This window comes from Mitsuaria sp. CC2 (assembly GCF_048957715.1).
Taxonomy (GTDB): Bacteria; Pseudomonadota; Gammaproteobacteria; order Burkholderiales; family Burkholderiaceae_C; genus Roseateles.
Genome location: NZ_JARVXN010000031.1, coordinates 56,274 through 171,125, shown reverse-complemented (window position 1 = coordinate 171,125; position 114,852 = coordinate 56,274). Strand labels below are relative to the sequence as shown.

The following is a 114,852-nucleotide window of genomic DNA, read 5'->3' as shown; positions in this document are numbered from 1 at the left end:
CTGGCCATGGGACTGCTGTGGCAGCTCGCGCCGCAGACGGTCGGCGGCGTCGGTGGCGACGGTTACGGCAAGCTCCATTCGCGCGACTACCTCCTGGGCATCGCGCTCCACATGACGCAGGGCGCCCCTTGGTTCGGCGTCGGTCCGATGCATTACGCGCATGTGATCAACACGAAGGCCGCTCACCCCCACAACGTCTACGCGCAGTGGTTCGCCGAGATCGGTATCCCTGCGACGCTGCTGGCCGCGTTCCTGTGCGTGCGTGTGATCGGGCGCTGGCTCCGGACGCTGCGCAGCTTGCCGGTCGAGCGGGCGCCACTTGCGGCCGCGCTGTGGACGGCATTGATCGCGATGCTGGTCGACGGCCTCTTTTCAGGCAACTTCGTCATGCCGGTGTCGCAGCTGTGGATTGCGCTGTTGATCGGCCTTCTGATGGCGGTCCACCGCCAGCACGACAGCCGTGCCGACGGTGCCCGGTCCGGTGCCGCAGCCCCGGAGGACGCTCCGTCCGTCACCGCAGGGCGCATCGGCCGCGCCGTCAATCTCGTCGTCGTCGCGGCGATCCTCGTTCTGGTGGCGGTGTCGTTCGATGAGGCGTTGCACAGCGTGTCCCCGCAACTGCCCGGCAGTCCGTCGACGGATGCAGGGAGAATGGCGCCTCGATATTGGTCCTACGGATGGTTCTGAACCGATGAACTGGTCGCTCCGCCTGCGCGCCGCGGGCATTCACCTCATGTCCAGCCTGATCGTCGCGGCCATCGCCGCTTCGGTCGTCTTCCTCGTCTGGTACCCCTGGCCTTATCGGATCATCTCCGGTGGCGAGGACCTGTTCCTGCTGCTGATCAGCGTCGACATCGTCATGGGTCCGTTGATCACGCTGGCGATCTTCAACATCAAGAAGCCGCGCAAGGAGCTCAAACGCGACTTGTCGATCATCGTGGTGCTTCAGCTGGCGGCGCTGGGCTTCGGCCTGCACACGGTCTACATGGCACGCCCGGTGGTGCTGGCGCTCGAGGTGGACCGTTTCCGCGTGACGACGGCAGTGGGGGTGGTGGAGGCCGAGCTGGCGAAGGCGCAGGAGGGCTTCCGCGAGTTGTCGCTGACCGGCCCGCGTCTGGTCAACACCGCCACGCCGACCGAGGAAGAGCGCTACGACGCGATCATGCTCGGCATGGCGGGTGCGGATCTCGGCACGCGTCCCACCTTCTGGCGGACCTGGGACGACAGCGCCCGGGCGCGCGTGCGCAAGGCGGGCAAGCCCGTGAGCCAGTGGCTGTCCGAGACCAAGGTGCCCGCGGCCACAAGGGCGGCGGTCGTCGATGCGGTAGCCAGAACCGGCAAGTCGGCCGAGCAGCTGCTCTACCTGCCGATGCTGGCGCGCCGCAACGACTGGTCAGTGTTGGCCGACAGCACCAGCGGCGACCCGGTCGGCTTCGCCCCCATCAACGCGAACTGACACCGGCCTGGGCCCGACGGGGGCGTTAGAGTTCCGCCCTGTCCCCACGACCGCCCGCACCTCCATGACGCTCGCTGCGACGGCCCGCGCCGCCGATCTCTCTTCGACTGAACCGGCCCCCCATCGCCAGGTCCTCGTCCTCCTGGGGCTGCTCGTCGGCGTCACGCTGGCACCGCTGATCGCCTACAACCAGACCCCGTCGGCCACGCTGTACAACCAGCTGGCGGCTTTCGCCGGCGTCGGATTGTTGGTGGCGGGTCTGGCGTGGGGTCGCTCGCTGACGGTTGGCTGGCGCTTCGACGGCGTGTCGCTGGCGTTGCTGTTGATGACGATGGTCGCCGCCGCCGCGCCGTTCACGCACGGGCTTCCCTGGTCGATGGCGCTGACGAGCATGGCGATGCTGCTGGGGGCTTGGGTAGCTGTCCAGGTCGGCCGCGCCGTGGCGAGCGAGTTGCGCGACGCGGTGTTGACGCTCTTCTGCATCGCACTCGTCGGCGCGGGCTTGCTGAGCGTGGTGGTCTGCATCGTGCAGATGTTTTTCCCGGAACTGGCCAACGGGGTCATCATTGCCCGATCCGGCGTCGTGGGAAGCGCCGTCGGGAACATGCGACAACCCAACCACCTCGCCAGCCTGCTGATGTGGGCTTGCGTTGCGGCCGTCTGGCTGGAGCAGTGCGGCTGGCTGGCCCGGCGACTCCGCAGCGCGCTGGCGGGTACGGCGGCGCTGTACGTGATGCTGTTCCTGTTCGTGTTCTGTGTGGTGCTCAGCGGCTCTCGGACCGGATGGATCGGTATTGCCCTGCTGGTGATCTGGGGCGCCGTTGATTGGCGGCTGTCGCCACGCGTCCGGGTCGCCTTGGGATCCACGGCGCTCATGTTCGGGATCTGCTGGGGCCTGATGGACCTGTACGCCGCAGGGGGACATCACGCCTTCCGTGCCCAGTCGCGGCTTTCCGACGAAGGGGCCGGCTCACCGTCGCGTCTCGCGATTCTGAAGAACGCCGTCGGTCTGCTCGCTCAATACCCGCTGACGGGCTCGGGGTGGGGAGATTTCAACCTCGCCTGGACGTTGACGCCTTTCCCGGATCGCCCGGTCGCGTTCTTCGACCACACGCACAACCTCGAGATGCAACTGCTCGTCGAGATGGGTCTGCCGTTGGGCCTGCTGACCTTGGCCCTGCTGGCCTGGGGCTTGGCCGCCGGACTCTGGCGCGCGATCAAGGGCGGTCCGGCGGGGCACTGTGCCGGCATGCTCGTGGCGATGATCGGCGTTCACAGTCAGGTCGAATATCCGCTCTGGTATGCCTACTTCCTGCTGCCCGCCGCCCTGGCGTTTGGGCTGTGCTGGGCGAGCCCGCGCGCGGCCGGTGTCTCGAAGCGTAGCGCGCCGACGCAATCCGAAACCGCATCGCCCCGCCGACGGCCGGCGCTCGCCGTGCTCGGATTGGCGATCACGGCGGCGGTGCCGCTGGTGGTCGTCGACTACCTGCGCATCGTCCACATCTATGCGCCGCCGGTGGGCGCGGCGTCGCTTGACGACCGGATCATGGCGGGACAACGCTCCCCGCTGTTCGCATTGCAGGCCGACTATGCGGAGGCAACCGTGCAACCTCCCGGCGCGGTGGCGCTCGAAGCGTCACGGCAGACCGGTCATCACTTGATCGACACGCGCTTGCTGATGGCGTGGGCAAAGTCGCTCGACGCGGTGGGAGAAACCGACAAGGCCCGGTATCTGGTGTCGCGCCTGCGCGAGTTCCGAAACCCTGCCAGCGAAGAATGGCTGGCTGAATGCGACGACGTGGCGGCGCTCGGTGCCGCGGCGAAGCCGTTCCAGTGCGAGCCGCCAGAGAGGGACTACAGCTTCCGCGAACTACGCTGATCGCCGCGAATCGTATCGACGAGAGGCGGCCGGTCGACGGCAGGACGCTGCACTCAGACCTCGGCGTGCCACTCGCCCGACTTGCCGCCCTGCTTTTCCAGCACGCGAATCTGCTCCATCACCATGCCGCGATCCGCCGCCTTGCACATGTCATAGACGGTGAGCAGGCCGACCTGCACGGCCGTCAGCGCTTCCATCTCGACGCCAGTTCGTCCCAACGTCTCCACCTGTGCGGTGCAGATCACCGCGCTGCCGGCTTCATCGAGTTCGAACTCGACGGCCACGCGGGTGATGGGAAGCGGGTGGCAGAGCGGGACCAGATCGGAAGTTCGCTTCGCGGCCTGAATGGCGGCGATGCGCGCCACGCCGATGACATCGCCCTTCCTGGCGTTCCCATCGCGGATCAGGATCAGGGTCTCGGGCTTCATCCGGATGCGGCCTGCGGCCCGAGCCACGCGGTGCGTGACATCCTTGCCGGACACGTCCACCATGTGGGCCTGTCCGTTGGCGTCAAAATGGGTCAGAGGCGAGCTCATGAGCGCGGCAACAATCGCGAAACTGAAGAGGCGTCATCATAGTTCCGGCCTTGGAGATCCCTTGAAGCGAACGACCCCCATTCCCTTCACCCGGCGCTGCCTGGCGGCGCTGCTCAGCGTTGCGTTGCTCGGCCAGGGCGCCGTCGCGCAGGTGAACCTGCCGGCCCTTGGCGATTCGGTGTCCGCCGACGTCAGCATCAGCGCCGAAAAGAAGCTCGGCGATCAGGTCATGCGGCAGATCCGGCCAGACCCGGACTATCTCGACGATCCGCTGCTGCTCGAGTATGCGCAGAACACCTGGCAGCCTCTGGTGGATGCAGCGCGTCGCCTCGGCAACATCAGCGATGACACCAGCGACCGCTTCGCCTGGGAACTTTTCCTGGTCCGCGACCGGTCAGTGAACGCCTTTGCGCTGCCTGGCGGCTATGTGGGCATCCATCTGGGCCTGATCGCGATGACCGGCGCGCGCGATGAGATGGCGTCGGTGATGGGCCATGAGCTGTCGCATGTCACGCAGCGCCACATCGCGCGCAGCATCGTCGGAGACGCCCGCACCAGCGCGCTCGCCACCGTCGGCTTGCTGCTGGGGATCCTTGCCGCGGCGAAGAGCCGCAGCATCGACGGCGCCCAGGCGGTGATCGTCGGCAGCCAGGCGGCTGCGGCACAGGCGCAATTGAACTTCTCGCGCGACATGGAACGCGAGGCCGATCGCGTCGGTTTCCAGGTCATGACGCAGGCTGGCTACCAGCCGGCGGGCATGGCCAGCATGTTCGAGCGCATGGAACAGGCTTATCACCTGATGGATTCCGGGCAGTACCCCTACCTGCGCAGCCACCCGCTGACCAGCGAACGCATCGGCGAAGCGAAGGCTCGACTGGGCACCAGCAGCCAGGCGAAGCTGGTCGGCACGCCGGAGCACGCCTTGATGGCCGCGCGGGCGAAGGTGCTGATGGATCAGAGAACCGATCCTTGGCGGGTGCTGCAGGGATTGGACGCCGGATCGCGCGCCGGGGAAAAGAACATCGACCAGTTGGCGGCCCGCTATACCAGTGCGCTGGCGTCGATCAAGCTGCGCGATTTCTCCCGCGCGGAGGCCACCTTGAAGACGGCCGATGCGCTGGCCGGGCTCCTGGGCGCCGACCCAGGCGCGAAGCGTTTGCTGGTCTACGCGCATGCCGAGCTGGAGGTCGCTCGCGGTCGACCCGAGGCCGGCTTCGCCGCCCTCGAGCCGCTGAAGAACGAACGCTCGCGTCCGATGCTCATGATCCGTGCCGATCTGGCGCAGGCGGACTCGCGGCCAGAAGTGAAGCGCGAAGCGGCAGAAGCCTTGCAGACGCATCTCGCCTTGCATGCACAGGACGCGCTCGCGTGGCAGGAAAGCGGCACCTTGTGGCAGCAGCTCGGTCAGCCGTTGCGTTCGCTGCGGGCTCAAGGCGAAACCCGAGCCGCGCTCGGCGACATCACCGGTGCGATCGACCGGCTCGCATCTGCGGAACGCCAGGGCCGGGCCAGATCGGCCGACCAGTTCGAGGCGTCGGTGATCGACTCGCGCCTGCGTGACCTGCGCTACGAACGTCGCCAGATGCTCATGGAGATGTACCCGCGCGGCGTGCCGCCCGGCGCGGAACCCTGACCACCCGGCTCGTCGCCTACTCGCTTTCCGGGAACAGGCGTTCGATCAGGACGTCGATCGCCATGCCGCACAGCGAGTAGATCAGCGACCCGATCAGGGCCGCGCCGAAGCCGGCGACGGTGAAGCCGTCCAGCACGCTGGCCGTCGCCCAGAACAGCAGCGCGTTGATGACGAAGAGGAACAGCCCCAGCGTCAGCAGCGTGACCGGCAGGGTGAGCAGCACCAGCACCGGCCGCAGGATGGTGTTGAACAGGCCCAGTACGAAGGCCGCGATCAGCGCGGTGACGAAGCCCTTCACCTGGACGCCGGGATAGAGATGCGCCACCAGCAACAGCGCGGCGGCCAGCAGCATCCAACGGGTCAACGTTTTCATGCGCTCAGCATACCGGCATCGATCATCAGGAAAATACGAACTTGAAATCTAGGACAACGCAGGATAATTAGAACCTTCCGAAGGGGGAGTAGCCGCGCGGCGCAGGCCGCGGCAGACGCCCGTCAAGACGTTGCCGTGAAGGCAGCCGGGCTCTGCACCTGATGCCGGACTCGCCAGGTCCTCCGACCGCGAGCCTGCATCAGCCTTGCAAGACCCTTCGATCGCAGCGCGCCGGCTTCAGGGCGGCGCATTGCCTTTGAAACCGGGATGGCGAATGCTCGCCCTCCCTTCTTGCAAGGAGCTCTCATGAGCACGATCGTTCCCATGTGGCTGTGGGTGGCATTCGTCGGCATCGTCGTGGTGTCGCTGATCCTGGACTTCGTCGTCCTGCGCAAGCAGGGCGCTCACGACGTGGGCGTGAAGGAGGCGATCAACTGGTCGCTGGTGTGGGTGGCGCTGAGCGTCGCCTTCATGGGCCTGCTCTGGTGGGCCGTGCGCGACGGCACCGGCAGCACTGAACTGGCCAACACCAAGGCGCTGGAGTTCATCACCGGCTATCTCATCGAGAAATCGCTGGCGGTCGACAACATCTTTGTCTTCCTGATGATCTTCACCTACTTCTCGGTGCCATCGGCCTACCAGAAGCGGGTGCTCATGATGGGCATCATCGGCGCCATCGTGCTGCGCACGGTGATGATCCTGGTGGGCGGCTGGCTGATCGCGCAGTTCCACTGGATCCTCTACCTGTTCGGCGCCTTCCTGCTGATCACCGGCATCAAGATGTGGTGGGCGGCCGGCAAGGAACCCGATCTCGAGGACAACCCTGCGCTGAAGCTGCTTCGACGCGTGCTGCCGGTCAGCAAGAACTTCGACGGCGAACGCTTCTTCACGCTGGAGAACGGCAAGCGCATCGCCACGCCGATGCTGCTGGTGATCGCACTGGTGGGCATGACCGACGTGATCTTCGCGGTGGACTCGATCCCGGCGATCTTCGCGATCACCAATGACCCGTTCATCGTGCTGAGCTCCAACATCTTTGCGATCCTGGGCCTGCGCGCGATGTACTTCCTGCTGGCCGCCATGGCGTCCAAGTTCCATCTGCTCAGCTACGGCCTGGCGGTGGTGCTGGTATTCATCGGCGCCAAGATGATGCTGATCGACGTGATCAAGATCCCGGTGCTGCTGTCGCTGGGCGTGGTGGTGGCGATCCTGGCCATCACGATGATCTGGAGCTTGCGCACCGCGCCCAAGCTGCCGGAGCATCATTCGGAAGCGCCTTCGAAGGCTGCCGACTGAACTCCGCCCGCACCGGATCCGGGCGAACTGCCCGGTCCGGTGTTCACAGATCCTTGAAACCCGCGCGACGCGCCTGCGTCCCGCGGGTTTTGTGCTTTACAGAACAGAAACAGGGACGTCGCGAGTTCGCCACGCGGAAAGCCTGCGGAACAGCAATTCTTTGACACACTCAAATGAGAATGCTTAGCATTTGCGGCCTTTGAGTCCTCGCCGGCCTCAATCACCCGCCACCGCCAGCCAGACGCGACAGGGAGGGGCCGCCACCGTACGCCGTGATGCGTCGGGACGACGCCGCCATCACGCGCAGCCAGCCGAGCCAGATTTCCTACAAGAACTTCCCCTCGGAGCTCGAATCCATGTCCCGTTACATCAAGAGCCGCAAACATGCGGTGGCCCCGCTGGCCGCACTGGCCGCCTCCCTGACCCTCCCGCTGGCTCACGCCGCCGAAGCGCCCGCCCCGGCCCCGGCCGATGCGGCGACCGCCTCCGCTGCCGCTTCGCCCTACCTGCCGCAGGTGAAGGTCGACGGCACTGCCCAGTCCGCCTACAAGTCCGACAAGAGCGCGTCCTCGAAGATCACCCAGCCGCTGCTGGAAACGCCCAAGACGATCTCGGTGATCAAGAAGGAAGTGCTGCGCGAACAGGGGGCCGTGTCGTTGATCGACGCGCTGCAGAACACCCCGGGCATCACGATGCAGCTGGGTGAGAACGGCAACACCTCCGCCGGCGACACCTTCCAGATGCGCGGCTTCTCGGCCAGCACCTCGACCTTCGTCGACGGCATCCGCGACCTGGGCGCGGTCACGCGAGACGTGTTCAACCTCGAGCAGATCGAAGTCGTGAAGGGCCCGTCGGGCGCCGACACCGGCCGTGGCGCGTCCGCCGGCTACATCAACCTGATCAGCAAGCTGCCCCAGATCGAGAACTCGATCGACGGCGTGATCACGATCGGCGACGCGAGCCGCAAGCGCGCCTCGATCGACGTCAACCAGAAGGTGATGGACAACACCGCCGTCCGTCTGAATGCCGTGTGGCAGGACAACGGTGTCCCGGGCCGCGACATCGTCGAGCGCAAGACGCACGCGATCGCGCCGGGGATCGCCTTCGGTCTGAACACGCCGACGCGCTTCTTCCTGTACTCGCAGCACGTGCGCCAGAACAACGTGCCGGACGGCGGCATTCCCGCGATCGGCTGGGAAGGCTTCACGGTGGCGAACCCCGCGGCCGGCGCGACGCCCGCCGCCATCGCGGGCCTGAACGCGCTGAAGACGGCCTCGAAGGTCGACACCGACAACTACTACGGCAGCCGCAACGACCGCGAGAAGGTCAAGGCCGACATGGTCACGGCCAAGCTGGAGATGGACATCGGCAACGGCCTGACGGTGCGCAACACCTCGCGCTACGGTCGCACCCACATGGACCGCGTGATCACCGGCATCATCGGCATCACGAACGTGCCGGGCACCGGCGCCGCCGCCACCGTGGTGACCGGCGATCCGTCGACCTGGCAGATCGCCCGATCGCGTCAGCGCGTGGACCAGACCAACGAGATCCTGGCCAACCAGACCAGCATCAACGCCGCGTTCGCGACCGGCGGCATCAAGCACGACCTGTCCACCGGCGTCGAGCTGATGTACGAAAGCCAGGACAGCCGCGGCTTCGGCACGACCGCGCAGACGATCAACGGCGTGAGCTATGCCGCTATCGCCAACCCGCCGGCCAACCTCTACAACCCGAACGCGAACGACGTGCTGGGCACGCCTTACGCCACCGGCGCCGACAGCGAAGGCAGCACGATCACGCAGGCGATCTACGCGCTGGACACGATCGCCGTGACCGACGCGCTCAAGCTCACCTTCGGCGTGCGCACCGAGCACTACAAGATCAAGACGACGACCGGCAGCGTCACCACCGGCACCGGCCCGCTGGGCAACACGATCACCACGACCAAGCTCGGGGCGGGCAAGTGGATCACGAGCTGGAACCTCGGCGCCGTGTACAAGCTGGCCGAGAACGGCACGGTCTACGCCGCCGCCGCCAACTCGCTGACGCCTCCCGGCAGCGCCAACTTCACGCTGAGCAGCTCCGGCCAGGCCGGCACGGCCGCCGACGCGCAGGAGACGACGAACTACGAGCTGGGCACCAAGTGGGACCTGCTCAACAAGCGCCTGAACCTGACCGCCGCGCTGTACCGCAGCGAGAACGACGGTCAGGTGAGCGTGGACGCGCTGACCAACGTCGCGACGCAAGGCGGCAAGACCCGCGTGCAGGGGATCGAGCTGGCCGCCGTCGGCCAGATCACCAACTTCTGGCAGATCACCGCCGGCGTCCAGACCATGGACACCAAGCAGATCAACCAGCGCAGCGCCTCCACCGCGACCAACCCGAACCAGACGGTGACGGACGGCGTGCGTTGGACGCCGAAGTGGTCCGCCACGCTGTGGACCTCGTACCAGTGGAACGACTGGACGGGCGCCGTCGGTGCGCGCCATGTGTCGGAGCAGAAGCGCGTGATCACCGTCGCCGCCGCCCCTTCGACCGGCCTGCCGGAACTGCCGGCCTACACCGTGATGGACCTGATGGGCGCCTACCGCGTCAACAAGAACGTCTCGCTGCAGCTGAACGTGACCAACGTGTTCGACAAGAAGTACATGAGCTCGTTGAACAACGGCGGCGGCCGGCTGGTGCTGGGCGCTCCGCGCGCGGCGACGCTGTCGGCCAACATCGGCTTCTGATCGACGCCTGAGCGTTTGAGGTAGCGTACGGCCGGCCCGTCCCTGTCCTCGCAGGGGCGGGCCGTCGTCCGTCCTCACCTCCTGAATTAATTCGATCCGGACATGCTTCTTCACATCCCCGAAGTGCTCAGCAAGCAGGACGTGCGCGAGATGCGCCAGCTCCTGGACGCCGCCGACTGGACCGACGGTCGCGCGACCGTGGGCGAGCAGGGCGCGAAGGTCAAGCAGAACCGGCAGCTGCCGGTCGAGCATCCTGCCGCGCGCGAGATCGGCGCGCACATCCGCGCGGTGTTGGCGCGGCATCCGCTGTTCATCTCCGCGGCGCTGCCGCTGCGAACGCTGGCGCCGCTGTTCAACCGCTACGAGGGCGGCGAGCATTACGGCTTCCACGTCGACGGCGCGATCATGCGCCAGCAGGGCAGCGACCAGCCGCTGCGCAGCGACGTGTCCTCCACGCTGTTCCTGAGCGAGCCCGACGAGTACGACGGCGGCGAGCTCGAGGTCGTCGACACCTACGGCACGCACGAGGTGAAGCTGCCGGCGGGCGACCTCATCGTCTATGCGAGCACCAGCCTGCATCGCGTGACCCCGGTGACGCGCGGCGCGCGGATCTGCTCGTTCTTCTGGACGCAGAGCCTGATCCGGCAGGACTGGCAGCGGGCGATGCTGTTCGAGCTCGACCAGACTATCCAGAAACTGCGTGGCCGACTCGGCGACGACGCCGAGACGACCGCGCTCACCGGCCACTATCACAACCTGCTGCGCCTCTGGGCCGAGACATGAGCGGACCCAAGAGCGCCAATCCAGCCGGCCGGGCCGGCAGCGCCGCGAAGCGTTCCGGCTGGCTGAAGCAGCTGCACCAGTGGCACTGGATCAGCTCGGCGATCTGCCTGATCGGCATGATCCTGTTCGCCGTCACCGGCATCACGCTGAACCACGCCGCCGACATCGAGTCCAAGCCGGCCATCGTCAGCAAGACCGCGCAACTGCCGGGCGAGCTGGCTGCGCCGCTGAAGCCGGCATCCGCCGACGAGGCCGACAGCAAGGCGCCAGTGCCCGCCCCGGTGCGCGCGTGGCTGACCAGGGAACTGGGCCGTGCGATCGACGGCCGCGAAGCCGAGTGGAACCGCGACGAGATCTACCTCGCGCTGCCACGCCCCGGCGGCGACGCCTGGATCCGCATCGCACGCGACAGCGGCGAGGTCGAGTTCGAGGACACCGACCGCGGCTGGATCTCCTACCTCAACGACCTGCACAAGGGTCGCTATGCCGGCGTGGCCTGGAGCTGGTTCATCGACATCTTCGCCGTCGCCTGCCTGCTGTTTTCCATCACGGGCCTGCTCATCCTCAAGTTCCATGCGGCCAGCCGTCCCAGCACCTGGCCGCTCGTCGGCCTGGGCCTGGTGATCCCGGCGCTGCTGGCGCTGCTGCTGATCCATTGATTTCCTTTCCGCTCCGAGCCGCCGCCAGGATCCTCCCGACCTTCAACCGAGACTCGACCATGAATCGCTCCGCAAGTCGTACCCTCCTCCAGCTCGGTGCCCTCGGCACGCTGGGCACCCTGGCCGTCGGCTCGTCCGCCTGGGCCGCCACCGTCCAGCTCAAGCTGGAAGTGCCGCGCCTGAACGTCGCCGAGTACCACCGTCCCTACATCGCCGTGTGGGTCGAGAAGGCCGGCGAGTCCGGCCCGGCCGTCGCGCAGCTGGCCGTCTGGTACGACACCAAGAAGCAGAACAACGCCGGCACCAAGTGGCTCAAGGACATGCGCCAGTGGTGGCGCCAGGGCGGCCGCAACCTGACGGTGCCCGCCGACGGCGTGACCGCCGCGACACGCGCCCCGGGCGAGCACGTGATTTCGCTGGACACCAGCGCCGCGCTGGCCGCGCTGCCTCCGGGCAAGTACGAGGTGGTCGTCGAGTCCAGCCGCGAGGCGGGCGGCCGCGAAGTGCAGCGCCTGCCGCTGACCTGGCCGGTGAAGGCCGCCGCGACGGCGAAGGCGCAAGGCGAGCACGAGCTCGGCGCGCTGGAACTGACGGTCAAGCCCTGATCGCGTCGCGACAGGCACCACGACAAGACACGGAGGAACTCACCATGACGAAGACTTCGATCATTTCCCGGATCGCTCCCGTCGCGCTGGCCATCGCCGCGCTGGTCCCGCTGACCGCGCACGCGCACATGACCTGGCTGCTGCCCAACAAGGCGGCCTTCGACGGCAAGGAGCCGGTGGCCTCGTTCGATGCGGCCGTCTCGGAAGACCTGTTCAACTTCGAGCGTGCGCTCAAGCTGGAGACGGTGCGCGTCACCGCGCCCGACGGCAAGACCGTCGAGGCCGAGAACCGCAGCGCCGCCCGCCACCGCGAGAGCTTCGACGTGAAGCTGACGCAGGACGGCACCTGGCGCGTCAGCAACGTCAGCCAGTCGATGATGGGCGCGTACAAGGTGGGCGGCGAAACCAAGCGCTTCCGCGGCACGCGCGAGAGCTTCGCCAAGGACGTGCCGGCCGATGCCGAGGTCACCGCGCTGACGGTGATGAGCAACCGCCAGCAGACCTTCGTCAGCAAGGAAGAGGCCGGCAAGGTCGACTTCAAGCCCGAGGGCGACGGCCTCGAATTGCTGCCGCTGGGTCCGGTCACCGACCTGAGCCACGGCGACAAGACGAAGTTCCGGCTGGTGCTGGACGGCAAGCCGGCCGCCGACGTGCAGCTCAAGCTGATCCGCGAGGGCAACCGCTATCGCTACAAGTTCGGCGAAGTCGAGCTGAAGACCGATGCGAAGGGCGAGTTCACGGTCGAATGGACGGAGGCGGGCCGCTACTTCATCGGCGCGAGCACCGGACCCGCGCGCGGCCCGAACGCGCCCACCGGCACGCGCGAAGCGCCGGTGCAGCGCGCCAGCGTGAGCGCCACCTTCGAGGTGCTGCCGAAGTGAGCGTGACGGGCGGAACGATGACGACGCGGGGCGCGGTCACCGCGCTCGAGCCGCGCGTCCTTGTTCCGCTGCGTATCGAGGGCGAGCCTCCGGCGCTCGGCCAGGCCGTGCATGCGCTCGCCGGCGAGACGATGGGGACGACCTGGTCCGTGCGTTTCATCGGTCCGGCGGGGCTGCGCCTCGCGGCGATCGAAGCCGCCGTCGGCCAGGCCTGCGACGACGTCATCGCACAGATGAGCAGCTGGGACGCGGGCTCGGACCTCAGCCGTTTCAATCGCGCGGCGGCGGGCACGGCATGTGCGCTGCCGGATGGTCTCGCCGTTGTCGTCGACGCGGCCCTGCGCATCGCCGCCGGCAGCGACGGCGCCTACGATCCGACGGCCGGCGCGCTCGTGGCGTTGTGGGGGTTCGGGCCGTCGGGCGAGACCGCCCTCGCGCCGCGCCACGACGCGCCAAGCTTCCGCGCGCCGTCGCCCGAGGACTGCGATCGCGTCCACTGCGGCTGGGAGTCGCTGCCATGGGATGGCGCGCGACGCGTGCTCACCCAACCCGGCGAGGCGACGTTGGATCTGTCAGCGATCGCCAAAGGCTTTGCGGTCGATCGCGTGTCCGCCGTGCTGACCTCGCTCGGTCTGCCGGACCACCTCGTCGAGATCGGTGGAGAGCTGCGCGGCGCCGGGCTCAAGCCGGAAGGTCAGCCCTGGTGGGTCGATCTGGAGCCGCCGTCCACCGACAGCGGCCTCGCGCCGGTGCGCATCGCCCTGCACGGTTTGTCCGTGGCGACGTCCGGCGACTACCGGAAGTTCTTCGACGAGGCTGACGGGTCGCGTCGTTCCCACACCATCGATCCGCGCAGTCGACGGCCGATCGAGCACGGGCTGGCATCGGTCACCGTCGTGCACGACAGCGCGATGTGGGCCGACGGCTGGTCGACGGCACTGATGGTGCTCGGACCGGAAGAAGGCCTCGCGCTGGCGGAGCGCCTCGGGTTGGCCGCGCTGCTGGTGCGGCGTCGTGCGCCGTCGGAAGGCGGTGGCTTCGAAGAGCGTTTCTCCTCGGCGATGCGTGCGCTGATGCTGTGATGTCCTGATGGCTGCGATCCTGTCCCGACCCGCGACGGCCTTGCTGCTGGTCGCGCTCTACCTGCTGATGTGCGCGGCGGTCTGGTGGCGGCATCGCCGCCGGCTGCGGCAGGCGGCCGATGCCGCCGCGGCGCTGTTGCCTGCCGCCGACGCCGGCCCCCCGGTGCTCGTCCTGCATGCGAGCCAGACCGGCCAGGCCGAGGAGATCGCCTGGCAGACCGCCAGAGCCCTGCACCTGGCGGGGATGCCGGTGCGCGTCGCCGCGCTCGGCGAGATCGATCGCGACGCGCTTCGCGGCGCGCGGCATGCGCTGTTCATCGCCAGCACCTACGGCGAAGGCGATGCGCCGGACAGCGCCGCGCCGTTCGCGCGTGACCTGATGTCGGCGGACGGGTCCGCGCTGGACCTGTCGTCGCTCGAAATCGGCGTGCTGGCGCTGGGCGATTCGACCTACACGCACTACTGCGGCTTCGGCCGCGCGCTCGATGCCTGGTTGCGCGAGCGCGGCGCCAGGCCGATGTTCGACCGCATCGAGTCCGATCGTGCCGACGAGCACGCGCTGGCGCAATGGCGCCAACGGCTCAGTCACTTCGCGGGCACCGCCGATCTGGCGGAATGGGAGACGCCGGTCTTCACGCCGTGGCGCCTGCGCGCGCGTCGGCATCTGAATCCGGGGAGCCAGGGCGGCCCGGTGTTCCATCTGGAACTGACACCGGCGGACGGTTCGCCGCTGCCGGCGTGGGAGGCGGGCGATCTCGTACAGGTGTGTGTCGAGGTCGATCGCGACGCCGGCGCCGACAACGATGCCCAACGACCGCGCGAATACACGATCGCCTCGCTGCCTTCCGACGGATGCGTCGAGCTGATGGTCCGCCGCACCACGCGCGAGGACGGCACGCCGGGGCTCTCGTCGGGCTGGCTGACCGGAGGACTGCCGCTCGACGGCACGGTCGCGATGCGTCTGCGCGCGCATGCGAGCTTCCGCATCGGCGCCAACGCCGATCGCAGGCTGATCCTCGTCGGCAATGGCACCGGCCTGGCGGGACTGCGCGCGCATCTGAAGGCACGCGCGGCGATCCGCATGGACACGATGGCCACGACGAACGCACCCGCGTGGCTGCTCTTCGGCGAACGCCAGTCGGCGCACGACGCGCACTACCGCGACGAGATCGACACCTGGCAGCGCGACGGCCTCATCGCTCACGCCGACTGGGCCTTCTCGCGCGACCGGGCCGGGCGTGTGCACGTGCAGCACCTGCTCGAGCGGCACGCGCAACGCCTGCGCGAATGGATCGCGGACGGCGCGGCGCTCTACGTCTGCGGCAGTCTGCAGGGCATGGCCGGCGCCGTGGACGCGGTGTTGCGCGAGACGCTCGGCGACGCCGATGTCGACGGCCTCATCCGCGATGGCCGCTACCGCCGCGACGTCTACTGAGCACGCCGTCGACGAGGCGCGCGCGATGCGATGACCACGGGGAACCCCGTAGGCGGAGACCTGCGGCACGCGTAGGACACGCGGAGATTGATGCGCGCCTGCGACAAACACGGGGCTCGACGTTGACTTCGGGGCCGTTTCCCCCCCGGTAAAGCCTTCTCAATGACAGAGGTGCGCAGTACCATTGCCCGCGCAGGGTGCCATCGAGTACCGAAGGCGTCAGACCTTCACCAGGGCCCGGCACATCAACAACCCTTGATGGAGAGAATCGACATGGCAACTGCGAAGAAGGCTGCGCCCGCCAAGAAGGCGGCACCGGCCAAGAAGGCGGCTCCGGCGGCGAAGAAGGCCGCCGCTCCCGCGAAGAAGGCGGCACCGGCGAAGAAGGCCGCGCCCGCGACGAAGGCGGCAGCTCCTGCGAAGAAGGCTGCCGCGCCCGCGAAGAAGCGCACCCCCAACGCCGCCTTCATGAAGGCCCTGACCCCCAGCGCCGCGCTGGCCGCGATCGTCGGCGACAAGCCGCTGCCGCGGACCGACGTGGTGAAGAAGGTCTGGGAATACATCAAGAAGCACAACCTGCAGGACCCGGCGCAGAAGCGCGTCATCAACGCCGACGCCAAGCTGAAGGAAATCTTCGGCAAGGCCAAGGCCGACATGTTCGAGATGACCCGCCTGATCAACAGCCACCTGAAGGATTGAGCGGCCAGGGCCGAAAGGCTCTTCCGCATTCCGGACAAGGCCCGCCTCGCGCGGGCTTTTTTGCGTCCGTGCCGGCCGTGTTCAGAGCCGCTCGAGCGCCGCGCGCAGTTGGCGCACGTCGATGGGCTTGAGCCAGTAATCCTGGAAGCCGGCGGCGCGTGCGCGCTGGCGCTGGTCGTCCATCACGTCGGCGGAGAGCGCGATGCAGCGCAGCGTCGCGAAGCGCGGCTCGGCGCGCACCAGCGCCATCAGCTGCAGCCCGTTCATGTCGGGCAGGTTCATGTCCATCAGCACCAGCGAGGGCGTGACGCGCGACAGCGCTTCCATCGCCTGCGCGCCGGTCTCGGCAATGTCCAGCGTCCAGCCGGGCATCAGGCGGAACACCTCCTCCATCAGCACGATGTTGATGCGATCGTCCTCGACGTAGAGGACGTGACGGGCGGCGGCGGTGGGGGACGACATGGCGATGGCGGGCAGGTGTGTTGAAACGATACCAGCGAATGCCAGGTGACGGCAGCGTTGTCCATGCGCGCGGCGCTTCTACCCCGGGTGTGCGAACTGCGAGATCGGTGTGACAAAAACCACGCCAGGACACACCCCCGGCTGAGGGGGACGGCCAGGAACCACGGGGCTTCGCTCCCTACACTGCCCCTCAAGACCTGTCACATCCGGTGATTCAAATCGACGGACGGATACAGGAAGACTGCCGGCAAGGCCCGACCCCGACGAGGTGTTCTCGCGGAGGCGGCCGCCGAATAAAGAGACTGGTCATGTCGTTGGTCGCCGCATTCGCGTTGGCCGCGTCCACAGCGACGCTGCCGAACTGCTCCTGGGATCGCCCCGGGGTCAATCCCTTCATGGGGGATCTGGTCGCTGCCGTGGACCGGTACAAGGACATCCCGGCGGCGACGCGTGCGAAGCTGAAGGCCCGCATGACGGCGCGTCAGTACGACGAGATCGTCGACATCCACCGCGACCGCATCGTCGGCCGCTACGACTACGGCAGCGAGATCCGCGACATGCACTTCGGCGCCGGCTCGATCTGCCAGACCGTCACGCGCGGGAAGTGGACCGACCAGACCCTGGAGCGCGGACTCGTGTATTGCGAGGACGGTCAGTGCATCCTGGTGCCGACGGTCTGCCGCAACGTGAGCCGGATCTCGCGCGGCAAGCTGAAGCCCGCGGCGGGCGGCGCCCAGACGGCGAAGAATGAAGAAGAACCGCTGATGTTCGAACCGCCGGCGGCCGGTGCGCCGGACGGCGGCGCCGGGGACCCGGGCAGCTTCGCGCGCACGGCCGCCTTGCCGCCGACGGCGACCTCCGACACCAGCCTGCTCGCGCCCACGCCGGGTGGCGGCAGCGGCGGCGCGGTGGGCGGCGGGGTCCCGTCGTCCGGCGGCGGTCCCGGCGTGATCACCTTGCCCCAGATTCCCCAGAACAGCGGCGGCAATGGCGGCACCCTGCCCGTCGTGCCCAGCGTTCCGGAACCGCAGACCTGGCTGCTGTTCGCGTTGGGAATGGGCGCCCTGGCGTTCGTCGCCAGGCGCCGGACGGCCTGAGTCGTCGCCCTCAGCCGCGCGCGAGCAGCGGCTTCAGATAACGGCCCGTGTGGCTCGCTTCGCAGGCGGCGACGTCTTCCGGCGTGCCGGCGACGAGCAGGCGTCCACCGCCGGAACCCCCCTCCGGTCCCATGTCGAGCAGCCAGTCCGCCGTCTTGATGACGTCCAGGTTGTGCTCGATGATGACGATGGTGTTGCCGGCGTCGCGCAGCTGATGCACGACCTTCAGCAGCAGCGCGATGTCCGCGAAATGAAGACCCGTCGTCGGCTCGTCCAGGATGTAGAGCGTGCGGCCGGTGTCGCGCTTGGACAGCTCCAGCGCCAGCTTCACCCGCTGCGCCTCGCCGCCCGAGAGCGTTGTCGCACTCTGCCCCAGCTTCACGTACCCCAGGCCGACGTCCATCAGCGTCTGCAGCTTGCGCGCCAGCGTCGGCACCGCGCTGAAGAAACTCAGCGCATCCTCCACCGTCAGGCCCAGCACCTCCGAGATGTTCTTGCCCTTGTAGAGGACTTCCAGCGTCTCGCGGTTGTAGCGCTTGCCGAAGCAGGTGTCGCAGGGCACGTAGACGTCGGGCAGGAAGTGCATCTCCACCTTCAGCACGCCGTCGCCCTGACAGGCCTCGCAGCGGCCGCCGGCGACGTTGAAGCTGAATCGTCCCGCGCCGTAGCCGCGCTCGCGTGCGGTGGGCATCTCGGCGAACAGTTCGCGGATCGGCGTGAACAGGCCGGTGTAGGTCGCCGGATTGGAGCGCGGCGTGCGGCCGATCGGCGACTGGTCGACGTTGATGACCTTGTCGAAGGCGTCCATGCCCTCGATCTCGTCGTACTCGGCCGGCTCGGCATGGCTCTGGTAGAGCTTGCGCGAGACAGCCGCATAGAGCGTGTCGTTGACCAGCGTGCTCTTGCCCGAACCGGACACGCCCGTCACGCAGGTCAGCAGCCCGACCGGGAACTCCGCGGTCACGCCCTTCAGGTTGTTGCCGCGCGCATTGACGATCTTCAGCGTGCGCGGATCGGGGCTGTCGGACAGCGTGTGGCGCTTCTTCGGCACCTCGATGCGTTCGACGCCGCTCAGATAACGGCCGGTCGACGATGCCAGATTCGCCGCCACTTCCTCGGGCGTGCCTTGCGCCATGATCCGGCCGCCGTGCACGCCCGCGCCGGGACCGAGGTCCAGCACGTGGTCCGCGGCGCGGATCGCATCCTCGTCGTGCTCGACGACGAGCACCGAGTTGCCCAGATCGCGCAGCCGTCGCAGTGTGGCGATCAGGCGGTCGTTGTCGCGCTGGTGCAGGCCGATGCTGGGCTCGTCCAGCACGTACATCACGCCGGTCAGGCCCGAGCCGATCTGCGACGCGAGCCGGATGCGCTGCGCCTCGCCGCCGGACAGCGTGTCGGCGCTGCGGTCCAGGCTCAGGTAGTTGAGACCGACATCGTTGAGGAAGTGCAGCCGCGAGGCGATCTCGCGGATCACCTTGTCGGCGATCTCCGCTTTCGCGCCCTTGAGCTTCAGGCCCTCGAAGTAATGCAGCGCCTCGCGCAGCGTCGCGTGCTCGACCTCGTAGATCGGCTTGCCGCGTTCGCCTTCGGCGGCCTCGGCCGGCTGCAGCAGCACATTGCGGGCCTCGCGACGCAGTCGTGAGCCCTCGCACTGGGGGCAGGGCTTGGCACTCTGGTAGCGCGCGAGTTCCTCGCGCACCGCGGCCGAGTCGGTCTCGCGATAACGACGCGTGAGGTTGGGCAGGATGCCCTCGAACGGGTGCGCGCGCTTGACGCTGCGCTTCTTCCCGTTCGCGCCTTCGGCCTCGTAGGTGAAGCTGATCTCGTCCTCGCCGGAGCCCTGCAGCAAGACCTGGCGCGCCTGCTCGGGCAGTTCCTCGAAGGGCAGCTCGATGTCGAAGCCGTAGTGCTTGGCGACCGTCTCCAGCATCGAGAAGGTGTAGGCGTTGCGCCGGTCCCAGCCCTTCACCGCGCCGCTGGCGAGGCTCAGCGTCGGGAACGCGACGACGCGCTCCGGATCGAAGACGGTGACCTGGCCCAGACCTTCGCAGGCGGGGCAGGCGCCGACCGGCGAGTTGAACGAGAACAGCCGCGGTTCGAGTTCGGGCAGCGAGTAGCTGCAGATCGGGCAGGCGAACTTGCTGGAGTAGATCGCCTCCGTGCTGGTGTCCATGTTCAGCACCAGCGCGCGGCCGTCGGCCAGGCGCAATGCCGCTTCGAAGCTTTCGGCCAGACGCTGGCGCAGGGTGTCGGCGCTGTCGTGGCGCAGCTTGATGCGGTCGACGACGACGTCGATGTCGTGCTTCTCGGCCTTCTTCAGCGCGGGCAGTTCGGTGACCTCGACGGTCTGGCCGTCGACGCGAAAGCGCACGTAGCCCTGTGCCTGCAGGTCCTGGAACAGTTCGACGAACTCACCCTTGCGATCGCGCACCACCGGGGCCAGCACCATCAGGCGCGACTCGTCCGGCATGGCGAGCACGGCGTCGACCATCTGGCCCACGCTGGACGCCTCCAGCGGCAGGTGGTGGTCGGGGCAGAAGGGCGTGCCGGCGCGCGCATACAGCAGGCGCAGGTAGTCGTGGATCTCGGTGACGGTGCCCACCGTCGAGCGGGGGTTGTGGCTGGTGGCCTTCTGCTCGATCGAGATCGCCGGCGACAGGCCCTCGATGACATCGACGTCGGGCTTGTCCATCAGCTGCAGGAACTGCCGCGCGTAGGCCGACAGACTCTCGACGTAGCGGCGCTGGCCTTCCGCATACAGCGTATCGAACGCCAGCGAGGACTTGCCCGATCCCGACAGGCCGGTGATGACGACCAGCTGGTTGCGCGGCAGGTCGACGTCGATGTTCTTGAGGTTGTGGGTGCGCGCGCCGCGCACGCGGATCATGGGGATCTCGCCGACCGGTCGCATCGCCTGCCCCAGGTAGCGGCCAGAGTCCGCCAGCCCGGCGCCGGGCTCGGACGGGGCTGGAGGAACGGGCGGGACGGGCGGGACTTTCGTGGACATGGGGGGCCGGACACAACTGGAGGCGAACTCGTGATGATAGGGCCAGGGGCGATCACGCGCCGACCCTTGCTGACACCGGCTGGCAGCGGGAAGATTGCCCGAAATCCGTCCTGCCGACCCCGTTGTTGCGGGGGATCGCCGATTTTCCGGACGTGCAGAATCGACCACCCCCTACAGCCCGTTTTTCTTGATGAAGCTCAAAGCGCCATCGCTGTCGCTGCGCAGTGTGATCCTGCTCGCGGTAGTGATCGGCATCGCCGTGCCGGCGCTGGCGCTGGTGGCGTTCAGCGACGCCTTCATCCGGCGCAGCCTGGAGCCGGTGCTGGAAGGCCAGCGCGCGGCCGTGCTGACGCTCGCCGCGAACGGCCTGGCCGAGCCGCTGTGGACGGTGGACAGCCCGGCGGTGCAGCGGGCGCTGGATCAGCTGCTGTCGGACGTGAACGTCTGCGCGGTGGAACTGAGCGAGGAACGCGCCGACACCCGCGACATCGTCCGCGCCAAGTGCAGCCCCGGCTGGCCCACGGTCACGCTGGCGGCGACCATCCAGCGCGACGGCCAGGTGCTGGGCAGCCTGCGGGTGCAGTTCGACGACGCGGCGCAGGAGCGCATGCTGGAAGAAGGCCGCCGCCAGACGGCGCTGATCGTGGCCTTCCAGGTCGCGGCGGGCGTGGTCATCGTGCTGCTGGTGTTCTATCTGCGCCTGGTGCGCCCGATCGACCGCCTGAAGCGGCTCGCGAGCGCGATCGCCGAACGCCAGCCTGTGCCCCGCCTGCGCTGGAACCGCAAGGATGAACTGGGCCAGCTGGGCGTGCACCTGGACCAGATGGGCCAGCAGATCGCGGGCCTGTTGGCGGACATGGAAAGCAAGAACGCGCAGCTGCATCAGCTGGCGATGTACGACCATCTGACCGGGCTGCCGAACCGGACGCTGTTCCGCGAGGTCTTCCTGCACGAGGCGGCGGTGGCGCGACGGGATCAGACGCACCTGGCGCTGCTGTTCGTCGACCTGGACCGCTTCAAGGCGATCAACGATTCGCTCGGCCATGCGGCCGGCGACCGCATGCTGCTGCAGGCCAGCGAACGGCTGCGCCAGGCGGTGCGGGAGTCGGACCTCGCCTGCCGCGTCAGCGGCGACGAATTCCTGCTGCTGATGCGCGATTCCAGTGAACACGTCGGGGTGGCCGCGCAACGCCTGATCGAGGCGCTGAACGCGCCGCTGCAGCTGGAAGGGGGCGTAGCGAGCGTGTCGGCCAGCGTGGGCATCGCGCTCTTCCCGCGCGACGGCGACGACTTCGACACGCTGGTCCGGCACGCCGACCTGGCGATGTACCGGGCCAAGCAGATGGGCCGGTCGCGCTACAGCTTCTTCCAGCAGGACATGGACGCGGCCGCGGTGGAGCGCATGGAGCTGGAGCGCGAACTCAAGCTGGCGCTGGAGCGCGACGAACTGCTGCTGCATTACCAGGCCGTCGTCGACGCCCGCACCGGGGAATGGTCGGGACTGGAGGCGCTGATGCGCTGGCAGCACCCGCAGCGCGGTCTGGTGATGCCGGGCCAGTTCATCGAGCTGGCGGAAGAGACGGGACAGATCCTGGCGCTCGGCTGGAGCACCATCGAGCAGGCCTGCGCGCAGCTGGCGCGCTGGAAGGCGGCGGGGCGGCATCCGGGACCGATCTCGATCAACCTGTCGGCCTTGCAGTTCCGCGAGCCGCGACTCGCCGAGCGGATCGCCGAATCGATGCGTCGCCATGCCGTGACCCCCGGCGAACTGGCGATCGAGCTCACCGAGAGTTCGCTGCTCACCGACACCGAGACCGTCCTGCAGACCTTGTCGCGCCTGACGGACCTCGGGCTCAGCCTGTCGGTGGACGATTTCGGGACGGGGTATTCCTCGCTCGCCTATCTGAAGCTGCTGCGGCCGGCGCGTCTGAAGATCGACCGGGCCTTCGTCCGGGACCTGCCCACCAGCGCCGACGACCGCGCGCTGGTGCGCGCCATGATGGGCATGGCCGAGGCGCTGGGCATCGACGTCGTGGCGGAAGGCGTCGAGACCGAGGCGCAGCGCGACGCGCTGCTGGCGCTGGGCTGCTGGCAGCAGCAGGGCTACTTCTATTGCCGGCCGCAAGCCGCCTCGGCGCTTGAAGCGCGGCTGGCCGCCTGGCCGCCCCAGGCTGGGGCGTCGCGCGTCGCGCAGGTCTGAGACCGCCCCCCTGACTTCCGTTCAGCGGGCTGATCCGCATTTCGACGCGCGATTGCGGCAATTCGTCGCGTCCGGATGGTCTTGTCATTTCCGGCGGCGCACAGTCCATCCTCGTCGACCTTCCAGGACAGGAAAGACGCCGCAGGGGACCACCATGACCGACACCGCAAAGACCTTCCTCACCGCCCTGGCCGCCGTGGCCAGCGCCGCCGTCATCGCCCTGTGGCTGGCGGACGTGAACGAGGCTGCGCGTCCGTCCGACACCCTGCCCCTGCACTGGGCCGAGCAGACCATGCCGGGACGACCTCAGGCTGATCACGCCGATCAGGCCAGCAAGCCGCGCGGATGACCGCGTTGCCTGCGCTCCGATAGACGCCACGCTTCCCCCCGGCATTTCGAAGCCCGCCTGACCAGCGGGCTTCTTTTTTTGTCTGCTCAGCAGGCTCGCGTTTTATGACCGTTTGGTGTGTCCGCGGTGTCCGACGTGTCCGCGGACACGGACTGCACGATCGCCCAGAACATCGATGGCATGGGGCCTGCGGGCGATCGGGACTTGCGGTTCATCCATTCGTCGCGACTCTGCGCAGTTCACGCCGCCGCCGCGCGCATTCGTCGCTTGTGCCTCGCGGAGCGGGGCCGCAATGACGACACTGACTTCACTGACACACGCAACCCCTTCCAGGAGATCGCCATGAGCACCACCACTTCCAAGACCCGTTCCACCCGCCGCCCGCGCATCGGCATGACCGGCGGCGCGAGCTTCAAGGCGTTCGCCTTCGGCATCGGCGCCACGCTGGCGATCGCGTTCAGCCTGCTGCACGTGCAGGAACAGCGCGAGCAACGCGCCGCCGTCATCACGCTGGATCCGGTCGTCATCACCGCCAAGCGCACCCAGCTGCCGACCGTCTACATCACCGGCCGGCGCGACACCTCGGCCGACGGCCAGCGCCTGGCGTCGGCCGCGCAGGTCGGCTGCACGACCCAGCTCTGCTGAACTCCTGCGGTTGCGCTGTCACGGCGGCGACCGCGGCTGATCAGCTGTAGCGTCCGCCAACGACAACGCCCGGCAATTGCCGGGCGTTGTCCTTTTTGTGGGTCAGTCCTCGCTCAACACGCGCAGCAGCGCGTCGCCGTAGGCTTCGAGCTTCTTCGCGCCGATGCCGCTGATGCCGGACATCTCCTCCAGGGACCGCGGCTGCGCCCGCGCCAGTTCCGCGAGCGTGACGTTCTGGAAGATCACATAGGCGGGCAGCCCGTGCTCGCGCGCCACGTCGGCGCGCCAGGCCTTGAGCGCGTCGAAGCGCACCTGCGCCGCCGCGTCCAGGTCGGTCTCCGCTTCCGAGCGCCTGGCCATCGCGGCGCCGGTGCGACCGGGCTTGCTGCGTTTCGCCGGCTTGGCGGGCTGGCGCAGCAGCATCTGCACTTCGCCGCGCAGCACCGCCTTCGCGCCACCGCCCAGGGAGAGGGTGTTGTACTCGCCTTCCGTCACCGCGTAGCCGAGCGCGATCAGCTGGCGGATCACCGCCCGCCACTGCTGCTCGCTGAGCGAAGCGCCGACGGCCCAGGTGCTCAGCTCGTCGTGGCGGTACTGCTTGACCTTGTCGGTCTCCTTGCCGCGCAGCACGTCGATCAGGTGGCCGGAACCGAAGCTGAAACCCGTCACCTGATGGAAACGGTAGATGCACGACAGCGCCATCCGTGCCGCCTCGGTCGCGTCCCAGGTCGCCGGCGGTTGCAGGCAGTTGTCGCAGTTGCCGCAGGGCCGGCTCTCCTCACCGAAGTAGGTGAGCAGCCGCACGCGGCGGCAGTCGATGGCCTCGGCCAGCGTGAGCAGCGCGTCGAGCTTGCCGCGCTGCACCTGCTTGAATTCTTCGGTGGACGGGCTCTCGTCGATCATGCGGCGCTGCTGGACGACGTCGGCCAGCCCGTAGGCCATCCAGGCCTGGGCCGGCGCGCCGTCGCGGCCGGCACGGCCGGTCTCCTGGTAGTAGCCTTCGATGTTCTTGGGCAGGTCCAGGTGGGCGACGAAACGCACGTCGGGCTTGTCGATGCCCATGCCGAAGGCGATGGTCGCGACCATCACGATGCCGTCCTCGCGCAGGAAGCGGTCCTGGTGGCGGCGGCGCTGGTCCTGCTCCATGCCGGCGTGGTACGGCAGCGCGTTGATGCCCTTGGACTTCAGCCAGTCGGCGGTCTCGTCGACCTTCTTGCGGCTCTGGCAGTAGACGACGCCGGCGGCGTCCTCGTGCTCGTCCTGGATGAAGCGCAGCAGCTGTTCGCGCGGGCTGTCCTTCTCGACGATCAGGTAGCGGATGTTGGGACGGTCGAACGAGGCGACGAAGACCCGCGCTTCTTCCAGCTGCAGCCGCTCGATGATGTCGGCGCGGGTGATGTCGTCGGCGGTGGCCGTCAGCGCGATGCGCGGGATGTCGGGGAAGCGCTCGTGGAGCAGGCTGAGCGACAGGTACTCGCTGCGGAAGTCGTGGCCCCACTGGCTGACGCAATGGGCCTCGTCGATCGCGAAGAGGCTGAGCTTGCCCCGCTCGTTCAGCGACTGCATCTGCGCGATGAAGCGGGCGGTGTTGACGCGTTCCGGCGCCGCGTACAGCAGCGTGATGCGGCCGGCGAGCATCTCGCGCTCGATGCGCTGCGTCTCCTCCAGGGTCTGCGTGGAGTTGAGGAAGGCGGCGCTGACGCCGGCCTCCTCGAGGGCGCCGACCTGGTCGTGCATCAGGGCGATCAACGGACTGACGACCACGGTGACGCCATGGCCGGCGCGCTGGCGCGCGATCGCGGGGATCTGGTAGCAGAGCGACTTGCCGCCGCCGGTGGGCATGAGGACCAGCGCATCGCCGCCAGCGGTCACGTGGTCGACGATCGAGGCCTGCTGGCCGCGAAAGGCGCTGTAACCGAACACCTCTTGCAGGATGGCTAGCGGGACGGGATGATGGTTGGACGAACTCATGGAGCTCTCGATTGTCCTGTACATCGGCGGGTCCGCAGTCGACCCGGTCTTGCGCCGGTCCTGATCGGGCCGGGATACGGCGCCGGGAAGGTGCAGAGCGATACCGAACTTTCACAGCACAGGCAGACACGTCGACATGATTGCTGCGCCGTTGCCCGAAGACGAGAACGCCCGCCTGTCCACACTGCGCGTGTTGCAGGTGCTGGACACGGCGCCCGAAGAGCGTTTCGACCGCCTGACGCGGATGGCCAGACGGCTGTTCCAGGTGCCGATCGCGCTGGTGAGCCTGGTGGACGCGGACCGGCAGTGGTTCAAGTCGGCGCAGGGCCTGGACGAGCCGGAGACGCCGCGCGACGTCAGCTTCTGCGGTCACGCGATCCTGTCGGACGACATCCTGCTGATCCCCGACACGCATGCGGATCCGAGGTTCGCGGACAACCCGCTGGTGACCGGCGGTCCGATGATCCGTTTCTACGCGGGCTGTCCGGTGCGCGCGCCGAGCGGACACCGGCTTGGCACCTTGTGCCTGATCGACCGCGCGCCGCGCGGTTTCGACCTCGACGACCAGGCGACGCTGCGCGACCTGGCCTACATGGTCGAACAGCAGTTCGCTGCGATGTACATGGCGATGGTCGACGAGCTGACGGGACTGGCGAACCGGCGTGGCTTCGAGTCGCAGGCTGGGCATGTCCTGGCACTGTGCCGGCGCCATCAGTGGCCGGCGACGATGCTGTATTTCGATCTGGACCGTTTCAAGCACGTGAACGATCGCTACGGCCACGCGGAGGGCGACTGGGCGCTGAAGTCCTTCGCGGACATCCTGCGTTTCTGCCTGCGGGCGTCGGACGTGGTGGCGCGCACCGGCGGGGACGAATTCGTGGCGCTGCTGAGCGGCACGGCGACCGAGCAGATGGCGCCGGCGCTGGCGCGGATCCGGACGCAGGTCGGCGCGCTCAACCTCCGGGCACAACGGGGCTATGCGCTGGCGTTCAGCGTGGGCGACGCGGCGATGTCGGGAGAGGAGCCACTGGCGCTCGAAGAGCTGATGCAGCAGGCCGATGCGGCGATGTACGCGCACAAGCAGTCCGGACGGCGGATGAACGGCGCCGGGGCCTCCTGATTCAGGTTGTTCGCTGACTGGGGCGAGGCATCAAATCTGCGTTTTCGAGCAATCGCTGCGGGTTGGGGTGGGCGGCATAATCCGCTCCCTGCACACCGTTTTCAGCCCGTTGATTGGCACGATCTGGGCGATTGGTGGCGCGAGATTTCCTGTTTCGAACAATCCAACCATACGCAAGCGAAGGCAACCATCATGGCCTCGGTCAACAAAGTCATCATCCTCGGCAACCTGGGCCGTGATCCGGAACTGCGCTACACGCCGAGCGGCAGCGCGGTGTGCAACGTGAGCATCGCGACGACGCGCAACTGGAAGAGCCGTGAAGGCGGCGAGCGCCAGGAGGAGACCGAGTGGCACCGCGTGGTGTTCTACGACCGTCTGGCCGAGATCGCCGGCGAGTACCTGAAGAAGGGCCGCCCGGTCTACGTGGAAGGCCGTCTGAAGACCCGCAAGTGGCAGGACAAGGAAGGCAAGGACACGTACACCACGGAAATCATCGCCGAGCAGATGCAACTGCTGGGTGGCCGTGACGGCGGCGATGAGATGGGGGGTGGCGGCGGTGGCGGCTACAGCCGCGAGCGCTCGTCCGAGCGCAGCGGCGGTGGTGGCCAGGGCGGCGGCAGCGGTCGCGACAGCGGCGACTTTGACGCCCCGCGCGCGCCGGCGCCTCGCGCCGCAGCCCCCCGCGCCCCGGCTCCCGCGCCCAAGGCCGCGACGGGCTTCGATGACATGGATGACGATATTCCGTTCTAAACGCAATCGAGCGCAGGTTTGATTGGCATCCGGCCCGCCGCTCAACGCTGCGGGCCATTTTTCTGCCTTGGTGTCTTGCATCCATCCGTCTCGATGACGCTGTTCGTGAGGGCTTATGAAGAAGGAACTGATTCCACAAATTGCATAAGAGCTTCGAGGACAGCGCTCGACAGAACGAAGGCGTGGAGTTCTGGCTGGCTCGGGAACTGCAAGATCTGCTGGGCTATGCGCAGTGGCGCAACTTCGCAAAATGGTCGAAATCGGCTCGCAGGCCGAGAGGCCCGTCGAAGACATTGCCTTGACCCGCTACGCCTGCTATCTGATCGCCCAGAACGGCGACCCTCGAAAGGACTCGATCGCATTTGCGATGACCTACTTCGCGGTGCACACACGCAAGCAGGAGCCGATCGAGACCCGTATTGCCGAATGGGAGCGTCTGCAGGCCCGCGAAAAGCTCACGTGGTCACACCCCCCGTTTCAACATGGACCAGCGCTTCTCCCCCACCTTGAAATCCCTGCAGGACCATTGGCGCCCCCAACGGCACTTGCGTCTGGCACCTGGCCTGCTGGCGGAGGAGATCAACGACTTCGAACGTCGCCATGCCATCCGCCTTCCGGAAGATTTCGCGGCTTACCTGCGCCTCGCGAACGGTTTCAAGGCGGCAGGCACCTGGGATGATTGCGACGACCAGGCGTTCCAGTTCTATCCACTGCAAGACGAATACCTCGTGCAGTCCGGATATCTCAAGTTTCGCGAGGAGGTCGTCCGCATGGACGACTACGGCATCTGCGTCGATCCCGACGGAGCCTTGGGATCGGTCGTGGCCCTCTATGGCGAGGGCCGGATCCGGCCGATCGCGCCAAGCTTCTCCGCCTTCATCGCGCTGTACATCGCGGATGACGGCGTGCTTTACGGCGGCGGCGCCTCGTGAAGTTGGAACCCCCGCTCGCCCGAACGCGACTGACCGACGCTTCCTGCCCGTCGCCAACGAAGATGACGGATGTCAGGTCGTCGAGGCGGCTGTAACGGGCGTGCACTTTCCATCCGTTCGTGCACGGGACCAACCTACGTCGGCGCGGCGTCTCCGCAAATGCCGATCAGCAACACGACGATGCGACGGGCAGGAGGCACCCTCGGCGCCTCCGATGGTCAGGACTGGACGGCGACCGTCAGGTCCAGCTCCACGCTCGCGCCCTTCGGTAGCGCATACACCCCGACCGAGGTCCGCGCATGCGTTCCCGCGGGACCGAGGATCTGCACCAGCAGTTCCGACGCGCCGTCGGCCACCTCGCTGAGCTGGGTGAAGTGCTCCGCACACTGCGTGAACACGTTCAGGCGCAGGATCTGCTGCACCGCGTCCAGCGATCCGAGCGAACGCTGCAGCAGCACCAGCGCGCGCATCACGCAGATCTTCGCGGCCAGTTGCGCGCGGGCCAGGTCCACCTCGGTGCCGACGCGGCCCGTGACCACGACCGTGCTGCCCACGCGCGGCACCTGGCCGCTCAGGTGGATCGTGTGGCCGTCCCGGGTCAGCGGCTGGTAGTTGCCGCCGGCCTTGATCTCGCCGTCGAAGTCGTAGCCCAGCTGCTGGGCGGCCTGGGTGAGGGCCTGGTCTCTGCTCATGGTGTGCTCGTGGAAGGGGAGTCGCCCCATTCTCACGCGATCACCCCTTGCGATCCGTCCTCACATCCATCACGACCAGACCGGCAAGCATCACCAGCGGTAATAGCAGCGACCAGAATTTCCACCCCGCATACGCGAACGCCCCCGACAGCGCGCCGACCGCAAACGCCAGCACCGGCCAGATGAAGCGCTTCAGCCGGTCACGCACCTCCGGGCCGGCGGCGCCGCGCAGCAGGTCGACGCCGTCGATCACCACCTGCGTGACGTTGCCGGTCATCACCGTCGTCGGCGTCAACGCCGGCCAGGCCAGGCGACCCGCCGCGTTCTGCACGGCCATCGCGGCCGTCATGAACAGGCCCGTCGCCATCGCCCACGGCGCCTCCGGCGCGAGCACCGCGCCCGCCGGCACGCTGCAGGCCAGCGCGACCGCCAGGAAGAGCGTCTGCATCACCAGCAGCGGTCGGCTCGCCACCGTCTTCGTCCGCTCACAACGCAAGGCCACCAGACGCGCGAGCGCCACCGCCAGGATGAAGGTCGGGAACACCAGCAACTTGAGCAGCACGCTGTTGGCGCTCGCGCGGCTCAGCTCCGCGCCGATCAGCACGAAGTTGCCCGTCACGTGCGCCGTGAACAGCCCGAACAGCGCGACGAAGCCCACCGTGTCCACATAACCGCCGATGAAACCCAGCGCGAGGCTCGCCAGCAGCAGCTTCTTCGCGCCGGTCATGCCGCCCCCTTGCGCTCAAGCACCGCGATCCGCGCCGCCATCGCCAGCCCGCAGATCAGCCCGAGGTGTTCGAAGAACGCGTTCTTCGCCATGAATCGCGCCTGCCCGCTCAGGTCCCAGAAGTTGTTGGCCACCCCCATCGCCACCAGCGTCAGCACGCCCAGCGCGCCGGCCGCCAGCCACACCTGGCGGTTGACGATCAGCAGCACCGAGCCGATCAGCTCGACCGCGATCGCCAGCACCGCCCACAGCGTCGCCGGCTGCAGGCCGAAGTGCGCCTGCTCCGCCACCGCGCCGGGGAAGTCCATCGCCTTGTCGACCCCGCCGATGAGGTAGGCCGAGGCCAACCCCACCCGAAGCAGGCACCCGAAGGTGGGCCAGTGCAGGATCGCCTTCACCCATCGCGGGGCGGCGGAGGAAGACGTCTTCATCGCTCGGAACTCGCTCATCACATCTCGCTCATTGCATGTCGACCCTCACAGTCGACCGTCTCTTGACGACCGTCACACCGCTCGTCACACCGCCCAGCAGGCGCATCCCAACGCGCCCCAGAACCCGCGCAGATCCGACGCCGGAATCTCCGACGCCCATGCGTTCGCGTGCGCATGACCGTGGACGCCGCAGGCGGTGTCGCAGCACGCGACGCGTTGCATCGCCGCCTGCAGCGGCCTGCCTTCGCTGCCGGACACCCCCCAGGCGCCGTAGCCGCCGAAGCGCCGCACCGGCGACCAGTCCGGCATCGCCGGCGGCGGCGCGGAGTCGTCGAGTTCGGCGAACTCGCCCGCGCCCCACACGACCTTGCCGCCGACCATCGTCAGCAGCGCGCTGGTGTCGGCGATCTCCGACTCCGGGCAGCCGAAGAAGTCGCGGTCCGGCACGACCAGATCGGCGAGCTGGCCTGCGGCGATCTGGCCCTTGTTGCCCTGCTCGTTCGAGAACCAGGTGACGTTCTCCGTCCACATCCGCAGCGCCGCCTCGCGGTCCAGGCAGTTGCGTTGCGGCGTGATCTGCAGCCCGCCGACGGTGCGCCCGGTCACCATCCACGACAGCGACACCCACGGGTTGTACGAGGCCACCCGCGTCGCGTCCGTGCCCGCCGAGACCTTCATGCCCCGGCGCAGCATCTCGGCCACCGGCGGCGTCGCCTCGGCGGCGCGCGCGCCGTAGCGTTCGACGAAGTACTCGCCCTGGTAGGCCATGCGGTGCTGCACGGCGACGCCGCCGCCGAGCGCAGCGATCCGGTCCATCGAGCGCGTCGAGATCGTCTCCGCATGGTCGAAGAACCAGTTCAACCCGTCGATCGGCGTGTCGCGATGGACCTTCTCGAAGACATCGAGCGAGCGCGAGATCGTCTCGTCGTAGGTCGCATGCATGCGCCACGGCCAGCGGTTCTGGACCAGGATGCGCACGACCTCCTCCAACTCGCCTTCCATCTGGCCGGGCAGGTCCGGCCGAGGCTGGCGGAAGTCCTCGAAGTCGGCGGCGGAGAACACCAGCATCTCGCCCGCGCCGTTGTGCCGGAAGTAGTCGTCCCCCTGCTTGTAGGTGACCGACTGCGCCCAATGGAGGAAGTCCTCCTTCTCCTGACCCGCCTTCTGGGTAAACAGGTTGTAGGCCAGTCGGATCGTCAGCTGTCCGGCCTCGGACAGCTTCTGGATGATCTGGTAATCCTCGGGATAGTTCTGGAAGCCGCCGCCGGCGTCGATCGCGCCGGTGACGCCGAGCCGGTTGAGCTCGCGCATGAAGTGCCGCGTGCTGTTGAGCTGGTACTCGGGCGGCAGCTTCGGGCCCTTGGCCAGCGTCGCGTAGAGGATGGACGCGTTCGGCTTGGCCAGCAGCAGGCCTGTCGGATTGCCGGCCGCGTCACGCAGGATCTGGCCGCCCGGTGGTTCGGGTGTCTCGCGCGTGTAGCCGACGGCCCGCAGCGCGGCACCGTTCAGCAGCGCGCGGTCGTAGAGGTGAAGCAGGAACACCGGTGTGTCCGGCGCGATGGCGTTGAGCTCATCGATCGTCGGCAGCCGCTTCTCGGCGAACTGGTGCTCGGTGAAGCCACCCACCACGCGCACCCACTGCGGCGCGGGCGTGACGTCGACCTGCGCCTTCAGCATGGCCATCGCGTCGGCCAGGCTGCGCACCCCGTCCCAGCGCAGCTCCATGTTGAAGTTGAGCCCGCCGCGGATGATGTGCAGGTGGTTGTCGATCAGGCCCGGCAGCACGCCGCGGCCCTTCAGGTCGATGCGGCGCGTCGAATCGCCGGCCAGCGCCAGGATCTCCTGGTTCGCGCCGACGCTCAGGAAGCGGCCGTCCTGGATGGCCACGGCCGATGCGGTCGGCCGCGTGCGGTCCAGCGTCGTGAAGCGGCCGTTGAACAGCACGAGATCGGGGGTGGTCGTCTCAGACATCGTGGGTCTCCGCCTTGGCCGGTGTTGCGGCCTTTGCCTGCGCCTGGTCGCATCCGGGCATCTGCCCGAACATGTGCGGCCGCACCTTCTGTTCGATCCAGCTGGCCTGGTGCGTGTCGCGCTGCAGCCATTGGCGCACGAGCGGCGGGATCTGCTCGCCGGCGAGGATGCCGAGCAGGCCCACCAGCGCGATCACCGGCGGCGCCGGCGATCGCACGTTGAGCACGCCGTAGATCACCCCGACCAGCAACCCGACGGCGGCGGACAAGACATATGCATTCAAGGGAACCGCCTTTCTGCGGGGGTGCCGATCCGGGGCCAGGCGTCGGAAGAGACGCCTGAGGAGGGCGATCAGCCCTCGTGGGCGTTGAACATCGACTTGGCGTAGTTGATGCCGATGCCGTACGAGCCGCCGACCTTCTTCGCGATGCCGGTGGTGAGGTCGTAGGTCTCGCCGCGCGCCCAGTCGCGCTGCAGTTCCAGCAGGTACTGCAGCGAGGTCATCGGCTGCGCGCCGGCCTGCACCATGCGCTCGACCGCACGCTCATGCGCCTCGGCCGAGACGTCGCCGCAGGCGTCGGTGATCACGTAGACCTCGAAGCCCTGGTCGATCGCCGACAGCGCGGGACCGACGATGCACACGCTGGTCCACAGGCCGGCCAGCACGATGCGCGGCTTGCCGATGCGGTTGATCTCCTCGATCACCGCGGCGTCCTCCCAGGTGTTCATCGACGTGCGATCCAGCAGCTTCTGGCCGGGGAAGGGCGCGGTGATCTCCTCGAACATCGGGCCGGAGAAGCTCTTCTCCGCCACCGTGGTCAGGATGGTCGACACGCCGAAACCGGCGGCAGCCTGGGCCACCAGCGACGCGTGGGTGCGCAGCTCGTTGGCGGAGATCGAGTGCGTCGCGAAGGCCATCTGCGACTGGAAGTCGATCAGGACCAGCGTGTGGTCCTTGGGGTTCAGCAGCTTGGCGCCGGGGGCGGCCTTGGCGGTCGGGGTCATGGGACTCTCCTTCGGGGAATGAGGCAAGGATCAGGACTTGGCGAAGGCCAGCAGGTCGGCGTTGAGCTGGTCCTTGGCGGTGGCGGCCAGGCCGTGGCTGCCGCCCTTGTAGACCTTGAGCGTGGCCTTGGGCGCCAGCTTCACCGAGAGCTCGGCGGAGTTGCCGATGGGCACGATCTGGTCGTCGTCGCCATGGATGATCAGCGTGGGCACGGTGATTTTCTTGAGGTCGTCGGTGAAATCGGTCTCGGAGAACTGCTTGATGCAGTCGAACTGCGCCTTCAGCGAGCCCTGCATGCCCTGCAGCCAGAAGCTGTCGCGCATGCCTTGCGAGACCTGCGCGCCGGGACGGTTGGCGCCGAAGAACGGCGTGGTCAGGTCCTTGTAGAACTGCGAGCGGTCCTTCTGGACGCCGGCGCGGATGCCGTCGAACACGTCCTTGGGCAGGCCGTTCGGGTACGCGGCGGACTTCATCATCGTCGGCGGCACGGCGCCCACCAGCACGACCTTGGCCACGCGCTTGGTGCCGTGACGGCCCACGTAGCGGGTGACTTCGCCGCCGCCGGTCGAGTGGCCGACCAGCATGGCGTTCTTGACGTCCAGCTTGTCGAGCACCGCGGCCAGGTCGTCGGCGTAGGTGTCCATGTCGTTGCCGTTCCAGCTCTGGCTGGAGCGGCCATGGCCGCGGCGGTCATGCGCGATCACGCGGAAGCCGTTCTGGCCCAGGAACAGCATCTGGTCTTCCCAGGCGTCGCTGCTCAGCGGCCAGCCGTGCGAGAAGACGACCGGTTGGCCGCTGCCCCAGTCCTTGTAGAAGATCTGGGTACCGTCTTTGGTGGTGACATAGCTCATGGGGGCTCCTGGCAGGGTGTGGTTGGAAGCAGTGGAAGCGGCCGCGCGTGTCGCGGCGTCGGCGCCGTCGGCCAGCGCGAGCGGCAGCGCCGCGGCGAGCGCGAGCTGACCGCCCATCGCGAGCACGTCGCGGCGGCTGAGGTCCGTGGGGATCGAAGGGATCGTCATCGAGGGTCTCCGGGGGATCTCCTCATCGTAGGAATCGCCTCCCTTCGGAACCAGCCGCCGATGGTGCATCTGAGGCTCTCCCGTCGGAGGCAGACGCGCGTGACGCGGCCGTTACAGCCGGGACCGGACGGACTAGAGGCGCGTTACTGGCGCATTCAGGCGCACTACAGGCGCAGAAGGCCGCGCTTGAGCGCGAGCACGACGGCATGCGTGCGGTCGCGCGCGTCGAGCTTGGACAGGATCATCTTGACCCGTGCCTTGATGGTGTCCTCGGACAAGGAGAGCAGGCCGCCGATCTCGCGGTTGCTGCGGCCCTGCGCGATATGCTCCAGCACGTCGATCTCGCGACCCGACAGCTGTTCCTGGCCGGCGTGGGCGGCGATCTCCTGCGCGACCTCGTTGGGGATCCAGCGGTTGCCGCGATGCACGGCGCGTATCGCGTCCAGCAGCTCGGTGCGCAACTGCGTCTTCAGCAGGTAACCGCTGGCCCCCAGCTTCAGCGCCTGCCAGGCCTGGCCGTCGGACTTGAAGGTCGTCAGCACGATCACCCGCGCCGCGGGGCTCAGCGCGCGCAGTCGCGACAGCGCCTCCAGCCCGTCCATGCCCGGCATCTGGATGTCCATCAGCGTCACGTCGGGGCGCAGGCGCTCGAAGGCCTGCAGACCGTGCCAGCCGTTGTCGGCCTCGCCGACCGGCGTCATGTCCGGCTGCTCGCCCAGCACCGCCGCGATGCCCTCCCGCATCAGCGGGTGGTCGTCGACCGTCAGGACGCGGATGGGTTCGGACGCGGGCACCATGGCGGCGATCATAGGCGCGACCCCCTCCCGTCGTCCCTCTTCCAGGGGGGCCATACCCTTTCGGGTAAATGTTGTCGACTCGACCGGGGCTATCGCAGTGCAGCATCGCTTCCGATGATCGGGCGTCTCTCCGGGAAGCGCTTTCAAAGCCTCCCCCGGCGTTCCTGTCCTCAACGGTCCGCTGCTTCCCTTCACCCCCTTCACCCCCTTCACCGCCGGGAGCCGTCCATGTCCCTGTTCGAGCGCCTCCATGCCGTTCCGGACGCCGTCCTCGACGCGATCGTCCTCCACCGCAACCCGCTGCTGCGCGCTGGCATCGCCGCCGCGCTGTCACCGTTCTTCCGCTCCCACGACGCCGGGGACGACGCCGGCCTGATCGCCGAGTCCGGCGTGCTGCCGACGCTCGCCGCGGGACCGTCCGGCCGTGCCGAGCCGATCCGGCTCGTCGTCGCCGACCATGACGGCGCGCTGCAGGCGCTGGCGGGGGCGCCCCGACGGACCGTCGGCCGGGTCGGCGGGCTCGCCGGCATGGGTGGCATCGGCGGCGGCGTGCCTGGGCCGCACTGGCTGGTCGTCAGTCCCGTCGTGCATGGCGGCCGGGTCCGGCAGGCCATGGCCGCGGGCGCGCTGGGCTACGTCCATGCCGCCTGCGCCCTGGAGGAACTGCGCGACGCCGCGCGCGCCGTCGCCGCGGGTCGGCGCTACCTGTGCCGCACGGCGGCCGGCGCGGTCGCGGAGGGCTGGCTCGGCGACGACCTCACGCCGCGCGAGCGCGACGTGCTGCGCATGCTGTGCCTCGGGCTGGACAACAAGTCCATCGGCCTGCGGCTGGGTGTCGCGGCGGGCACGGTCAAGACGCATGTGAAGACGCTGCTGCAGAAGCTGGGTGCACGCAGCCGTACGCAGGCGGCCACCGAGGCGCTGCGCCGCGGGCTGCTCGACGATGAGCCGCTGATCGACGACCCCTTCCCGCAGGCGGCGCGGCCCGCCGTACCGGCTCCGGCGCAGGGGCCCGGGTCTGGGCGCTACGTCCTCCGCACGCTGCCCGTCGCGTGAGCCGGCGGTGACCAGGTTCTGGACGGGTCTCGTCCTCGCGGCGGCCTGCCTTCTTGGCGCCGGCGGCGCGCCGGCGCACGCGGTCGGGGACGGCTTGTCGGACTTCTCCCATCGCTCGTGGACCGTGCGCGACGGGGCGCCGCCGGATGTGTGGACGCTGGGCGGCGGACGCGAAGGCGTGCTCTGGCTCGGGACGGGCATGGGGCTCTACCGCTTCGACGGCCTGCGCTTCGAGCGCTACCGGCCCGGGGATCCGTCCCTGCCGGCGCTCAACATCAACGCGCTGCTGGTCGACGACGACCGTTCGCTGTGGCTCGGGCTGTTCGACGGCGGCATCGTGCAGTTGCGCGAGGGGCGGGTCGTGCGCTACGGCGCCGACCGGGGCCTGCCGGGCGGTCGCGTGCTGAGACTGGTGCGTGCTTCTGGTGCGTTGTGGGCGGCGGCGGGCAAGGGCCTGGCGCGTTTCGACGGGCGCCGCTGGTCCCGCGTCGGCGAGGCGCAGGGGTATCCGGAGCCCGGGGCCGAATACCTGTTCCGCGACCGGCAGGGCACGCTCTGGGTCAGTTCCGGCGAGCGGCTCTACCGGTTGGCCGCCGGCGCGGAGCGTTTCGAGTACACCGGCGTGTCGACGGGCCGCGCCGCGGTGATGACGCAGGACGGGCAGGACCGGCTCTGGCTGGCGGACGGACGCGGCGGCGTGCGGCCGTTGGGGCTGCCGGGATCCTGGCGCGCCTGGGCGTCGCTGCCGGAGACGGCCCCGGCGCCCGGACCGGTGCGGGCCGACGATCTCGCCGCCGCGCCGTTCTCTCCCAGCGTGGTGTCCTCCCGGGACGGGTCGCCGGTCTCCCTGGTCAAGCAGATGCTGTTCGCCAGCGACGGCGGCCTGTGGGTCACGGTGAACGGCCGCGGCGTGTTCCGCACCGACGCCGCGGACACGGCCCGGCTGCCGGCGGGCGAGCAGCTCGACTGGACGCGCGGGCGGTGGTTCACCGTCGCGGACGGGCTGGGCTCGTCGATCACCGTGCCGCTGGTGGAAAGCGACGACGGCGAGATCTGGGTCGGCACCAACGTCGGCGTGAGCAGTCTGCGCCAGCACCGCATCCAGCGCGTGACGCGGCTCGAGGACGCGGCCTCCACCGGCTTCAGCGTGCAGCCGGACGGCAGCGGCGTGCTGCTGTCGAGCTCTTCCGCCAGCTGGCGCGTCGATCCGCCCGGCGGCGCGGTGCGCGAGAACGGCGTCGATCCGCGGCCCCTGTCGCGCCGGCCGGCCACGCAGGCGGTGCGCGCGACCGACGGATCGCTCTGGCTGTGGGACAACGAGGCGCTCTGGCGTTCGCCGCCGGGCGGTCGCTGGGAACGCTGGACTCTGCCCCTGCCCGCCAGCCTGCGGGTCGCCGCGGAGAGCATGGCCGCGGATCCGACCGGCGGGCTGTGGCTGTCGCTGCACGACGTCGGCGTGTTCCACGCGACGCGGGCGGGCGTGGAGCGCGTCAAGGAGGCGGAACTGGACGGCGTGCCGCCGGGCGCGCTGGCGGTCGACGCGGATGGCGCGGTCTGGTTCGGGCACGACGGCGTGCTCGCGGGCATCGACGACCGCGGCCGGCGCCAGCGCTTCGGCCCGGAGCAAGGCCTGCAGGCCGGCCGCATCCTGACGGTGACCAACACCCGGCACGGACTCATCGTCGCCGGCGAGAACGGCGTGGCGCTGGGCCGCGACGGCCGTTTCTCGACGATCACGCTCGATCGTGATCCGGCCTTCGGGCGGGTGTCCGGCGTCGTCGAGTCCTTCGACGGGGATCTCTGGCTCAACGGCGCGCGCGGCCTGGTGCGTCTGGCCGCGGCGGAGGTGCCGTCGCTGTTCGTCGAAACGGCCCGGCCGCTGAGCTACCAGCTGCTCGACGCCGCCGACGGGCTGCCGGGCATCGCGCGGCAGGCCTCGGCGACGCCCACCGCCGTGCGGGATGCCCGCGGCCGGCTGTGGTTCGTGACCAACCTGGGCGTGGTCTGGCTGGATCCGGCGCGCACGCCCCGCAACTCGCGCGAGGTGGGCGTCGACGTGCAGGCCTTGATGGCCGGCGGACAGAGTTACCCGGCGGCGCAGGGTCAGGAGTTGCCGAAGGGCACGAACGCGCTGACGCTGCGTTACGCGGCGCGCGTGCTGAGCCGGGCGGACCAGGTCCGCTACCGGTTCCGGCTCACCGGCGTCGATGCCGACTGGCGCGACGCCGGCACGCAGCGGGAGGCGACCTATGCCAACCTCGGTCCCGGCGCCTACCGTTTCGAAGTGCTCGCGTCGAATCCGGACGGGCTCTGGAGCCGTCAGCCCACGGTGCTGTCGTTCCGGATCGCGCCCATGCTCCACCAGCATCCCGCATTCCGCTGGGCCGTGGCGCTGGCGTTGATCGTGGCCGTCTGGGGCGGCTACCGGCTGCGGGTGAGGTCGTTGCAGGCCCGGCTGCGTCAACGTCTGGCCGACCGCCACCGCGAGCGGGAACGCATCGCCCGCGACCTGCACGACACCCTGCTGCAGGGCTTCCAGGGCTTGCTGCTGGGCCTGGACGCCAGCGTCCGGCGCGTCGCCGACGCGGCGCTGCGGCACAAGATGGAACGCGACCTGACGCGCGCCGAGTCGCTGCTGGCCGAAGGGCGTGACCGCGTCGGGCAACTGCGGCAGCGTATCGATGATGAGGATGCGGCGGACCGCGATGACGACCGCGATGACGACCGCGATGACGACCGCGATGGCAGCGGCGATGACAGTGGCGTTGACGGCCTGGTCGATCGCCTGAGGCGCGCCGGGCAGGACCTCATCCGTGCGCCGGGCCAGTTCCGGATGTCGGTGAGCGGTGCGCCGCGCACACTGCCGGCGTCGGTGGAGGACGAGCTGATGCTCATCGCGCGCGAAGGGCTGGTCAATGCCGACCGCCATGCGCGGGCGACCGAGGTGACGCTGGCCCTGGACTATCGCGCCGACGCGGTGGTCCTGAGCGTGCGGGACAACGGCATCGGGCTGCCGCCGGACTGGGAATCGCGGCAGGCACGCGGGCTGCGCTACGGCATGTGCGGGATGCGGGAACGGGCTCGGCTGATGAACGCGGACTTCTCGATGCACAGCGTGCCGGGCGCCGGGACCGAGCTGGTGCTGCATGTGGCCGATCCGCGGCACGCAGGCTGGCGAGGACGCTGGCGGCAGGCGCGCACGCCGGTCTCTCCCTGAATTCCGCGACGCTCGGCCTCTCGACTCCCTCTCCCGCAGTGCGGGAGAGGGGCTTGAGTGGCTGGCCCTGAGGGGAGTAAGAGGAAGCGAGGCGGATCTCAGATCCAGCCGAGGTCGATGGCGCGAAGGACCGCCTGCGTGCGGTCCCGGACGCCCATCTTCGCGAACACCGCGGAGCAGTGGTTCTTGATCACCCCTTCGCTGTTGCCCAGCAGCGCGGCGATCTCGGTATTGCTGCGGCCGCTGGCCACCAGGCGCAGCACCTGGAGTTCCTTCGGACTGAGCGACTCGGGCTCCGGGGTCGCCGCGAAGGCGCGCTCCACCGGCGCGCGTTCCATGCGCTCGGTCAGCAGCGGCCGCAGCGCGGTCGATCCGCCGACCACGTCGCGCAGCGCCTGCACCAGCGTGTCCGGGCTGATCGCCTTCAGCAGGAACCCCCGCGCGCCGGCCCGCACCGCCTCGTCGAAGGCGGCCGTGTCGTCGAAGGTCGTCAGCAGCACCACCGGGATCTTCAGCGCCCGGGCCGCCAGCGCCCGGATCAGCCCGATCCCGTCCAGCCGCGGCATGCGCATGTCCGACAGGATCACGTCCGGCTGTTCGCGCGCCAGCAGCTCCAGCGCCTCCGCCCCGTCCGACGCCTCGCCGATCAGGCGGATGTCGTCGTGCAGCGCCAGCAGGCCCTTCAGCCCCTCGCGCACGAGCTGCTGGTCTTCCACCAGCAGCAGCTTGATCGTGTTCTCGCTCATGTCGTCTCCTTCCCTGGATGCGCCGGCCCGCTTCAGGCGCGCCGCGGGCAGTTCAATTCGATCAGGAATCCGGGGTGATGCCGCAGCACCTGCATCGTCCCGCCCAGTTCGGCCATGCGCTCCTGCATGCCCTTCAGGCCGTTGCCCTCGCGCAGCTTGCGCGTGCCCCGGCCATTGTCGTCAACCCGCACGCGCACCTGCGATCCGGTGGCCTCCACGGCCTCCAGGGTCACCCGCACGTGCGTCGCGCCGGCATGGCGCACCGCGTTGGTCACCGCCTCCTGCACGCAGCGCAGCAGCGCGTGCGCGCATCGCGGCGTCAGGTCTTGCGCGACCGGGTCCAGCGCCAGCTCGATCTGCGTGCTGGCGATGCCGTCCGCCAGCGTGCGCAGCGCCGCCTCAAGGTTGATGCGCTGGCTTTCACGCTCGCGCGACACGGCGGCGCGGACTTCGGCCAGCAGCCCCGCCGCGCCCATCTTGGCCTTCTCCACCGCCTGCGCCGCGCCCGGCTCGTCATGTCGCTTGAGCAGCGCCTCGCTGAGCTGCAGGTGGAGGTTGAGCGCGGTCAGATGGTGGCCCATCACGTCGTGCAGCTCGCGCGCCATGTGCAGGCGCTCGGCGTAGCGCAACTGCTCGATCTGCAGGCGCTCGCCGGATTGCTTCTCGGCCAGCATCGCCTGGAACCAGCGCCGGCGTTCGCCTTCGGCCGCGGCCAGCCGCCCCAGCCCGAAGGCCATGCCGTGCAGCGCCACCATGGACATCGACAGCCCCACGCTGTTGAGCCACCAGGGCATGTCGGGCTGGAGCTGCTCCAGCCGTTGCGCCTCGCTGGGCAGCAGCCAGTACAGGGCCACGTTGATCACCACCTGCGCCAGCGCGAAGTTGAAGGCGCGTCGCACGTTGAGCAGCAGCGCCGCCAGCACGGTGACCAGGAAGGGCAGGCCCGGCGTCACCAGCAGCGCCAGCAGGTTGAGCAGCACCACCCGGGACAGGGCGTTGCGCGGCGGCAGGTCCAGATGCTGCTGACGGGCCAGCCGCCAGAAATGCCAGGCGAACACCATCACCAGCCCGAGGCAGGTGAGCACGAACGGCGCGTCGTGCGTGGTGCCGCCGGTGCGGCGGTAGAGGCTGGCGAGGACCCCGTCGTAGGGCTCCGTCTGGTTGCCCATCAGGCCCCAGATGGCCGAACCCAGCTCCAGCAGGCAGATCGCGAGGGCGGCGATGCGCAGCACGAAGGCCGGCTGGGCGATGCGGGCGAGCAGACGATCGAGGGGGCGATCCAAGGGAACGATCCAGACAAGGCGGCGACAAGCTGCCAGCGTGCCACAGGTGACGACCGGCAGGGAAGCTGCGCATTGTCAGGGGACCGCCGCGGCGCGGTGCCGCCCTTGCGACGAGCGCCCCGAATCGCTGGATGAATTGCGTGCGGCCGAATCGGGCGGGCGCCCGTTACGCGATGGCCTCGGCGATCACGCCGCCGCCCAAGCAGACGTCGCCGTCGTAGAGCACGGCGCTCTGGCCCGGCGTCACGGCCCATTGCGCCTGCGGGAAATCCAGCCGGATGCTGCCTTCACCGGGCGTCAGCGCACAGGCGGCATCGGCCTGCCGGTAGCGGGTCTTGGCGCCGAAGCCGCCGAAGGCCGGTGCCGCGTCGGTCCAGCTCAGGTCCTGCGCGACCAGCCCGCGGCTCTGCAGCAGCGGGTGGTCGTGGCCCTGGACGACGACCAGCGTGTTGCTGTCCAGGTCCTTGCGGGCGACGAACCACGGCGCGTGCTCGCCGCCGCCCCGCGGCGCGCCCTTTTCCTTGACGCCGCCGATGCCCAGTCCCTGGCGCTGGCCCAGCGTGTAGAACGACAGGCCGACGTGCTCGCCCACCTTGCGGCCGCGGTCGTCCTTGATCGGACCGGGCTTCTGGGAGAGATAGCGGTTGAGGAACTCGCGGAACGGGCGTTCGCCGATGAAGCAGATGCCGGTCGAGTCCTTCTTCTTCGCGTTGGGCAGGCCGATCTCCTCGGCGATGCGGCGCACCTCGGTCTTGGGCAGGTCGCCGACCGGGAACATCGTCTTCTGCAACTGCGCCTGGTTGAGCCGGTGCAGGAAGTAGCTCTGGTCCTTCAGCGGATCCAGCCCCTTGAGCAGCTGCACGCGACCGTCGACCTCGCGCACCCGGGCGTAATGGCCGGTGGCGATCTTCTCGGCGCCCAGGCGCATCGCGTGGTCGAGGAAAGCCTTGAACTTGATCTCGGCGTTGCACAGCACGTCCGGGTTCGGCGTGCGGCCGGCCTGGTACTCGCGCAGGAACTCGGCGAAGACGCGGTCCTTGTATTCGGCGGCGAAGTTGACGTGCTCGATCTCGATGCCGATGACGTCCGCCACCGCCGCCGCGTCGACGAAGTCGATGTTGGAGGAGCAGTACTCGCTGTCGTCGTCGTCTTCCCAGTTCTTCATGAAGATGCCGACGACCTCGTGGCCCGCCTGCTTCAGCAGCCAGGCGGTCACGGCGGAATCAACGCCGCCGGACAGGCCGACGACGACGCGTTGCTTCTTGGGAGTCATGGGGCGGCATTGTCCCAAAGGTCGCAAAACCCCGTCCCTCACCCCCCATCCGGGTGTCAGGGATGGCTGACAAGGGTTTGCGCCGACGCCGACATGCGCGACCGCCATTGCCGACTCCTCCGCGTCCCGGCGCGGGCAGAAACTGGATGCAACAGGGAGCAGGAGGACAAGACCATGAACATCGTCATCGTCGACGGATCCATCACCGCACGGGCGCAATGGCAGGCGCTGCTGGCGCGGGAGCCGCAGATCCACGTGGTGGGGGAGGCCGGCTGCGAGGAGACCGCCCTCCAGGTCATCACGCGGACGCAGCCGGACGTGGTCCTGATGGACCTGGCGTTGCAGCCCGGCAGCGGCCTGCGGGTGCTGCGGGCAATCCGGCAACTGGGCGTCGGCGCCCGGGTGATCGTGCAGACCCTCAGCTATTACGAAGACATGCGGCGCGCCTGCGCGGAGCACCGCATCTCGGGCTTCTTCGAGAAGGGCAGCCAGACCGACGAGGTGCTGGCCATGCTGCGAGGCTGGCGCGCGCCGCTGCACGCGGACGAGCACGAGCGCCAGGCCGCGGTGGATGGGCTGGATGTGCCGTCGCGTGCCCACCTCGCCTTCGATGAACTGGCCGACCTGGCCTGCGATATCAGCGGCGGCGCCATGGCGGCGGTGGGCCTGGTCGACGGCGAGGCGTTGCGGCTGATCGGCACTTCCGGCCTGCACCTGCGGCAGATGCCGCGGGCGCGCGGCCTGTGCACGCACGTGATGCACCACGGCCCCCTGCAGGAGGTGCCCGACACCTGGCACGACGAGCGCTTCGTGGACCATCCGCTGGTCCAGGGCGCGCCCTACGTGCGCTTCTACGCGTCGGTGCCGCTGTCGCTGTCGACCGGCGAGGTCGTCGGCAGCCTGTGCGTGATGGACCGGCTGCCGCGCCGTCTGCGCGAACGGCAGCGCGAGTCGCTGATGACGCTGGCGCGCTGCGCGGTCAACGAGCTGGAAGCCTGCCGGCGCGAGCCGCGCCACACCAGGCAGACGACCAGCGCCGCGATGACCCTCTGAGCGCGGTGGCGCTCAAGGGGCGCTCAACGGTCACTCAAGGGGCGTTCAATGCGGCCAGGCCCGGGGCGCGTACAGCGACGGATGGCCGCTCACCGCCTCGATCGGCAGGCGCCGGCCAGCGGCGTGGTCCTCGATGCACTGCAGGATCAGCGGGCTGCGATGGCGATCCTGGCTGGCGCGGATCTCGTCCAGCGTCAGCCACAGCGTGCGCTGGATGGGGTCGTCGAACGGGCGACCCGGGATCTGCTCGCCGACCCGGCCGGTGAACGCCAGGCGCACGTAGGTGACGTCGTCGTTGCGGTCGGGACGCAGGAATCGCGACATGTAGACGCCGAGGAAGGCGTCCGGCGTGAACGGCCGGGCGGTTTCCTCGAGGACTTCGCGGACGACGGCGTCGATCGCGGACTCCGCCTGCTCCAGGTGGCCGGCGGGGTTGTTGAGCAGCAAACCGTCGCGGGTGAGCTCTTCGACCAGCAGGTAGCGGCCGTCCTGTTCGATCACGGCGGCGACGGTGACGCTGGGCTTGAATCGTTCGGTCATTGGTCCTTCCTGAAAGGGCGGCGCGAGCCGCGGCGCCAATGCCGGGTGCGGCCACCGCTTGGGGTGCGGGCCGCATTGTGAACGCCGAAAATGAAAATCCCCGGCGTGCCGGGGATTTGTCATCAGGACAGGGGGTCAGCGACGACCGCGGTCATGGTCGTCCCGGTCGCGATCGGGACCGCGTCCATGGTCGTGGTCCGGGCCTCGGCCATGGTCCCGGTCCGGGCCACGGTCGGGACCGCGGCCGTGACCGTGACCGTGATCGTGGTCGTCGCGCCAGTCGCGGCGGCCGTCCGGACGCCAGCGGTACTCGGTGTGCTCGCGGCGGTACTGCGGCGCGTAGACGTCGCGGTACCAGGTCTCCTTGACGAAGTACACCGGGCGGCCGCACGCGTTGTAGCGTCCGCAGTAACGCGACCAGTTCTTCTGGTGGCCAGGGGGCACCATCAGATACACCGCGGGTTGCGGCGCGGGGACGCGCTGCACCAGCACCGGGCGTTCGTACACGACCTGCGGCCGGACGTTGCCGATGTCGATCTGGCCGTAGAAGCCCGGCTCACCGATGCTCACCGACACGCCGACGTCCGCCGCCTGGGACGCCATCGGCGCCAGGGCCGCGATTGCCAACGCACTGCTGAAAACCATCTTCTTGATCATGGGGTGACTCCTTTCGGGGGTCATTGGACGCCTCTATTTAACGTCGCTTTCACCCCTTCGGACGACTGCTGTTCACCACTCGAAACAGCATTGCGGGGACATTGCCGACCCGTTGCCTCCGGGTTGCGAACGCGCCCCATCCTGGTGAAAACCCCTGTCGCGGGCGAGCTTCGCCCAGGGCGGTCACCCGGTTAAGCTCGCCCGGACCCTGAATCGGACGGAGGACCTCCAGATGCTGATCGGTGTGCCGCAGGAAAGCGCGGCGGGAGAGACGCGCGTCGCCGCGACGCCGGAAACCGTCAAGAAGCTCGTCGCGCAGGGCCATGCGCTGCGGGTGGAGCGCGGCGCGGGGCTGAACGCCAGCGCCACCGACGAGGCGTTCGCCGCCGCCGGCGCGGAGATCGTCGACCGGGCCGCCGCCTTCGGCGCCGACCTGGTGCTCAAGGTGCGGTCGCCCGATCCAGGGGAACTCCCGCTGTTCAAGGCCGGCGCGGTGCTCGTCGGCATGCTGAATCCGTTCGACCGCGATGGCCTGGAGCGTCTGGCCGCCGCACGCCTGACCGCCTTCGCGCTGGAGGCCGCGCCGCGGACCTCGCGCGCGCAGAGCATGGACGTGCTGTCCAGCCAGGCCAACATCGCCGGCTACAAGGCGGTGATGCTGGGCGCCTTCCATTACCAGCGCCTGTTCCCGATGCTGATGACCGCCGCCGGCACGATCAAGGCGGCGCGGGTGGTCGTGCTCGGCGTCGGCGTCGCCGGCCTGCAGGCGATCGCGACGGCCAAGCGGCTGGGCGCGGTGATCGAAGCCTCGGACGTGCGGCCCGCCGTCAAGGAGCAGGTCGAGTCGCTCGGCGCCAAGTTCATCGACGTGCCCTACGAGACCGACGAGGAACGCGAAGCCGCGGTCGGCGTCGGCGGTTATGCCCGTCCGATGCCGCCGGGCTGGCTGCAGCGTCAGCAGGTCGAGGTCGCCAAGCGCGTCGCGCAGGCCGATGTCGTCATCACCACCGCGCTGATCCCCGGCCGGCCGGCGCCGGTGCTGGTCACCGAGGACATGGTCCGCGCGATGAAGCCCGGCTCGGTGATCGTCGACATCGCCGCGCCCGCCGGCGGCAACTGCCCGCTGACCGAGCCCGGCCAGACCGTGCGCAAGCACGGCGTCACGCTGGTCGGCGAGACCAACCTGCCCGCGCTGGTCGCGGCGGATTCGTCCTCGCTCTACGCGCGCAACCTGCTGGACTTCCTCAAGCTGGTGCTGACGAAGGAAGGCGGCTTCGCGCTGCCGGCCGACGACGACATCGTCACCGCCTGCCTCGTCGCGCACGAGGGCCAGGTGTTGCGCAAGGCCTGACCCCTCTCGATCCCTGTTTTCCTGGAAGGAGCTCTCCGCATGGACGCCGTCTCCCCCACCCTGATCAACCTGACGATCTTCGTGCTGGCCATCTACGTCGGCTACCACGTCGTCTGGACCGTCACGCCCGCGCTGCACACGCCGCTGATGGCCGTGACCAACGCGATTTCCGCCATCGTCATCGTTGGCGCGATGCTCGCCGCCGCGCTCACGGAGACCACGCTCGGCAAGGGACTGGGGACCTTCGCCGTCGCGCTGGCGGCGGTGAACGTCTTCGGCGGCTTCCTCGTCACGCGGCGGATGCTGGAGATGTTCAAGAAGAAGGAACGGAAGTCGCCCGCCGGAAGCAAGGGCGACGAGGTCGGCCAACCCGCGAAGAAAGGCTGACCGATGTCAATGAATCTCGTCACCCTGCTGTACCTGATCGCCAGTGTCTGCTTCATCCAGGCGTTGAAAGGCCTGTCGCATCCGACGACGTCGATCCGAGGCAACGTCTTCGGCATGGTCGGCATGACCATCGCCGTGCTGACGACCGGCGCGCTGATCCTCAAGCTCGCCGGCGGACAGACGCTCGGCCTGGGCTACGTGCTCGGCGGCCTCGTCATCGGCGGCGGCATCGGCACGATCATGGCGCAGCGCGTCGAGATGACCAAGATGCCGGAGCTGGTCGCCTTCATGCACAGCATGATCGGCCTGGCCGCCGTGTGCATCGCCGGTGCCGCCGTCGTGGAGCCGCATGCCTTCGCCATCGCGCCGCGCGGCGAGCCCATCCCCGGCGGCAACCGCATCGAGCTCGCGCTCGGCTGCTTCATCGGCGCGGTGACCTTCTCGGGCTCGGTGATCGCCTTCGGCAAGCTCAGCGGCAAGTACAGGTTCCGGCTGTTCCAGGGCGCGCCCGTCACATTCCCCGGCCAGCACTGGCTGAACGCGATCCTCGGCCTGGCCGCGGCCTTCTTCCTCTTCGGCTTCTGGCATTCGCAGAGCACGATGGACTTCGTCCTCGTCGCGCTGCTGGGCTTCGCGCTGGGCGTGCTGCTGATCATCCCCATCGGCGGCGCCGACATGCCGGTGGTCGTGTCCATGCTCAACAGCTACTCCGGCTGGGCGGCGGCGGGCATCGGCTTCTCGCTCAACAACAGCATGCTGATCATCGCCGGCTCGCTGGTGGGCAGCTCCGGGGCGATCCTGAGCTACATCATGTGCAAGGCGATGAACCGCTCGTTCTTCAACGTGATCCTGGGCGGCTTCGGCGCGGAGGCCGGCGGGGCCGCCGCCACTGCGCAGCAGCGCAACGTGAAGAGCGGCAGCGCCGACGACGCCGCCTTCATCCTCGGCAACGCCGAGAGCGTGATCATCGTCCCCGGCTACGGCCTGGCGGTGGCGCGCGCGCAGCATGCGGTCAAGGAGCTCGCGCAGAAGCTGATCGACAAGGGCGTGACGGTCCGCTACGCGATCCATCCGGTCGCCGGCCGCATGCCCGGCCACATGAACGTGCTGCTCGCGGAGGCGGAGGTGCCCTACGACCAGGTGCACGAGATGGAGGACATCAACGCCGAGTTCGGCCAGACCGACGTGGCGATCATCCTCGGCGCCAACGACGTGGTGAACCCCGCCGCGCTGCAGAAGGGCAGTCCGATCTTCGGTATGCCCATCCTCGAGGCGTACAAGGCGCGAACCATCATCGTCAACAAGCGGTCGATGGCGGCGGGTTATGCGGGTCTGGACAACGAGCTCTTCTACATGGACAAGACCATGATGGTCTTCGGTGACGCGAAGAAGGTGGTCGAGGACATGCTCAAGGCGGTCGAGTAGGGCATCGACGGGGCGGTCCTCGCGCGACTGCCGTCACCTTCCAGCAATATCGGTAGGTGGCCTACCGCCTTGGGTGGGAGATTCATATCCAGCGCGCAAGTCGAGGTCGATGCGGCCGGCGACTGCCATGGACAGACTGTGGGACCCTGATTTCCCACCGTCCATGATGTCCGATTCCCAGAAATTGTTGCCTGGCGTTCGCGCGCCGCAAGCGTCGACAGACTCCCCCGCGCCCCGTCCCCAAGGGCGCCGCGTTCCTCCCGACAAAAACGAGCGCATCGACGAGCCGGTAGCGGTTCCCGCTGACGCCCCGCCGCAGCCCGCCGACCTTGGGAATTCCCCGGCTGGGGGCGACGCCGTTGCGACCACAGTTGCCGACGCCGGAGTGGTTGACGCCGCAGTGGTTGACGCCGCAGTCGCTGACGCCGACACGGCCAAGACCTCGCAGGAGGCGCACCCGACGCGCGACGACCGCTCCGCCGCGCTGCTGGCGGCGGGGCTCGGTCTGCTGGGCATCGGCGGTGCGGCGAGTCTCGCGGGATCGTCGTCCGCGAGCAGCCCGCCGCCGTCCGTCGTCATCGATCCGCCGACGCCCGATCATCCGAAGTCGGACCCCTCCCTGCCGGACCATCCGAATCCCGATCATCCGAACCCCGATCATCCCAACCCCGACCAGTCCAAGCCTGATCAACCGCAACAGCCCGACCCCGGCAAATCCGACCCCCAGCCACACACGGATCCGGATCCGACGCCTTCGGCACATGTGCCGGCCGCGCCCACGTTGTCGCTGGCCTCCGACACCGGGCGCAGCGATCACGACGCCGTCACCGCGTCCGGCGCGGTGAACGTCGCGGGCCTGGAAGCGGGCGCCACGCTCGCCATCAGCCTCGACGGGGGCAAGACCTGGACGTCGCGCGGCGGCGACGCGGTCCTGCCGGATTCGCTGTTCGGGGCCGACGGTGCCAAGCATCTCGCGGTCAAGCAGATCGACGCGGCCGGCAACGAGGGCGCGGTCGCGGACCTGTCCTTCGTGCTGGACCGGACGGCGCCCGACGCGCCGCGCTGGACGATGCCGGTCGACAAGCCGGCGCTGGGCGCTGCCGACGTCATCACGCTCCAGGGCGTCGAAGCGGACGCACTTGTCGAATATCGGACGGATGCAGCGGCGCCGTGGCTCATCGCGGCAGACGGACAGATTCCGACCGCGGGGTTCCAACACGAGGGCCCCACGCGCATCGAGGTGCGCCAGACCGATGTGGCCGGCAACGTGAGTCCGGAGACGGTGCTGTCGGCCAGGCTGGACCTCACGCCGCCCGTGGCGCCCACGCTCGTGTTGCTCAACGACACGGGCGCCAGCAGCACCGACGGCATCACCTCGTCGGGCGATGTCCGTGTGGGCCAGCTCGAGCCCGGCGCCACGCTGCTGGTGAGCACGAATGGCGGCGACTGGAACGAGTGGGCGGCCGGCACGACCGTGGTGAACGTCGCTTCGCTGCTGCCGGGTCTGGCGACCGTGCAAGTCAAGCAGGTCGATGCCGCCGGCAACGCCGGCGAGGCGTCGACGCTGACGTTCACGCTGGACCAGGAGGCGCTGATCCCCAACTGGACTTCCTCCAGCAGGCAGCGGCAGCCAGGAGGGGCCGGACCGGACCAGGTGAGCCTCAATGCGCTGGATGACTTCACGATCAGTCTCCACAGCGTTGGCGCCCGTCATCAGGACAGCCTGTCCTACCGCGTCGATGGCGGGGCATGGCGGGAGCCGCCCGTCGACGGCCGTCTCCCCTTGAGCACGTTCGGGGCCGACGGCAAGCATCTGCTGGAATTGCGCGAGACCGATCTGGCCGGCAACGAGGGCCTGAGGAAGGTCGAGGTGACCCTCGACGCGACACCGCCGGTGGCGCCGACGCTCGCGCTTTTCCACGATGACGGCCCGAGCGCGACGGACCACGTGACCACCGACGGCCGGGTGGTGATCTCCGGCCCGGATCTGCTGGGCCTGGACTTCCAGTCCCGTCTCAACGGAGGGGGCTGGGTGGACGAGCGGCTGGGGGACAACTCCCCCCGCATCTACAGCAACGGCCCAGGCGTGATCGACTTGGAAGTGCGATTCATCGACGCCGCGGGCAATGTCGGTCCGTCCAGCGCTCTCCACTACAAGGTCGTTCACCCCGGCGACGATATCCCCCCGCCTGCGGTGCCCGCGCTCACGTTCGTCGGCCCCACCGTCGTGAATCAGGACGGCCTGCGCGTCTCAGCGGCACCTGATCTCAAGGTGACCGGCTTGGAGAGTGGCAATGCGACGTTCTACAGCCTGGATCAAGGGCGCTCCTGGACAGCGTTCAGCGGCGATACCCTGCCGGCCACGATTTTCGGCGTCTCCTCCAACGGGCATGAGGACCAGAACGTGCAGGTCAAGCAGGTGGACCGCGCCGGGAATGAGGCCGTCAGCGCTCCGCTGCATTTCATCTTCGACAACTTCACGCCGGTCCTCTCCTGGCAACCGCCCTCCCAGATTGGCCCGGACGGAGCATCGGCGGTCTACGGCCCCGACGGGGTTCCGCTGAAGAAGCCCGTGCTTGGTCGGGAGGACACATTGACCCTCTTTGGCATTGAGCCTGAAGCTCGACCGGAATTCAGTTTGGACAATGGAGCCCACTGGTCGGCCGTTTCTGGAACGGCCTTCGGTGGATCGGCCAACATGTGGTCTGTGGCGATCAAGGCGCTGTTCGATGGTCAAGCCGATGGCAACTACGCCTTGTCGCTGCGGCAGATCGATCTCGTCGGCAACGTGAGCGCCGTGTCGAGCGGTCCAATTTCCGTGGACGTCCATGCGCCAGCCCAGCCGACACTTGCGCTCAGGCACGATGACGGATCCAGTGCCACGGATCGCGTGACGTCCGATGGCACGTTCGTGATCACGGCACAGGAGCCTGGCTCGAAAGTCCAGTACAGCTTCCGGGGTGAGTCCATGTGGCATGACGCAGGGACCATGACGGGACAGCAGTTCGTCCTCCAGGACTACAACCCGAACGGCTTGTACGGTCCCATGACCATGGCGGTGCGCTTGCTCGACGCCGTGGGCAACGTCAGCACGTCGACGTCCCTGAGCTTCACGATGGTTCATCCGCCCCTCTGAGGCGCGGCTGTTCGCCCCCTAGGTCCGAGGTGTCGCCGACACCCGCGATGACCTAGCATCTGCCGCGGCCGGCCTCTTGCGGGGTCGGCCGTTCCCTTTCCTGTGCGGCGTTGGGGGCGACTTGGCGGTATTCACCCGATCGATGGAGGGCCGTCCAGCAACGGCGACGGTGTCGATCCGGCGGCTCGTGCTGCTGGTGGCACTGCCGTTGCTGGTGCTCTGGGCCGTCCATCTGTTCTCGCAGCACTACGGCACCGCGATGCCGGCGCAGGTGCTGCGTCTGACCGAGGCCCGCCTGCTCCCGGGGGATGCGCGCGATCCCGCGCAGGTCCCGGGCGCGTTGCCCGACGCGCCGGGACACATGGTGGCGCTGCCGGTGCAGATCCACGAGACCGACGCGCCCGGCCCGCTCCGGTTCGCGCTCGACTTCCGGCTGGACCGGGCCGCCGAAGCGCCGTACTGGCTCGTGATCCAGCATCGTCCCGCCGCGACGGTCTATCTGGACGGCCAGTTGATCGCGACCTCCAGCCCGGGCGGCGGCGATGCGGCCGAGGACGAGGACGACCTCGCGCAACGCGGCCTGCTGCTCGCCGGACGCCGCCTGCAGGTCAGCATTCCGCCCGCGATGCTGCCCGCCGGCGAGCATCGGCTCACGCTGCGCCTGTCACGTCCGGGCTTCGAGGGCGCCGGGCTGTCCGCGCCGCTGCTGGGGCCGTCGGTGCAGATCCGCGCGCTGCAGGAAGGTCGTCGCTTCTGGCAGGTCGTCCGCGTGACGACGGCGCTCGCCGGCATCGTGATCGGCGCGTTCATGCTGATGGTCTGGCTCGCCTTGCGCCAGGAGTGGCTGTACGGCGTCACCGGCCTGTTCTGCCTGTGCACGGCGCTGCTGCTGTCACCCTATCTGCTCAACGGTGCGCTCTTCCCGGCGCCCTGGTGGCGCGTGGCGCTCGATCTGGCCGACGTGCTCTCGAAGGCGGGACTGCTGTTCCTCGTCGCGCGGCTGTCGGGCATCGCGGCGCGCTGGCCGGAGAAGATGGCCGTCGCCTACCTGGTGCTCGGCACCGGGATCGACGGCGCCGCCGCCTTCCTGGGCTGGAGCTGGACCGACTTCCATCACCCCTGGCCCTGGTGGGCGCTCGGCAGCCGCACCGTGGTGCTGGGCGCCGCCGCGCTGCTCGCGGCCCGCGCCGCGCTGGCGACGCCCCGGCGCGCCCATCTGGTCGGCGCCTGCGCGGTGGCGTTGTCGGCCTGGGTCTGGCTCTATGTGAGCTGGTTCGCGCTCGTGCTGTCCCGGCAGATGAGTGTGGTCGACATCAACGTCGTCGGCCATGCGGCGTTGATCGCGATCGCGGGCGTGGCGCTGCAGCGGCGTTTCGTCGGCTCGCTGCGCGACGAGGCGATGGCGCGCATCCGGCTCGAGCAGGCGCTCGACGCCCGGACCCGCGAGCTGCAGGACCGGTGGGAGGACCTGCAGGACAGCGAACGTCAGCGCACCGCCGCCCAGGAGCGCGAGCGCCTGCTGCAGGAGATGCACGACGGCCTGGGCTCGCAGCTGGTGACCGCGCGGCTGTGCGCTGAACGCGGCGTGTCGCCGCAATCGCTGGTCGAACAGCTCGACGAGTGCATCCGCGAGATGCGGCTGACCGTCGACGCGCTCGCCGTCACCGACGGCGATCTCACGCTGCTGCTCGCCAACCTGCGGCACCGGATGGCGCCGCGGCTGCAGGACGCGGGGCTCGAACTCGACTGGCAACTGACCGACGTGCCGCTGCTGCCGACGCTGCGCGGCACCGGCGGCCGCGAGCTGATCCGCATCGTGCAGGAGGCGCTCAGCAACGTCATCCACCACGCCGGCGCGACGCGGGTCCGTTTTTCGACGCGCGTCGACGAGGCACGGGGACAGGTCTTGCTGTCCATCGTCGACAACGGCTGCGGGATGGCGGCCGACCTGCGCCAGGGCAACGGCCTGCGCGGCATGCGCCGCCGCGCGGAGCGCATCGCCGCCGACATCGACTGGCGTGCGCCGGAGGAAGCGCCGGTCGAGGGCGGCACCGAACTGTTGCTGCGTCTGCCCCTGCGCGTCGGCAATTGAGTCGCTCCCGACACGTTCTGGAGTCATCTCTCCACTTTGTGCGCTCTATCGAATCCCCTGATGGGGCGCGGATGGCGATCGGCGAGAATCCGCGCCGTACCTTGGAGACAGAACAATGGAGAAGAACTGGCTGAAGCACTATCCGGCGGGAGTGCCTGCCGAGATCGATGCGGACCTCTATCCCTCGCTCGTCGAGCTGATGGAAGCGGCGTTCAAGCAGTTCCCGGAACGCCCGGCGTACAAGATGCTGGGCAAGTCGATCAGCTTCGCGCAGATCGACGAAGCCTCGCGCGCGCTGGCCGCCTACCTGCAGGGGCTGGGCCTGGAAAAGGGCGATCGCGTCGCGATCATGATGCCCAACATGCCGCAGTACCCGGTCGCCGTCGCGGCCGTGCTGCGCGCGGGCTACGTCGTGGTCAACGTCAATCCGCTGTACACGCCGCGCGAGCTGGAGCACCAGCTCAAGGACGCCGGCGCGAAGGCGATCGTCATCGTCGAGAACTTCGCCGCCACGCTGCAGCAGGTGCTCGCGAACGTGCCGACCAAGCACATCGTGCTCGCCGCGATGGGCGACATGCTGGGCTTCGCCAAGGGCATGGTCGTCAACTACGTCGTGCGCAAGATCAAGAAGCTGGTGCCGGCCTTCGAGCTGCCGTCGGCGGTGCGCTTCAACGACGCCGTCTCCAAGGGCCGCGGCCAGACCTACAAGCGTCCGACCGTCGGCCCCAACGACATCGCGGTGCTGCAGTACACCGGCGGCACGACGGGCGTTTCCAAGGGCGCGGTGCTGCTGCATCGCAACCTGGTGGCCAACACGCTGCAGTGCGAGGCCTGGTACCAGCCCGCCCTGAAGAAGAAGCCCGCCGATGAGCAGCTGGTGAGCGTCTGCGCGCTGCCGCTGTATCACATCTTCGGTTTCACCACGAATCTGATGCTGTCGATGCGCGTCGGCGGCTGCAACGTGCTGATCCCCAACCCGCGCGACCTGCCGGCGGTGTTCAAGGAACTGAGCCACCACAAGATCCACAGCCTGCCGGCGGTCAACACGCTGTTCATGGCGATGGCCAACCATCCGCAGTTCAACACGGTGGACTGGAGCGGGCTGGTGATCTCGGTCGGCGGCGGCATGGCCGTGCAGCAGGCGACGGCCAAGCTGTGGCTGGAGAAGACCGGCTGCCCGATCGTCGAAGGCTACGGCCTGTCGGAGACCTCGCCGGTCGCGTGCTGCAACCCGACGGACAGCACGGCCTACACCGGTTCGATCGGTCTGCCGCTGTCCGGCACCGAGGTGACGCTGCTCGACGACGACGGCAACGAAGTCCCGGCCGGTACGAGTGGTGAGATCGCGATCCGCGGCCCGCAGGTGATGGCGGGCTACTGGCAGCGGCCCGACGAGACGGCCAAGGTCATGACGTCCGACGGCTACTTCCGCACCGGCGACATCGGCACGGTGGACGAGCGCGGCTTCTTCCGCATCGTCGACCGCAAGAAGGACATGATCCTGGTCAGCGGCTTCAACGTCTATCCGAACGAGATCGAGGACGTGCTGACCCAGATGCCGGGCGTGGCCGAGTGCGCCGCGGTCGGCGTGCCCGACGAGAAGGCCGGCGAGGCGGTGAAGGTCGTGATCGTGCGCCGCAACCCGGCGGTGACCGAAGCCGACGTGAAGGCCTTCTGCGAAGCCAACCTCACCGGCTACAAGCGCCCGCGGATCATCGAGTTCCGGACGGAACTGCCAAAGACGCCGGTTGGCAAGGTGCTGCGTCGTGAATTGCGCGACAAGAAGTAGCAGTCGGTAGCAGTTTTAGGGATTGCACTTGGGCGAAACCCGCCCTTGACGGCCTAAAGTTCGCCCTCCTGAGGAGGAGGCTAGGCCGTGCTCGAAGAACGCTACGAAAAGACAGAGGCCGGGAGGGCGGAGATCAAGACACGCGCGCTGGTGCAGGCCCGCGTGGCGCGCAACCTGTTGCTGGTGATCGACGCCAGCAAGTCCGGTGGCGACTGGGTAGGGGTGGTGCAAGGCGCCGCGCCTGCGGATCTCGAGCTGCTGGTGCAGCATCAACTCGTGAAGGTGACGGCCGGCGCGCCGTTGTCGCGGCCCATGGGCCCGGCGTCGATCGCGACGCCGATGGGCTCGGGCGCGCCGTCGTCGCGGATGAGCGGCGCTTCGGCGTCGCGGCCCGCACCGTCGCGGCTGGCCGGCGCACCGACCTCGTCGCTGCCGTTCCAGGAGCTCTACACCGCGCTGAGCACCTTCGCCAAGCAGCAGGGACTGCTGAAGGGTTACAAGATCGCGCTGGAGGTCGAGCAGTGCGCCGACATGAACCAGCTGCAGACGCTGGCGCTGGACATCATCGACCGTGTGCGTGCCGCCAAGGGCGACGCCGCAGCGCACGAGCTGCGTGCGACACTGGGGTTCAACTGAACCGGACCGCCTGACCTTCCTGGAGGCGGTCCTTCCATTGTTGGGAGCCCCTCCATGTCCACGTCCTACCGCGTCGCGGTGCTGGTCGGCAGCCTGCGCAAGGCGTCGTTCAACCGCAAGCTGGCCCTCGCGCTGGCCCATATCGCCCCCGCTGAACTGAAGCTCGAGATCGTCGAGATCGGCGCGCTGCCCTTCTACAACGAAGACGACGCGGCCACGCCGCCGGCGCCGTGGGTGGAATTCCGCAACGCGGTGAAGTCCGCGGACGCGGTGCTGTTCGTGAGCCCCGAATACAACCGCTCGATCCCCGGCGTGCTGAAGAACGCGCTGGACGTGGGATCGCGGCCTTACGGTCAGAGCGCCTTCGACGGCAAGCCTGCGGCGGTGATCACGCTCTCGCCGGGCGCGTTGGGCGGCTTCGGCGCCAACCATCACCTGCGCCAGGTGCTGGCCTGCCTGAACACGCCGCTGCTGCCGTCGCCGGAGGTCTACCTCGGCGGCGCGGCCGACATGTTCAAGGACGACGGCAGCTTCGCGAAGCCGGAGACGGAAGCCTTCCTGCGCAAGGTGCTGACGACTTTCGCCGCCTGGGTGGGCAAGCACAAGGGGTGAACGTTGGCGGCGAGGTTGTTTGTCGAGCAGCCGCTGGGTGCGGCGGGGCTCGAAGCTGAATTGGCGCTGCCCGCCGGGGCGGCGCGCCATGTCCAGGTCTTGCGCCTGCAGCCGGGGGACGAGGTCACGCTGTTCGATGGCAGCGGGGACGAGTGGACCGCGGCGGTCACGGCGATGGGACGCAGCGAGGTCCGCGTCGCGCTGAAGTCGCGTCAGGCGGTGGATCGCGAGCTCAAGCGCGCGGTGACACTGGCTGTCGTGATGCCGGCCAACGACCGGATGGACGGCATCGTCGAGAAGGCCTGCGAGCTCGGCGCGGTGGCGATCCAGCCGCTGATGAGCGAACGGTCGGTGCTGCGCCTCAACGGTGAGCGCGCGGACAAGAAGCGCGCGCACTGGCAAGGCGTCGCGATCGCGGCGGCCGAGCAGTGTGGTCGTTCGAAGCCTCTGCAGGTCGCGCCGGTGAAGACACTGGCGGCCTGGCTCGCCGAGCTTCCCGGCGATGCCGACGAGCAGCGATGGCTTCTGAGCCCGGTGGCCGCGCGACCGCTGTCGGCACTGACGTCGTCATCGACCGATGCGCAGCGCATCACGGTCCTCAGCGGCCCCGAAGGCGGACTCAGCGAGGCTGAAGAGCAGTCCGCCCGCTCACGCGGATTCAGCGCTGCGAAGCTCGGTCCCAGGATCCTGCGGGCCGACACTGCGCCGCTCGCAGTGCTCGGCTGGCTTGCGCTCAGCGAAGCCTAAAAGCAGGGCGACGCTCGATTCCGAGTTCGCAGTAGAGGCGCTCAAACGCCTCTTCCATTGGAATGTATTGGTCGCGCGGCGTTGCCAATCGGCGTTCGAGAAGCTCACAAAGCGCAGCTTGCTGCGCTTCGACCTTCGCGCGTATCTCTTGTCGATTTGAGTGGGTCATAGAAGTTCCAACAAGTCGATGTCCCGAGCGGAATGGAGAACACGGTGGACCGTCACGCGGTCCCTACGGATATCGAGCCGAAACAGGATCAGATAACGGCCATGTAGCCGCCGACGGACGTCTCCATGACCGATGAGTGGATGCGCATCTGGACTGTGAGATAGCGAGGCGATCTTGCGGCGCAATTCGAGAACGAAGGCATCGGCCCGTCGCTCGTCGTCCCTGGCGATGTACTCGTGAATATCGAGCAGATCCCTTTCAGCCTCCGCGAGGAGGTGAACGTGCATCAGGATCCTTCGGGACGCCTGCGAGTCTTTGCCAGCAGTTCGTCGAAGAACTCGTCGGCAGGGCGACCGAGGCCGTTCTCCGAGTCCTCGATGCCTTTGTCGAGCAAGGCCTTGAAGGCCTTCAAATGCTCCTGCTGCTGGAGGAGAAGGACGCCTTCCTTCAACACTTCCTGCCGGGATGAATACCGACCGCTGTCGATCAACTGCTGCACGTAGGCCTCCAATTCAGGTCCAAGTTCAGCTTGAATCATCTCGGTCATTCCCTCGAAAAGAAATCGCATCGACGGGGGAGGCGTTTCCCCACCAAGGGGGCCTACCTTAGTCGGAGTTATTCGTCGGAGTCAGTGTTCCCTGCGTTCTGCTTGCGGGCCGAGCCGGCGACGAGGTCGAACTTGAAGAGCCGGCATTCGATCGGGCCGTTCCACATGGGAATGCGGCGCGATTCCTTGAGTCGCATCTTGCTGGGCAGCTTCATTTCCGGGCAGAGCAGCCACGCGGTCCATCCCGCCGGATGCTGCGTGTACGCGCGCTTCCAATGCGCGGAGAGACGCGGGAAGAAGTCGTCGCCCGCATCGCGCTCTTCGGACAGCGCACCGCCGTCCATGCGCTGCGTGCCGGCCTTGCCGCGGACCTCGATCCGCTCGCCGTAGGGCGGGTTCAGCATCAGCGTGCCGGCCATGTCGTCCGGCAGCGCAGGGGCCGGGCGCTCCAGCGCGTCACCGCCGTTGAACTGGATGTACTGCGCCACGCCGGCACGCTCCGCATTGCGTCGCGCGAAGTCGACCATCCGGAACGACACGTCGCTGGCGAAGATCGGCACGGCCGACGGACGCTCCGCTGCGCGTGCCTCTTCCTTGATCGCGCGCCAGGCCGGCAGCAGCGATTGGAACGGCTTGAGCTTCTCGAAAGCGAAACGGCGCTGGATGCCCGGCGCGATGTTGCAGGCGATGGTGGCCGCTTCGACCGGGATCGTGCCCGAGCCGCAGCACGGATCGTGCAGCGCGCCGCCGGCCTCGGGCGTACCCTTCCAGCCCGCCGCGGCCAGCATCGCCGCCGCGAGTGTTTCCTTCAGCGGCGCATCGCCCTTGTCCTCGCGCCAGCCGCGCTTGAACAACGATTCGCCCGAGCTGTCGACGTAGACCGTCGCCAGGTCTTCGGTCAGGTGCAGCTGCAGCGGCAGATCCGGCCAGCGCGTGTCGACGCTGGGCCGCTCGCCGTGCGCGTCGCGCAGGATGTCGCAGACGGCGTCCTTCACCCGCAGCGTGGCGAAGTTCAGGCTGTGCAGCGGCGAACGCTGCGCCGTCGTATCGACGCGAAGCGTCTGCTGCGGCGTGATCCAGCGCGTCCAGTCGACGGTGCGCGCGATCGCGTAGATGTCGTCCTCGTGGCGGTACTCCTCGCGGGCGACCTCGATCAGCACGCGCTGCGTGAGCCGGCTGTGCAGGTTCAGGCGCATCACCGCCGCGAGCGTGCCGTACAGGCCGACGCCGCCGCGGAAGGCCTTCGGACCCTGCAGGCAATCCTCCGGGCCGAGGATGTCGCGCACCTCGGCCTCCAGCCAGTCTTCGACGCCGGCGGCGCAGGGCAGGAACAGGTGATAGGCGGAATCGGACATCGTGGGTGCGGCGTGAGTCGGGCGCCGCGGCGCCCGGGAGGATCAAGCTGCGGATTGTCCCACCGACGATCCCTACCGCGACTTGCGCAGATTCGCCGGCGCGAGCTTGAGCGCCTCGCGGTACTTTGCGACGGTGCGTCGCGCCACGGTGATGCCCTGCTCGCCGAGCATGGTCGACAACTGGCTGTCGGACAGGGGGCTCGTGGTGTCCTCCGCGGCGATGAACTGCTTGATCAACGCGCGCACCGCGGTGCTGGACGCGTTGCCGCCGGCCTCCGTCGACAAGCTGGACCCGAAGAAGTACTTCAGCTCGAAGGTCCCCCACGGCGTGGCCATGTACTTGGCGGTCGTGACGCGCGAGATCGTCGATTCATGCAGCCCCAGCTCGTCGGCGATCTCGCGCAGCACGAGCGGCTTCATCGCCAGCTCGCCGTGCGTGAAGAAACCGCGCTGGCGCTCCACGATCGCCTCGCTCACGCGCTGGATGGTGTCGAAGCGCTGCTGGATGTTCTTGATGAACCAGCGCGCCTCCTGCAACTGCCCGCCCAGCGGGGAGTTGCTGACGCCGCCGCGCGTCGCGCGCAGCGCCTGCGCATAGAGATCGTTGATCCGCAACTTCGGCAGCACATCCGGATTGATGGAGACGCGGAAGTTGCGTCCCGCCTTCTGCACGATCACGTCGGGGATGACGGGCCGGTTCTCGCTGCGCGCGTAGCGTCGTCCCGGCTTGGGCTCCAGCCCGGCGATCAGCGACTGCGCGTCGCGCAGCAGCTCCTCATCCGCGCCGGTCAGCGACATCAGCCGCCTCCAGTCGCGCTTGGCGAGCAGATCCAGATGCCGACGGCAGACGACCACCGCCAACGCCTGTTCTGGCGAGCGCGACAACAGCCGCAGCTGCAACTCCAGGCATTCACCCAGGTCGCGTGCGCCGACGCCCGCAGGCTCCATCGACTGCAGCCACTTGAGCGCGACCTTGAAGCGGTCGAGCAGTTCCTCGCGCTGTTCCAGATCGGCTTCTTCGCCGAGGATCGCGGCGACGATGTCCTCGAGCGGATCCTCGAGATACCCGTCCTCGTTGAGCGACTCGATCAGCGCGAGCAGCGCCGCACGATCGACCGCGCTCAGGTTCATGCCGGGGATCTGTCCGCGCAGCACATGCTGCAGGGACTCATCGGGCGCTTCGGTCTCGGGGCGCTCGTCGTCGTCCCCCGAGGACGACGACGCGCTGCCGGGCGTCTCACGGATGCCGTCGAAGTCGTCGCGCTCGGTGCCGTTCTCCCAGTCGTCGCGCTCGGTGGTGCCGAACTCCTCGGCGCGCATCTCGTCACCGGCCGGCGCGTCTCCCGCGGGCGCCTCCGACTCGGACTGCGCGACGCGCTCCTCGCGTTCCTCACGCTCGGTCATGCGCTCCTGCGTCGACGTGGGCACCGGCGCGTCGAATTCCTCGTCGGTCTCCAGCAGCGGGTTGCTCGCGAGCATCTGCTCCACTTCCTGGTGGAGCTCCAGCGTCGACAACTGCAGCAGACGGATGGACTGCTGCAGCTGAGGCGTCAGCGCAAGATGCTGGGACAGGCGTACCTGTAGCGTCGGCCTCATGTCGACTCCCGGCCCTTACATCTTGAAGTGTTCGCCGAGGTAGACCCTGCGCACGTCCTGATGCTCGACGATGTGCTGGGGCGTGCCTTCGGCGAGCACCGCCCCTTCGCTGATGATGTAGGCGCGGTCGCAGATGCCCAGCGTTTCGCGCACATTGTGGTCGGTGATGAGCACGCCGATGCCGCGCTGCTTCAGGAAGCGGATGATCCGCTGGATCTCCAGCACGGCGATCGGGTCGACGCCGGCGAAAGGCTCGTCCAGCAGGATGAAGCGCGGCTGCGTGGCCAGCGCGCGGGCGATCTCGACGCGGCGGCGCTCGCCGCCGGACAGCGCCGGGGCGGGCGTGTCGCGCAGCTTCTCGATCGACAATTCGTTGAGCAGCTTGTCCAGCTCCGCGTCGATGCGCGACGAGGGCCAGGACTTGCCCTTCTCGTCGAGCTGCAGCTCCAGCACGGCGCGGATGTTCTCCTCGACGTTGAGCTTGCGGAAGATGGACGCTTCCTGCGGCAGATAGCTCAGCCCCATGCGCGCACGCTGGTGGATGGGCAGGGTCTGCACGGGCTGGCCGTCGATCTGGATCTCGCCGGCATCGGCGCGCACCAGACCCACGATCATGTAGAAACTGGTCGTCTTGCCGGCGCCGTTCGGACCGAGCAGGCCGATCACCTCGCCGCTGTGCAGGTCGAGGTGGACGTCCTTGACCACCTTCCTGACGCCGTAAGACTTCTGCAGCCCCCAGGCCTGGAGGCGGCTCCGGGAGGGATTCGTGCGGGCTTCCGTCATTGCTGGGTGGACTGGCGAGGCGTCAGGTTGATGCTGGGGCGCAAGGGCAGCGGGGCGCTGCTGGCCGGCGGCGGTTCGTTCGCGGCGTTGCGCGGCATCAGGACGACACGGCCGCGGCCGCTGGGATGCGGAGAGCCGGCGCCGGTCTCGACGACCAGGCGCTCGGTGCGGTTGTCGTAGTTGAGCGTGGCGCCGGACAACGCCTGCTTCAACTGGTCACCCTGCATCACCCGCGCTTCGGCATTGCCGACCAGGCGGATGGTCTCGGTGCGGGTGTCATATTCGATCTGGTCGGCCCGACCCTCGATGCGCTCGCCCGGATTGTCACGGTCCTGGCGGAAGTGGACCTGCTTGGCCGACGTACCGTTGGCGTACGCCTGGTAGTAGCCGTCGCTGGTCTCCTGCACATCCATCCGATCAGCCCGCAGCTCCATCGAGCCCTTGGTCATGATGACGTTGCCGTTGAACTCGGAACGCTGCTTGACCTTGTCGATCGCACCTTCCCGGTCGAAGACCAGGTTCAAGGGCTTCGCATGGTCATCCTTGGCGGCCTGCGCCCATGGCGCGGCCAGGGCCAGCGCGAGGGCGGTCGACAACAGCAAAGGGCGGCGAAGCGACATGGGAGATCCTGACGGCACAAAACTTGCTGGCCATTCTAGCCATCGCTTGGGGCAGGAGCAGGACCTCGTCCCGCGTGAGCGAGGGGCCTAGTCTTCGCGCTTGTGGAAAGTTCGGTTTTGGTGCACCGGAAAGGGCCCCCAGTCGGGCGGCTCAGGCCACGCTCGCTGCGGACTCCTGTCCTTGGTATCCGCGCGGCACGGCCCCCAGCAGACGCTTCGTGTACTCCTGCTTCGGTGCCGCGAGCAGTGCGCGCGCATCCGCCTGCTCGACGACATCACCGTGCTGCATGACCAGCACCTCGTCGGAGATGAACTTCACCACCGCCAGATCATGGCTGATGAAGATGTAGCTCAGCCCGAATTCGTCCTGCAGGTCCTTCAACAGGTTGAGCACCTGGGCCTGGACGGAAACGTCCAGCGCCGAAACAGCCTCGTCCAGCACCAGCACCTCCGGCTGCAAGGTCAGGCAACGCGCGATCGCGATGCGCTGACGCTGACCGCCGGAAAACTCGTGCGGATACTTGTGCAACGCCGATTCGTCCAGACCGACCTTCTTCAGCAACGCACTGGCCGTGGCGAGACGCTCGTCATGGTTCTTGCCGATGCCGTGGATCTCCATCGGCTCCAGCAGGGTCTGCGCGATCGTGAAGCGCGGGTTCAGCGAGGCATACGGGTTCTGGAAGACGACCTGGATGCGGCGACGCATCTTCTGCCAGTCGGGGCCGTTCATCTTCAGCAGGTCCTGGCCCTCGAAGAGCACCTCGCCGCCGGTGGGTTCATGCAGACGCAGCAGCGTGAGGCCCATCGTCGTCTTGCCGGAACCGGATTCGCCCACCACGCCGAGCGTGTGGCCCTTGCGCAGCTGGAAGTCGACGCCCTTGACGGCCTTGAACTCGGTCTTGCTGAAGAGGCCCGACTTGAAGAAGAAGCTCTTCTTCAGGCCCTTGACCTCAAGGATCACCGGTGCGGCCGGGTCCTTGGCCTTGCCGGTGCGGTCGGAGACCAAGCGGCCGGCGATGTGGTCGTCGATGACCATCAGGCGTGCCGGGTTCTCGGTCAGCGAGGGCCGGCAGGCCAGCAGCGCCTTGGTGTAGGCGTCCTGCGGGTGGTGGAAGATGTCGGCCACCGGCGCCTTCTCGCGGATCTCGCCGTGGCGCATGACGACGACCTGGTCGGCGATCTCGCCCACCACGCCGAGGTCGTGCGAGATGAACAGCATGCTCATCTTGTGCGACTCCTTGAGGCGTGCGAGCAGTTCCATCACCTGGCGCTGGATGGTGACGTCGAGCGCGGTGGTGGGCTCGTCGGCGATCAGCAGCTTGGGGCTGCAGGCCAGCGCGACCGCGATCATCACGCGCTGCTGCTGGCCGCCGGACATCTCGTGCGGATAGCTCTTCAGGCGGCGCTTGGGATCGGGGATGCCGACCTCGTTGAGCAGTTCCTCGGCGCGGACCAGCGCCTGGCGCTTGCTCATGCCCAGGTGCTTGATCAGCGGCTCCATGATCTGGTCCGCGACCGGGAAGACCGGGTTCAGCGAACTCATCGGATCCTGGAACACGCAGGCGATCTCGCGCCCGCGCACGGACTGCAGTTCGCGCAGCGAGGTCTTCAGCAGGTCGCGGCCCTGGAACAGGATCGCGCCGGTGCGCTCGGCGTTGTCGGGCAGCAGGTTGAGGATGGACATGGCCGTCACGCTCTTGCCCGAGCCGGACTCGCCCACGAGGGCGACGGTGCCGTTCTCCGGGATGTCGAAGCTGACGCCCTTGACGGCCAGCTGGCGTTGCATGACGCCGTCGACCTTGCCCATGCGGAAGGCGACCTTCAGGTCTTGAATGCTCAACAGCATGGCGTTACTCCAGACCGCGCAGTTTGGGATCGAGCGCGTCGCGCAGCGCATCCGTGAAGAGGGCGAAGGCCGTGACGAACACCGCCATGAAACCGGTCACCGCGGCCAGCTGCCACCAGTAGCCGAGGATGAGCTCGCTCTGCGCCTCGGCCAGCATCGTGCCCCAGGAGACCTGGTCCACGCTGACGCCCAGACCCAGGTAGGACAGGATGACCTCGCTCTTGATGAAGCCGACGACGTGCAGCGAGAGCTGCACGAGGGCCACGTGCGAGACGTTGGGCAGGATGTGCTTGAACATGCGCGAGCTCTTGCTCGCGCCGATGGCCTCTGCGCTGCGGACGTATTCGCGCACGGAGTGCTTCATGAATTCGGCGCGCACCAGGCGGTAGATGCCGGTCCAGCCCGCCAGGCCCAGGATCATCACGACCGGCAGCACGCCGCGTCCGAAGACCACCGCGAAGGCGAAGATCAGCAGGATGTTGGGCATCGCCGTGAAGACGTTGTAGACCCACTCCAGGAAGTCGCCGACCTTGCCGCCGTAGAAGCCCGACAGCGCACCCAGCACGGTGCCGATGAGCGTGGCCACGAGCGCGGCCAGCACGCCGACCATGATGGAGATCTCAGCGCCCTTGATGGCCTTGGCGAGCACGTCGCGGCCCAGGCGGTCGCCGCCGAAGGGCAGCGTCTCGGCGCGCGGCGCCTCGTCGGTCTTGTACTGCTTGGCCTTCTCGGTCCACTCGGCGTACCTGGGCGCGAGCGGATCGATGTCGCTCAGGTCGACGTTCGGTCCCTTGGGCTGCACGATGGCGCCGGCGCTTTCCGCGGCCGCGGGGCCCACGAAGTTCGGCGGCGCGTTCGGCACGCCGGTTTCCTTCTGCCAGTCGCCGGCCACCAGGCCCAGGCCGGCCGCCACGACCAGCAGCAGCGACAAGGCGACGACGACCATCGCGAACATGCCGAGCTTGTCGGCCTTCAGACGACGCCAGGAGGCGTACCAGACGCCGCGCGAGCGTTGCGGCGTCACGGCCGCGGGTTGGTTGGACAGCACTGCGCTCATTTGAGGACCACCCGGGGGTCAACCAGCTTGTAGAGGAGGTCGGTGATCAGGTTGACCACCATGGTCAGGGCCGCGATGTAGATCGCGAAGGCCTGGATGACCGGATAGTCGTTGCGGTTGACCGCGAGCAGGATCTCGCGGCCCAGACCCGGGATGGAGAAGAAGACCTCCAGCAGGAAGGAGCCGACGAAAACGCCGGGCAGGGCCACGGAGATGTTGGTCATGATCGGGATCATCGCGTTGCGCAGCACGTGCTTGAGCAGGATGACCTTCTCGGTCAGGCCCTTGGCGCGCGCGGTGCGGACGTACTCATGGCCGATCTCGTCGAGGAAGAAGGTGCGGTACAGCCGCGTGTAGGGCGACAGCGCGACGGCCACCGCGACCAGCACCGGCAGCGGCGCGTAGGTCGTGAGGTTGGTCCACAGCGAGTCGCTCCAGCCCTGCACCGGGAACCAGCCCAGCCGGAACGCGAAGAAGTACTGCGCCACGATCACGTAGACCAGCAGCGAGATCGACACCGCGACCGTGGTGAGGATCATGACCGCGCGGTCGGTGAGGCTGCCGCGCATGTAGGCCACGGCCAGCGCGAACGGGATCGCAAGGATGACCTCGAGCACCAGGATGGGCAGCATCACGGTCAGCGTGGCCGGCATGCGCGTGGCGAAGAGGTTGGCCACGGACTCGTTGGTGGCCCAGCTCTTGCCCCAGTCGAAGGTGACGATCTGCTGCAGGAAGATCAGCAGCTGTTCCCACACCGGCTTGTTCAGCCCGAGCTGCTCGCGGATGGCCTCGATCTGGTCCTGGCTGGCGTTCAGGCCGCCCAGCACTTCGGCGGGATCGCCGCCGAACCATTTGAAGAGGAAGAACACCAGCAGCACGACGCCCAGCAGGGTGGGGATCATTTGCCACAGGCGCCTGATGAGATAGGCCGCCATACGCGCGGAACTCCAAGCAAGCGCCGCCGAGCCCGTCTTCGAACCCGGCGACCGATAAAGACAAACCCCGGACGCTTGTGACGGCCGGGGCCTGAGGGTCGAAAACCACGCGCGAGTCTACGTGAGCGCCTGCAGGCCCCGCACCGGCATTTGCCCTGAATCCATCGAAGAAAACTGATGATGGACCCTCGTCGAAGCAGGTGTGTTCATCCGCAATGCGCCCCTGCTCGCCCTCGCGTGGAAGCTCTCGGGGTTGTTGGCATGGCGGGCGCGGACATCGCCCACTAGACTGGCGCGCTTTCGAATTCAAGGACGGCATCCAGATGCGACGCGGCACGGCCGGGACACAATCCCAGGCGCTCTTACTTTCGGCATCCCTCGCGTCATCCCTGGCGATCCTGGCGGCCCTGACGGCGATCCCGTCGAGCGCGCAGGCCGCCGGCGATGCGCCCGTGAACACGGCCGCGACGGCCCCCGCCCCCAAGGTGCTGCGCTACGCGATCCGGGTCGCGGAGACCGGCTTCGATCCGGTGCAGGTCACGGACCTGTACTCGCGCAACATCACCGCGGCGATCTTCGACGCGCCGCTGCGCTATAGCTACCTGGGCCGTCCGTATCGCCTCGAGCCCAACATCACCGACGGCATGCCCGAGGTCTCCGACGACTTCAAGCGCTTCGTCTTCAAGATCAAGCCCGGCATCTACTTCAACGACGATCCGGCGTTCAAGGGCCGCAAGCGCGAGCTCGTCGCCGACGACCTTGTGTACACGGTCAAGCGCCATTACGACCCGCGCAACAAGAGCGGTCACCTGTATCGCCTCGAAGGCGCGAAGATCCTCGGCCTGTCCGAGGTGCGCGCCGAGGCGCTGAAGAACAAGACGCCGTTCGACTACGCGCGGCCGGTCGACGGCGTGCGCGCGCTGGATCGCTACACGGTCGAGATCCGCGTGGCCAACAGCGATCCGCGCTTCCTCATGCACTTCGCGGATCCGATGGTGGGCCTGATGGCGCGCGAGGTCGTCGAGTTCTACGGCGACCGCATCATGGAACACCCCGTTGGCACCGGCGCGTGGCGCCTGGCCGAATGGCGCCGCTCGTCGCGCATGGTGCTGGAGAAGAATCCCAACTTCCGCGACGTGCGTTATCACGAGGAAGTCGGCGCGGACCGTCCGCCCGCGCTGGTCGAGGCGGTCAAGCGCCTGCAGGGCCGCAAGCTGCCGATGGTCGACCGCGTCGAGATCTCGGTGATCGAGGAAAGCCAGCCGCGCTGGCTCGCGTTCCTGCGCAAGGAATTCGACTTCATGGACGAGCTGCCGGAAGACTTCGCGCCGGTGGCGATTCCGCAGAACAAGCTCGCGCCCAACCTGGCCAAGGACGGCATGCGGGCGGTCCGCTACGAGCGCGCCGACATCTCGGCCTCCTACTTCAACATGGAGGATCCGGTCGTCGGCGGCTACACGCCGGAGAAGATCGCGCTGCGTCGCGCGATTGCGCTGGGCGTCGACGTCGAACGCCAGGTGCGCCTGCCCCGCAAGGGCCAGGCGATCCCCGCGCAGGGGATCATCTCGCCGGGCGTCACCGGCTACGACAAGTCCTTCAAGACCGAGATGAGCCAGTACGACCCGGCGCGCGCGAAGGCGCTGCTGGACCTGTACGGCTATGTCGACAAGGACGGCGACGGCTGGCGCGACCTGCCCGACGGCAGCCCGCTGGTGCTCGAGTACGCGACGCAGCCCGACGGCCGCAACCGGCAGCTGGTCGAGCTCTGGCAGAAGGACATGGACGCGCTGAAGGTCCGCATCAAGTTCAAGATCGCCAAGTGGCCGGAGAACCTGAAGGCCGCCAACGCCGGCAAGCTCCAGATGTGGGGCATGGGCTGGAGCGCCGACAGTCCCGACGGCGAGAACTTCCTCGGCCTGGCCTACGGCGGCAGCAAGGGCCAGTCGAACAAGGCCCGCTTCGACCTGCCCGAATTCAACGCGCTGTTCCGCAAGCAGCACTCGATGGCCGACGGCCCCGAACGCGTCGCGGTCATGCAGGACGCGCAGCGGCTGCTGACGGCCTACATGCCCTACAAGGTCGAGGTGCATCGCATCTACACCGACATCACCCAGCCCTGGGTGATCGGCTACGACAAGAACCTCTACCAGCGCGACTTCTATACGTTCGTCGACATCGACCCGGATGCGTTGGCCAAGGCTCACGCGAAGAAGCACTGACGCCACGCCGCCGCCCATGACGATGCTCCGCGCCCGACGCTTTCCTTCGATCCTGCGCGGGGCCCTCCTCGCGTCCGCGCTGGCGCTCGCCGGCCTGAATGCCGGACACGCGGCGGACGGCGCGAGCGCGAGCGCACCCGCCGCGTCGTCCGCTTCGACGCCCAAGGTCCTGCGCTACGCCTTCCGCGTCGCGGAGACGGGCTTCGATCCCGCGAAGATCACCGACATCTACTCGCGGTCGATCACGCCCCACGTGTTCGAAGGGCTCTACACCTACGACCAGCTGGCGCGTCCCGCGCGCATGAAGCCGCTGACCGCGGCGGCGATGCCGGAGACCTCCGACGACTTCAAGGTCTGGACGGTGAAGCTGCGTCCGGGCATCCGCTTCGCCGACGATCCCGCGTTCAAGGGCAAGCCGCGCGAGCTGAGCGCCGAGGACTACGTCTACGCGATCAAGCGCTTCGCCGATCCGGCCATCGCGTCGCCGGCCTGGAGCGAGGTCGAGGAACTCGAGCTGGTCGGCCTGAACGAGTATCACCAGCAGGTCCGCAAGTCCGGCAAGCCCTTCGACTACGACAAGCCCATCGAGGGCCTGCGCGCGCTGGACCGCTACACGCTGCAGTTCAAGTCGAAGGAGACGCGGCCGCGCCTGATGGAGGTCTTCGCGCAGGGCGACCTGTACGGCGCCGTCGCGCGCGAGGTGATCGAGGCCTATCCGGGCGATTCCATGGCGCATCCGGTGGGCACGGGGCCGTTCGTGCTCAAGCAGTGGCGTCGCAGCTCGCTGATCGTGCTGGAACGCAACCCGCTCTACCGCGAGCGCTTCTACGACCAGGAAGTGGATCCCGCGCCCGACGACGCCGAAGGCCAGGCGCTCAAGGCGCGCTTCAAGGGCCGGCGGCTGCCGATGGTGGACCGCATCGAGGTGAGCATCATCCAGGAGAACCAGCCCCGCTGGCTGTCCTTCCTGAACGGCGAGTACGACTTCATCGAGCGCACGCCCGAGGACTTCATCAACCAGGCGATGCCCAACGGCAAGATCGCGCCCAACCTGGAGAAGCAGGGCAAGCACGCGTACCGGACCGTGGCGTCGGACGTGCTGTTCACCGTGTTCAACATGGAGGATCCCGTCGTCGGCGGCTACACACCGGAGAAGATCGCGCTGCGGCGCGCGATCGCGCTGGCCATCGACACGCAGCGCGAGCTGACGCTGGTGCGCCGCGGTCAGGCGATGCTGGCGCAGTCGCTGTACATGCCGGGCACGACCGGCTACGACCCGGCCTTCAAGAGCGACATGAGCACCTTCGATCCGGCGCGCGCGAAGGCGCTGCTGGACCTCTACGGCTACGTCGACAAGGACGGCGACGGCTGGCGCGACAAGCCCGACGGCAGCCCGCTGCTGCTGGAGAGCCTGACCACGCCCGACCAGTTCCAGCGCCAGATCGACGAGATCGTCCAGAAGAACCTGAACGCGATCGGCCTGCGCATCGCCTTCAAGACGGCGCAATGGCCGGAGAACCTCAAGTCGCTGCGCGCCGGCAAGTACCAGATCTGGTCGCTGGGGACGTCGGCGTCCAAGCCCGATGGGCAGGACTCGCTGGCGCGCATGTACAGCGGCCAGATCGGTGCGCAGAACTACGCGCGATTCCGGCTGCCGGCCGTCGACAAGCTCTACGACGAAGCCTCGCACCTGCCCGACGGGCCGGAGCGCATGAAGGTCTTCGACGAGACCAAGCGCTACGCGACGGCCTACATGCCCTACAAGTACCGCGGCCACCGCTTCATCACCGACATCGCCCAGCCGCAGCTGATCGGCTACCGTCGTCCTCAGTTCTGGCTGAACTGGTGGGAGTACGTGGACATCGATCCCGACGCCGCCGCGAAGTTCAAGCACTAGGTCCCACACCGATGCGCGCACGCTTCCTCGCTTCCCTTGCTGCGCTGGTCTTCGGCGCGACCACCGTCGCGGCGGTCGCCGCACCGCCGCCGCAGCCGCAGCCCGCGAAGGTGACGGAGCCTGCCGCGGCGCAGCCGGAGAAGGTGCTGCGCTACGCCTTCCTCGTCGCCGAGACGGGCTTCGATCCGGCGCAGCTGAGCGACCTGTACTCGCGCATCGTCACGGCCCACATCTTCGAGTCGCTCTACAACTACGACTACCTCGCGCGGCCGTTCAAGCTCAAGCCGAACACGGCGGCCGAGATGCCGCAGGTGTCCGAGGACTTCCGCACCTGGACCATCAAGATCCGTCCGGGCATCTACTTCGCCGACGACCCGGCGTTCAAGGGCAGGCGACGCGAGCTGACGGCGGAGGACTATGTCTACAGCCTCAAGCGCTTCTACGACCCGGCGACCAAGGGACCGCTGTATTCGAGCTTCAAGCAGGAGGGCATCCTCGGCCTGGAGGAACTGCGCGTCGCGTCGCTGGAGACGAAGAAGCCCTTCGACTACGACAAACCGGTCGAGGGCGTGCGCGCGCTGGACCGCTATACGCTGCAGTTCAAGCTGGCGGGGCCGCGGCCGCGCTTCATCTACAACCTGGCCGGCGGCGACACCTACGGCGCGGTGGCGCGCGAAGTCATCGAGGCCTACGCCGGCAAGACGATGGAGCATCCGGTCGGCACGGGGCCGTTCATGCTGGAGCGCTGGCGGCGCGGGTCGCTGATCCGGCTGGTGAAGAACCCCGGCTTCCGCGAGGTCTTCTACGACGCGCAGCCGGCGCCGGGCGACACCGAAGGCGAGGCGCTGGCGGCCCGCTTCAAGGGCCGCAAGCTGCCAATGGTGGACGCGGTGGAGATCAGCATCATCGAAGCCGGACAGCCGCGCTGGCTGTCGTATCTGAACCGCGAGTTCGACCTGCTGTATCAGCTGCCGGAGGAGTACGCGGACGTCGCGATCCCGCACGGCAAGCTGGCGCCCAACCTCGACAAGCAGGGGATGAAGCTGTACCGCGTGCTGGCGAGCGACCGCACGATGTACTACTTCAACATGGAGGACCCGACGGTCGGCGGCTACACGGCGGACAAGGTCGCGCTGCGCCGCGCGATCGGGCTGGCCACGGACGTGCCGACGGAGATCATCACCACGCGGCACTACCAGGCCGTGCCGGCGCAGTCCGTCATCGCGCCGGGGACCTGGGGGTACGAGGACGACTACAAGAGCGAGAACAGCGATTACGACCTGGCTCGCGCCAAGGCGCTGCTCGACACCTACGGCTATGTCGACAAGGACGGCGACGGCTGGCGCGACAAGCCCGACGGCAGCCCGCTGGTACTGGAGGTGGCGTCGACGCCGGATTCGCGTTCCAAGCCCTATGACGAGCTGTGGCAGCGCGACATGAACAAGCTGGGCATCCGGATGCGCATCCGCATGGCGCAGTGGCCGGAGAACCTGAAGTCGGCGCGCGCGGGGCAGTTGATGATCTGGCAGCTGGGCTTCAACAACTCGACGCCGGACGCGCAGCTGGGGCTGGAGCTGCTGTACGGGCCGGCGGCCGGCGGGCAGAACCTGGGACGTTTCAAGCTGGAGAGCTACGACGACCTCTACCGCCGCATGATGGTGTTGCCCGACGGCCCCGAGCGCGCGGCCTTGCTGCGCGAAGCGCAGAAGGTGCTCACCGCCTACATGCCGCAGAAGTTCCGCGTGCACCGCATCGTCACCGACATCGCGCAGCCGTGGCTGGCGGGATACCGGCGACCTCTCTTCAACCAGATCTTCTGGCCCTACGTCGACATCGAGACGGAGAAGCTGCCGAAGCGCTGAGACCTCCTTGCTCCCTCTCCCGCACCGCGGGAGTGGGCGGGGGGAGGGCCAGCGGCCGCCGCAGTACGGTGCTCCGAGCCCTCTCGATCGGGCCGGTCACACGCGTGACGGCGAGCCCGAGGGAACTCGGCTACCGTCAGGACTCGACAAGGAGTCCCGCATGCCCCCGACGCCGCAGATCGATCACTACCGCCGTTTCCTGCACGAGCAGCGAGGCCTGGTCTTCGACGACTACGCGTCGCTGTGGGGTTGGTCGGTGACGGAGCTGGACGCGTTCTGGCGCAGCATCTGGGATCACTTCGACCTGCGCTCGGAGACGCCCTTCGACGCGGCGCTCTGCGAGGAACGCATGCCCGGCGCGGTGTGGTTCCGCGGCGCGACCTTGAACATCGCGGCGCAGGCCCTGCGTCATGTCGACGCGGCCGAAGCCGCCGGCCATCCCGCAATCGTCCACGCGAACGAGGCGATGCTCGCGCGCGGCGAACTCGGCGAGATGCGCTGGCCCGAGCTGCGGCGGCAGGTCGGCGCGCTCGCGGCCTCGATGCACGATCTCGGCGTTCGACGCGGCGATCGCGTCGCCGCCTACCTGCCCAACGTGCCGGCGACGTCCGTGGCCTTCCTCGCGGTCGCGAGCCTGGGCGCGGTGTGGTCGGTGTGCTCGCCGGACATGGGGCCGGTGGCGGTGCTGGACCGCTTCCGCCAGATCGAACCGAAGTTGCTGATCGCCGCCGACGGCGTGCGTTATGCAGGGCAGGACATCGACCGCATGGCGATGCTCGGGCAATTGCTCGACGAACTCCCGACCGTGACCGACGTGGTGCTGCTCGGCAACCTCGATCCCCGGGCCGACCCTTCGCCGCTGGCCCGACCGACCGCTGCCGCGGCGGGTGCCGAGCCTGCAGAGCGCGCGGCGACGACGAATCGCGGCGCCCATCGCTGGGACACGCTGATTGCCAACACGCGGCCCCACGCGCCGGAAGCGGTGCCCTTCGACCATCCGCTATGGATCGTCTATTCCAGCGGCACCACGGGTCTGCCCAAACCCATCGTGCACGGGCATGGCGGCGTGCTGCTGGAGATGCTGAAGGGATCCATCCACAACAACGTCGGCGCGACGGCGGAGACGGGCGACCGCTTCCACTGGTACAGCTCGACGGGCTGGATCATGTGGAACTGCCAGGTCGGCGCGCTCATGGGCGGCACGACGATCTGCCTGTTCGACGGGAGCCCGGCCGGGCCGAAGGACGCGCCGGACTGGAGCACCTTGTGGCGCTTCGTCGCGCTGTCGGGCGCGACCTTCTTCGGCGCGGGCGCCGCGTTCTACGCGAGCTGCCTGAAGGCCGGCGTCGAGCCGCTGAAGCACGGCGACCTCAGCCGTCTGCGCGCGATCGGCAGCACGGGCAGTCCGCTGGCGGACGAGAGCTATGACTGGATCTGGGCGAACTGCCCGAAGCCCGACGGCCGTCCGATCTGGATCTGCATCATCAGCGGCGGCACGGACTTCGCCGGGGCCTTCCTCACGGGCTTGATCACTGAGCCGCTGGTGCGCGGCCAGATGCAGGTGCGCAGCCTGGGCGCGGCGGTGCACGCGTTCTCGGAGTTGGAGGCGGACGGCCAGGGGCGGGCGCTGATCGACGAAGTGGGCGAGCTCGTCTGCACGCGACCGATGCCGTCGATGCCGCTGTACTTCTGGGGCGACCGGGACCACGAGCGCTACCTGTCGAGCTACTTCGACATGTACCGCGGCCCCAACGGCGAAGGCATCTGGCGCCACGGCGACTGGCTGCGCATCACGCCGTCGGGCGGCGGGATCATCTACGGGCGCTCGGACGCGACGATCAACCGCCATGGAATCCGGATGGGCACGTCGGAGCTGTACCGCGCGGTGGAGACGCATCCCGAGGTGCTGGACAGCCTGGTCGTTGACCTGGAGTACCTCGGCCGACCGAGTTGTCTGCTGCTGTTCGTGCAGCTCCGGGACCGCCTGTCGTTGGACGAGGCGCTGCAGCTTCGCTTGAAGACCTCGATCAAGAAGGCGCTGTCGGCGCGGCATGTGCCGGACGAGATCCACCAGGTCGAGGCGATCCCGCGCACGCTGTCGGGCAAGAAGATGGAGCTGCCGATCAAGAAGCTGCTGCTCGGCGCCGCGGCGGAGCAGGTGATGAAGCGCGACGCGATGGCGAATGCGGATGCGGTGGCGTGGTATCAGCGGTTTGCGGACAGCCGGGAATGATCTCCGGTCCGCGGCAACTGGCCTTCCCGATCGATACATCGGTGGTACGAAGCGTAGTAAGCGCGGCTGATGGCTGAGCGACGTTTGACTTCTATCGGGCTGGAATCGTGAAGACCTGGATCCGACCTGCCGATAAGCGCCGCTACAGTCGATCTCCTCCCACCTCGACGTAGACCACCCGTGACCCTGAAACGCACCTTGATCGTCCTGGCCATGCTGTCGCTGCTCAGCGGCTGCGTGTCGGGCTACAGCGGGCTCCACCACAAGCGACTGGGCATGATCGAGATCCCGTTGACCTTCGCGTTCATGGCGGTGGTCTACGCCTGGTATCGGCGCGACTCCATCCAGCGCCGCTTCTTCGGCGGCACGATGATGGGCGGTGGGGTGCTGGCCGCCATGCTGCTGGTGATGCCGATCTACCTGTACTGCAGCCGGCCGGAAGGCGAACGCGTGCGGCCGATCATGACCTTCCTGGGTCTGATGCTGCTGTCCATGGTGCTCTCAACGATCGGTGCGCTCCCTTTCATGCAATGACGCCCGGGGGGTGATCCTGGGACGTGTCGAAACGGGCGGGCTTCGATCGTCGTGAGGGAGGAGGGACGTTTGCCCTTCGCCTTCCACATTCCACCGGGAGAAATGCATGACGACACGAGCGAATGACACGGCCGTCGGCCAGCTGGTGCTGGCGATGCTGGGTGCGTACCAGGCCGCCGCCGCGGCCAAGGATGTGGACGCACTGCTGGCGCTGTACGCGCCGGACGCGCAGATCTATGACTGCTGGGACCAATGGTCCTATGACGGCGAGGCGCAATGGCGCGGCGCGGTTGAGCGATGGTTCAAGATGGCAGGCGAGGGCGCGAACCGCGTAGTGTTCGACGATCCCCACGTGCACGCCAGCGGCGACATGGCCGCCCTGCACGCCTTCGTTCGTTATGAACTCGTGGTCCATGGCGAAACGAAGTTCACGATGGACAACCGCATCAGCTGGACGTTGCTGCGCCGAGACGGCGTCTGGAAGATCGTCCATGAGCACACGTCGACGCCGTTGGCCGGTGAGGACATGAAGGGGGTGATCAACCGGTCCGCGTAGGTTTCTCCCGCGTCTGAACGCTGCGCTTCAGCGTTACATGACGCCTTCGCGACGCTCCCGCGACGCGCCCCCGCTTCCAGGGACGAAGGCCCCGAGGGCAAGTTCCAGGCCCGTCGATGACACCGACCGTTCACCGGTCTGTCACCCCGGCCTCTGAACATCCGCCGCGTCCTCCCGCAACCGCGCACTCAAGACCTGACCCTCCGTCGGATCGACTCGCGGCTGCGGCGCTTCCCGTCCGCCCGACCTCCCTGGAGTCCTCATGCGCAAGCCCTTCGCCCGCTCACTGTCCGCCGTCCTCTCCCGCGGTATCCCCCGCGTCGGCCTGCCGCTGGTGCTGGCCATCGCCGCGCCGTTCGCGTCCGCCACCGTCGTCACCTTCGACGACCTGACCGACGACGGCCTCGTGCCCGCCAACTACGCCGGCCTCGACTGGTCCGCCAGCGCCTGGTTCCAGTACGCCGGCGAGCAGGCCCCGTACACGCCGCATTCCGGCGACCGCCGCGCCACGCTCGGCTTCGACGGCGGCAGCTCGACCAGCGCCATCGGTTTCCTCACGCCCAGCACCTTCCAGGGCGCGTGGTTCTCCGGCTTCGACGGCGTCAACGTCGCCGTCGACCTGTACTTCGGCGGCGCGCTCGTCGCGTCGGCCTCCCTGCTCAACCTCAGCGACAGCCCCGCGTTCCTGGGCAGCGGCTACGCCGGCCTCGTCGACCGCCTCGTGTTCCGCAGCAACGATCCGGCCTTCTTCGTCATGGACGACCTGACCTTCGCCGCCGCCGTGCCGGAACCCGCCTCGGGCGCGCTCGCCCTCGGCGGCCTGGCCGTCGCCGCGCTGGTGTTCCGCCGCCGCAAGTCCTCGCAGCACGCGCGCGCCGCCGTCAACGCCACCGCCACCGCCTGAGGAGCCCGACATGACGCAGCAGCAACCGCCCCGCCGCCAGTTCCTCCGCGCCGTCGCCGGCGCCGCCGGCGCCACCGCCGCGATGACCAGCTTCCCGCCGGCCATCGCCCGCGCGCTGTCCATCAAGGCGGCCGTGCGCACCGGCACGATCCAGGATGTCGAGCACATCGTCGTCCTGACGCAGGAGAACCGTTCCTTCGATCACTACTTCGGCACGATGAACGGCGTGCGCGGCTTCGGCGATCCGTTCCCGGCGCCGGTGGCGGACTCCGCCAACGTGAAGGGCCGCTCGGTCTGGGTCCAGCCCACCGTCAACAATGCCGCGCCCGGCGCGATCGCGCCCTTCCACCTGAACACCGCGCAGAACTTCGCCTTCATGCGCGTCAGCGGCACGCCGCATTCGTGGACCGACGCGCAGGCCGCCTGGGACCACGGCCGGATGAACAACTGGCCCAAGGCCAAGCAGAACCACTCGATGGGGCACTTCAAGGAGCAGGAGCTGCCCTTCCAGTTCGCCCTGGCCAACGCGTTCACGCTGTGCGACGCGTACCACTGCGCGACGCAGACGGGCACCAACACCAACCGCCTGTTCATCTGGACCGGCACCAACGATCCGCTGCGTCTGGGCAACGGACCGTCCACGGACAACAGCCACGACTGGTTCAACCCGAACCCGCTCGACGACTACACCTGGACCACCTATCCGGAACGCCTGCAGTCGGCCGGCATCAGCTGGCAGGTCTACCAGAACATGGACGACAACTTCACCGACAACTCGCTGGCCGGGTTCAAGGTGTTCCGCGACGGTTGGTACAACCGCCCCGGCTTCTCGCAGGTGCTGAAAGATCGCGGCATCTCGACGCGCGACCTGGACCTGCTGCGCGAGGACGTGCTCAACAACCGGCTGCCGCAGGTGTCGTGGATCGTCGCGACGGCGGAAGGCTCCGAGCATCCGGGACCGTCCAGCCCCGCGCAAGGCGCCGACTACACCGCCAAGGTGCTGGACGCGCTGACCGCCAACCCCGATGTCTGGGCCAAGACCGTGCTGTTCATCAACTTCGACGAGAACGACGGCTTCTTCGACCACGTGCCCCCGCCGGCCGCGCCCTCGTACGTGACCTGGAACGCGAACCCGGCGCAGGCGGTCCTCGCCGGCGCGTCGACCGTCGACACGACGGGCGAGTACTGCGAAATCCTCAACGGCGCGTCGGCCACCTACCTGCACCGTCCCTACGGCATGGGTCCGCGCGTGCCGCTGTACATCGTGTCGCCCTGGAGCAAGGGCGGCTGGGTGAACTCGCAGACCTCGGACCACACGTCGGTGCTGCGATTCATCGAAGCGCGCTTCGGCGTGAAGGAGACCAACATCGGCGCCTGGCGTCGCGCGGTGGCAGGCGACCTGACCTCGTGCTTCAACTTCGCCGATCCGGAAGACAGCGAGTTCTTCTCGAAGCTGCCCGACACCGTCGCGCTGGCCAACCGGGCGCGTGCACTGCCGAGCACGACGACGCCGCCCATCCCCGGCGCGTTGCAGTTGCCGTCGCAGGCTGCCGGCGTCCGTCCCGCCCGCGCGCTGCCCTATGACTTGCAGGTCACCTGCGCGGTCACTCCTGGCGCAGGCCCGAACGCGACGGCGATCGCCGTCACCTTCCAGAACGTTGGGAGCGCCGCGGCGGTGTTCCACGTCTACGACCGCACGCGCCTGGGTGAGATCCCACGCCGCTACACGGTCGAAGCCGGCAAGCAGCTCACCGGCAGCTTCATGCCCCAGAGCGCGGGCGCGTATGACCTCTGGGTGCTCGGTCCCAACGGTTTCCATCGTCACCTCGCCGGCAATGCGCGGCGCGCTGCGGCCGCGGGTCAGCCCAACCCGGACGTCATCGCCAAGTCCGCGCCGGTCACCGGCGAGCTGGTGCTGACGCTGGTCAACACCGGGCCGGTCGCGGCGGCCTTCAGCATCGCGCACAACCGCTACCAGGGCACCACGCCGCGCACGGTGAACGTGCCGGCGCGCAGCCGCAGCGAAGTGCGCATCGGTGTCGCCGTCGCGGCGCATTGGTACGACGTGTCGGTGCGCGTGAGCGGCCAGACCGACTTCCTGCGTCGCTTCGCCGGACACATCGAGACCGGCGCGCCGTCGGTCAGCGATCCGGCGATGGAAGGGGTGGCGAAGGCGGATCAGTACCGCGTGGCGGGCGCGTGAAGGCACGCTGAGCTGGGCGCACGCTTGGGCCGTCTCCCGCTTGCGGGAGACGGCGGGGTGAGGGCCAGCAGCCGTCGCGGGACGTCTGGCGGGCGCGATGCTTGCCCAAGCCGGGCCTCCCCATGACATCACGGAGGTCCTCATGTCCGTCATGCGTCATCGTCCACAACGACAAACGCGTTCCGTTTTCCGATCCACCGTGGCCGCTCTTGCGGCCGCTGCCGCCTTCTGCGGTGCAGCTGGCGGCGCGTTCGCGCAGACCGGCGGCGTCCCGCAGGATGCCGCCGGCTTCTCCGAGTACGTCGCCGCGCAGCTGCGTCAGCAACTGGGCGAAGCCACCGTGGTCGTCCGCGAGCCGCTCACGCTCGGCGTGGCGGACCAGCGCACGCGGATCGACAAGCTCTATGCAGGCTGCCAGACCAACCGCGGCAACTGCGCGGACGACGTGAACGCCTTCGTGAAGACGACGGCGCAGCAGTTCCGCGCCGCCACGATCCCTGCCACGCGCGAGTCGCTGCGACTCGCGGTGCGCACCGCCGCTTCCGTGCAGCAGGCGCAGCGGGACGTCGGCGGCGACGCGAACACCTTCCGTCCGCGGCCCTTCATCGGCCCGCTGGTGACGGTGCCGGTCTTCGACACGATGCGCGCGTCGCGGCTGATCAGCGAGAAGGACTACAAGACGCTGAACCTGTCGGTCGACCAGGTGCGCGAGACCGCGCGCAAGAACACCTACGACGCGATGCCGCAGGTGCTGCAGCATGCGAAGCCGGTCGCGGCGGGCGAAGTGGGCAAGCTCGACGGCGCCGTGCCGCAACCGAGCCGGTTGATCTTCATCGACGACTGGAAGCCGCTCGCCGACGCCCAGAAGGGCAAGCTGATCGTCGCCGCGCCGGCCAACGACACGGTGCTCTACGTCAGCGACGACGACGCGACCACGCTCGACGCGCTGCGCGCGCAGGTACGCGATCTCATGGGCAAGACCGCCAATCCGTTGACGGACGTGCTGCTGCGCTGGTCGCCGTCGGGCTGGGTGCCGGTGCAGTGACCTCGCGTCAGTGAACGAGGCTCAGCGTCCGCCGTTCATGGCGGACGCTGCCGGCGTGCCGCGGAACAGCCGCCGCGCCAGATGCCAGCCCGCGCGCTGCGCCGCGAGCCACAACCCCATCGCCAGATAGAGCGAGCCGATCATGATCGCGGCGCGCGGCAACGGCGCGACGCCGTTCAAGACGCGTCCGACGGTGAGCGCGAGCGTGATCGCGCCCACCGTCGAACGCATGCCGGCCAGGCTGGACAACCAGGCCATCAGCGTCGGCAGTCCGACGGTCAGCAGCACGGCGATGGCTTGCCATCCGCCCGCGGGCCGCGTGGGCTGCACGCGGAAGGTCGGGTTGGGCACGTAGAGACGCAGGCGGTACACCGAAACGCTGGCGGAAATCCATGCTGCCTGCAGTCCTGCGACGACGGGCATCATCGTCGGCACCGCCCACACGAAGAAGCCCCACAGTGCCACGGCGGTCGTGATCATGGCCGGCGTTCCCTTCAGGCCGAGCAGCAGGCCGATCGCGAGGAACACCAGGCTCAGCCCTGCCATGGCGTCGCCGTAGACGGGCGCGAGCTGCAGGGCGAGACCCGCGACCGCGAAGCTCGCGGCGCCTACCCAGGGCGACAGCCGCTCCCAGCGTTCCGACTTGAGCTTCCCGGCCAGCCAGGCGGGCACGGCCTCGCGCAGGAAATCGAGGGCCTGGCCGACATAGCCCATGACCACGCAGAAGATGACCACCGAGAACATGGCGGAGAAGCCGTGTTCGATCCCTTCGTTCACGCTGCCCGCCAGTACGCCGCTGAGCAGGCCGGCCAGCAGCGCGATCACCACCAGCGCCGCGTTGCGCGTCTTCACGCCCAGCTTCTGCACGGCGCCCAGCTCCGCCTCGTCGAGACCCAGCCGGCGCAGCAGCTGCCAACCCGCCCACTGCAGATGCAAGGGCAGCGTGTGCCCCATCAGGAGGGCGCCGATGAAGGCCTTGAACCTGTTTCCCTCGCTCGCCGAACTGGAGAGCTGGGCGACGCGGACCGTCGGCGCGAACTCCTCGAGCGTCGCCGGATCGGTGATGGGCGGCGGGTGGCGCTCCAGCACGGCCGCGAGCGCGGCCATGCGTTCGTCGCCGAGCAGGCGCTCGATGCGGAAGTCGCGCGACCAGTTGAAATGCTCGCGCAGCAGATCGATGAGATGCGGGGGCAGGTGGTCTTCGAGCTGCACCACGAGGTCTGCGAATCTCGCCGAGGCTTCGAGCTGCCGTTCCAGCGGCAGGTCGCCGAGATGGCGGCGCAGTGCCGGCATGGCGGCTTCCAGCTTCGCCGGACCTTGCTTGAGCAGGTGGATGAGCTCGTGGCAGAGGTCCTCGGGCGACGGTCCCGCGGCCTCCAGGAAGACGGGCTGAGCGGGCTGAGCGGGCTGAGCGGGCTGAGCGGGCTGAGCGGGCTGAGCGGGCTGCGGGGGGTGAGGGTGGAAGGCGGGCGCAGGCGCCGCCGCGGGCGGGAACGGCGCCGTGGCGGGCCATTCGGAGTCGATCACCGCCTCGATCTGTTCCGCCATGGGCGATGCCGCGACGACCGCCGGCTCGTCGACCACGGCGGCCGCTTCCGTCACCACCGCTTCCGTCACCGCTTCCGTCGCGGCCTCTTCCGCCGCGGCCTGCGCCGCGATCAGCTCCTGCCGGCGGGCGTGCGCGACGAGGCGGTCATAGGCCTCCCGCAGTGCCTGGTAGGCCTGGGCGTCGTCATCGGGTCGGGTCTTGCGCAGCGTCTTCGCATAGGCGCGCTTGATCTCGCCCAGGTCGCTGCTGGGCCCGGCCAGTCCCACCGTGGCGCAATCGCGGTGCCAGTCCTCGTGCCATGCCTCCATCGTCGCGCTCCGGGATCAGAAGCGGAAACCGCCGTCGATGCTGTCCAGCGCCTCGCGCATCTGCTGGCGGGCGTGGCGGATCGCGCGCGGATCCTGCGTGTCCAGCGCCTGCTCGAACTCGCCGAGCCAGGATTGGATGGCGACGCGCTGCTCGCCGAGCCGGTCCTCGTAGAGGCGCTTCGCGCGCTCGACCAGGTAGCGGTTCTCCTCCTCGTCGCGCGGATGGCGCTTGAGCGCGCGCAGCTGCTGCAGCGCCTCGGCGATCTGCGACTCGCTCATCTCGGTGGCGGTGTTGCGGATCAGCGTGCTGACGGTGCGTCCGCCCTTCACGTCGCGCACGTCCACGTCCAGCAGGCCGTTGGCGTCGTAGGTGAAGCGCACCTCGATCGCGGACTCGCCCGCCGGCGCGGGCGTCAGCGGGATCGACAGCTTGCCCAGGTGCAGGTTGTCGCTGCCGACGGGCGACTCGCCCTGGCGGATGTCCAGCTCCACTTCCTTCTGGCCGTCGTGCATGCTGTAGAAGCGATCCATCCGCGACACCGGCACCGGCGTGTTGCGCTCGATGATCGGACTGAAGCGGTCGCCCACGGTCTGGTTGCCGACACGCTGCGCGGTGATCACGCCCAGCGAGAACGGCATCACGTCCGTCAGCACCACCTCGTCCAGCGCCGCGTCGCGCGCCTTCAGGCCGGCCTGCACGGCGGCGCCCTGGGCGATCGCCTGGTCGGGATCGATGGTGCGCAGCGGCAGACGCTGGAACAGCCGCGTGATCATCTGGCGGACCATCGGCATGCGCGTCGCGCCGCCGACCAGGACCACCTCGTTCAGCGCGGCGGGCGAGAGCTGCGCGTCCTGCAGCGCGCGCTCGATCGGGCGGCGCAGGCGCTGCAGCAGCTCGGCGGTGGCGGACTCGAAATCGGCCCGCGTGATCTCCAGTTCGGCGCGTCGTCCGTCCAGCATCAGGCCCATGACGGCGCTGTCGCGCTCGCTGAGGTCGCGCTTGGCCTGCTCGGCGGCGCGCCACCACAGCGCGGGATCCTTCTGCAGCCGCTCGCGCTCGGCGAGCGACAGCGCGCCGCAGCGCTCGATGAACAGCTTGCCCACGGCGTGCGCGAAGTCCTCGCCGCCCAGCCGCGTGTCGCCGGCGCTGGCGCGCACCTCGACGACGCCGTCGAAGTACTCCAGCACCGACACGTCGAAGGTGCCGCCGCCCAGGTCGAAGACCAGGAAGGTGCTGTTGTCGGGACGGTCCTGCAGGCCGTAGGCCAGGCCGGCGGCGGTGGGCTCGTTGAGCAGCCGCTCGACCTTGAGTCCGGCGAGCTCGCCCGCGGCGCGCGTGGCGCGTCGCTGAGCCTCGTTGAAGTAGGCCGGGACGGTGATGACGGCCTCGGTGACCGGTTCGCCCAGGAAGGCTTCGGCATCGGCCTTCAAGGACTGGAGCACCAGCGCGGACAGCTCCTCGGCGCGCAGGTTCCGGTCGCCGAGCCGCACCGTGCGGTCGGTGCCCATCATCCGCTTGAAGGCCTGTGCGGTGCGGACCGGATCGGTGGCGGCGCGTTCGCGGGCGGCCAGGCCGGTGATCAGCTTGCCGGCGTCGTCGATGGCCACCGCCGACGGCGTGGCGAAGTCGCCCAGCGCGTTGGGGATCAGCTGGGGGCGGCCGTCGCGGAAGACGGCGATGAGGCTGTTGGTCGTGCCGAGGTCGATGCCGACGATCATGGGATTCGGAGGGGTCGGGTGTTGCGCCGCGGCGAGGATAGCGCCCACCCGACCCCCGCCGGGCAGGCGATCACACGGGCGTGGCGCCGGCGTTGCGCACCGTCAACAGATCGCCGAGCCGGACGCGGCGGAGGAACTCCGAGCGGATCCGGTCCGCGACCGCGCTGACGACGTTGCTGCCGTCTTCCGAGGGATCGATGTGCACCCGGAAGGGGCGCTTGCCGAAGGGCGTGCCGACAACGTCCACCACGGCGCGGGCCACCTCGGTGGGATCCGCGTCGGCGGGTTCGGCGGCGGCCAGGTTGGTCATGATCTCCTGCGCCAGGCCTTGCGTCGGCCCGCGGTCGTAGGCGGCCGCCCGCTCAATGTCGCCCGGCGAGCCCGAGTGCACGAAGTGGTTGGTGCCCTTGGTGAAGGCGCCCGGGACGACGATCGCCGTCTCGATGCCCCAGCGCGCCAGCTCGCCCGCGTAGCTGACGGCGACCGCGTCCATCGCCGCCTTCGCCGCGAAGTAGGGCGCCAGGTAGGGCGGCGTGCCGCCGCGCGTGCTGCTGCTGCCGATCCACAGCAGCAGGCCGCGGCCCTGCCGGCGCAGCTGCGGCAGCGCCGCGCGGTTGACCCGCTGCGCGCCGATCACGTTGACGTCGTAGAGCTGTGCGTACTGCTCGGGCAGGAAGGCTTCCGCCGGGCCGAAGGCCATGTGGCCGGCGTTGTGCATGACGACGTCGAGCCGGCCCTGCTCGGCGACGATGCGGGCGATGGCGGCGTCGGACGAGTCCTGCGACTGGACGTCGAGTTCCAGCGCGTGCAGCCTCACGCCGTGCTCGCGGGCATAGGCGTCGACGGCGGCGACCTGCGGCGCGTTGCGGCCCTGCGTGGCGCGCATGCTGGCGTAGACGATGTGGCCGGCGTCGGCCAGCGCGCGGGCGCTCATGGCGCCGAAGCCGCTCGAGGCGCCGGTGACGAGGATGACCTGGGAAGAGGGGGTCGACGTGCTCATGACAATGCTCCGGAAGGAAGGGACTGAGGAGAAGACTGGGGCGATGACGGGCGTGGGACTCAGGCGAAGCCGCCGTTGGACCGCAGGACCTGGCTGTTGATCCAGCCGCCGCCCGCGCCGACGAGGAAGGACACGGCGTTGGCGATGTCCTCGGGCGTGCCCAGGCGCTCCAGCGGCGCGACCTTGGCGACGCTGTCGATCTGCTCCTGCGACTTGCCCTTGAAGAAGAGCTCGGTGCCGACCGGTCCCGGGGCGACCGCGTTGACGGTGATGGAGCGGCCGCGCAGCTCGTTGGCCAGCACGTGCACCAAGCCTTCGACGCCGGCCTTGGACGCGATGTACGGGCCGTAGTTGGGGAAGGACTTGGCGATCACGCTGGTCGACAGCGCCACGATGCGGCCGCCCGTGGCGACCTTCTCGGCGGCGTGCGCCAGCACCAGGAAGGCGCCGCGCAGGTTGGTGTCGATGACCTGATCGAAGGTCTCCAGGCTGGACGGCTTGATCGCGCCCATCGGCATCACGCCGGCGCTGTGCACGACGGCGTCGAGGCGGCCGTGGCGGCGCAGCGTTTCCTCGAAGAGCGCGGCGACCTGGCCGGCGTCGGACACGTCGGCCTGCACGGCGGTGGCGCGGCCGCCGGCGGCTTCGATGGCGGCGACGGTCTCCTGGGCCGCGGCGGCGTTGCCGGCGTAGTTGACGACGACGGTGAAGCCGTCGGCGGCCAGCCGCTTGGCGATGGCCTGGCCGATGCCGCGCGAGCCGCCGGTGACGAGGGCGGTGCGGAAACCGCGATCGGTCGAGATCGGGGTCGAAGAGGAGGAGGACGAGGAGGAAGAGGAGGGGGTGGTCATGGTTCGCTCCAAGGGGTTGTCGAAAGTCGGGGGGAAGGGGGTGAAGGACTTCCGGGTTGCGATGGAACGAATTCTGGTTGTTGATCTGATCCGGAAAAAGGCGTGAAAATTGGCTTGTCAGTTCAACCTGACTCAACAAAAGCCTGAGAGGATGCGGGAATGGACCGATTCGAGACCCTTCAGCTGTTCACCCGGATCGTGGAGCTGCGCAGCTTCACGCAGGCGGCCGCGCACCTGGACATCCCCCGGGCGACGGCCACGCACGCCATCAAGGCGCTGGAGGCGCGACTGGGCACGCGGCTGCTGGACCGGACCACCCGCGACGTGCGGCCGACGCTGGACGGCCAGGCGTATTACGAGCGCTGCGTGCTGGTGCTCAACGAGCTGGACGATGCCGAGGCCTCGCTGAAGCAGGTGGCGTCGAATCCGCGCGGGGTGCTGAGGGTGGACATGCACGGGGTGCATGCGTCGCAGATCGTGCTGCCGCGCATCGACGAGTTCCGCGAGCGCTTCCCGCAGATCGAGCTGGTCGTCAGCGGCGGCGACCGCCTGGTGGACCTGGTCCGCGAGGGCGTCGACTGCGTGCTGCGGGCAGGCACGCCGCGCGATTCGACGCTGGTGGCGCGCAAGCTGGCGTCCATGCCGCAGGCCATCTGCGCCAGTCCCGAATACCTCGAACGCGCCGGCACGCCGCGGCATCCCGACGATCTGCCGTGGCATCAGACGGTGCGCTTCTTCGCCAGCGGCGGCGGCGTGGACTACCCGCTCGAACTCATCGTGGACGGGCAGTTGAGGCGTTACGCACTGCCGGGCTGGATCTCGGTGAACGACGCCCAGAACTACCACGCCTGCGCGCTGCGCGGCTGCGGGCTGATCCAGGTGCCGCGCTACCACCTGGAGCCCGACCTGCGGGCCGGACGGCTTGTCGAGGTGCTGCCGGAATGGCAGAGCCCGCCGATGACGCTGTCCGTGCTCTACCCGCAGCACCGGCAGCTGTCGCCGCGCGTGCGGGTGTTCGTGGACTGGCTGGCGCAATTGTATGCGGAGCGCTTTCCGGAACCGTCCACGGTCGCGTGAGGACGAGGGACTGACGTACGCGCGACGACAGCGGTCGCCGGACGGAGCGGGATACTCGGCATCATGTCCGGCGATCACCAAGCACCGAATCCACCCTCCGCGCCACGCAGCGACAACGACGCAAGCGGCCCCGGCGACACCAGCGCCCCCGGCGACCCTCCGGCAGCTGCGCACGCCGACCCGGACTTCCTGTCGGCGGTCCGCGATGACCTGACCGACTGGCGCCAATGGCTGGCCCGCGCCGTGGTCCTCGGATTCGCCGTGGCGGCCGGGCTGGCGGTCGTGGCCTTCACCTGGGTCAGCGAGCAGGCCATGGCGGGCTTCTCCGCCGTGCGGGCCTGGTCGCCCTGGGCCCCGCTCGTGTGGACGCCGGTGTGCACGGCGGGATTGGTGTGGCTGACCCGACGCTTCGTGCCGGGCGCCGCGGGTTCCGGCATCCCTCAGGTCATGGCCGCCTTGTCGCCCAAGGTCGATGCGGCCCGGCAAGGGCTCTTCGTGTCGCTGAAGCTCAGCGCCGCAAAGCTGTTCCTGGTGTCGGGCGGCCTGCTCGGGGGGCTGGCCATCGGCCGCGAGGGCCCGTCGGTGCAGATCGCCGCGGGGGTCATGCAACATGCCCAGCGGTGGCTGCCCCGGCGATCGCCGCTCAATCACGACGGTCTGCTGGTGGCTGGCGGCGCGGCCGGCATCGCCGCGGCCTTCAACGCGCCGCTGGCCGGGGTGATGTTCGCCATCGAGGAACTCACCCGCAAGATCGAACAGCGCAGCAGCGGGCTGATCATCGCGGCCATCGTGCTCGCCGGGCTGATCGCCGTGTCGGCGTTCGGCAATGCCAGCTACTTCGGCCGCCTGAAGGTGGACCACCTCACCTGGTCCCACCTGCTGCCCGGACTGCTGACGGCCGTCGGGTGCGGACTGGCCGGCGGCGTCTTCTCGCGTCTGCTGCAGCGCAGCCTGCTCGGAGGAACCGACCGTTTCAGCCGGTGGAGAGCCCGTTTCCCGGTCCGCTTCGCCTTCGCCTGCGGTCTGGCCATCGCGGTCCTCGGACTGGTGAGCCACGGCGCCACCGACGGCAGCGGCTACGACTACACCCGCGGCCTGGTGGAAGGCCACCTCGACCTTCCGGTGCTCTACGTCACGCTGCGCATCGTGGCGACCTGGCTCGCGGTCTGGTCCGGCGCGCCCGGCGGGATCTTCGCGCCCTCGCTGGCGATCGGCGCCGGCATCGGCAGCGACATCGCCCAGCTGACCCACACGGGTGAGGGTGCTGCGGTCATGATCGCCATCGGCATGACGGCCTTCCTCGCGGCGGTGACGCAAGCGCCCGTCACGTCCTTCATCATCGTGATGGAGATGGTGGACGGCCATTCGATGGTGTTGAGCCTGATGGCGGCCGCGTTGCTCGCCAGCCTCGTGTCGCGCTGGATCAGCGTGCCGATCTATCACCGGCTGGCGCAGACGCAGCTCGCGAGGCTGCCGGCATTCGTTGACCCGGCAAAGGTGGTACGTGACAGGCCGTGAGCGAGCCTGAGGGCATTGGGCTCGCCGAAGCCGACGATGTTCTTTGCGATCAGGACGCGGACGACTACCGGACCGAAGGCGACGAGTGCCTAGGGCGGCTCTGCAGGCAAAGGAATCTGGATCACATCCGTCAACTGTCGATGGCTGACGCCAAGGCCTTGGCGATTGCGCTTGACCGCGGCTACAGCCTGGCGACCGATGAATGGCCCTTGCGAGAGTTCTCGCAGTTCGTGGAGCCTGACGAGAATGGCAGTCGCATCATCGTCCTGTCCAGTCTGCTGCAGCCAGCTTGACTTTCATATCGATGCTGTATTACTGTACTGATACACGCTGACGATGCCGTCGGCGCCTGCACGCCGATGGACGCCGACCTTCTCTTCAGCATCAACCCGGGCTCCTCCGAGCCGATCTACCGCCAGCTGGTGGAACAGCTGCGCCGCCGCATCGCCAGCGGGCAGCTGGTGGCGGGCGAGGAGATCCCCTCGGTGCGCGAACTGGCGCAGGCGCTGGCGGTGAATCCGATGACCGTCTCCAAGGCCTTCGGGCTGATGGAGGCCGAGGGGCTGGTGGAGCGCCGCCGCGGCTTGCCGATGGTGGTGGCGGCCCAGCATCAGAAGGCGATGAAGACGCGCGGCCGCGTGGAGCTGCTGCGCCCGGCGCTGGAGAAGGCCGCCGCCGAGGCGCGACAGCTGGAGCTGCCGCCGGATCAGGTGCTGGCGCTGTTCAAGGCGCTGCTCGAGGACCAGGGAGAGATGCGATGACGCACACGCTGACGCAGACACTGCACGAGACGCTCGATCACACGATGCCGATCAGCCCGGCGCAGAGCCGGTCGCTGGCCGATGGCGCGCTCGACGCGCCGCCGGTGAGCGCGAGCGGTCTGCGCGTCGACTTCAAGGGCCAACCGGGCGTGCTCGCGAACCTGGACTGGACGCTGGCGCCGGGGCAGGTCGTCGGGCTGCTGGGCCGCAACGGCGCCGGCAAGACCACCCTGCTGGAAACGCTGCTGGGCCTGCGCGAGCCGCAAGCCGGCGAGGTGCGCCTCTTCGGCCAGCCGGCGCTGATACCCGACGACGCACTGCGCGCGCGGCTGGGCTATGTGCCGCAGCAGTCGGCGCTGTTCGAGGACTTCAGCGCCGGCGATCTGCTGCGCTACTTCCGCAGCTTCTATCCGCGCTGGAACGACGCCAAGGTCGACGGGCTGATGTCGCGCTGGGAGATTCCGCGCGACCGGCGCGTCGGGCAGCTTTCGCAGGGGCAGCAGCAACGGCTGTCCATCATCCGCGCGCTCGCGCACGAGCCCGATCTGCTCGTGCTCGACGAGCCCGTCGCCAGCCTCGACGCCGCGGGACGGCGCGACTTCCTGCGCGAGCTGGTCGACCAGGTGCTGGACCGCGGCACGACGGTGCTGTTCTCGACGCACATCCTGTCCGACCTGGAGCGCGTGGCCTTCAACGTCGCATTCCTGAGCCGCGGCCGCATCGCGCTGCATGCGCCGCAGGATGCGCTTGCGGAGGAGATCCGCCTGCTGTCCGGCCCGGTGGGCCGGTTGCAGGCCGCGGTCGACGCGCACGGCGGCCAGGTGCTGGGCCGGCGCGATCTCGGCGAACGGCCGCGCTGGCTGGTGCGGTTCCCCGACGGACGGCTGCCGCAGGGTGACGCCGCGATGCGCTGCGAGGCGCTCAGCCTCGAAGACCTCTTCCTGGAGCTGACGCAGTGAACGCCGCCATGCATGGCGCCATGCGCACCGTGCTCCCGTCGCCCGGCATCGGCGGCCACGCCGCCGTGCTGCGCGCGATCGGCCGGTCGCTGCGGCGCATCTGGTGGTTGCTGCTGCCGCTGGCCGCCGTCACGGGACTGGCCTCGATCAAGTCCGCCTCTGCGGCCGGGGGGGCGTTCTGCATCTCGACTGCGGTCCTGCTGCAGTTCGCGTGGTGGGTCTGCGGCAGCTCGCTGACGGCGCAGAACCATCCCGACGCGGCGCGCCTCGTGCCCGGGCATGTGCGCCAGCTGCGCCAGGTGGCAGTCGCCCTGTTCCTCGTGCTCGCCGTGGCGGACGGGTTGTTGATGCACGCGGTGTTCGGCCACTTCCTGATGTTCACGATGATCGCGGGCGCCGCGATGGTCTGCTTCGGCATCCCGCTGCGCTGGCCGTGGGCCTGGTTCGTCGTCTGGGTCGTTCCGTGGTTCGTCGGTCCGTTGTTCCCCGACCTGGTTCTCTGGCGCGACGTGAAGGCCCTGATGCGCGACTGGTACGCGCAGCAGCCGCTGTCGCAGGCGGCCGTGTGCATGCTCGCGATGACCGCCCTGGTGTGGTGTCTGCTGCAGGACGGCGGCGCGGCGCATCGTCGCTACTTCCGCGCGACGCGCCAGCTTCGGGACATGTTCGCGATGAAGGGCGCCGCCAGTGCCTGTCCGCCGCGGACCCGACTCGGTCGCGTGCTCGCCAAGCCGTTCACGTGGGGGATGCCGGCCTGGCGCGAGCATCTGCTGCGCACGGCCCAGCCGACGGTTGACAGCGTGCTCGCGCGCGCCGAGACCGCCGCCATGCGCGGCGCGCATTGGTCGTCCATCCTGAGCGCTGCCGCCTTCGTCTTCCTGCTGCTGCTGATCGCGGAATTCGCGGCGTTGTTCTGGTTGCCGGAGTCGCGGGCGACGAAGGTCCTGCAAGGCGCGCTGCCGGGGAGTTCGCTCGGGGTGATGTGCGCGCTGTTCGGCCCGATGCTGGGCGCGACCACGTCGCTCTATCGCACCCGCGCCGAGCAGTCCCTGCTGGTGCTGGTGCCGGGCATGCCGCGCGGCGAGGCGATGAACCGCGTGATGGCGCGACGGCTGCTGAAGCAGTTCTTCGCCGTGCTGGGCTTCGGCGCAGTCACGCTCCTGCTGATGATGGCCCTCGTTCCCGGCGAATGGCCAGGCGACCTGCCGGTCATGGGCCTGTACTTCGCGGCCACCGCGGTGCCGGGCGGCCTGCTGCTGTGGGTGGACTGGTCGCGCCAACGTGAGCCGGGCGCGGCGCAGTCGGTCACCATGATGCTGGGCATGATGCTGGCGATGGGGATGGGTGTGGCGGGCCAGCGGCTCTTCGACCTGACGCCCTGGCACATCCTGGCCGTCAGCGCACCGCTGACCGTGGCCCTGGGGTTCTGGCGCTGGCGCGCGGTGCGCCGCATGGCGCCGTTCTGGCCGGTGGGTCGGCACGCCGGAGACTGAGTCTTCCGACGTAGACGTGGCGGGGTTTTACGCCCACCGTGATGTCCTGAGACAGGGGCGGGATGCATCCTCCAGCCAGCGTATTCGAACAGACCGTTTCCAAGCCACGATTGGACAGCTATCGCAACTACTGGAAGGTAGGTGCGGAAGAAGCGGTTGGCCTGGCGCGCACGTCGCTGAGCCGAATGCCCTCAGCACGCTCGCGCTTCGGCAGCAGTTCGCCGCGGTAATCAGGCGAAACCGCCCCGTCCGCCTCCTCGATCAGGCCGGCGAAGGCTTGTTCATTCCCGCGTAGATCTCTTTCGGCTCAGATCGGCAGCTCCGTGTAATACCGGCCGCCGTGGAAGATCAGCGGCTGCGCGAGTTCGGCCTGGGTGCAGGCCTCGACCTCGCCGACGAAGATGACGTGGTCGCCTTCCTCGTACTGGCTGCGGTTCGCGCATTCGAAGACCGCCGCGCAGCCTTCCAGCACCGGCGCGCCGCCGCAGCCCTCGCGGAAACGCACGCCGGCGAAGCGGTCGATGTCGCGCGTGGCGAAGCGTTGCGCCAGTTCCTTCTGGTCGGCCGCCAGGATGTTGATCGCGTAGTGCGAGCCGCGGCTGAACACCGGCATCGAGCCGGCCCGGCGCGCCAGGCTCCACAGCACCAGCGGCGGCGACAGCGACACTGAGTTGAACGAGTTGGCCGTCAGGCCGACCAGGGTGCCGTCTTCCGCCCGCGCGGTCACGATGGTGACGCCGGTGGCGAACATGCCGAGCGCCGCGCGGAAGGCCTGCGGGTCGAGCGGCGAGGTGGCGCAGGTCGGAGACGGCGTGATCAGTGGCGACTGGGACATGATGACCAGGATTGTCGCCTGCCTAGAATCCCGCCATGGTTGATACAGATTTCTCCACCGACGCCGATGTCCACCTCCCCTCGGCGCCCGCTGACGGCTTCGGTCGATGCGATTGCCTTCGTTGCGGCAAGGAAGGCACGCCGCGCCACCCCGCGCGACGCCTGTTCACCGGCCTGATCGCCACCGGCGGCGCGCTGGCGCTGGCGCCCGCCTGGGCGCAGGACGGCGTCGACGTCGGCAAGCAGAGCCGTTTCACCAAGCTCATCTCGGCCGAGCAGGTCGAGGCCGCCGCCCAGAAGCAGTACGCGCAGATGATGCAGCAGGCCCAGGCGCAGAAGGCGCTGGCGCCGGCCAACTACGCGCAGGTGGTGCGCCTGCGCGCGATCGCGCAGCGGATCATCCCGTTCACCGGGACCTGGAACGACCGCGCCCGGCAGTGGCGCTGGGAAGTGAACCTGATCGGCAGCAAGGAGCTCAACGCGTTCTGCATGCCGGGCGGCAAGATCGCGTTCTATTACGGGATCCTCCAGCAACTGCAGCTGAGCGACGACGAGGTCGCGATGATCATGGGTCACGAGATGGCCCACGCGCTGCGCGAACACGCCCGCGAACGCATGGGCAAGAACATGGCGACCAACGGCGCGATCCAGCTGGGCGCGGCGATCTTCGGGCTCGGCGACCTCGGCCGGGGCGTGGCCAACATCGGCGGGCAGCTGCTGTCGCTGACCTTCAGCCGCGAGGACGAGAGCGAGGCCGACCTGGTCGGCATGGAGCTCGCGGCCCGCGCCGGTTACGACCCGCGCGCCGGTATCACGCTGTGGGAAAAGATGGGACAGGCGAGCAAGGGCGCGCCGCCGCAGTTCCTGTCCACGCACCCGTCCGGCCCGACACGGATCCGCGACATGGAGCGCACGCTGCCCCGCGTCCAGAACCTGTACGCCCGCGCGCCCAGGCCGGAGCAGCGCTTCCAGCCGCCGGCGCCGGCCAAGTCCTGATCGCCGCCTTTCGGGCCCCGATGGCTCGAAAGGTCGATGTCATGGGGCTTCCCTACGGTTAGGTGCTGGCACAGCGATTGCCGAGGCCGCCCACGAGGTCCACACTTGGCCTCGTCCACCTGAGGGTCCACATGCCGGGTCAGGAGCCACCGCACGGCTCGGGTGCAAGCCCCGCACCCGAGGAAGGCGTCGCGCACGTCGGGGCGGCGCTCGACTACGTCACCGACGCGGTGATCCTGCTCGAGCACGACTGGACCATCGAGTTCGTCAATGTGGCCTTCGAGCGCGCCAGCGGCCGCCAGCGCGAGGCCCTCATCGGCAGGGACTACTGGTCCACGCTGTCCGGCGCGATGGGCGAGCGCTTCGACGTGGAGGCGCGATCGGCGATGCAATCGCGCGCCGCCCACATCTACGAGGAATTCAACGCCCGCCTGAGCAAGTGGTTCGAGTGTCGCGCCTTCCCCTGCGAGCACGGCCTCGTGGTGCTGTTCATCGACATCACGATGCGCAAGGCGGACGAACTGACGCGGGTCGATTTCGAAGAGAAGCTGGTGCGCATCCAGCGGATGGAGTCGCTGGGCACGCTGGCCGGCGGCGTGGCGCACGACTTCAACAACATCCTGGCGGCCATCCTGGGCCACGCGGGGATGATGCTCGACGAGCTGCCGGCGTCCTCGCCGCTGCGCGGCCACATGCAGCAGATCAAGCGGGCCGGCGACCGCGCCCGCGACATCGTGCAGCGCATCCTGGCGTACGCGCGCGGCAGCAGCCATGAGCTGTCCAAGCACAAGCTGCGCCCGCTGGTGGAGGACAGCATCCAGCTGCTGCGCTCGACGCTGCCGGCCTCGGTGATGCTGACGGTGGACCTGCACGGCGACGACTGCGTCGCGACGGTCGATCCGGCGGAGGTGCAGCAGGTGGTCCTCAACCTTTGCACGAACGCCTGGCAGGCGATGCCGGGCGGCCACGGGCAGCTGCATGTGGCGCTGCGCGCGGTGCACTTCGACGTGCCGCATGCCTTCGCGATCGGCCGCGTGGCCCCGACGGATTACGCGGAACTCAGCGTCCGGGACGACGGTCACGGGATGGAGGAAGACGTCGCGAAGCGCCTGTTCGAACCCTTCTTCACCACCAAGCCGCGCGGCCAGGGCACGGGGCTGGGGCTGCACATCGTGCACGGCATCGTGCACTCGCACGGCGGTGCGATCGACGTGAAGTCGCGGCCGGGGATGGGCACGGTGTTCTCCATCTACCTGCCGGTGGTGGGCAACGAGACGGCCAGCCTCGACACGGCGGCCCTGGCGAAGGTGGCCGATCCGGGGCTGGGCGAGCATGTGCTCTACGTCGACGACGATCCCATCGTGCTGATGATGGTCGAGGCGCTGTTGAAGAAGGCGGGCTACGACGTGCGCACCTACGAGGACCCGACCGCGTGCCTGGCCGACATCGAGAGCGGCGGGGTGCCGGTGCAGCTGCTGATCACCGACTTCAACATGCCCGGCATGAACGGGCTGGAGCTGGCGGTGGCGGTGCGCGAGACCCTGCCGACGGTGCCGGTGATCGTCACCACGGGCTACATCGGCGACGAGCTGACCGACGCGGCCGATCGCATGGGCGGCGTGGCGGTGCTGCAGAAGGAGCGCAGCTTCGAGGAGCTGGTCGAACTGGCCGCGCTCGCGTTGCGCGGCTTCCCGGAGTCGCGCTTCCTGGACACGGGCCTGTCGCCGCTCTGATGCGCAGCGGCAGCCGTTGTCAGCCCCAGCGCCCGCCGACGAAGGGATTCGTGCGGCGTTCTTCGCCGAAGCTGCTCTCGGGACCGTGGCCGGGGACGAAGACGGTGTCGTCGCCCATGGGCCACAGGCGCTCGTTGATGGAGCGGATCAGCGCGGCGTGGTCGCCGCCGGGGAAGTCCGTGCGGCCGATGCTGCCGGCGAACAGCACGTCGCCGACGAAGCAGCGTTTGGCGCTCGCGGAGTGGAAGACGACATGGCCGGGCGTGTGGCCGGGGCAGTGGCGCACGGTCAGCGTCTCGTGGCCGATCTGCACGGTGTCGCCGTCCTCGAGCCAGCGCGTGGGCGTGAACATCTCCGCCGGCGGGAAGCCGAACATCGCGGACTGCTGCGGCAGTCCGTCGATCCAGAACTGGTCGCCCTGATGCGGCCCGATGATGGGCAGATCGCGCATCCGCGCGAGCTCGCCGGTGCCGCCCGCGTGATCGATGTGCGCGTGGGTCAGCCAGATCGCCTTCAACGTCAGACCGAGGCGGTCGACCTCGGCGAGCAGGCGCGGGATCTCGCCGCCCGGATCGACGATCGCGGCTTCGCGCGTGACGTCGCACCAGACGATGGAGCAGTTCTGGCGGAAGGGGGTGACGGGGACGGTCTGGTCGCGGAGGGGCATGGGTCGATACGAAAGCTCGACCCGATTATCAGATGCGACGACCGGGCGGCCGTCATGCCTTGCCGAGCCGCTCCTTCGCCAGCCTCGTGCCCTCCGCCAGCGCCTGCAGCTTGCGCCACGCCACGTCGCGTCCCATGGGGGCCAGGCCGCAGTTCGTGCACGGGAACAGGCGTTCCTTCGGCACGAAGGCCAGCGCGCGGCCGATGGTGTCGGCCACCTCCTCGGGGGTTTCGACGACGTCGCTGGCCACGTCGATCACGCCGACCATCACGTCCTTGCCGGCCAGCAGCTTCATCAGGTCGGGCGGCACATGGGAGTGGATGCATTCCAGGCTCACCTGGTCGATGCGGCTGCGCGCGAGCGCGGGGAACACCGTCTCGTACTGGCGCCATTCATCGCCCAGGGTGCTCTTCCAGTCCGTGTTGGCCTTGATGCCGTAGCCGTAGCAGATGTGCACGGCCGTCGTGCAGGTGAGGCCCTGCGCCGCGCGTTCGAGCGCCTGCACGCCCCAATCGGCGGCGTCCTTCATGTAGACATTGAAGGCGGGCTCATCGAACTGGATGATGTCGACGCCATCGGCCTGAAGCGCCAGCGCCTCCTGGTTGAGCAGTTCGGCGAAGGCGAAGGCCAGCTTGACCTTGTCGCCGTAGAAGCGGTCCGCCACGGTGTCGACGATGGTCATCGGGCCGGGCAGGGTGAACTTCAGCTTCTTCTTCGTGTGCGCCCGCGCCAGCTGCGCCTCGAAGGCATGCACGCGCCCCTTCAGGCGCAACGCCGACACCACCTGCGGCACCATCGCGTCGTAGCGGTTGTCGCGGATGCCCATCTTCACCTTGTTCTCGAAGTCGATGCCGTCGACCTGTTCGAGGAAGCCGTGCACGAAATGCTGTCGCGACTGCTCGCCGTCGCACACGATGTCCAGGCCGGCGTCTTCCTGGGCCTTGATCCACAGCAGGGTCGCATCGGCCTTGGCCTGACGGAGCGCATCGCCTTCAGCCCGCCATTGAGGCCAGAGCTTGTTGGTTTCGGCCAGCCAGGCGGGTTTGGGCAGGCTGCCGGCGATGGAGGTTTCAAACATCAGGGATTTCCTTTCGGGCGAAGACGGGTGCGGCGAGTGATCCCGCCATTCATTCGGATTCGGTGGGTGAGTCGGTGGGTGACTCGGCGGCTTCAAGCGGTGGGCTGGAGCGCGGCTTCAGCCGCCCATTGGTCGAGGACGTGCCGGTAGGGCTTGATGAACTGCTCCTCCGCGAATTTCCCCTGCTTGACGGCCAGCTGGCTGCGCTCTTCCCGGTCGTAGACGATCTGCGTCAGCGAATAGTCCTGATGCTTCAGGCTCGGCTGGTAGAAATGACCGGCGGCCGAATTGGCGTTGTAGATCTCGGGGCGGTAGATCTTCTGGAACGTCTCCATCGTGCTGATGGTCCCGATCAGTTCCAGGCTCGAGTAGTCGCCCAGCAAGTCGCCGAAGAAGTAGAACGCCAGCGGGGCCACGCCATTCGGCGGCATGAAGAACCGGACCTGCATCCCCATCTTCGCGAAGTACTGATCCGTCGACGACGGCTCGCTCTGCTGGTATTCGACGCCCAGCACGGGGTGAACGTTCCCCGTCCGTCGATAGGTCTTGCTGGTCGAGGCACTGATGCAGATCACCGGCGACTTGTCGAACCGCGCCTGGTAGGCGTCGGAACCCGCAAACTGCTTGAACAACTTGCCGTGCAGGTCGCCGAAGCCTTCGGGCAGTCCGAATTCCGGGCGGTCCGCGTTGTACGCAGGGAGCAGGACGCTGAAGTCGTAGTCGCGCACGTAGGAGGAGAAGTTGTTCCCCACGATGCCGTCGAAGCGCTGGCCGGTCCTCCTGTCGAGGATGGTGGGCTTGAGGATCTCGATCAACGGGAATGCCGCATCGCTGCCCTGGTGCTCGATGGTCATCTCGACGGAGATGATCTCGAGCTCGACCGTGTAGCGGTCACGCGTCGGGTTGTCCCAGGACGCCAGGTCGTTGAAGCGGTTGTCGATCATGCGCAGCGTGTTGCGCAGGTTCTGGCGCCGACTCTCGCCACGCGCCAGATTGGCGAAGTTGGTCGTGATGCGCGTGCTGTCCGACGGCTGATAGTCCTCATCGAAGCGGAGGCTCTTGAGGCGGAAGGCGAAGGCTTCGGTCATGGCAATGGCGTGAGCGGGTTTCCGGGAGACGAGTCGATCGCGGTGTCAGGCCACCGCCATGTCCTCGGCCTGAGGGGGCGTGACGGGGCGCGTCAGGTCGATCAGCGGCAGGGCCCGTCGGACCGCCAGGGCGGCCCGCTCAAGCAGGGCCTCGTCGCGCGGGCGGTGGTCGACGAAATCCTTGTCGGTCGCGTACACGCCCAGCGGCAGGGCGCGCGCTTGGAAGAAGCTGAACAGCGGCCGCAACTGGTGGTCGATCACCAGGGCATGGCGATCGCTGCCGCCGGTGGCGGCCAGCAGCACCGGCTTGTCGATCAGGGCGTCCTGGTCGATGAAGTCGAAGAAGTGTTTGAACAGGCCCGTGTAGGCGCCGCGGAAGACCGGCGTCGCCACCACGAGGACGTCTGCCTGCTCGACCGCGAGCAGCGCCCGCTCCACGGCGACGGGCACCTGGGAGCGCCAGACCGAGCCGGCGAAGTGCGGTGCCAGCGGACCCAGTTCGATCAGGTGCTGTTCGCCGGGGACCTGTTCGGCGATCAGGCTCAGCAGGTGTTCTGCGAGGGCGGCCGACCGGGAGGGGCGCTGCATTCCGCCAGAGACGGCGACGAGGCGGAGAGGACGTGTCATGGAGGCGGATGCTAGACAGCGGTGACCATGACGTAAAATGGTCAATTCTCACCAATCCATGAAAACGGCTCATCTGAATGCTGGAACGTATCCACCTCAGCATCGTTCAGCAGGTCGAGAAGCAGGGGTCCTTGACGGCCGCCGCTGGCGTGCTGCATCTGACCCAGTCGGCCCTGAGCCACAGCATGAAGAAGCTGGAGCAGCAGCTCGGCACCGACATCTGGTGGCGAGAAGGCCGCAACCTGCGTCTGACGCAGGCCGGCCAGTACCTGCTGGCCGTGGCGAACCGGGTGCTGCCGCAGCTGGATCTGGCCGAGGAGCGCCTGGGCCAGTTCGCGCAGGGCGAGCGCGGCGCGCTGCGCATCGGGATGGAGTGCCACCCGTGCTATCAGTGGCTGCTGAAGGTGGTCTCGCCGTATCTCGCCGCCTGGCCCGACGTGGATGTGGACGTGAAGCAGAAGTTCCAGTTCGGCGGCATCGGCGCGCTCTTCGGCTACGAGATCGACCTGCTGGTCACGCCTGACCCGCTGTTCAAGCCGGGACTGAGCTTCGTGCCGGTGTTCGATTACGAGCAGGTGCTGGTCGTGGCCAAGGGCCATGCGCTGGCGTCGGCGAGCTACGTCAAGCCTCAGCAGCTGACGCAGGAGGTGCTGATCAGCTACCCCGTGGACATCGAGCGGCTGGACATCTACAGCCAGTTCCTGCTGCCGGCCGGCGTCACGCCGCGGCGTCACAAGGCCATCGAGACCACGGACATCATGGTGCAGATGGTGGCCAGCGGCCGCGGCGTGGCCGCGCTGCCGCGCTGGCTGGTCGACGAATACGCGGCCAGGATGGACGTGGTCCCGGTGCGGCTGGGGCCGCGCGGCATCCCCAAGCAGATCTTCCTGGGGGCCCGCGAGGCGGAGGTCGCCATCGACTACGTGAGAGCCTTCATCGACCTGGCCCGCCAGCCGATCGCCACCTGACCCCCGGTCGCGCTCACGGCCCCGGTCCCACGGTCAGTACCTCTCGCTGAAGGTCAGCGTGCCGTCGTTGATGTCGTTGGTAACGTAGCCTCCGGTGGTCGCGTAGCGCCCGGAATACTGGCTGCCCACGAGCAGGCCGTCGGGCGCGTCCGGCTGACCCGTGAATCAATTCTCAGACGAGCACGCAGTGCGCGACCGCGCCGAAGTGGCATCCGCTGCCGGCGACGACGAACAGGTGCCAGATGCCGTGGGCGTGGCGGCTGCAGCGCGGATTGGCGAAGAAGTAGGTCCCGACGGTATACGCGCCGGCGCCGGCGATGAACAGCGTGACGCAGGCCGCCGGCAGCTGCTGCAGCGCGGGGACGCACACCATGGTGGCGAGCCAGCCGAGCGCCAGGTACACCTTGAGCATGGGTCGTTCGATGTTGCCCCACACGGTGCGTCGGATGCCCCACAGCGCCACGAGCCAGACGGTCGCCAACGCGACCCAGCGCCACCAGCCGTCGCCGGTCAGGACGGCGAAGGGCGTCATCGTCCCGGCGATCAGCAGGAAGATCGCGCAGTGGTCCAGGCGGGTCCATAGACCTTGCTGTCGACCACGGGTGCTGTGGCAGAGCGTGGAGGCCGCGAACAGCGCGATGAGCGCCGCGCCGAAGACGCAGACGACGGCGAAGCGCCGCCCGCTGCCCGTGGCCAGCGCCTCTTTCGCCAGCCATGCGACCGCGGGGAGGGCGGCCAGCAGACCCAGAAGGTGGGTGCCGGCGTTCAAGCGTTCGCCTGGGTACATCGCTGCTTTCAGCGGGAAGGGAGGACCCAGCCTAGCCAGTTCATGTGACGGGCGTACGTCTCCTCCGTTGCCGCCCGGTCGACGCCCGTTGTCGCCCGCCGTTCAGGTCGGAATCACGAACGCCCGCAACTCGACCATCAGCCCATCGCGGAAGCGCCAGACGGCGGCATAGGCGTTCTGACGTGCAGTTCCTCGTCCTCGTGATGCAGCGGCGCGGCGATGGTGAAGTAACGCAGAACGTCCTTCGCCGCGTCCCTCGCCTGCGTATTGCAGCCCTGTGCGGCCACATGCGCCCCGATGCGTTCGAGCAGGGTCAGCGTGCGCGTCATGCGCTCGTGGCACGCGGCCATCAGCACGTAGGGCTCGTCGAAGCCCGCGGCCGGTGAAGCGTGCAGGAGCTTCGTCACTCCAAATAGTGCCCCATCCGCTTGCGCTTGGTCTCGAGGTAGCGCTCGTTGTGCGGGTTCGCCGCGATGCGCAGCGGCACCAGCGCCTCGACCTCGACGCCGCCTTCGACCAGCGCGTCGCGCTTCTGCGGGTTGTTGGTGATCAGCCGGACGCTCTTCACGCCCAGCAGGCACAGGATGTCGATGGCGTCGGCGTAGTCGCGTTCGTCCTCGGCATGGCCCAGGCGCAGGTTGGCGTCGATGGTGTCGACGCCGGCTTCCTGCAGCGCGTAGGCGCGCAGCTTCTCGACCAGGCCGATGCCGCGGCCTTCATGACCGCGCATGTAGATGACGATGCCGCCTTCGTCCTTCAGCAGGTCCAGCGCGCCCTGCAGCTGCGGGCCGCAGTCGCAGCGCAGCGACTGGAAGACGTCGCCCGTCAGGCATTCGCTGTGCACGCGCAGCAGGCCGCCGCGCTCCTGCAGCGGACCGACCGACAGCACCAGATGCTCCGAGCCCGTCGCCGGGCTGCGGAAGGCCCGCGCCTGGAAGTCGCCCAGCGTCGACGGCAGGTGCACCACTTCCCACTCGGTCGCCCCTTGCGTCCCCAACGGGATCTTCTCGCAGTGATTCACAGCCATCTCTCCAGCTTCGCCTCGGCGCCTTCGCGGACCGCCGGGTGGTGTCGTTCGTTCATGTCGTGCGATGCGCGCCCGTCGAGTCGACGGCGCGTCCGTGCAAGTCCAGCAATTTAACCCGTCTCAGGGAAAACGCGCTGTCCCGAGGTGGAGAGCCCTCTCGGTCGCGGTGGCCTGGGCATGCAAAATCGGCCGCACCGACACCGCCCCTGGGACGCCCATGACCGCTCTCCCGCCCGCCGCCGCGCCCGCGCCGGATTCCTCGCCTCCATCGATGGCGACCCTGCCCACCCCGCGCTTCGACGAGTTCCCGCGCTACGACGCGCTGACGCAACTGCTGTTCAGTTACGCGCAGGCCTGTCCCAACCTGCTGTCGGTGCGCTCCCTCGGCAAGAGCTTCGAGGGCCGCGAGATCTGGGTACTGATCCTGACCAACACGGCGACCGGCGTCGACGTCGAGAAGCCGGCCTTCTGGGTCGACGGCAACATCCACGCCGCCGAGCTGACCGCCTGCACCACCTGCCTGTACTACCTGCACGAGCTGCTGAGCAAGTACGGCACCGACCCGCAGGTCACCCACCTGCTGGACACGCGCACCATCTACATGGTGCCGCGCCTGAATCCGGACGGCGCCGAGCTCGCGCTGGCGGACCGGCCGCGCCATATCCGTTCGTCGACGCGTCCGTATCCGTTCGACGAGGAACCGGTCGAGGGACTCAGCGTCGAGGACATCGACGGCGACGGACGCATCCTGACGATGCGCGTCCCCGACCCGCACGGCGGCTACAAGAAGCATGCGGACGACCCGCGGCTGATGGTGCCGCGCCAGCCCGGCGAGTTCGGCGGCGAGTACTACCGCCTGATGCCCGAGGGACTGGTCATCAACCACGACGGCTTCAGCATCAAGGTCAACCGCGACAGCGAAGGCCTGGACCTGAACCGCAACTTCCCGGCCGGCTGGCGGCAGGAGTTCGAACAGGTCGGCGCCGGTCCGTACCCGACCAGCGAGCCCGAGGTGCGCGCGATGGTGGACTTCATGGTCGGCCATCCCAACATCGGCGCGGCGATCAGCTTCCACACGCACAGCGGCGTGATCCTGCGACCCTGCGGCACGCGCAGTGACGACGAGATGCCGCCGGAGGACCTCTGGGCCTTCCAGCGCTTCTCCAAGCTCGGGGAGCAGCACACCGGCTACCCGGCGGTGAGCATCTGGCACGAGTTCAAGTACCACCCCAAGGAAGTGATCACCGGGACGCAGGACTGGGTGTACGAGCACCTGGGCGCCCTGTTCTGGGTGGTGGAGCTCTGGTCGCCCAACAAGGAGGCGGGCATCACCGGCTACAAGTGGATCGACTGGTTCCGCGACCATCCGGTGGACGACGACCTCAAGCTGCTGAAGTGGAGCGACGAGCACTGCGACGGGAAGGCGCATGTCGAGTGGACCTCGTTCATGCATCCGCAGCTGGGGCCGGTGGAGATCGGCGGCTGGGACAAGATGAACTTCTGGAGAAATCCGCCGCCGCATCTGCGCGAGCGGGAGGCGGCGCGCTTCCCGGCGTGGATGAACCAGATCGCGCTGAGCCTGCCGAGGCTGGAGCTGCTGCGCACGGAGGTGCGCGCGCTGGGACCGGATACATGGCGCGTGCGGATGGCCGTGGGCAACAGCGGCTGGCTGCCGGCCTACGTCACCAAGCAGGCGCTGGCGCGCAAGCAGACGCGCGGGGTGATGTTCGAGATCTTCCTGCCGGTGGATCCCGAGGTCGGGCTGGTGAGCGGCAAGCCGCGGATGGAAGGTCCCCAGCTGGAAGGGCATGCGCCGAAGCAGACGCAGCTCGCGTTCCTGCCCGAGCGGGACATCACCGGCGATCGCGCCTACGGCGAGTGGACGGTGAGAGCGCCGAAGGGAACGCGGATCAGCCTGGTCGCGTGGGCGGATCGGGCGGGCACCGTGAGAACCGAAGTCACGTTGGACTGAGCACTGCGGGAGAGGGTAGGGGTGAGGGTCGGGTCAGTGCCTCGGCTCGTTCTTGTCCTGCTCAGCCGCGGCGAGGACCGCTTCGCGCCAGAGACGGGCGGGAATGAACGTCCGCAGCTGCTCCATCGCGCGCTCGATGAGCGCCGGATGCAGTTCATGACCGACGTTCGGGAGCACATCCGCCGTGATGTCCGCGCCGAGCGACATCAGCTCGCGTGCCGCGTTCAACAGCGCCGGGTAGGGCAGTTCGCCGTCGTCCTTGCCGTGCAGCAGATGGATGGAGACATCCTTCGGCGCATGCTGCGGCCAGTACGCAAACGCCCCGCCGAAGGCGAGCACGCGCCCGGCCAGCTGCTCTTCCTGCTGCAGCGCTTCCAGCGCCAGGATCGCGCCCTGCGAGAACCCGCCCAGCGCCACCCGTCCCCACGCCAGACCGAGTTTCTCCGCCCAGCCGCGCACCAGTGCGACCAGCGTCGGCACGGCCGCGTTCAGACGGAGGGCCTTGAGCGCGTCGTCGCCTTGCTCGGAATACCACTGGAAGCCGGCGCCGCCGCCCGGGATCGCGTCGAAGGGCTCGAAGCCCTCCAGCAGCACCAGCGCGGCCAGCGGGTACTGGCGATGCAGCGCCTCGGCGAGCGGGCGCATCTGCTCGGCGTCGGCGCCGGCACCGTGCAGCAGCACGAACAGCAGATCGGGAGCTCCGTCCTTGGGGAGCAGCACATGGGCTTGGGTCATGGGCCCGATTGTCCGTCACGTGGTGTCGATGCGCTCCAGCGCGGCCCGGATATCCGCGGCGTTCGTGGGCCTGACCAGGCGCTCCACCTCCTGCCCGTCGCGCATGAAGATCAGCGTCGGCCAGAGCTTCACCTTGAAGGAGCGCCCCAGTGCCTGGCCCTTGCCGTCCTCGACCTTGATGTGCTGGACCATCGCGTGGCGGCCTTCGAAAGCCTGCTCCAGCAGCGGCTGCGCGGACTCGCAGATGGGGCACCAGGAGGCGCCGAACTCCACCAGCAGCGGATGTTCCTTCGACAGCGTGTCGACGGCGTCGCGGATCGGCTCGGTCAGCGCGTAATGGGGATTCATCGGCATGGAAAAACTCCTTGATCTGCAGGCTCCGCGGGCTGCCCCGACCGCGCCGGTCACGTCGGTCACGCCGCCGCGCGGCGCAGGCTCATCTCGAACACCACCCCGTCCGGCACATTGAATGCCCGGATGCTGCCATCCATCTTCGCCAGGTAGGTCTTCGCGACGAAGAGCCCCTGGCCTCGGCGTTCCCCGTTGACCTGCGGGGCGGTGTCGGAGACGCCGTATTCGAAGATCTGTTCCAGCATGGGGCCTTCGATGTGCGGGCCCTGGTTGCGGATCCGCAGCAGCACGACACCCGGCCCGCCCGCTGCCAGGGTGATGGCAATGGGCGTGCCTTCGGGCCGGTAACGGTCAGCGTTGCGCAGCACGTGGGTGACGGCGTCCTCCAGCGCATAGGCCTCGGCGTGGACGGGCTGCGGTTCGGGCAGCGCGGTGTCGAAGCTCACGTGATCGATGCCGGCGTAATGCGCGTTCGCGGCCACCTCGCGGCAGAAGGCCGCCAGATCCAGCGCCTCCGTGTGCAGGTCGGCCGAAGCCAGCGCCTCGCTCGGCGGCGCGCTGCCATAGAGCACCTTCACCGCCTGCTGCATCCGCTGCACGTAGCGATGGCTGGGATCGTCGCCCGCGCCGTGCAGCACCATCAGCGACTGCAGCGGCGACATGATCTCGTGGCCCACCGCATGCCACATCTCGCGCTCGCGTTCGGCCCGCAGCTGCTCGCGGCGCAGGCCGTCCTTCACGCGGGTCAGCGCGTCGGCCAGGCTGCCGGCGAGGATCCCCAGTTCGTCGCGACCGCGCAGGTCGGCCACGTCGAGCTCGCCGATGCGCTGCTCCGCGCGGGCGTCCTGCATGTTGTAGGAGACGGCGGCCGCGCGCTTCGTCAGCACCGCGATGCCCCGGATCAGCCCCAGCTCCACCATCAGCCACGCCAGCCCGACCGCGGCCAGCATCGCCGCCGCCAGCCACGCCAGCGGGCGCGCCTCCAGTGCCAGCTGGCGGTCGAGGCTGCGCAGGTCGCCGCGCAGGTCGAGCCGGTAGCGGCCGCTCGGCGTGGCCACCTCGTCGTTCGCGGTCAGCCAGCGGATCTCGGCCGCGTCCGTGCCGGCGCCCACGCCCAGGATCTCGCCCTGCACCGGCAAGCGCCGCATCACGTGGATCAGCCAGGGGAGCGCGCGCTCCGGCAACTCCGGCCCGCGACGCTCGGCGAGCGTCGTCGACTGCTGGCCCAGACGCTCGATGCGCAGCGTCTCGCCCGGCTGCAGCGACGCGCCGATCTTGTCCAGCGACAGCGCGAGCGACGCGCCGGGTCGGGCGCTGTCGAACAGCGATGCCGACTCGACGGGGGGCTCCGCCGGCGCGAGCAGCTCCACCCGGACGCGCATCTGGTCCAGGTCCGCCGGCGGCCACACCGGCCGTGCGCGACGGCCGGCGTCGTCGAAGAGCGCATCCTGGAATGCTTCCACAGGCAGCCGGATCGAATAGAAGGTGCGCCGCGCGCAGTCCGGCCCGCGGCTGCCTTCGGCGCACGGCCCCTCGCGCCAGAGCCAGCCGCGGAACTCGCGCACCGGCCGCGCCTTGCCGGGCAACTGCGGCCCCGCGCCGGGGAAACCGGTCAGCCGGCCGCGCTGTGTCCCGTCCGCCGAGGCGGCGCCCTCGAACGGCGCGATCCAGGTCTGCGTGCCGCCGCGCGCCTTCACGGTCACGCGCGCGCGGTGCACGCCGCCCAGGTCCAGCGCGCCGTGCTCCCGGCCGGCCAGCGGGCCGCTTTCCAGGCTGCCGACCAGGTACAGGAAACCGCCCGCATAGGCGTTCGCGCCGACGGCGGCGCACAGGCTCGAGCCGTCGGGCCATCGCAGGCCGCAGCCGGCCATCTCCACGGCGCGCTGCGCCTTGTTCTGGTCGTCGAAGTCGATGGCCGAGAACGGCAGCAGCACCGGCGCCTGGCCGTCGCGGTCGCCCGCGCCCATGGTCGGATTGAGCAGCGCCAGCTGCCCGCTCGGATGGCGCAGCTGCAGCACGATCTCGGACAGCGATTGGCGGAAGCCTTGCGCGTAGCGCTGGTAGGCGCGCTCCTTCTGGTCGGTCAGCACGGTCAGCACCAGGCCGACTGTCGCCAGTGCCAGCAGCAGGAAGGCCAGGTGAACCACCGCGCGACGTCGGAACGCCGCCAGGCCCAGGCGCGGCACGACCAGCGCGGGCAGCTCGACCGGTCCGAGCCTCATGCGGCGCCCATTCCGACGCTCCCGACGCTCCCGACGCTCACCGCGGCCCCGACCACCGGAACCCCCGCATCGGCACGTTCTCGATCGCGTCGAAGGTCGGATCGACTTCCTTCAGCGCCTCGCGCAGCGTCGACACGTGCTTGCGGACGTTGTCGCGGGTGCGGCCGCTCTTGACGACGTCGTAGAGCTCCTCGTACGACACGACCTGCGGCGCGCGCTGGTAAAGCGTGGCGAGGATGCGCTGCGCCGTCAGGGGCAGGTTGATGCGCTGGCCCTTCCACAGCGGGCTGCGCTGCCAGAGCGGATCCAGCTGCAGCGCGTCGGGCGCGACCGGCACCGGCCCGGCGGCTTCCCGGGCGCGGGCCGCGCGCAGGATGTCGAGGAAGGTGTCGATGAACTCGGCCTCGTCGAAGCTGGTCTTCTGCAGGTAGTCCCAGGCGTCCAGCGCCTTCATGATCCCGCGGTAGATGGCCGCCGGCATCGCCGACACGACCAGCACCGGCGTGCCGGCGTTCAGCTTGTTGATCTCGTTGATCAGCGCGATGCCGGCGTTGCGCTCGCGACCGAGCTCGATGTCGAGCACGACCATGTCGTAGCGCTCACGCGCCAGCGCGGCCTCGGCGGCGTCGCGGTCGAACCACTGATCGACCTGCAGCTCGGGCCGCGCGGCGCGGATCCAGCCGGTGAGCTGCTCGCTGGTGGGGCGGTCGTCCTCGATGACGGCGACCTTGTGCATGGGGATGGCCATGGCGCCGGATTATCGGCACCCCCGTGCCCTCCGGCACGCCCGCCCTGTGAGGGTTTCTTCCGGACCGTGAAGGGACCCGCCGACGCCCGCATTGAGGCTTCCGGGGCCTTTGCGGACCATGAGCGACATCCCAACACCCGAATCACGGGAACCCCGGAGGACCTCATGAACGACCGCCTGCAATCGATCCGCAATGCCGCCGCGCGGCTCAAGGCTCGGCTGCCCGGTGTCCCCCGCGGCGCCGGCGCCGGCGTCGTCCGCTGCCTGCCCTGGCTGGCCGGCCTGACCGCCGTGGCCGGCGCGGTGGCGTTGCTGGTGACGCACCCGCCGGTGCATGAAGTGCCGCGCGGCAACGTCAGCCTGCGCACCAACGTGCTGACCGGCGGCGTGACCGAGGCCCGCTCCGGTTCCATGCTCCAGATTCCCGGCCTGCACGACGTCCGCGACCTGCCGGTGCGCGACCGCAGCTATCACCCGGACCGTTTCGCCCGTGCCGACGGCGAAGCGCCGCTGCAGTCGCTCGAAGGCCTCTCGCTGGGCCTGGACCTGACGGTGCGCTGGACCGTCGACCCGACGCGTCTGGCGCAACTGGCCGCCTCGCTGCCCGACGACATCGAGGGCGACGTGATCGCCCCTGCGCTTCAAGGCATCGTCTACCGCCAGATCGCGACGCACACGGTGCGCGAGATCTTCTCGACGCAACGCGGTCCCATCCAGGCCGCGCTGGAGTCGGAGCTGCGCCGCAAGCTGGCGCTGGACGGCATCGTGCTGCGCGGGCTGGAGATCGGCAACGTCGATCTGCCGCAGGAGTACCGCGCCGGCCTGGAGAACCTGCTGTCCGAGGGCTTGGCCAGCGAGAAGATGCGCTACACGCTGGAGCTCAAGGAGAAGCAGGTCAAGCAGACCGAGCTGGAGGCCGCCGCCGAGAAGGTCCGTCGCGAGACCTCGGCGGAAGCCGCGGCGCGTGAGCAGGTCATCGCGGCCAAGGGCCAGGAAGAAGCGATGAAGCACGTGCTGCCGTTCAAGCAGCGTCAGGTCGAGCAGCGCCAGCTGGAAGCCGAGGCCGAGCGCGTCGCGCGGGTCCGCATGGCCGAAGGCAACGCGCAGGCGCGCGGCATCGAAGCCGAGGGCGAGGCCAAGGCGCGCGAGAAGCTGGCCGACGCCGAGGCCTATCGCCAGACGCGCATCGGCAAGGTCGCGGTCGACCAGATGGCCGCCGAGGGTGCGCTGCTGAGCCGCCATCCGCTGCTGATCCAGAAGGCCATGGCCGACAAGCTCTCCGACAAGGTGCAGGTGATCATCGCGCCGCCCCCGTCGGACGGGGGATTCATCGGCAAGACGCTGCTGGGGACGAAGTCCGAGCCTGCCGCGCCGTCGACCCAGGAACAGTCCGCGCAATGAAGACCGGAAAGGAGAACGCCATGTGCCGCATGAAACTCGTGATGGCCGCTGCCATCGCCGCCGTCGCCGTCCAGCTGCTGTGTGTCCACTCGGCCAACGCCGCAATCAATGCCACAGCAGAGGACACGGCCCCGAAGCCGCCGATCAAGCGCGTCTCGCCGGACGACGCGGCACCGCGCACCGCGCTGGTGGTGCAGGACAACGTCGCCATGCGCGCGGCGGCGAAGGACTCGTCGCCGGCGCAGGCGCAACTCTGGCGCGGCGAGGCGCTGGAGATCCGCGGCGAGCGCCCCGACCACTTCCAGGTCTACGACTACCGCCGCGAACGCGGCGGCTTCGTCCGCAAGACCGCGCTGCTGCCGCTCAACGGCCCGGCCGCCCAACCGGACGCGTTGCTGGCCGCGCTGCGTGTCGTGCGCCAGCAGCCGGGCTCGGAGTCGCTCGGCCTGGGCCTGGCCGCCGCCTATGTGCAGTCGGCGAGCGCGACGCAGATGAACGGCGCGGACGGCGCCGAGGCGCTCGACGCGATGGGCACGCTGGCCGAGCGTCTGGCCGATCGCGCCTCGCGCGCGCAGTCCCGTCCGGACGGCGCGACCGTCGCTCCGACAGCCGCAGAGACGCAGGTCGCCGCGCAGCTCGACGTCGCCGCGCGTTACGGCCTGCGCTTCCGAACGCTGGAGCGCGAGGCCGGCGCGATGCAGCTCTGCTACGAAGGCGACGCGTTCCGCCGCGTGCTGGCGATGCCGGCGTCGACGTCGGAGCAGAAGGCGCGCGCCGCGCTGGCGCTGACGCGCGTCGACTGCCTGGACCCGGTCGCGACGCCGCCGCAGCGCGAGCAGATGGACCAGTGGCGCGCGGACGTGCTCGACAAGGTCGACCTGCGCGATCCGGCGCTGGCGACGCATTGGCGCAACCGCGTGCTGATGCGCCAGGCGGGCGTGTGGAGCAGCCTGGCGTTCATCCGTGCCCGTCGTGCGACGGTGGCCACCTCCACCGTGTCCAACGTGTTCACCGGCTCGACGTCTGCGACGGCCTCGGTGCCGGGGCAGCTGCAGGTCGATGTGTCGTCGGCGGCGTCGCGCCGCGCGCTGGAGGCCTTTGCCCGCGTCGTGCCGGCCGAGCTGTCGGACGACGACCAGCCCAGCTACAACGACGCCGCCATGCGCGGCAACGCGATGCGCTGGGCCGCGCTGCCCGCGGGTGCGCCGGAGCAGATCCTCGGCGCGGTGAAGCTGAACGTCGCTGCCGGCCAGCCGGGCGAGACCTGCCTGACGCTCACGATGAACGGCGCGCGGGAAGGCAATCCACCGCTGCTGCGCCACTGCGCTTGGGGTCTGGTGATGACGGCCTCGGCGCGGATCAACCGCGAGGGCACGGCGATCTCGATCGCCTCGGTGCCGGCGGACGGTTGGCGCGAACTCTGGCTGCTGCGCCGAACGTCGCAGGGCTGGAAGGTGTCGGTGCTGCCGCCGGTGGCCGCGCAGCCCGGCCTCGGCTACGCGGAATTCGCCGGCTGGGTGCCCGGCGGCAAGGAGCTGCTGGTCGCGCGCGAGTCCCGCGCCGAAGGCCGCTACAAGCGCAGCTACGAACTGGTCGACCTCGACTCGCTGGAGACCAGGCGCCAGGCCGGCGACGTGACGATGCTCGGTGCGTTCCAGCGCTGGCAGGCGGCGGATTGGAAGGGCACCAGCCTGAGCGCAAGGTGAAGGCTGCGCCATTTCGCATGGCGCCGCGGCGAGCTCAGAAGAGGTGCCCCATTCCCTCGAAAGTGGGCCCTCTTCAGACCCCCCGCCGCCCACAACTTTGAGTCATGGCAGAAAGGGATTCGATTTCGAGAATGCGTACATCGCATCGACATGAGGTCGGTGGCAGAAAGGCAGAAACGATGTTGCAGCGAATCGAATTCGAAGACGAGCCCGAGGAGGCCGCGCTGGCGCCAGTGCCGGAGTTCCTTGAGCCCGGACGACCAGTGTGGGTGTACAGCAAGAGCCAGAAGCCGTACCTCTACCGGCCGTGGATGAACCCTTGCTCGCCCGGCGAGTGGCCGTACGACCTCCAGGCGCTTCGCGGGACGGAGGACTACGAGGACATCCTCGAGTGGTATGCGCAGAAGCATCCGCATCTGCTGCGTGAGGACTTCTGGGTTGTCGATCGGGAGCTTGCGCGATGCGCGGGGGACCGGCAGATCAGCGTCCGCGTGATCCAGGATCCCGAGGAGCACAACTTGAGCCTGCAGTTCACGCTCTTTGGCTACGCACTGGACTCCGAGTATCCCCATCCCGAGATCGAAGCCTTTGAGGCGCTTTACACGACCGTTCCTGCGATTGATCGTCTGTGGCTAATCGCCTTTGTTCGAGTATGGCCCGGTCGATTCGAGGACCGGCATCTGGTGAGGTGAGGGCTACACGATGACTGCTTTTGACCCCGATGAAGTCCTCATCGTCGCAAGGCATCTCTGGACTCGACATGGCGGGCATTTTCGAGCGGCATTCCAGGGTTCACCAATGGACCCAGGAGCATTACGAACGTGACGGCGAGAAGGGTTTGGCCCGCAGGCTAGGGGAACTGCGCAGCAGCAGGAACGATGCTGACTACTCGACGGAACGACACATCACGCGGAAGGAAGCGGCGGAGGCCATGAGCCTGTCGCAGCAGATTCGCGCGGAGCTTCGGGTGCTTGCCGGTCGTCGGCTATACCTTGAACGCAGCAACGGGACAGGGACCGCTGACCCGGTCAATCCGCCGTGAGCTTCACCAGCACCTGCCGCAGCCGCTGCGCGTCGATCGGCTTGGTGAGGAACTCGTTCATCCCGGCGGCGAGCGCCTCGTCGCGTTCCTGGACCAGCGCCGCCGCCGTCAACGCGATGATCGGCAGCTCGGTCGCGTCGTAGCGCTGGCGCAGTTGCCGTGTCGCCTCGTGACCGCTCATGACCGGCATCTGCACGTCCATCAGCACCGCATCGAAGGGTTTGCCCATGCTGGCCGCGGCCGTCACTGCCTCCACCGCCTGGCTACCGTCGCTGGCCTGTGAGACCTCCGCGCCCCACTGCTCGAGCATGGCCACCGCGATCATCATGTTCACCGGGTTGTCCTCGACCATCAACACGCGGCGTCCCGCCAGTTCCGCCTCGTCCGCCGGCGAGCGGCGCTGCGTGTTGACCGGCGCGGGCGCCGGCGCCGCCGGCAGCGGCAGCTCGGCCCAGAAGGTCGCGCCCGCGCCCGGCTGGCTGTCCACGCCCACGTCGCCGCCCATCAGGGTCGCCAGCTCGCGGCAGATCGACAGGCCCAGACCCGTGCCGCCGTAACGGCGCGTGGTCGATTCGTCGGCCTGCGTGAAGGGCTGGAACAGCCGCTCGTGCATGGCCTCGGCGATGCCGGGGCCGGTGTCGCTGACCTCGACGCGCAGGCGCCGCTCGTCCAGCCGGCGCACCCGCACCGCGACGCGGCCCTGTTCGGTGAATTTCAAGGCGTTGCTCAGGTAGTTGCTCAGGATCTGCCGCGTCCGCACCGGGTCGCCGATCACCCAGGCCGGCACCGCGTCCTCGACGTCGATGCTGAAGCCCAGCCCGCGCGCCTGCGCCAGCGTGAGGTACCCCATGCGCATCGTCGCCAGCATGTCGCGCAGCGCGAAGGGCACCGTCTCCAGCGTCAGCCGGCCAGCCTCGATCTTGGACAGGTCCAGGATGTCCGACATCAGGCCCGACAGGCTCTCCGCGCTGTCCACCATCTGGTCCAGGTAGTGGGTGCGCGTGTCGCCGTTCAGGTCGGGCTGCTGCAGCAGACGCGCCAGACCGACCAGGCCGTTCAGCGGCGTGCGGATCTCGTGGCTGATGTTGGCCAGGAAGGCGCTCTTGGCCCGGTTGGCGGCCTGCGCCTCGTCCTTGGCCTGCGCCAGCGCCGCCTCGACGCGCCGGCGCTCGGTCACGTCTTCCATGATCCAGATCGTGCCGCCCCGGCTGGGGTGGTTCGGGTCCACCGCCCGCGCCAGGATCCGGCACAGGAAGCGGCTGCCGTCGCGGCGTCGCATCAGGCGTTCGACCTCGACCTGCTCACCCGCGGCCAGCCGCGGACCGAGTTCGTCGCCGACCGCCTCGTAGTCTTCGGGGTTGGGCCACACCACGCCACCCGCCTGGCCGATCAGCCCGCCCGCGGGCCAGCCGAACATCTCCTCCACCAGCCGGTTGGCCTGCACGAAATGCTGGTCGCGCGTCAGCGCGATGCCGATCGACGCGTTCTCCAGGATCGCCGCATGGACCAGCCGGGTGCGCTCGGTGTCGCTGACGTCGCGCGAGTTGACGACCAGGTAGGACATCCCGTCCATCACGAAGGGCGCCGCCGACAGCAGCATCGGGATCGGCTGTCCGCGCCGGTTGGCGAAGGTCGCCGGCATGTCGCTCACGCGGCCGTGCTGGCGCAAGGCCTCCACCAGCCGTTCGCGGTCGCCGATGTCCTGCCAGATGCCGAGCTCCTCCGAACTGCGCCCCAGCACCTCGTCGGCGGTGTAGCCGCTGATCAGCTCGAAAGTCTTGTTGACCATCACGTAGCGGCCGCTGACGGTCTCGGTCAGCGTGACCACGTCGGGGCTGGTCGCGAACAGGTGCGACAGCAGCGCCTCCGAACGCCGCAGCGCGTCCTGCGCGCGCGAGGTCTCGGTCTGGTCGATGAAGAAGGACAGCGTCGCCGGCCCGGTGGCCGCGTCCACGCGCACGCTGGTGGCCTGCACCAGGCGGCGCCGGCGCGAGAGCGTGCGCAGCCGGAATTCCGTCATCGGCAGCATCGCGCCGACGGGCAGCGCCTCGATCTTGGCGGCGCGCTGACGGGCGCGTTCCTCGTCGCCCGGCTCGTAATGCGAGAACAGGTCCTGGCCGATCATCGACGAGCGCTGCGTGTAGCCGAACATGGCCATCGCCGCCGGGTTGGCGTCCATCACGCGGCCCCAGCGATGCAGCACCAGCGGCGACGGCGAGCGGCGGAAGAGCTCGCGGTAGCGCGTCTCGGTGGCCACCATGGCCTGCTCGGTCTGGACCTCGTCGGTGACGTCGCGGCCCACGCCCCAGTAACCGCGGAAGTTGCCCTTGGCATCGAAACGCGGCTCGCCGCTGATCGACACGTAGTGCAGCGCGCCGTCCCCGGAGGTGCGGCGCATGACCAGGCCGCGGAACGGGCGGTGCGATTCGAGGTCGGCGCGGTGCGCGTCGAGTTCCTCGTCGGAGAGGCCGAGGTGCTCGATCTCCCACGGCGCGCGGCCCAGCCGCTCGGCCATCGACAGGCCCGACGCGCCCGGGGTGTGTTCGGTCAGGTGGGTGAAGCGGAACTGGCGATCCATCTCCCAGTACCAGTCCGCCGCCATGTTGAGCAGGTGGCGGAAACGCGCGTGGCGGTCGTTGACCTCCTGCATCGCGCGCCGGATCAGCTTGGCGGTTCCCAGACCGACGACCAGCCCCGAGGTCAGCAGCAGGAGCTGGGTCAGCAGCCGCGCGGTGAGTCCGACCGGCGCGGCGCCGACCTGGATCCAGCCGCCCAGTTCCGCCGAGGCCAGTCCGCCCAGCGCCGCCAGTCCCAGGCCGAACAGCGACAGGCCGGCACCCAGGCCGATCATGCCGGTGCCGAGCGCGACCATCAGGCCCATGATCCCGAGGCTCGCGGCGTTGAGGCCGAGCTGGCGGGACACCGCCAGCGACAGCGCCGTCGCCATCGCCAGGCACATCAGCGCGACCGCCGCCGCGGGGCCGTGGTGGGAGGGGAGCCGCCACAGCATCGCCAGCCCGGCGAAGGTCGTCACGAGGGCGAGCACCGGCGGCAGCAGGCCGCGCAAGGGCTCGGTGGCGCCGGCGCTGGCCAGCAGCAGCAGGCCGGCCATGCCGGACAGCAGCACGCAGGCGGCCATGAACAGCCGCGCGGCGCGCCATTGCAGCTTCGCAGGCAGGCTGTCGCCGCGCGACAACTCGTGCCCGACCAGACTGCTCAGATCGTCCTGGGAATCCTTGCTCACTCGACCCCGCCCCAACTCGTGATGGATGGACATGCCCTTTCTCTCCTTGGAAAGGTTGCGGGGCGAGCGGCGTGCCGGATCGGCAGGCGGCGGCCCGTAAATGCAACGTCCGGTAACGGAGTCTCGGTGAGCGGAGGGGGTTCTGAAGAGGCGTGGAATCCCGAAACGCGTCCAGTCCGGTGCGCGTTCGGGGTTTTTGCCAACTAGTTGGCGGGCGTCGCCGCCCGGGGATCAGGCCGCGGCCGGGGGGCGCAGCGCGTCGCGTGTCGCCAGCGCCACACGGCGGGCGGCGGCGGCGAAGTCCTCGCCGGCGGACGCATACAACACGGCGCGGGAAGAATTCACGATGACCGTGCCGCCGCCGTGGCGCCAGCCTGCGGACACCGTGGCCGCCGCGTCGCCGCCCTGGGCGCCCACGCCCGGGATCAGCAGCGGCAGCGTGGGGGCGAGTTCACGCACGCGCTCGATCTCCTTCGGGTAGGTCGCGCCGACCACCAGGCCGAGCTGGCCGTTGACGTTCCAGTCGCCCTGGGCGAGCGCGGCCAGATGCTCGAACAGGCGCGGCTGGCCCGGCACATCGGCCAGGCGCTGCATCTGCCAGTCGTCGCCGCCCGGGTTGGAGGTGCGGCACAGCAGGAAGGCGCCCTTGTCGGCATAGCGCAGATAGGGCTCGACGCTGTCGCGGCCCATGAACGGCGACAGCGTCACCGCGTCGGCCTGGTAGCGCTCGAAGGCTTCGCGGGCGTACTGCTCGGCGGTGGCGCCGATGTCGCCCCGCTTGGCGTCGAGGATCACCGGCACG

Annotated in this window: 100 protein-coding genes (2 of these 100 running past the window's edge); 55 read left to right on the top strand and 45 right to left on the bottom strand. The window is 68.7% G+C overall.

All coding sequences use genetic code 11. The annotated features are described in order from the left end of the window. The 3 genes from PV762_RS21200 to PV762_RS21190 form a co-directional block, all read left to right on the top strand. Positions 1–687, top strand: partial view of an O-antigen ligase family protein gene (locus PV762_RS21200; protein ID WP_421036983.1) — the 3' end only. The gene continues 750 nt to the left of window position 1, outside the view; the window shows 687 of its 1,437 coding nt (coding positions 751–1,437); the start codon falls outside the window, past its left edge; it ends in the stop codon at positions 685–687. Positions 688–691: 4 nt separating this feature from the next. Next, positions 692–1,456 carry a TfpX/TfpZ family type IV pilin accessory protein gene (tfpZ, locus tag PV762_RS21195; protein WP_421036982.1) on the top strand — a complete coding sequence of 255 codons (765 nt, stop codon included), beginning with the start codon at positions 692–694 and terminating at the stop codon, positions 1,454–1,456. Between the two features lie 64 nt (positions 1,457–1,520). Then, positions 1,521–3,335 carry a Wzy polymerase domain-containing protein gene (locus tag PV762_RS21190; RefSeq protein WP_421036981.1) on the top strand — a complete coding sequence of 605 codons (1,815 nt, stop codon included), beginning with the start codon at positions 1,521–1,523 and terminating at the stop codon, positions 3,333–3,335. Between the two features lie 53 nt (positions 3,336–3,388). Here PV762_RS21190 and moaC read toward each other — a convergent pair whose 3' ends face one another. Continuing rightward, the gene (gene moaC / locus PV762_RS21185; protein WP_421036980.1) at positions 3,389–3,871 is read right to left on the bottom strand and encodes a cyclic pyranopterin monophosphate synthase MoaC; all 483 of its coding nucleotides are present in this window, start codon (positions 3,869–3,871) and stop codon (positions 3,389–3,391) included. A 61-nt stretch (positions 3,872–3,932) separates the two neighbouring features. Between moaC and PV762_RS21180 the strand changes: the two genes are divergently transcribed. Further along, entirely contained in the window at positions 3,933–5,504 is a 1,572-nt protein-coding gene (locus PV762_RS21180; protein WP_421036979.1) for a M48 family metalloprotease, read from the top strand. Between the two features lie 16 nt (positions 5,505–5,520). Here the strand turns inward: PV762_RS21180 and PV762_RS21175 are convergent, their stop codons facing one another. Beyond that, positions 5,521–5,877: a phage holin family protein gene (locus tag PV762_RS21175; RefSeq protein WP_421036978.1), complete on the bottom strand. Its 357-nt coding sequence runs from the start codon at positions 5,875–5,877 to the stop codon at positions 5,521–5,523. 306 nt (positions 5,878–6,183) lie between these two features. Here PV762_RS21175 and PV762_RS21170 point away from each other — a divergent pair, with 306 nt between their 5' ends. The 9 genes from PV762_RS21170 (at position 6,184) to PV762_RS21130 (ending at position 16,052) form a co-directional block, all read left to right on the top strand. After that, on the top strand, positions 6,184–7,173 hold the full coding sequence (locus tag PV762_RS21170; protein WP_421036977.1) for a TerC family protein: 990 nt from the start codon (positions 6,184–6,186) through the stop codon (positions 7,171–7,173). Positions 7,174–7,529: 356 nt separating this feature from the next. Continuing rightward, positions 7,530–9,908 carry a catecholate siderophore receptor Fiu gene (locus tag PV762_RS21165; protein ID WP_421036976.1) on the top strand — a complete coding sequence of 793 codons (2,379 nt, stop codon included), beginning with the start codon at positions 7,530–7,532 and terminating at the stop codon, positions 9,906–9,908. Between the two features lie 102 nt (positions 9,909–10,010). Further along, entirely contained in the window at positions 10,011–10,691 is a 681-nt protein-coding gene (locus PV762_RS21160) for a Fe2+-dependent dioxygenase (protein ID WP_421036975.1), read from the top strand. Next, on the top strand, positions 10,688–11,350 hold the full coding sequence (locus PV762_RS21155) for a PepSY-associated TM helix domain-containing protein (protein WP_421036974.1): 663 nt from the start codon (positions 10,688–10,690) through the stop codon (positions 11,348–11,350). The genes PV762_RS21160 and PV762_RS21155 overlap by 4 nt, the downstream gene beginning before the upstream one ends. A 59-nt stretch (positions 11,351–11,409) precedes the next feature. Beyond that, positions 11,410–11,955 carry a DUF2271 domain-containing protein gene (locus PV762_RS21150; RefSeq protein WP_421036973.1) on the top strand — a complete coding sequence of 182 codons (546 nt, stop codon included), beginning with the start codon at positions 11,410–11,412 and terminating at the stop codon, positions 11,953–11,955. Between the two features lie 44 nt (positions 11,956–11,999). Next, positions 12,000–12,836, top strand: a complete 837-nt coding sequence (locus PV762_RS21145; protein ID WP_421036972.1) for a DUF4198 domain-containing protein — start codon at positions 12,000–12,002, stop codon at positions 12,834–12,836. Positions 12,837–12,853: 17 nt separating this feature from the next. Then, on the top strand, positions 12,854–13,918 hold the full coding sequence (locus tag PV762_RS21140; protein WP_421036971.1) for an FAD:protein FMN transferase: 1,065 nt from the start codon (positions 12,854–12,856) through the stop codon (positions 13,916–13,918). Positions 13,919–13,925: 7 nt separating this feature from the next. Next, complete coding sequence (locus PV762_RS21135) at positions 13,926–15,353, top strand: sulfite reductase subunit alpha (RefSeq protein WP_421036970.1); 1,428 nt, start codon at positions 13,926–13,928, stop codon at positions 15,351–15,353. Positions 15,354–15,626: 273 nt separating this feature from the next. Beyond that, positions 15,627–16,052: an SWIB/MDM2 domain-containing protein gene (locus PV762_RS21130; RefSeq protein ID WP_331616094.1), complete on the top strand. Its 426-nt coding sequence runs from the start codon at positions 15,627–15,629 to the stop codon at positions 16,050–16,052. An 81-nt stretch (positions 16,053–16,133) separates the two neighbouring features. On the opposite strand, the gene PV762_RS21125 is transcribed toward PV762_RS21130, so the two are convergent. Then, complete coding sequence (locus PV762_RS21125; protein WP_421036969.1) at positions 16,134–16,514, bottom strand: response regulator; 381 nt, start codon at positions 16,512–16,514, stop codon at positions 16,134–16,136. Between the two features lie 308 nt (positions 16,515–16,822). Between PV762_RS21125 and PV762_RS21120 the strand changes: the two genes are divergently transcribed. Beyond that, positions 16,823–17,611, top strand: coding sequence for an MHFG family PEP-CTERM protein (locus tag PV762_RS21120; protein ID WP_421036968.1), 789 nt, complete (start codon positions 16,823–16,825; stop codon positions 17,609–17,611). Between the two features lie 10 nt (positions 17,612–17,621). Here the strand turns inward: PV762_RS21120 and uvrA are convergent, their stop codons facing one another. Continuing rightward, a complete protein-coding gene (gene uvrA, locus PV762_RS21115) occupies positions 17,622–20,618 on the bottom strand; it encodes an excinuclease ABC subunit UvrA (RefSeq protein ID WP_421036967.1) in 2,997 nt (998 codons plus the stop codon). A 190-nt stretch (positions 20,619–20,808) separates the two neighbouring features. Between uvrA and PV762_RS21110 the strand changes: the two genes are divergently transcribed. From PV762_RS21110 to PV762_RS21100, 3 genes are all read left to right on the top strand, one after another. Next, positions 20,809–22,818 carry a putative bifunctional diguanylate cyclase/phosphodiesterase gene (locus tag PV762_RS21110; RefSeq protein WP_421036966.1) on the top strand — a complete coding sequence of 670 codons (2,010 nt, stop codon included), beginning with the start codon at positions 20,809–20,811 and terminating at the stop codon, positions 22,816–22,818. 154 nt (positions 22,819–22,972) lie between these two features. Further along, entirely contained in the window at positions 22,973–23,167 is a 195-nt protein-coding gene (locus PV762_RS21105; RefSeq protein WP_421036965.1) for a hypothetical protein, read from the top strand. A 342-nt stretch (positions 23,168–23,509) separates the two neighbouring features. Beyond that, positions 23,510–23,812 carry a hypothetical protein gene (locus PV762_RS21100; protein WP_421036964.1) on the top strand — a complete coding sequence of 101 codons (303 nt, stop codon included), beginning with the start codon at positions 23,510–23,512 and terminating at the stop codon, positions 23,810–23,812. Between the two features lie 102 nt (positions 23,813–23,914). On the opposite strand, the gene recQ is transcribed toward PV762_RS21100, so the two are convergent. After that, the gene (recQ, locus tag PV762_RS21095; RefSeq protein WP_421036963.1) at positions 23,915–25,783 is read right to left on the bottom strand and encodes a DNA helicase RecQ; all 1,869 of its coding nucleotides are present in this window, start codon (positions 25,781–25,783) and stop codon (positions 23,915–23,917) included. A gap of 136 nt (positions 25,784–25,919) precedes the next feature. On the opposite strand from recQ, the gene PV762_RS21090 reads away from it, so the two are divergent. The 3 genes from PV762_RS21090 to PV762_RS21080 all read left to right on the top strand — a co-directional run bounded on the left by PV762_RS21090 (position 25,920) and on the right by PV762_RS21080 (position 28,585). Further along, on the top strand, positions 25,920–26,903 hold the full coding sequence (locus PV762_RS21090; protein ID WP_421036962.1) for a sensor domain-containing diguanylate cyclase: 984 nt from the start codon (positions 25,920–25,922) through the stop codon (positions 26,901–26,903). 192 nt (positions 26,904–27,095) lie between these two features. Next, positions 27,096–27,653 (top strand): single-stranded DNA-binding protein, encoded by a 558-nt coding sequence (locus tag PV762_RS21085; protein ID WP_421036961.1) that lies wholly within the window; start codon positions 27,096–27,098, stop codon positions 27,651–27,653. A 482-nt stretch (positions 27,654–28,135) separates the two neighbouring features. Further along, positions 28,136–28,585 (top strand): SMI1/KNR4 family protein, encoded by a 450-nt coding sequence (locus PV762_RS21080; protein ID WP_421036960.1) that lies wholly within the window; start codon positions 28,136–28,138, stop codon positions 28,583–28,585. A gap of 218 nt (positions 28,586–28,803) precedes the next feature. On the opposite strand, the gene PV762_RS21075 is transcribed toward PV762_RS21080, so the two are convergent. The 8 genes from PV762_RS21075 to PV762_RS21040 all read right to left on the bottom strand — a co-directional run bounded on the left by PV762_RS21075 (position 28,804) and on the right by PV762_RS21040 (position 35,228). Next, positions 28,804–29,277, bottom strand: coding sequence for a RidA family protein (locus tag PV762_RS21075; protein WP_421036959.1), 474 nt, complete (start codon positions 29,275–29,277; stop codon positions 28,804–28,806). A gap of 40 nt (positions 29,278–29,317) precedes the next feature. Beyond that, positions 29,318–30,004: a YoaK family protein gene (locus PV762_RS21070; protein WP_421036958.1), complete on the bottom strand. Its 687-nt coding sequence runs from the start codon at positions 30,002–30,004 to the stop codon at positions 29,318–29,320. After that, entirely contained in the window at positions 30,001–30,453 is a 453-nt protein-coding gene (locus PV762_RS21065; RefSeq protein WP_421036957.1) for a DoxX family protein, read from the bottom strand. Before PV762_RS21065 ends, PV762_RS21070 begins: the two co-directional genes overlap by 4 nt. 66 nt (positions 30,454–30,519) lie before the next feature. Next, entirely contained in the window at positions 30,520–32,406 is a 1,887-nt protein-coding gene (locus PV762_RS21060) for an amidohydrolase (protein ID WP_421036956.1), read from the bottom strand. Beyond that, positions 32,399–32,689, bottom strand: a complete 291-nt coding sequence (locus tag PV762_RS21055; RefSeq protein WP_421036955.1) for a XapX domain-containing protein — start codon at positions 32,687–32,689, stop codon at positions 32,399–32,401. The genes PV762_RS21060 and PV762_RS21055 overlap by 8 nt, the downstream gene beginning before the upstream one ends. Positions 32,690–32,757: 68 nt before the next feature. Then, on the bottom strand, positions 32,758–33,411 hold the full coding sequence (locus PV762_RS21050; protein WP_421036954.1) for a hydrolase: 654 nt from the start codon (positions 33,409–33,411) through the stop codon (positions 32,758–32,760). A gap of 30 nt (positions 33,412–33,441) precedes the next feature. Beyond that, entirely contained in the window at positions 33,442–34,431 is a 990-nt protein-coding gene (locus PV762_RS21045) for an alpha/beta fold hydrolase (RefSeq protein WP_421036953.1), read from the bottom strand. A 164-nt stretch (positions 34,432–34,595) separates the two neighbouring features. Further along, positions 34,596–35,228: a response regulator gene (locus PV762_RS21040; protein ID WP_421036952.1), complete on the bottom strand. Its 633-nt coding sequence runs from the start codon at positions 35,226–35,228 to the stop codon at positions 34,596–34,598. A gap of 228 nt (positions 35,229–35,456) precedes the next feature. On the opposite strand from PV762_RS21040, the gene PV762_RS21035 reads away from it, so the two are divergent. Next, positions 35,457–36,284, top strand: a complete 828-nt coding sequence (locus PV762_RS21035; RefSeq protein WP_421036951.1) for a response regulator transcription factor — start codon at positions 35,457–35,459, stop codon at positions 36,282–36,284. A 7-nt stretch (positions 36,285–36,291) separates the two neighbouring features. Continuing rightward, entirely contained in the window at positions 36,292–39,501 is a 3,210-nt protein-coding gene (locus tag PV762_RS21030) for a sensor histidine kinase (RefSeq protein ID WP_421036950.1), read from the top strand. A 98-nt stretch (positions 39,502–39,599) separates the two neighbouring features. On the opposite strand, the gene PV762_RS21025 is transcribed toward PV762_RS21030, so the two are convergent. The 3 genes from PV762_RS21025 to mnmA form a co-directional block, all read right to left on the bottom strand. Next, positions 39,600–40,247, bottom strand: coding sequence for a response regulator (locus PV762_RS21025; RefSeq protein ID WP_088408610.1), 648 nt, complete (start codon positions 40,245–40,247; stop codon positions 39,600–39,602). A 32-nt stretch (positions 40,248–40,279) separates the two neighbouring features. Next, positions 40,280–41,530: a sensor histidine kinase gene (locus PV762_RS21020; protein ID WP_421036949.1), complete on the bottom strand. Its 1,251-nt coding sequence runs from the start codon at positions 41,528–41,530 to the stop codon at positions 40,280–40,282. A 166-nt stretch (positions 41,531–41,696) separates the two neighbouring features. Continuing rightward, complete coding sequence (gene mnmA / locus PV762_RS21015; protein ID WP_421036948.1) at positions 41,697–42,803, bottom strand: tRNA 2-thiouridine(34) synthase MnmA; 1,107 nt, start codon at positions 42,801–42,803, stop codon at positions 41,697–41,699. Between the two features lie 174 nt (positions 42,804–42,977). Here mnmA and PV762_RS21010 point away from each other — a divergent pair, with 174 nt between their 5' ends. Next, complete coding sequence (locus PV762_RS21010) at positions 42,978–43,856, top strand: response regulator (RefSeq protein ID WP_421036947.1); 879 nt, start codon at positions 42,978–42,980, stop codon at positions 43,854–43,856. 45 nt (positions 43,857–43,901) lie between these two features. On the opposite strand, the gene PV762_RS21005 is transcribed toward PV762_RS21010, so the two are convergent. Both PV762_RS21005 and PV762_RS21000 read right to left on the bottom strand, forming a co-directional pair. Further along, the gene (locus tag PV762_RS21005; RefSeq protein ID WP_421036946.1) at positions 43,902–44,396 is read right to left on the bottom strand and encodes an NUDIX hydrolase; all 495 of its coding nucleotides are present in this window, start codon (positions 44,394–44,396) and stop codon (positions 43,902–43,904) included. 135 nt (positions 44,397–44,531) lie between these two features. Next, entirely contained in the window at positions 44,532–45,053 is a 522-nt protein-coding gene (locus PV762_RS21000; protein ID WP_421036945.1) for a hypothetical protein, read from the bottom strand. Between the two features lie 232 nt (positions 45,054–45,285). On the opposite strand from PV762_RS21000, the gene PV762_RS20995 reads away from it, so the two are divergent. The 9 genes from PV762_RS20995 to PV762_RS20955 all read left to right on the top strand — a co-directional run bounded on the left by PV762_RS20995 (position 45,286) and on the right by PV762_RS20955 (position 57,228). Then, complete coding sequence (locus tag PV762_RS20995) at positions 45,286–46,404, top strand: Re/Si-specific NAD(P)(+) transhydrogenase subunit alpha (protein ID WP_421036944.1); 1,119 nt, start codon at positions 45,286–45,288, stop codon at positions 46,402–46,404. Positions 46,405–46,443: 39 nt separating this feature from the next. Beyond that, the gene (locus PV762_RS20990; RefSeq protein WP_421036943.1) at positions 46,444–46,791 is read left to right on the top strand and encodes an NAD(P) transhydrogenase subunit alpha; all 348 of its coding nucleotides are present in this window, start codon (positions 46,444–46,446) and stop codon (positions 46,789–46,791) included. A 3-nt stretch (positions 46,792–46,794) separates the two neighbouring features. Next, positions 46,795–48,216 (top strand): NAD(P)(+) transhydrogenase (Re/Si-specific) subunit beta, encoded by a 1,422-nt coding sequence (locus PV762_RS20985; RefSeq protein WP_421036942.1) that lies wholly within the window; start codon positions 46,795–46,797, stop codon positions 48,214–48,216. A gap of 127 nt (positions 48,217–48,343) precedes the next feature. Then, a complete protein-coding gene (locus PV762_RS20980; protein ID WP_421036941.1) occupies positions 48,344–51,352 on the top strand; it encodes a hypothetical protein in 3,009 nt (1,002 codons plus the stop codon). Positions 51,353–51,473: 121 nt separating this feature from the next. Beyond that, positions 51,474–53,444 (top strand): sensor histidine kinase, encoded by a 1,971-nt coding sequence (locus PV762_RS20975; protein ID WP_421036940.1) that lies wholly within the window; start codon positions 51,474–51,476, stop codon positions 53,442–53,444. A gap of 115 nt (positions 53,445–53,559) precedes the next feature. Continuing rightward, on the top strand, positions 53,560–55,233 hold the full coding sequence (locus PV762_RS20970) for a long-chain-fatty-acid--CoA ligase (protein ID WP_421036939.1): 1,674 nt from the start codon (positions 53,560–53,562) through the stop codon (positions 55,231–55,233). An 87-nt stretch (positions 55,234–55,320) separates the two neighbouring features. Then, the gene (locus tag PV762_RS20965) at positions 55,321–55,869 is read left to right on the top strand and encodes a hypothetical protein (protein WP_421036938.1); all 549 of its coding nucleotides are present in this window, start codon (positions 55,321–55,323) and stop codon (positions 55,867–55,869) included. Between the two features lie 54 nt (positions 55,870–55,923). After that, complete coding sequence (locus PV762_RS20960; RefSeq protein WP_421036937.1) at positions 55,924–56,481, top strand: NADPH-dependent FMN reductase; 558 nt, start codon at positions 55,924–55,926, stop codon at positions 56,479–56,481. A gap of 15 nt (positions 56,482–56,496) precedes the next feature. Then, positions 56,497–57,228, top strand: coding sequence for a 16S rRNA (uracil(1498)-N(3))-methyltransferase (locus PV762_RS20955; protein ID WP_421036936.1), 732 nt, complete (start codon positions 56,497–56,499; stop codon positions 57,226–57,228). A 165-nt stretch (positions 57,229–57,393) separates the two neighbouring features. Here the strand turns inward: PV762_RS20955 and PV762_RS20950 are convergent, their stop codons facing one another. The 9 genes from PV762_RS20950 to PV762_RS20910 all read right to left on the bottom strand — a co-directional run bounded on the left by PV762_RS20950 (position 57,394) and on the right by PV762_RS20910 (position 66,136). Next, on the bottom strand, positions 57,394–57,684 hold the full coding sequence (locus PV762_RS20950; RefSeq protein WP_421036935.1) for a type II toxin-antitoxin system RelE/ParE family toxin: 291 nt from the start codon (positions 57,682–57,684) through the stop codon (positions 57,394–57,396). Beyond that, on the bottom strand, positions 57,684–57,944 hold the full coding sequence (locus tag PV762_RS20945) for a type II toxin-antitoxin system ParD family antitoxin (protein ID WP_421036934.1): 261 nt from the start codon (positions 57,942–57,944) through the stop codon (positions 57,684–57,686). The genes PV762_RS20950 and PV762_RS20945 overlap by 1 nt, the downstream gene beginning before the upstream one ends. Before the next feature lie 68 nt (positions 57,945–58,012). Further along, a complete protein-coding gene (locus PV762_RS20940) occupies positions 58,013–59,299 on the bottom strand; it encodes a THUMP domain-containing class I SAM-dependent RNA methyltransferase (RefSeq protein WP_421036933.1) in 1,287 nt (428 codons plus the stop codon). Between the two features lie 72 nt (positions 59,300–59,371). Then, positions 59,372–60,895 carry an RNA polymerase factor sigma-54 gene (locus PV762_RS20935; protein WP_421036932.1) on the bottom strand — a complete coding sequence of 508 codons (1,524 nt, stop codon included), beginning with the start codon at positions 60,893–60,895 and terminating at the stop codon, positions 59,372–59,374. A gap of 15 nt (positions 60,896–60,910) precedes the next feature. Next, positions 60,911–61,678, bottom strand: a complete 768-nt coding sequence (gene lptB, locus PV762_RS20930) for an LPS export ABC transporter ATP-binding protein (RefSeq protein ID WP_297532899.1) — start codon at positions 61,676–61,678, stop codon at positions 60,911–60,913. Continuing rightward, positions 61,675–62,298, bottom strand: coding sequence for a lipopolysaccharide transport periplasmic protein LptA (gene lptA, locus PV762_RS20925; RefSeq protein WP_421036931.1), 624 nt, complete (start codon positions 62,296–62,298; stop codon positions 61,675–61,677). Before lptA ends, lptB begins: the two co-directional genes overlap by 4 nt. A gap of 151 nt (positions 62,299–62,449) precedes the next feature. Beyond that, positions 62,450–64,144 (bottom strand): ABC transporter ATP-binding protein, encoded by a 1,695-nt coding sequence (locus PV762_RS20920; protein ID WP_421036930.1) that lies wholly within the window; start codon positions 64,142–64,144, stop codon positions 62,450–62,452. A 4-nt stretch (positions 64,145–64,148) separates the two neighbouring features. Then, positions 64,149–65,201 carry an ABC transporter permease gene (locus tag PV762_RS20915; RefSeq protein ID WP_421036929.1) on the bottom strand — a complete coding sequence of 351 codons (1,053 nt, stop codon included), beginning with the start codon at positions 65,199–65,201 and terminating at the stop codon, positions 64,149–64,151. After that, positions 65,198–66,136 carry an ABC transporter permease gene (locus PV762_RS20910; protein ID WP_421036928.1) on the bottom strand — a complete coding sequence of 313 codons (939 nt, stop codon included), beginning with the start codon at positions 66,134–66,136 and terminating at the stop codon, positions 65,198–65,200. Before PV762_RS20910 ends, PV762_RS20915 begins: the two co-directional genes overlap by 4 nt. A gap of 323 nt (positions 66,137–66,459) precedes the next feature. Between PV762_RS20910 and PV762_RS20905 the strand changes: the two genes are divergently transcribed. The 9 genes from PV762_RS20905 to PV762_RS20865 all read left to right on the top strand — a co-directional run bounded on the left by PV762_RS20905 (position 66,460) and on the right by PV762_RS20865 (position 79,589). After that, positions 66,460–68,355, top strand: a complete 1,896-nt coding sequence (locus tag PV762_RS20905) for an ABC transporter substrate-binding protein (protein ID WP_421036927.1) — start codon at positions 66,460–66,462, stop codon at positions 68,353–68,355. A gap of 16 nt (positions 68,356–68,371) precedes the next feature. Beyond that, positions 68,372–70,252 (top strand): ABC transporter substrate-binding protein, encoded by a 1,881-nt coding sequence (locus PV762_RS20900; RefSeq protein WP_421036926.1) that lies wholly within the window; start codon positions 68,372–68,374, stop codon positions 70,250–70,252. A gap of 11 nt (positions 70,253–70,263) precedes the next feature. Continuing rightward, entirely contained in the window at positions 70,264–72,114 is a 1,851-nt protein-coding gene (locus tag PV762_RS20895) for an ABC transporter substrate-binding protein (protein ID WP_421036925.1), read from the top strand. A gap of 160 nt (positions 72,115–72,274) precedes the next feature. Beyond that, positions 72,275–74,347, top strand: a complete 2,073-nt coding sequence (locus PV762_RS20890) for an acetoacetate--CoA ligase (protein WP_421036924.1) — start codon at positions 72,275–72,277, stop codon at positions 74,345–74,347. A gap of 180 nt (positions 74,348–74,527) precedes the next feature. Next, positions 74,528–74,881 carry a hypothetical protein gene (locus tag PV762_RS20885; RefSeq protein WP_421036923.1) on the top strand — a complete coding sequence of 118 codons (354 nt, stop codon included), beginning with the start codon at positions 74,528–74,530 and terminating at the stop codon, positions 74,879–74,881. A gap of 106 nt (positions 74,882–74,987) precedes the next feature. Next, positions 74,988–75,437 carry a YybH family protein gene (locus tag PV762_RS20880; protein WP_421036922.1) on the top strand — a complete coding sequence of 150 codons (450 nt, stop codon included), beginning with the start codon at positions 74,988–74,990 and terminating at the stop codon, positions 75,435–75,437. Positions 75,438–75,699: 262 nt separating this feature from the next. Next, positions 75,700–76,341 (top strand): PEP-CTERM sorting domain-containing protein, encoded by a 642-nt coding sequence (locus tag PV762_RS20875; RefSeq protein ID WP_421036921.1) that lies wholly within the window; start codon positions 75,700–75,702, stop codon positions 76,339–76,341. Positions 76,342–76,351: 10 nt separating this feature from the next. Beyond that, positions 76,352–78,544, top strand: coding sequence for a phosphocholine-specific phospholipase C (locus tag PV762_RS20870; RefSeq protein ID WP_421036920.1), 2,193 nt, complete (start codon positions 76,352–76,354; stop codon positions 78,542–78,544). Positions 78,545–78,743: 199 nt separating this feature from the next. Continuing rightward, entirely contained in the window at positions 78,744–79,589 is an 846-nt protein-coding gene (locus PV762_RS20865) for a hypothetical protein (RefSeq protein ID WP_421036919.1), read from the top strand. A 21-nt stretch (positions 79,590–79,610) separates the two neighbouring features. Here PV762_RS20865 and PV762_RS20860 read toward each other — a convergent pair whose 3' ends face one another. The 4 genes from PV762_RS20860 to PV762_RS20845 all read right to left on the bottom strand — a co-directional run bounded on the left by PV762_RS20860 (position 79,611) and on the right by PV762_RS20845 (position 85,016). Beyond that, positions 79,611–81,446 (bottom strand): hypothetical protein, encoded by a 1,836-nt coding sequence (locus PV762_RS20860; protein ID WP_421036918.1) that lies wholly within the window; start codon positions 81,444–81,446, stop codon positions 79,611–79,613. A gap of 15 nt (positions 81,447–81,461) precedes the next feature. Beyond that, entirely contained in the window at positions 81,462–83,165 is a 1,704-nt protein-coding gene (locus tag PV762_RS20855; protein WP_421036917.1) for an Hsp70 family protein, read from the bottom strand. Positions 83,166–83,235: 70 nt separating this feature from the next. Then, a complete protein-coding gene (locus PV762_RS20850) occupies positions 83,236–84,165 on the bottom strand; it encodes an SDR family NAD(P)-dependent oxidoreductase (protein ID WP_421036916.1) in 930 nt (309 codons plus the stop codon). A gap of 59 nt (positions 84,166–84,224) precedes the next feature. Beyond that, positions 84,225–85,016, bottom strand: coding sequence for an SDR family oxidoreductase (locus PV762_RS20845; RefSeq protein WP_421036915.1), 792 nt, complete (start codon positions 85,014–85,016; stop codon positions 84,225–84,227). Between the two features lie 159 nt (positions 85,017–85,175). Between PV762_RS20845 and PV762_RS20840 the strand changes: the two genes are divergently transcribed. The 6 genes from PV762_RS20840 to PV762_RS20815 all read left to right on the top strand — a co-directional run bounded on the left by PV762_RS20840 (position 85,176) and on the right by PV762_RS20815 (position 90,824). Then, complete coding sequence (locus PV762_RS20840; RefSeq protein ID WP_421036914.1) at positions 85,176–86,093, top strand: LysR family transcriptional regulator; 918 nt, start codon at positions 85,176–85,178, stop codon at positions 86,091–86,093. Between the two features lie 63 nt (positions 86,094–86,156). After that, positions 86,157–87,611: a chloride channel protein gene (locus tag PV762_RS20835; protein WP_421036913.1), complete on the top strand. Its 1,455-nt coding sequence runs from the start codon at positions 86,157–86,159 to the stop codon at positions 87,609–87,611. Next, a complete protein-coding gene (locus PV762_RS20830; RefSeq protein ID WP_421036912.1) occupies positions 87,608–87,904 on the top strand; it encodes a hypothetical protein in 297 nt (98 codons plus the stop codon). The genes PV762_RS20835 and PV762_RS20830 overlap by 4 nt, the downstream gene beginning before the upstream one ends. A gap of 66 nt (positions 87,905–87,970) precedes the next feature. Beyond that, entirely contained in the window at positions 87,971–88,372 is a 402-nt protein-coding gene (locus PV762_RS20825; RefSeq protein WP_421036911.1) for a GntR family transcriptional regulator, read from the top strand. Further along, complete coding sequence (locus PV762_RS20820) at positions 88,369–89,331, top strand: ABC transporter ATP-binding protein (RefSeq protein ID WP_421036910.1); 963 nt, start codon at positions 88,369–88,371, stop codon at positions 89,329–89,331. Before PV762_RS20825 ends, PV762_RS20820 begins: the two co-directional genes overlap by 4 nt. A gap of 20 nt (positions 89,332–89,351) precedes the next feature. Next, a complete protein-coding gene (locus tag PV762_RS20815) occupies positions 89,352–90,824 on the top strand; it encodes a hypothetical protein (RefSeq protein ID WP_421036909.1) in 1,473 nt (490 codons plus the stop codon). A 307-nt stretch (positions 90,825–91,131) separates the two neighbouring features. On the opposite strand, the gene PV762_RS20810 is transcribed toward PV762_RS20815, so the two are convergent. Beyond that, entirely contained in the window at positions 91,132–91,659 is a 528-nt protein-coding gene (locus PV762_RS20810; RefSeq protein WP_421036908.1) for a flavin reductase family protein, read from the bottom strand. A gap of 35 nt (positions 91,660–91,694) precedes the next feature. Here PV762_RS20810 and PV762_RS20805 point away from each other — a divergent pair, with 35 nt between their 5' ends. After that, positions 91,695–92,654 (top strand): M48 family metallopeptidase, encoded by a 960-nt coding sequence (locus PV762_RS20805; protein ID WP_421036907.1) that lies wholly within the window; start codon positions 91,695–91,697, stop codon positions 92,652–92,654. Positions 92,655–92,785: 131 nt separating this feature from the next. After that, positions 92,786–94,387, top strand: coding sequence for a hybrid sensor histidine kinase/response regulator (locus tag PV762_RS20800; RefSeq protein ID WP_421036906.1), 1,602 nt, complete (start codon positions 92,786–92,788; stop codon positions 94,385–94,387). 19 nt (positions 94,388–94,406) lie between these two features. Here PV762_RS20800 and PV762_RS20795 read toward each other — a convergent pair whose 3' ends face one another. The 4 genes from PV762_RS20795 to msuE all read right to left on the bottom strand — a co-directional run bounded on the left by PV762_RS20795 (position 94,407) and on the right by msuE (position 97,847). Next, complete coding sequence (locus PV762_RS20795) at positions 94,407–95,054, bottom strand: MBL fold metallo-hydrolase (protein ID WP_421036905.1); 648 nt, start codon at positions 95,052–95,054, stop codon at positions 94,407–94,409. A 52-nt stretch (positions 95,055–95,106) separates the two neighbouring features. After that, entirely contained in the window at positions 95,107–96,132 is a 1,026-nt protein-coding gene (locus PV762_RS20790; protein WP_421036904.1) for a methionine synthase, read from the bottom strand. A 92-nt stretch (positions 96,133–96,224) separates the two neighbouring features. Beyond that, on the bottom strand, positions 96,225–97,220 hold the full coding sequence (locus PV762_RS20785; protein ID WP_421036903.1) for a DUF1852 domain-containing protein: 996 nt from the start codon (positions 97,218–97,220) through the stop codon (positions 96,225–96,227). 45 nt (positions 97,221–97,265) lie between these two features. Then, positions 97,266–97,847 (bottom strand): FMN reductase, encoded by a 582-nt coding sequence (gene msuE, locus PV762_RS20780; protein WP_421036902.1) that lies wholly within the window; start codon positions 97,845–97,847, stop codon positions 97,266–97,268. A 77-nt stretch (positions 97,848–97,924) separates the two neighbouring features. Between msuE and PV762_RS20775 the strand changes: the two genes are divergently transcribed. Continuing rightward, complete coding sequence (locus PV762_RS20775) at positions 97,925–98,815, top strand: LysR family transcriptional regulator (protein ID WP_421036901.1); 891 nt, start codon at positions 97,925–97,927, stop codon at positions 98,813–98,815. Positions 98,816–98,987: 172 nt separating this feature from the next. Here the strand turns inward: PV762_RS20775 and trhA are convergent, their stop codons facing one another. From trhA to ribA, 3 genes are all read right to left on the bottom strand, one after another. Beyond that, positions 98,988–99,584: a PAQR family membrane homeostasis protein TrhA gene (gene trhA, locus PV762_RS20770; protein WP_421036900.1), complete on the bottom strand. Its 597-nt coding sequence runs from the start codon at positions 99,582–99,584 to the stop codon at positions 98,988–98,990. A gap of 155 nt (positions 99,585–99,739) precedes the next feature. Then, positions 99,740–100,009, bottom strand: coding sequence for a hypothetical protein (locus PV762_RS20765; protein ID WP_421036899.1), 270 nt, complete (start codon positions 100,007–100,009; stop codon positions 99,740–99,742). Further along, positions 100,006–100,629, bottom strand: a complete 624-nt coding sequence (ribA, locus tag PV762_RS20760) for a GTP cyclohydrolase II (RefSeq protein WP_331614064.1) — start codon at positions 100,627–100,629, stop codon at positions 100,006–100,008. The genes PV762_RS20765 and ribA overlap by 4 nt, the downstream gene beginning before the upstream one ends. A 217-nt stretch (positions 100,630–100,846) precedes the next feature. Between ribA and PV762_RS20755 the strand changes: the two genes are divergently transcribed. Beyond that, positions 100,847–102,601: a M14 family metallopeptidase gene (locus PV762_RS20755; RefSeq protein ID WP_421036898.1), complete on the top strand. Its 1,755-nt coding sequence runs from the start codon at positions 100,847–100,849 to the stop codon at positions 102,599–102,601. A 33-nt stretch (positions 102,602–102,634) separates the two neighbouring features. Here PV762_RS20755 and ypfH read toward each other — a convergent pair whose 3' ends face one another. The 4 genes from ypfH to PV762_RS20735 are packed head-to-tail and all read right to left on the bottom strand — an operon-like array spanning position 102,635 to position 106,645. Continuing rightward, positions 102,635–103,336: an esterase gene (gene ypfH / locus PV762_RS20750; protein WP_421036897.1), complete on the bottom strand. Its 702-nt coding sequence runs from the start codon at positions 103,334–103,336 to the stop codon at positions 102,635–102,637. A gap of 15 nt (positions 103,337–103,351) precedes the next feature. Next, complete coding sequence (locus PV762_RS20745; RefSeq protein ID WP_421036896.1) at positions 103,352–103,690, bottom strand: thioredoxin family protein; 339 nt, start codon at positions 103,688–103,690, stop codon at positions 103,352–103,354. Between the two features lie 59 nt (positions 103,691–103,749). Next, complete coding sequence (locus PV762_RS20740) at positions 103,750–105,909, bottom strand: ATP-binding protein (protein ID WP_421036895.1); 2,160 nt, start codon at positions 105,907–105,909, stop codon at positions 103,750–103,752. Between the two features lie 37 nt (positions 105,910–105,946). Beyond that, positions 105,947–106,645 (bottom strand): response regulator, encoded by a 699-nt coding sequence (locus PV762_RS20735; RefSeq protein ID WP_421037005.1) that lies wholly within the window; start codon positions 106,643–106,645, stop codon positions 105,947–105,949. A 177-nt stretch (positions 106,646–106,822) separates the two neighbouring features. Between PV762_RS20735 and PV762_RS20730 the strand changes: the two genes are divergently transcribed. The 4 genes from PV762_RS20730 to PV762_RS20715 all read left to right on the top strand — a co-directional run bounded on the left by PV762_RS20730 (position 106,823) and on the right by PV762_RS20715 (position 110,806). Further along, positions 106,823–108,058 carry an SPFH domain-containing protein gene (locus PV762_RS20730; RefSeq protein WP_421036894.1) on the top strand — a complete coding sequence of 412 codons (1,236 nt, stop codon included), beginning with the start codon at positions 106,823–106,825 and terminating at the stop codon, positions 108,056–108,058. A gap of 20 nt (positions 108,059–108,078) precedes the next feature. Continuing rightward, positions 108,079–109,764 carry a hypothetical protein gene (locus PV762_RS20725; protein ID WP_421036893.1) on the top strand — a complete coding sequence of 562 codons (1,686 nt, stop codon included), beginning with the start codon at positions 108,079–108,081 and terminating at the stop codon, positions 109,762–109,764. Between the two features lie 179 nt (positions 109,765–109,943). Next, positions 109,944–110,456 (top strand): hypothetical protein, encoded by a 513-nt coding sequence (locus PV762_RS20720; protein WP_421036892.1) that lies wholly within the window; start codon positions 109,944–109,946, stop codon positions 110,454–110,456. Between the two features lie 20 nt (positions 110,457–110,476). Next, positions 110,477–110,806: a hypothetical protein gene (locus PV762_RS20715; RefSeq protein WP_421036891.1), complete on the top strand. Its 330-nt coding sequence runs from the start codon at positions 110,477–110,479 to the stop codon at positions 110,804–110,806. On the opposite strand, the gene PV762_RS20710 is transcribed toward PV762_RS20715, so the two are convergent. Next, positions 110,793–114,083, bottom strand: coding sequence for a PAS domain S-box protein (locus tag PV762_RS20710; protein ID WP_421036890.1), 3,291 nt, complete (start codon positions 114,081–114,083; stop codon positions 110,793–110,795). The two genes, PV762_RS20715 and PV762_RS20710, sit on opposite strands and share 14 nt — an antisense overlap. Before the next feature lie 198 nt (positions 114,084–114,281). Further along, positions 114,282–114,852 carry the 3' portion of an orotidine-5'-phosphate decarboxylase gene (gene pyrF, locus PV762_RS20705; protein ID WP_421036889.1) on the bottom strand. It continues 260 nt past the right edge of the window, so 571 of the gene's 831 nt are visible here — the last part of the coding sequence; its start codon lies beyond the right edge, outside the window — the gene reads right to left on this strand; it ends in the stop codon at positions 114,282–114,284.

Bases quoted from the DNA above. Each gene is read 5' to 3' on its own strand.
- PV762_RS20755 (WP_421036898.1), top strand. From the start codon at position 100,847: ATGACCGCTCTCCCGCCCGCCGCCGCGCCCGCGCCGGATTCCTCGCCT.
- PV762_RS21175 (WP_421036978.1), bottom strand. From the start codon at position 5,877: ATGAAAACGTTGACCCGTTGGATGCTGCTGGCCGCCGCGCTGTTGCTG.
- PV762_RS21035 (WP_421036951.1), top strand. From the start codon at position 35,457: ATGTCCCTGTTCGAGCGCCTCCATGCCGTTCCGGACGCCGTCCTCGAC.
- PV762_RS20905 (WP_421036927.1), top strand. From the start codon at position 66,460: ATGCGACGCGGCACGGCCGGGACACAATCCCAGGCGCTCTTACTTTCG.
- PV762_RS20820 (WP_421036910.1), top strand. From the start codon at position 88,369: ATGACGCACACGCTGACGCAGACACTGCACGAGACGCTCGATCACACG.
- PV762_RS21085 (WP_421036961.1), top strand. From the start codon at position 27,096: ATGGCCTCGGTCAACAAAGTCATCATCCTCGGCAACCTGGGCCGTGAT.
- PV762_RS20940 (WP_421036933.1), bottom strand. From the start codon at position 59,299: ATGTCCGATTCCGCCTATCACCTGTTCCTGCCCTGCGCCGCCGGCGTC.
- PV762_RS21150 (WP_421036973.1), top strand. From the start codon at position 11,410: ATGAATCGCTCCGCAAGTCGTACCCTCCTCCAGCTCGGTGCCCTCGGC.
- PV762_RS21065 (WP_421036957.1), bottom strand. From the start codon at position 30,453: ATGAGCGAGTTCCGAGCGATGAAGACGTCTTCCTCCGCCGCCCCGCGA.
- PV762_RS20945 (WP_421036934.1), bottom strand. From the start codon at position 57,944: ATGACCGAGATGATTCAAGCTGAACTTGGACCTGAATTGGAGGCCTAC.
- mnmA (WP_421036948.1), bottom strand. From the start codon at position 42,803: ATGACTCCCAAGAAGCAACGCGTCGTCGTCGGCCTGTCCGGCGGCGTT.
- PV762_RS21160 (WP_421036975.1), top strand. From the start codon at position 10,011: ATGCTTCTTCACATCCCCGAAGTGCTCAGCAAGCAGGACGTGCGCGAG.
- moaC (WP_421036980.1), bottom strand. From the start codon at position 3,871: ATGAGCTCGCCTCTGACCCATTTTGACGCCAACGGACAGGCCCACATG.
- PV762_RS20890 (WP_421036924.1), top strand. From the start codon at position 72,275: ATGCCCCCGACGCCGCAGATCGATCACTACCGCCGTTTCCTGCACGAG.
- recQ (WP_421036963.1), bottom strand. From the start codon at position 25,783: ATGAGTTCGTCCAACCATCATCCCGTCCCGCTAGCCATCCTGCAAGAG.
- PV762_RS21005 (WP_421036946.1), bottom strand. From the start codon at position 44,396: ATGACCGAACGATTCAAGCCCAGCGTCACCGTCGCCGCCGTGATCGAA.
- PV762_RS21090 (WP_421036962.1), top strand. From the start codon at position 25,920: ATGATTGCTGCGCCGTTGCCCGAAGACGAGAACGCCCGCCTGTCCACA.
- PV762_RS20985 (WP_421036942.1), top strand. From the start codon at position 46,795: ATGTCAATGAATCTCGTCACCCTGCTGTACCTGATCGCCAGTGTCTGC.
- PV762_RS21060 (WP_421036956.1), bottom strand. From the start codon at position 32,406: ATGTCTGAGACGACCACCCCCGATCTCGTGCTGTTCAACGGCCGCTTC.
- PV762_RS21070 (WP_421036958.1), bottom strand. From the start codon at position 30,004: ATGACCGGCGCGAAGAAGCTGCTGCTGGCGAGCCTCGCGCTGGGTTTC.
- msuE (WP_421036902.1), bottom strand. From the start codon at position 97,847: ATGACACGTCCTCTCCGCCTCGTCGCCGTCTCTGGCGGAATGCAGCGC.
- PV762_RS21040 (WP_421036952.1), bottom strand. From the start codon at position 35,228: ATGGTGCCCGCGTCCGAACCCATCCGCGTCCTGACGGTCGACGACCAC.
- PV762_RS20795 (WP_421036905.1), bottom strand. From the start codon at position 95,054: ATGCCCCTCCGCGACCAGACCGTCCCCGTCACCCCCTTCCGCCAGAAC.
- PV762_RS20840 (WP_421036914.1), top strand. From the start codon at position 85,176: ATGGACCGATTCGAGACCCTTCAGCTGTTCACCCGGATCGTGGAGCTG.
- PV762_RS21145 (WP_421036972.1), top strand. From the start codon at position 12,000: ATGACGAAGACTTCGATCATTTCCCGGATCGCTCCCGTCGCGCTGGCC.
- PV762_RS20785 (WP_421036903.1), bottom strand. From the start codon at position 97,220: ATGACCGAAGCCTTCGCCTTCCGCCTCAAGAGCCTCCGCTTCGATGAG.
- PV762_RS20910 (WP_421036928.1), bottom strand. From the start codon at position 66,136: ATGGCGGCCTATCTCATCAGGCGCCTGTGGCAAATGATCCCCACCCTG.
- ribA (WP_331614064.1), bottom strand. From the start codon at position 100,629: ATGGCTGTGAATCACTGCGAGAAGATCCCGTTGGGGACGCAAGGGGCG.
- PV762_RS20850 (WP_421036916.1), bottom strand. From the start codon at position 84,165: ATGAGCACGTCGACCCCCTCTTCCCAGGTCATCCTCGTCACCGGCGCC.
- PV762_RS20855 (WP_421036917.1), bottom strand. From the start codon at position 83,165: ATGATCGTCGGCATCGACCTCGGCACGACCAACAGCCTCATCGCCGTC.
- PV762_RS20960 (WP_421036937.1), top strand. From the start codon at position 55,924: ATGTCCACGTCCTACCGCGTCGCGGTGCTGGTCGGCAGCCTGCGCAAG.
- PV762_RS21135 (WP_421036970.1), top strand. From the start codon at position 13,926: ATGGCTGCGATCCTGTCCCGACCCGCGACGGCCTTGCTGCTGGTCGCG.
- PV762_RS20870 (WP_421036920.1), top strand. From the start codon at position 76,352: ATGACGCAGCAGCAACCGCCCCGCCGCCAGTTCCTCCGCGCCGTCGCC.
- PV762_RS20995 (WP_421036944.1), top strand. From the start codon at position 45,286: ATGCTGATCGGTGTGCCGCAGGAAAGCGCGGCGGGAGAGACGCGCGTC.
- PV762_RS20805 (WP_421036907.1), top strand. From the start codon at position 91,695: ATGGTTGATACAGATTTCTCCACCGACGCCGATGTCCACCTCCCCTCG.
- PV762_RS20860 (WP_421036918.1), bottom strand. From the start codon at position 81,446: ATGGAGGCATGGCACGAGGACTGGCACCGCGATTGCGCCACGGTGGGA.
- PV762_RS20915 (WP_421036929.1), bottom strand. From the start codon at position 65,201: ATGAGCGCAGTGCTGTCCAACCAACCCGCGGCCGTGACGCCGCAACGC.
- PV762_RS21010 (WP_421036947.1), top strand. From the start codon at position 42,978: ATGAACATCGTCATCGTCGACGGATCCATCACCGCACGGGCGCAATGG.
- PV762_RS20730 (WP_421036894.1), top strand. From the start codon at position 106,823: ATGAACGACCGCCTGCAATCGATCCGCAATGCCGCCGCGCGGCTCAAG.
- tfpZ (WP_421036982.1), top strand. From the start codon at position 692: ATGAACTGGTCGCTCCGCCTGCGCGCCGCGGGCATTCACCTCATGTCC.
- PV762_RS20740 (WP_421036895.1), bottom strand. From the start codon at position 105,909: ATGAGGCTCGGACCGGTCGAGCTGCCCGCGCTGGTCGTGCCGCGCCTG.
- PV762_RS20815 (WP_421036909.1), top strand. From the start codon at position 89,352: ATGCGCACCGTGCTCCCGTCGCCCGGCATCGGCGGCCACGCCGCCGTG.
- PV762_RS20735 (WP_421037005.1), bottom strand. From the start codon at position 106,645: ATGCACAAGGTCGCCGTCATCGAGGACGACCGCCCCACCAGCGAGCAG.
- PV762_RS20725 (WP_421036893.1), top strand. From the start codon at position 108,079: ATGTGCCGCATGAAACTCGTGATGGCCGCTGCCATCGCCGCCGTCGCC.
- lptB (WP_297532899.1), bottom strand. From the start codon at position 61,678: ATGACGGAAGCCCGCACGAATCCCTCCCGGAGCCGCCTCCAGGCCTGG.
- lptA (WP_421036931.1), bottom strand. From the start codon at position 62,298: ATGTCGCTTCGCCGCCCTTTGCTGTTGTCGACCGCCCTCGCGCTGGCC.
- PV762_RS20935 (WP_421036932.1), bottom strand. From the start codon at position 60,895: ATGAGGCCGACGCTACAGGTACGCCTGTCCCAGCATCTTGCGCTGACG.
- PV762_RS20845 (WP_421036915.1), bottom strand. From the start codon at position 85,016: ATGACCACCCCCTCCTCTTCCTCCTCGTCCTCCTCCTCTTCGACCCCG.
- PV762_RS20775 (WP_421036901.1), top strand. From the start codon at position 97,925: ATGCTGGAACGTATCCACCTCAGCATCGTTCAGCAGGTCGAGAAGCAG.
- PV762_RS20875 (WP_421036921.1), top strand. From the start codon at position 75,700: ATGCGCAAGCCCTTCGCCCGCTCACTGTCCGCCGTCCTCTCCCGCGGT.
- PV762_RS20900 (WP_421036926.1), top strand. From the start codon at position 68,372: ATGACGATGCTCCGCGCCCGACGCTTTCCTTCGATCCTGCGCGGGGCC.
- PV762_RS20710 (WP_421036890.1), bottom strand. From the start codon at position 114,083: ATGTCCATCCATCACGAGTTGGGGCGGGGTCGAGTGAGCAAGGATTCC.
- PV762_RS21165 (WP_421036976.1), top strand. From the start codon at position 7,530: ATGTCCCGTTACATCAAGAGCCGCAAACATGCGGTGGCCCCGCTGGCC.
- PV762_RS20800 (WP_421036906.1), top strand. From the start codon at position 92,786: ATGCCGGGTCAGGAGCCACCGCACGGCTCGGGTGCAAGCCCCGCACCC.
- PV762_RS21045 (WP_421036953.1), bottom strand. From the start codon at position 34,431: ATGACGATCCCTTCGATCCCCACGGACCTCAGCCGCCGCGACGTGCTC.
- PV762_RS21140 (WP_421036971.1), top strand. From the start codon at position 12,854: ATGACGACGCGGGGCGCGGTCACCGCGCTCGAGCCGCGCGTCCTTGTT.
- PV762_RS20720 (WP_421036892.1), top strand. From the start codon at position 109,944: ATGTTGCAGCGAATCGAATTCGAAGACGAGCCCGAGGAGGCCGCGCTG.
- PV762_RS21105 (WP_421036965.1), top strand. From the start codon at position 22,973: ATGACCGACACCGCAAAGACCTTCCTCACCGCCCTGGCCGCCGTGGCC.
- PV762_RS21080 (WP_421036960.1), top strand. From the start codon at position 28,136: ATGGACCAGCGCTTCTCCCCCACCTTGAAATCCCTGCAGGACCATTGG.
- PV762_RS21075 (WP_421036959.1), bottom strand. From the start codon at position 29,277: ATGAGCAGAGACCAGGCCCTCACCCAGGCCGCCCAGCAGCTGGGCTAC.
- PV762_RS20970 (WP_421036939.1), top strand. From the start codon at position 53,560: ATGGAGAAGAACTGGCTGAAGCACTATCCGGCGGGAGTGCCTGCCGAG.
- PV762_RS21190 (WP_421036981.1), top strand. From the start codon at position 1,521: ATGACGCTCGCTGCGACGGCCCGCGCCGCCGATCTCTCTTCGACTGAA.
- PV762_RS21025 (WP_088408610.1), bottom strand. From the start codon at position 40,247: ATGAGCGAGAACACGATCAAGCTGCTGCTGGTGGAAGACCAGCAGCTC.
- uvrA (WP_421036967.1), bottom strand. From the start codon at position 20,618: ATGTCCACGAAAGTCCCGCCCGTCCCGCCCGTTCCTCCAGCCCCGTCC.
- PV762_RS21050 (WP_421036954.1), bottom strand. From the start codon at position 33,411: ATGACCCCGACCGCCAAGGCCGCCCCCGGCGCCAAGCTGCTGAACCCC.
- PV762_RS21110 (WP_421036966.1), top strand. From the start codon at position 20,809: ATGAAGCTCAAAGCGCCATCGCTGTCGCTGCGCAGTGTGATCCTGCTC.
- PV762_RS20920 (WP_421036930.1), bottom strand. From the start codon at position 64,144: ATGCTGTTGAGCATTCAAGACCTGAAGGTCGCCTTCCGCATGGGCAAG.
- PV762_RS21130 (WP_331616094.1), top strand. From the start codon at position 15,627: ATGGCAACTGCGAAGAAGGCTGCGCCCGCCAAGAAGGCGGCACCGGCC.
- PV762_RS21155 (WP_421036974.1), top strand. From the start codon at position 10,688: ATGAGCGGACCCAAGAGCGCCAATCCAGCCGGCCGGGCCGGCAGCGCC.
- PV762_RS21100 (WP_421036964.1), top strand. From the start codon at position 23,510: ATGAGCACCACCACTTCCAAGACCCGTTCCACCCGCCGCCCGCGCATC.
- PV762_RS20950 (WP_421036935.1), bottom strand. From the start codon at position 57,684: ATGCACGTTCACCTCCTCGCGGAGGCTGAAAGGGATCTGCTCGATATT.
- PV762_RS20980 (WP_421036941.1), top strand. From the start codon at position 48,344: ATGGACAGACTGTGGGACCCTGATTTCCCACCGTCCATGATGTCCGAT.
- ypfH (WP_421036897.1), bottom strand. From the start codon at position 103,336: ATGACCCAAGCCCATGTGCTGCTCCCCAAGGACGGAGCTCCCGATCTG.
- PV762_RS20990 (WP_421036943.1), top strand. From the start codon at position 46,444: ATGGACGCCGTCTCCCCCACCCTGATCAACCTGACGATCTTCGTGCTG.
- PV762_RS20790 (WP_421036904.1), bottom strand. From the start codon at position 96,132: ATGTTTGAAACCTCCATCGCCGGCAGCCTGCCCAAACCCGCCTGGCTG.
- PV762_RS20895 (WP_421036925.1), top strand. From the start codon at position 70,264: ATGCGCGCACGCTTCCTCGCTTCCCTTGCTGCGCTGGTCTTCGGCGCG.
- PV762_RS21000 (WP_421036945.1), bottom strand. From the start codon at position 45,053: ATGATCAAGAAGATGGTTTTCAGCAGTGCGTTGGCAATCGCGGCCCTG.
- PV762_RS21170 (WP_421036977.1), top strand. From the start codon at position 6,184: ATGAGCACGATCGTTCCCATGTGGCTGTGGGTGGCATTCGTCGGCATC.
- PV762_RS21125 (WP_421036969.1), bottom strand. From the start codon at position 16,514: ATGTCGTCCCCCACCGCCGCCGCCCGTCACGTCCTCTACGTCGAGGAC.
- PV762_RS20835 (WP_421036913.1), top strand. From the start codon at position 86,157: ATGTCCGGCGATCACCAAGCACCGAATCCACCCTCCGCGCCACGCAGC.
- PV762_RS20825 (WP_421036911.1), top strand. From the start codon at position 87,971: ATGGACGCCGACCTTCTCTTCAGCATCAACCCGGGCTCCTCCGAGCCG.
- PV762_RS20745 (WP_421036896.1), bottom strand. From the start codon at position 103,690: ATGCCGATGAATCCCCATTACGCGCTGACCGAGCCGATCCGCGACGCC.
- PV762_RS21120 (WP_421036968.1), top strand. From the start codon at position 16,823: ATGTCGTTGGTCGCCGCATTCGCGTTGGCCGCGTCCACAGCGACGCTG.
- PV762_RS20880 (WP_421036922.1), top strand. From the start codon at position 74,988: ATGACGACACGAGCGAATGACACGGCCGTCGGCCAGCTGGTGCTGGCG.
- PV762_RS20810 (WP_421036908.1), bottom strand. From the start codon at position 91,659: ATGTCCCAGTCGCCACTGATCACGCCGTCTCCGACCTGCGCCACCTCG.